The sequence below is a fragment of the Pseudomonas sp. UME65 genome (genome assembly GCF_014170225.1).
GTDB lineage: Bacteria > Pseudomonadota > Gammaproteobacteria > Pseudomonadales > Pseudomonadaceae > Aquipseudomonas > Aquipseudomonas protegens.
This window is the reverse complement of the sequence record NZ_LZZQ01000014.1, coordinates 842,573-954,963: the sequence shown is the minus strand read 5'-3', so window position 1 is coordinate 954,963 and position 112,391 is coordinate 842,573. Positions and strand designations below refer to the sequence as shown.

The following is a 112,391-nucleotide window of genomic DNA, read 5'->3' as shown; positions in this document are numbered from 1 at the left end:
ACGGGGCGGTTCACGTAATGCCCCAGGTTACCCATGGCCAGGATCGCCATGTCCGAATCTTCGCAATTTTTTGCAACTACCACGGACGCTGCCAACCGGGCCTCAAGGTGCGTATGAACGCATCTCGGGGAGCCTCGGGCAATTCGACTTATGGTCGATACATCCGCTCGTGCAACCAAATCCGTCAGCGGACAGGCTTCAAGCACCAGTTCTTGAGGAGTGCTCGGTCCTGTGTAATCGGGCTGTTGTAGAGGCCAATGGTGCCAGTTCAGACGCAAAACTATTCATTTGCTCGCCACACTCTTGTGAAGTTGTGAAAACCCGTTTTTTCACGCTCTTTTGAAGACGTGAACCTCAAAAAAGGGCTGCCTCAGCCTGGCACCTGGCCCGCGCGGTGATGCCGGCAAAGGATGCGGGCACGACGGGCAAACAGCTTTAAGTGGCCGAGCAACGGCAGCTCTGCAGTTTCGCGAAAAGTGGAGGTTTGCAAGGTGAACAGCAAGCACGCCAGCTTCACTCGAACTGTGTGGGCGGCTCTCTGTGGGCGGTGCGGGGTGCCAAAGCAGTGGCGTTGGCGGTACTGCGAGGCCCGATCAGGAGACGTCCTTATAATCGGGGGGAGATTGTAACGAAGAAATGCGCAGAAATGATCCTGTTTCGCGACTTTTATTAGGCTTTTGGTCAGGTGGCCAGTATCGGTTGCACCCGGGAGCGAGCGCAGCGCGGGCTGACCCGGGCGCTGGCGGGCAGCGCCTGGTGCAACCAGTTCAGGCGAATTTCCTGGATTTCCACCCAGCCATCGCCTACCGGGGCCAGCAGGCAGTGCTTGAAGGCCTGGCAACGTCCCTGGCTGTCCAGCAGGGCGAAGCTGCGAAACTGTTGACGCGGGGCGAACAGGGAGCGGAGGAAGTTCATGACCAGGTACCTGAATGTGTCATTGACGATAAGAATGCCCTTGAGCCGTTACATCATGATGTATTGCCAGTGAACGGCAGGTTACAGGAACCCGGTTGTACGGGACCTGTCTGAGTCTTGACTAAGTCATGCCTGGCGCTGGTTTGCCGTCCTTGTGCACCGCTATACTGCGGGCCTGTTTGTGCCTGATTCCTGGAGAGATGAGCATGTTGCAACGCCTGTTGTTCGGTTTGATCACTGTGACCAGCCTGTCGCTGGTGGGTTGCGCCCACAGCCCGCAACAACTCAGCCCGGAGCCCAAGCTCACTGCCCAGCTGGCGCCTGTCGGCCATGGCCAGCCGGTGGTGGTGAAAGTGGTTGATGGACGTCCTTCGCCGACCCTGGGCACCCGTGGCGGCCTGTACCCGGAAACCAGTGCCATCACCGTGCAGAGCGCGCAGATCCTGCCCAAGCTGCAGGCCCAGGCCGAAGCCGCAGTGCGCCTGCTGGGCTTTACCCCGACCGCCGGTGGCGCCAACGCCCCTCAGTTGACCGTGACCCTGGCCGAGCTCAAGTACCAGTCGCCTAAAGAAGGCCTGTACGTGACCGAGGCCACCATCGGTGCCACCTTCCGCTCGGATGTGCAGAACGCCAACCGTCGTTACAGCGGCCGTTACGGTGCTTCCCTGGACCAGCGTTTCGGCATGGCGCCGAACCAGGACACCAATACCAAGCTGGTGGGTGATGTGCTCAGCGATGCCCTGACCCGCCTGTTCAAGGATCCGACCGTGGGCCAGATCCTCGGCGAGTAACCCGCGCCTGGCCGGGGTTTGAGCCCTGGCCAAGCAACGAAAAAGCCCGGCTGCCTGATGGCGCGCCGGGCTTTTTTATGGGCGCGGATCAGGCCGCCTCGACGTAGAAGTCCAGCATGCTGACGCCCGTCAGCAGGTCTGTTTCCGGCAGGTCCGCGTGCTGGTGCCCGCCCAGGGCGCAATACACCAGCCAGTGCCGGTCCTGCACGTTGAACGCCAGGGCGCCCACCAGCGCCTGCTGTTCTTCACTGGGGGCGATCAGGTAAAGGCGGTCCTGGTTTTCGGCGTGCAGCATGACAAGCTCCGTGGGTTTCGAGGGGCGACAGACTGGCTTGTTTAGATGACGAAAAGATGACGCTTTAAATTAATGGACCGGCGTCTCGTTACTGGTCGGAAAGCCCCCCGCGTTTTGTCGGGGATTGAGTAGAATCCGCGCCGCGGGTGCACTCGACGGCCCGTATACGGCTTTCCTCCGAGGTTCATGATGTCGCTGCAACTGATCTGGTCGATGTTCAACGCCCATCCCGCCAAACTGATCAACCTGCTTGCCCTGCTGTTCGCCTGCCCAGGCAGCTGGCTGCTGCACGCCACCCGTCGTCGTGAACTGCGGGCCCTGGCCAATCTGGCCGTGCAGAGCGAGGGACGGGCGGTGGATCAGCCGCTGCTGATGCTGGATCCCGCAACCTTGCGCATCAATAGGTTTTTCTACCGCTTCGGCTTCGCCTGCCTTGGCCTGGCGTTGCTGGTGTCCTGGATCAGCACCCGGTTCTGATCAACCCCCAGGTTGCAGAAACGACAACGGCGCCCGCAGGCGCCGTTGTGCTTTCCAGTCCGGCCGTTACAGCGCCAGACCGGCCTTGACCCGATACTGGTTGCGCACCGGATTGGCGTATTGCAGTACCAGGTACGGCCGGTGTTCTGCCGGGCAGGCATCCAGCCGGCGCTGCCATTCCTGTTCGGCCTTGGCCAGCTCCTGGGCCGGGAAGACCTCGGCGGCCGTTGGCACCTGCAGTTGTGGATCGGCATCGCTCCACTGGGCATAGGCCAGGTAGTGCACCGGGAACAGGCGGTAGCCGCCGAGGATCTGCCGGTCCATTTCCATGGCCAGTTGCTTGGTGTCCTCGAAGGATTCGCTGATGGGCGCGGCGAAGTTCACGTGGACCCGGCCTTTATAGCCGGTGATGCCCTTGGCGATGCTCACGTCATCCTCGCCTGGTGCCTTGGTATAGGTGCCGGTGGTGGCGCGGATGTACAGCTCGCGGGCCTTGGCCTGGTCGCAGGGGTCGTATTCGTAGCTGATGGACACCGGTGTCAGGTTCAACGACTGGATGACCTCGCCGAACGGCTCGTCCTTGCGGCTCATGTGGAACATCTTGAGGATCGCCGACTCGGTGCGATCGTCGCCATCCTTGGCCCGGCCCTCGGCCTGGGCGATCCAGATCGACTGGCCGTCGTTGCGGATCGAATGGTTGATATAGGCCGACAGCAGCTGGTAGGCCGCGAGCTTTTCCCGGCGACCGCTGATGGAACGGTGCACGATGAAACTCTTGTTCAGGCGCATCAGGTCGCTGACAAACGGCTTCTGCAGCAGGTTGTCGCCAATGGCGATGCGTGGCGTCGGCAGGCCGGCGTGGTACACCGCGTAGTTGACGAAGGCCGGGTCCATGACGATGTCGCGGTGGTTGGCCAGGAACACATAGGCGGTGCCCGACTTGAACTGCTCGACGCCGGTGTAGGTCACGCCGTCGGTGGCCCGCTCGATGGTGTGGTCGACGTAGAATTCGACCTTGTCCTGCAGGGTGGCCACCGAAGTGACCCCGGCAAACTCACGGCGCAGGCGGTGAGCGATCAGGGGTTTGAGCAGCCAGCCGAAAGTCTTGGCAAAACGCGGGAAGCGAAAGTGGGTGAGGATATCTAGAAACGCCTTGTCACCGAGCAGCCGGGCCAGCACCGCTGGTACTTCGCTGTCGTGGTAAGGTCGGATGGCATCGAATTCGCCCATCATGCTCTCTTGTTAGAAACGGCTAGGGTAAGAAAAGGTTCGGATCGAAAAAAAGCCGGGCACGGTCTGAAAATTCAGCTCAAACAAAAAAAGCCCTGCAAATAGACCGGCGATTATACGCATAAGTCACTCTGGAGACGGCGATGCTGGAAACCGACCATTATCAGTGCCCTTACTGTGGCGAACAGGCAGAGGCGGTGCTGGACCTGTCTGGCGGCGACCAGACCTATATCGAAGACTGCCCGGTGTGCTGCCGGCCCATTGTATTCACCCTGCAAACCGACGGTCGGGAATGGATGCTCGACGTTCACAGTGAAAACGACTGAATGGGGAGTGGCCCTTATGCAGCGCATCTACGAGCCGGAAAACCTGCTGGAAGGCGAGTTGCTCCAGTGCATGCTGGCCAGCGAGGGGATCGAGGCCCATCTGCAGGGGCGCGATCTGTTGGGCGGGGCAGGGGAGCTGCCGCTGTTCGGGCTGCTGGGGCTGTCGGTGGAAAACCACCAGGCGCAACAGGCGCGAGAGCTGATCGCTGCGTACAATGCGGCCCTGCCGTTGCCCTTTGATGAACCGGACAATTTTGCCGGGGTGCTGGTCTGTTAGGCTGAGCGCCGATTTGCCGAGAGTTGTATTGCCCCATGTGTGGACGTTATGCCCTGTTTCGCTGGAACCCCGCGTTTGCCGCCTTGCCGGGATTTCCCGCCGACCAGAAGGCGCAGTGGAACATCTCGCCCAATGATTCGGTGCTGATCCAGCGCGCGGAAAACGGCCAGCGCACCCTGGCCCGGGCCCGCTGGGGGCTGACACCGCCGTGGCTCACGGACCTTTCCCGGACGCCCGCCCATGCCCGGGCGGAAACCCTGGCGGAGCAGCCGATGTTTCGCCAGGCCTTTCGCGAGCGGCGCTGCCTGCTGCCGGCCAATGGTTTCTACGAATGGCGCGGCGGCACCCGCAAGCGCCCCTACTGGCTGACGCCGGGGGAAGGTTCGTCGATCTTTTTTGCCGCGATATGGGAGGCCTACCCGGTGCAGGAGCAGGTCTGGCTGAGCACTGCAGTGGTAACCCAGGCGGCTTCCAATCTGCGTCGCCCGCTGATCCTCGATGCCGCCGGCCAGCAAGCCTGGCTCGATCCCGAAACCCCCTTGCATGCCCTGCAAGCCTTGCTGGCCAGCCCGCCGGCAGCCCTGCGCGAGCGGGTCCTGGCCAACCTGGTCAATGACCCCAAGCTCAACGGCCCCGAGTGCCTGACCCCCGCCTGAAGCATCAACTGCAGGAGCTGGCTTGCCAGCGAAGAGGCCCCCTGGTTTGCTGCCCAAGCCAGGATCGCTTTCGCCGGCAAGCCGGCTCCTGCAGGTCCGTGATTAGACTTTGAACTGGTTGATCAGGCGCCGTTGCTGTTCGGCGAGCTTGGTCAGCCCGGCGCTGGCCGCACTGGACTCATCGGCACCGCCCGCCACTTCATTGGCCACCTGGCCGATATTGATCACATTGCGGTTGATGTCCTCGGCCACCGCGCTCTGCTCCTCGGCGGCGCTGGCGATCTGGGTGTTCATGTCGTTGATCACCGACACCGCCTGGGTGATGGTTTCCAGGGCTTGGGCCGCCTTGGCCGCGTGTTCCACACTCTGGTCGGTCTTGTGCTGGCTGTCCTCCATCACCCGCACCACTTCCCGGGTGCCCTGCTGCAGTTGCTGGATCATCGACTGGATTTCTTCGGTGGCCTGCTGGGTTTTCTGCGCCAGGTTGCGCACCTCGTCGGCAACCACCGCAAAGCCCCTGCCTTGCTCGCCGGCCCGCGCCGCCTCGATTGCCGCGTTGAGCGCCAGCAGGTTGGTCTGCTCGGCAATCCCGCGAATGGCGATGAGGATGGCGTTGATGTTCTCGCTGTCCTTGGCCAGGGTCTGCACCACGCCCACCGCACGGCCGATTTCCTCGGCCAGGGCGCCGATGGCGCTGGAGGTGTCGCGCACGATCTGCATGCCCTGGCTTGCGGCCTGGTCGGCGTGGCTGGCGGCTTGCGCGGCCTGGGTGGCATTGCGCGCGACGTCCTGGGCAGTGGCGGTCATTTCGTGCACCGCGGTGGCTACCTGATCGATTTCAACCATTTGCTTGTGCACGCCCTGGTTGGTGCGAATGGCGATGTCTGCGGTGTGTTCCGAAGAATCGCTGACGCTCTGAACCGAGGTCACCACTTGGCTGATCATCGCCTGCAGCTTGGCCAAAAAGGTGTTGAAGCCTTTGGCGATGGAGCCCAGCTCGTCAGCGCGATCGCTGGTCAGGCGTCGGGTCAGGTCGCCTTCGCCCTGAGCGATGTCGTCGAGCATTGCCACCATCTGCCGCAGCGGCCGGGCAATGCCGTGGCCCACCAGCCAGATCACCAGCAAGCCGAGGCCGGCAATCACCAGCCCGACCATGGCCATGCCGAAGGTGTCGGCCTTGCGTTGTTCGGCCAGGTCACCTTGCAGTTTGTCGAGGTCGGCCATCACCGCGCTCAGCGGCAGTTGCAGCATCAGGGTCCAGTGCGCATCGGTCTGGCCGATGCCGAAGGGCAGGTACAGGCTGATGGTGCCGTTGGCCTGGTCGACGTCGTAGGTCACTTCGCCGCGCTTGAGGCTGGACAGCTTGGTCAGTGCATCACTGCTGAGCACGTCGCTGACTTTTTCACCGAACTTGCTCGAGTCCTTGGTATAGGCGACCAGGCGACCGTTACCGCCGATCAGGGCCATGTGCCCGGCGCCGCCGTAGAGCTTCTGGTTGGCGCCCACCAGCATGTCCTGGATGAAGTTCACTGACAGGTCGGCACCCACGATGCCCTGGAACTTGCCGTTGAGCAGGATCGGCTGAATAAAGGAGGCCAGCATCACCACCTTGTCGCCGACCTTGTAGGGAGCGGGGTCGATGGCGCAAGGCTTTAGGCTGTCCTGGGAGCAGAGGTAGTACTCGCTGGCGCGCACGCCGGTGGAAAGCAGGGTCCGATCATTGACGTCGGCCAGTTTGTCCAGGCCCAGGCTGCCGTCTTCATTGCGGAACCACCAGGGCAGGAAGCGGCCGTTTGCTGCATCGATACCCACCACCGAGGTGCCTACGTAGGCAGCGTCGTCATGGTCGATGGCGCCGGGTTCCCAGCCAATGTACGCACCGAGGATCTTCGGGTTCTGGGTGACGTTTTCCTTGATCAGGGCAATCAGTTGTTCACGGCTCAGGCTCAGCCCGGCATGGCCTTGCGAGTCCTGGGTGCCCATCAGCGCATTGACCCGCACCAGGCCGCCGGCGATCAGCAGGGGCGCTTCCAGTTCGCGCTGGATCTGGCTGACCTGGGTCTGCGCCAGGCCGCTCAGGCGTTGTTCGATGACCTGTTCGAACTGGGCCTGGGTACGGTCTTGCACCATCTGCTGGGTCCTGGCCCCGGAGAACAGGGCGTACAGCACCAGGGCTGCAACCACGCTGAGAACGATGGCGCCGGCCAGGGCGGCGACGGAAAACTGGATCGACTTGAACTTCATAGAGGCTCCGGGCGCAGGAATTTAGGTCTGCCGAGCTGTATCGGCCGCTGCAGCGCTGGCCATTAGCCTTACACGGAAAAATGACTGTTTCAGGGAGCTTGATGTCGTTCTTGGCAAACTGTGGGGGTAACCCGGGCGGGATTTGCGGGAGGAATGAATTTTCTCCTGCAAGGCAGATATGTATCTGAAATGCGACCGATTGCTGTTTTTACATCTGGCGCGGATACATTTCCGCCCTTAGGATACGCGCCACGTTTTCAGGGAGGTTTCATGATGAAGAAGTCATTGGTCGTATGTGCATTGAGTGCCGCAGTACTGCTCAGCGGTTGTGAAACGGTCAATACCACCAGCGGTGGCGTGGTCGGTGTGGATCGCAAGCAATCCATGTTCAGCATGGTTTCCAGCGCTGAAGTGAACCAGTCCTATGCCCAGTCCTATCAGCAGACTCTGGGTGAAGCCAGCAGCCAGGGCGTACTGGACAAGACCAGCGCCAACGCCAAGCGCCTGCAGGTCATTGCCAACCGCCTGATTGCCCAGGCGCCGACTTTCCGCCCCGACTGCGCGCAGTGGAAATGGGAAGTCAACCTGATCAAGAGCGACGAGCTCAACGCCAACTGCGGTCCTGGCGGCAAGATCATTTTCTACTCCGGGCTGATCGAGAAGCTCAAACTCACCGACGATGAAATCGCCGCGGTCATGGGCCATGAAATTGCCCACGCCCTGCGCGAGCACGGTCGCGAAGCCATGTCCAAGCAGTACGCGGTCGGTGCCGGCAAGCAGATCGCCACCTTGTTCGGCGTTCCGCAGGAAACCGTAGCCCTGGGCGACAACGGGGTGAACCTGCTGATGACCCTGCCCAACAGCCGCGAGAATGAAAACGAAGCGGACCTGATCGGCCTGGAACTGGCCGCCCGTGCCGGTTACAACCCGAATGCGGCCATCAGCCTGTGGAACAAGATGGGCCAGGCTGCCGGTGGCTCCGCGCCGCCCGAGTTCATGAGCACTCACCCGGCTTCCACCAGCCGTATCGCTTCCTTGCAGGCGGCGATTCCCAAGGTGATGCCGCTGTATCAGGCCGCCAAGAAGTCCTGATCCCTTCGCGTCATTGTCGATGACGCTATCGCCGGCAAGCCGGCTCCTACGGGTTGCGTAGGGGCCAGCTTGCCGGCGATTTCGTTTATACCCAGCCGCTGATCTGCATGGCCTTGTACACCGCCACCACGGCGAGGATGAAGAAGGCCGACGCCGCCAGGCGACGGATCAGGGTCAGGGGCAGCTTGTCTGCGGCGAAGTTGCCTGCCAGGACCACCGGTACGTTGGCAATCAGCATGCCCAGGGTGGTACCGATGACCACCAGCCACAGATCCGGGTACTGCGCCGCCAGCATGACGGTGGCGACCTGGGTCTTGTCACCGATTTCTGCCAGGAAGAAGGCGATCAGGGTGGTCAGGAATGGGCCGAACTTGCGTGCAGTATTGGCTTCGTCGTCGTCCATCTTGTCCGGAACCAGGGTCCACAGCGCGGTGGCGGTGAAGCTGGCGGCGAGGATCCAGTGCAGGGTCGAGTCCGAGAAGAAGCTGCCGAACCAGGCGCCTACCGCACCGGCCGCCGCATGGTTGGCCAGGGTCGCGGCAACGATGCCGGCGATGATCGGCCAGGGTTTGCGAAAACGTGCGGCGAGAATCAGGGCAAGCAGTTGCGTCTTGTCGCCGATTTCGGCCAAGGCAACGATTGCGGTGGGAACGAGCAGGGAGTCCAGCATCATCAGGGTTTTCCTAAGGGGCGGGTCGACACGGCTATGACACGTACAGCCTTCCCGCCCCGGGTAAGGTGTGCGTGTCATAGGTCTTGTCAAACCCTGCGGTCCGTCTGTGCGGACTCTTGGGTCGCATGCGCCATGGTCTGTTGACCAAGTATGTTGACGCATGCCGGACGAGCGTGGCGCTCGTGGGAGACTACTCCCCTAGGACGGAGCGGATTCTGCCTAGGCAAAACCCTTTCGGCAAGCCTTGTTTGCGAAAAAGGATTTCAGCCACGCTTGGCCCGATAAATGCGAAAGCCCTGGCCTTCCGCCTTGATCGCACAGGGCCCCAGGTGCTCTTCGATCAGCGGCTGGTAGCGCAGGAAGCTGTTGGCAACTACTCGCAGTTCTCCACCTTTTTGCAGATGTTTGGCTGCTTTTCGCAGCAGGTTTTCCGTTGCCTGGTAGTCGGTATGGACCCCGGTGTGGAAGGGCGGATTGGTCAGGATGCCGTTCAGCCCCATGGGCGCGGCGTCGATTCCGTCACCGGTCAGCACCTCGGCTTCCAGGCCGTTGGCCGCCAGGGTCAGGCGGCTGCTGGCGGCGGCGAAGGCGTCCACATCCAGCAGGGTCACGCGGCTGTCCGGGTAGCGGCGTTTCACGGTGGCCCCGAGCACTCCGGCACCGCAGCCGAAGTCCAGCAGGTGGCCGGCGGGCAGGTGGTCCAGGTGCTCCAGCAGCAGCGCGGTGCCGCGATCCAGCCGGCCATGGCTGAACACCCCCGGCAGGCTGATGACTTTCAGCGGGCCTTCGGCCAGCGGCAGTTCGTACTCCTGGGCCAGGCTCTGCAGGGTGAGCGGTTCGGGAGCATTGGCCACCGTGACCTGCCACAGCTGGCAGTGCCGGGCGCTATCGAGCTTGCGTGGCTTGCCGAAAGGGTTGAGTTGCTTGGCCGCACTCTCCACGCCGCTGCGCTTCTCGCCCACCAGGTACAGTTCGCGCCCGGCCAGGCGCGAGGCCAGGGCGTTGAGCAGGTAGTCGGTGAGGTCCTTGGATTTGGGCAGGAACAGCACGGCGCTGTCGAAGGATTCGACCGGTGCGTCTACGCCAAAGTGACTGCGGCCGGGAAAGCGCGCCTCCAGGGCTGCCTGGTCGCCGGCGTGCCAGCTCCAGCCCCGGGCATTGGGCAGGCGGCCCAGCAGATCGTCGGCGGCCAGGCCGGCCAGCAGCAGTGAGCCTTGAAACAATTCAGCCTGACGCAACAGTACTTCACTGCGTGTGTCCATGATCCGCCCCCGAAAAAAGTGGCGAAGTTTATCAACTCACGACCCGCAGCGGGGCGCCGCTGAAGAAGGCGTGGGCGTTTTCCGTCAATTGACCGACGATTCGCTGGCGGGCCTCGCGGCTGCCCCAGGCGTTGTGTGGAGTGACGATCAGGCGCGGAATGTCGCCGGCCAGCAGGGGGTTGCCAGCCACCGGGGGTTCGACGCTGAGCACATCGGTGGCTGCACCACCCAGGTGACCATTGCGCAATGCATCGGCCAGGGCCTGTTCATCGATCAGCCCCCCGCGGGCGGTGTTGACCACCAGGGCTCCGGGCTTGAGCAGGGCCAGTTCCCGGGCACCGATAAAGTGGCGGGTGTGCTCGTTGAGGGGGCAGTGCAGGGTCAGGGCGTCCACTTGCGGCAGCAGTTCCTCCAGCGGCAGGCGGTCCGGGCGGGTCGGGCGGCCTGGAATCTGCCCCAGCAGCACACGCATGCCAAAGGCTTCGGCCAGGCGGGCCACCGCGCTGCCCAGTTCGCCATTGCCCAGCAGGCCCAGGGTCTTGCCCGCCAGTTCGATGATCGGGTAGTCCAGCAGGCAGAACTGACTGGCCTGTTGCCAGCGCCCGGCAGCCACGGCCTGCTGGTAATCGGCGACCCGGGTGGCCAGGTTGAGCAGCAGCATCAGGGTGTGCTGGGCCACCGAGGGAGTGCCGTAGCCCTGGCAGTTGCTGACGGTGATCCCCTGCTTGCGGGCTGCGGCCAGGTCGACATTGTTGGTGCCGGTGGCGGCCACCAGGATCAGTTGCAGGTCGGGGCAGGCGGCCAGGGTTTCGGCTGTCAGCGCCACCTTGTTGCTGATGGCCACCCGGGCGCCCTGCAGGCGTTCGGCGACCTGTTCCGGCGCTGTGTGGGCATGTACTTGCAGAGGGCTGAAGCTGTCATGCAGCGCACCCAGGTCCAGGTCACCGAGGTCCAGTGAGCTGTGATCGAGGAAGACGGCGCGGCGATTGTTAGTCATGAACTGTACCTTTTGCACGAGGGTTCTAAGGCGTAATCTGCCGAGCCTAACAGATGAAATAATTAGACATACACAGGAGCCTGCATGTACTTCACCGAGTTCTTGACCGTTGCCCTCATCCATCTTCTGGCAGTGGCCAGCCCCGGCCCGGACTTCGCCGTGGTGGTGCGTGAAAGCGTGACCCACGGCCGTCGCGCCGGCACCTGGACCGCGCTGGGCGTGGGCTGCGCAATCTTCCTGCACGTGGGTTACTCGCTGCTGGGGATCGGCCTGATCGTTTCCCAGTCCATCGTCCTGTTCAACGCACTGAAGTGGCTGGCTGCGGCCTACCTGCTGTACATCGGCTACAAGGCCCTGCGTGCCCAGCCGGCCAAACCGGCGGCCGACGACTTGCACAAGGAGGCCGGGGTCCGCACTGCGCGTGGGGCCTTCACTTCAGGCTTTGTCACCAATGGCCTGAACCCCAAGGCGACGCTGTTCTTTCTCTCGCTGTTCACCGTGGTGATCAACCCGCATACGCCGCTGGCGATCCAGGCCGGGTATGGCGTGTATCTGGCGGTGGCCACCGCTGTCTGGTTCTGCCTGGTGGCCATGCTCTTCAGCCAGCAGCGGGTTCGTGCCGGCTTTGCCCGCATGGGCCACTGGTTCGACCGCACCATGGGCGCAGTACTGATCGCCATCGGCGTGAAGCTGGCCTTTACCGAGATGCATTGATTGCGCTGAGCTGATTCAGGGCCGCCACGTAATGCCGTGGCGTATCCCCGAGCAAACGGCAGAACATCGCGCTGAAGGCCCGGGCGCTGCCGTATCCCAGCGAGTCGGCCACGCTGTGCACGCTTTCCCCGGCGAGAAGGCGTGGCAGGGCTTCCATCAGGCGCACCTGCTGGCGCCAGGCATTGAAATTCATCTGCACCTGCTGCTGGAACAGCCGCGCCAGGGTTCGTGAACTGGCGCCGACCTGCTGCGCCCAGTCTTCCAGGGTGTGGGGGTGATCCGGGGTCTGTATCAGGGTCCGGCAGATGGCTTGCAAGCGCCGGTCCTGGGGCATGGGAATGTGCAGCGGAAGGTTTTCCAGGGCGGCGATTTCTTCCAGCATCAATTGCTGGATCAAGGGGTTTTCCGCTTGTTCCGGACCTTGCACGGCACGCAGGATCAACTCCCGCAGCAACGGTGTGACCGCCAGGACGCAGCATTGGCGCAATGCGGGCGCAGACAGCTCCGGGTCGATGAACAGAGAGCGCATGCGCACCTCGCCAACCATGAAGATTTCATGCTCCACCAGTGGCGGGATCCACACCGCCCGGCTCGGTGGGATCACCCAGGCGCCCTGGGCGGTGACCAGGCGCATGGTGCCGCAGGCGGCGTAGAGAAACTGCGCCTCGCGATGGCGGTGCAACGGTTGATGCGCGGCGTCGGGGTAGTCCCGGGGATAGGCGCTGACCGGCCCATGGTGGAAGTGGTCGATTAACATGTCCGGTCCAATGACTTTGTTGTCAGAAATGCGGTGGATTGCCAAATTAGCATAGGCGGCACAACAACCAACCCCCGGTGTGTCGCCATGAATCAAGCCCGAAACGTCATCCGCTACGTCAACGCCGCCCATGTCATCGATCACATGTTCATGCTGATCTTTCCCGCTGCCGTGCTGGGCATGACCCAGGCCTTTGGCCTGGACTATGCCGGGCTGATCGGTCTGTCCCTGGGCGGTTTCATCGCCTTTGGCGCCTGTTCGCTACCGGCCGGCTGGCTGGGGGATCACTGGAGTCGGCGGCAGATGATGCTGCTGTTCTTCTTCGGCATCGGTGGCGCCTCGATCCTCACCGGGCTCAGTAATAGCCCGAGCATGCTGGTGATCGGGCTGACCCTGATGGGAATATTCGCCGCTATCTATCATCCGGTCGGCACCGCGATGCTGGTGGCCTATGCGCAGAATCGCGGGCGCGAGATCGGCATCAACGGTATGTGGGGCAACCTCGGCGTGGCCTTCTCGGCCTTGATTACCGGCTTGCTGGTGGCGCGCTTCGGCTGGCGCTCGGCGTTCATCCTGCCGGGGAGCGTGGCCATCCTTCTGGGTGTCTGCTTTGCCTTGCAGGTGCGTGACGAGCCTGCCCCCGCACGCGCCCATGTGCCGCTCAAGGGCAAGGGCGGGCAGCAGATCTCCATGTTCCTGGTGTTCGGCGTGCTGGCCCTGGCCACAGCCACTGGCGGGGTGGTCTTCAACGCCTCCACCATGACTTACCCGAAGCTGTTCCAGGAACGCCTGCATGAATTGTTCACCTCGCCGCAGACGCTGGGGGTGGTGGTCAGCCTGGCCTATGCCTTCGGCGCAGTGGCGCAGTTGTTGATCGGCCGGGTATTGCACCGCTTCAGCCTGAAGTGGCCGTTCATCATTTTGACCCTGCTCCAGGCCCCGTTGCTGCTGGCGATGGCCGACAGCCAGGGTTGGGGCGTGATCGTCCTGGGTGCGGCCTTCATGTTCGTGGTGTTCGGCCAGGTCACGGTGAACGATGCCATGGTCGCGAACTTCGTTGCGCCCCAGTGGCAGTCGCGAGTCTTCGCCTTGCGTTACTGCCTGTCGTTCGGTGCCAGTGCCACGGCGATTCCGCTGATTGCTCTGGTGGAACCGCGCCAGGGCCTGAGCGGCCTGTACCTGGTCCTGGCGGGGGTCGCGGCGCTGACGTTTGCCGCGGCGCTGGCCTTTCCCCGCACCCCCGCGGAAGCGGCAGTGGGGCAAAGCGCCTGAGGTCGTGCAGGGCCGTAACAATACTGGCCTGAAGCTAGTATTTGTACGGCCCTGCAAATCATTCCTTTGGCTGATTTAGCGGGCGCGCAGGAGCTCTAGAGTGGTTATCCTCCAGTCACGACCGAGCCGTCAGAAAAGGGATTCTTATGTTGCAGACTCGCGTTATTCCTCCCGCCGAAGGCGCCTACCAATACCCACTTCTGATCAAGCGCTTGCTGATGTCCGGCACCCGCTACGAAAAAACCCGCGAGATCATCTACCGTGACCAGTTGCGCTACACCTATCCGACCCTGATCGAGCGGGTGGCGCGCCTGGCCAATGTGTTGACCGCGGCCGGGGTCAAGGCGGGGGACACCGTGGCGGTCATGGACTGGGACAGCCATCGCTACCTGGAGTGCATGTTTGCCATCCCGATGATCGGTGCGGTGATCCACACCATCAACGTGCGTCTGTCGCCGGAGCAGATTCTCTACACCATGAACCATGCCGAGGACCGCTTCGTGCTGGTCAACAGCGAGTTCGTCGGCCTGTACCAGGCGATTGCCGGGCACCTGACCACGGTGGAGAAAACCCTGCTGCTCACCGATGCCCCGGAGAAAACTGCCGAGCTGCCGAACCTGGTGGGCGAGTACGAGACCTTGCTCGCCGCCGCCAGCCCCCAGTACGCGTTCGAGGATTTCGACGAGAACTCGGTGGCCACCACCTTCTACACCACCGGCACCACCGGCAACCCCAAGGGCGTGTACTTCACCCACCGCCAGCTGGTGCTGCACACCCTGGGGGTGTCCACCATCATGGGGGCCATCGACAGCGTGCGCCTGCTGGGCACCAACGATGTGTACATGCCCATCACCCCGATGTTCCACGTGCACGCCTGGGGCTTGCCGTACGTGGCCACCATGCTCGGGCTCAAGCAGGTCTATCCCGGGCGCTACGACCCGGAGTACCTGGTGGAGCTGTGGCGCCGGGAGAAGGTCACCTTCTCTCACTGCGTGCCGACCATCCTGCAGATGGTGCTCAATGCCAAGGCGGCCCAGGGTACGGATTTCGGCGGCTGGAAGATCGTCATCGGTGGCAGTGCGCTGAACCGCGCGCTGTACGAGGCGGCCAAGGCCAAGGGCATCCAGCTGACGGCTGCCTACGGCATGTCGGAAACCGGACCGCTGGTGTCCTGTGCACACCTGAATGATGAACTGATGGCGGGCAGCGAGGACGAGCGCACCACCTACCGCATCAAGGCCGGGGTACCGGGGCCGCTGGTGGAAGCGGCAATCATCGATGCCGAAGGCAACTTCCTCCCGGCGGACGGCGAGGCCCAGGGCGAGCTGGTGCTGCGGGCGCCCTGGCTGAGCGAAGGTTATTTCAACGAACCGCAAAAAGGCGCCGAGCTCTGGGAAGGCGGCTGGCTGCATACCGGTGACGTGGCGACCCTGGACAGCATGGGGGTGATCGACATCCGCGACCGGATCAAGGACGTGATCAAGACCGGTGGCGAGTGGATCTCCTCCCTGGACCTGGAGGACCTCATCAGCCGCCACGTGGCGGTACGTGAAGTAGCAGTGGTGGGCATCGCCGATCCGCAGTGGGGCGAACGCCCATTCGCCCTGCTGGTCATCCGCGAGGGCCATGAGATTGGCGCCCGCGAGCTCAAGGAACACCTCAAGCCCTTCGTCGAGCTGGGCCACCTGAGCAAGTGGGCGATTCCCAGTCAGATCGCCCTTGTTACTGAAATTCCCAAGACCAGCGTTGGCAAGCTCGACAAGAAGCGCATCCGCGTCGACATCAGCGAGTGGCAAGCCAGCAACAGCACCTTCCTCTCCACGCTCTGAGCGTCCCCGGCCGTGCCCGCTCGGGCACGGCACGCCCACCCGGCAAGCCTTTGCCTTGTACTCACGGATTTTTCAGTCATTCTTGCCGCGCCGTTTTTCAAAGGTTATGGCAAAGGGCTGTTCCAGTGCGGTGGGTGGCTGCAAATCACACTTTAGAGGGATCAAGCAGTAATCCCTGCTGGATATAGTCCGTTCACGGATTTTTCTGAACGACGGAGCATTGCGGGGTGCTCGCGCCACGCAACTTCGGAGCCGGGACAAGTGTTCATTCAACCGGTATTCGAAGCGTTTTCAGAAAAGCGTACTGCCATAACAATAATGCACATGGAGTAGCGTCGATGACATCAGCAAACCAGTTCTGGCGCCGGGCGAAACTGCCCCTGGCCGTCGGTCTCGCCTCCACGCTCGCCGGGCCGGCATTCGGCGTCAGCTTCAACATCGGTGAAATCGAAGGCAGCTTCGATTCGTCCCTGTCGGTGGGGGCCAGCTGGTCGACCGCCGGGCGCAACAAGGACCTGATCGGGGTCAACAACGGCGGCAAGGGCCTGTCCCAGACCACCGATGACGGCCACTTGAACTTCAACAAGGGCCAGACCTTCTCGAAGATCTTCAAGGGTATCCATGACCTGGAATTGAAGTACGGCGATACCGGTGTGTTTGTCCGTGGCAAGTACTGGTATGACTTCAAGCTCCAGGACGAAGACCTGGACTTCAAGAACGTCAGCAACGACAACCGTAAAGAGGGCGCCAAGTCTTCCGGCGGGCAGATTCTCGATGCCTTCATCTATCACAACTACTCCATTGCCGATGAGCCAGGTTCGGTGCGCTTCGGTAAGCAGGTGGTGAGTTGGGGCGAAAGTACCTTCATTGGTGGCGGTATCAACTCGATCAACCCGATCGACGTGTCGGCGTTCCGCCGTCCTGGTGCCGAGGTCAAGGAAGGTCTGATTCCGGTCAACATGTTCTACATCTCCCAGAACCTGACCGAGAACCTGTCGGCCGAAGCGTTCTACCAGTTGGAGTGGGACCAGACCGTTACCGATAACTGCGGCACCTTCTTCTCGCAGCCGGACAACATTTCCGATGGCTGTGACGACAATCTGCGTCTGCTCGCCAAGCGTTCGACCATCGCCGCCACGGCGCCGGGGCGCGCGGCCCTGGCCGCGATGCAGGCTCGTGGCGTCGACGTCAACGAAGAAGGCACGCTGGTGCGTCGCAGTGGCGACCGAGATGCCCGTGACAGCGGCCAATTCGGTGCGGCGTTCCACTACAACTTCGAGCCGCTGGACACCGAGTTCGGTGCCTACTTCATGAACTATCACAGCCGAGCGCCGATCTTCAGTGCCACGGCGGCACCACAGTCGGCTTACAACATCGCTCCTGGCTTTGGCTCTCTGGCGCCGGTGTGGATCGCCGGTAATTCGAAGTACTTCGTTGAGTATCCAGAAGACATTCGCCTGTATGGCTTGAGTTTCTCCACCACCCTGCCTACGGGGACGGCGTGGAGCGGTGAAATCAGCTACCGGCCGAATGCGCCTGTACAACTCAACTCTACCGATATTCTCTATTCCGCCGTTCGACCTCTGAAGGGGGCATTCGCCAACGCCTCGCTGCTTGAAGGTGTAGCGGGGCAGGACCTTCACGGCTATCGCCGCAAGGAAGTCACTCAGTTCCAGACCACCTTCACGCACTTCTTCGATCAGGTCATGGGCGCCAGCCGTCTGACGCTGGTGGGGGAGGTGGGGGTTACCCACGTCGGAGGCCTTGAGAGCAAGTCGGATGTCCGCTATGGACGTGATCCGGTGTTTGGTCCTGGCGCCTTGCCAGCCACCGGCGGGCAAAACACCTGTCGTGCGCTTAACTCCACCACCATTGCCGGTGCAGGTCCTGGTGCAGACGCCAGCAATCTGAGCGCCAACTGCAACAACGATGGCTTCACCACCGCCACTTCCTGGGGCTACCGCGGCCGTGCCATCTGGGAGTACCCGGATGTGTTCGCTGGTGTGAACCTCAAGCCGAACGTGGCTTGGTCCCATGACGTCAAGGGTTACTCGCCAGGTCCTGGCGGTAACTTCGAAGAAGGCCGCAAGGCCATCAGCCTGGGGCTGGATGCCGAGTACCAGAACACCTACACCGCGAGCCTGGCCTACACCAACTTCTTCGGTGGCGACTACAGCACCGTGGATGACCGGGATTTCCTCGCCTTGAGCGTTGGCGTGAACTTCTAAGCACACTGCATTTTCAGGAAGAACAACAATATGAAAATCACCAAGAGTCTGTTGCACGTCGGTGTGCTGGGACTGTCACTGCTGGCCACCGGGGTCATGGCCGCGGTCTCGGCCGATGAAGCCGCCAAGCTGGGTACCAGCCTGACGCCGATGGGCGCGGAAATGGCCGGCAATGCCGCCGGCACCATTCCGGCCTGGAAGCCACTGGCGACCAATGCTGGCACCGTGGACAGCAAGGGTTTCCTGTCCAACCCCTACGGCAGCGAGCAGCCGCTGTTCACCATCACCGCGCAGAACGTCGAGCAGTACAAGGACAAGCTGGCGCCGGGGCAGTACGCGATGTTCAAGCGCTACCCGGAAACCTTCAAGATGCCGGTCTACCCGTCCCATCGCGGGGCCACCGTGCCGGCTGACGTGTTCGCCGCGATCAAGCGCAACGCCACCAGCACCAACCTGGTGTCCGGCGGCAACGGCCTGGAGAACTTCGAAACCGCGATTCCGTTCCCGATCCCGAAAAGCGGCGTGGAAGTCATCTGGAACCACATCACCCGCTATCGCGGTGGCAGTGTGACCCGCCTGGTGACCCAGGCCACGCCACAGGCCAACGGCTCCTACAGCCTGGTGTACTTCCAGGACCAGTTCGTGTTCCGCGACAAGATGAAGGACTACGATCCGAAGAACCCGGGCAACATCCTGTTCTACTTCAAGCAGAAAGTGACCGCGCCGGCGCGCCTGGCCGGTGGCGTGCTGCTGGTGCACGAAACCCTCGACCAAGTTAAGGAGCCGCGTTCGGCCTGGGTCTACAACGCTGGCCAGCGCCGCGTACGCCGCGCCCCGCAAGTGTCCTATGACGGCCCGGGTACCGCTGCCGACGGCCTGCGTACTTCCGACAACCTGGACATGTACAACGGTGCGCCGGATCGCTACGACTGGAAGCTGGAAGGCAAGAAGGAGATGTACATCGCTTCCGACAGCTACAAGCTCGACTCGCCGACCCTGAAGTACGCCGACATCATCAAGGCCGGCCACATCAACCAGGACCTGGCTCGCTATGAGCTGCGCCGGGTCTGGCATGTGGTGGCAACCTTGAAGGAAGGCCAGCGCCATATCTACGCCAAGCGTGACTTCTACATCGACGAAGACACCTGGCAGGCAGCGGTGATCGACCACTACGACGGTCGTGGCCAGCTGTGGCGCGTGGCCGAGGCTCACGCTGAGAACTATTACGACAAGCAAGTGCCGTGGTACGCCCTGGAAACCCTCTACGACCTGCAGTCCGGCCGCTACCTGGCCCTGGGCATGAAGAACGAAGAGAAACAGGCCTACGACTTCGGTTTCACCGCCACCACCAGCGATTTCACCCCAGCCGCCCTGCGTCAGGACGGGGTTCGCTGAGCCGCTGCAAATAGAGGCCGCATCCTCGGAAAAAGCCCCGACCTGGTTCGGGGCTTTTTTTTGCCTGAGGGCCCAGCCTTGGAATCCATCCAGGTACAGGCAGCTTTCTCGAAGCTAATTAGCCACTTAATCAATAAATAAACGAAATATCTTTTAATCATTCAGAGTTATCTGACCAATTTGCTCATAGTCTTTTTCGCCCGAATGGTCGCAAAAATCTTCAACAGGTGGCCTTTTACCGCTAGTCTGCGGACATCTGCTACGCCGACAACCGTACATCAATAAGAGTTGGCCATGACTGACCTGTCCCCCCTGCAACGGCCTGCCAGCGCGGTGATCCCCGCTCTGGAGGGACGTTTTTATCGACCCCCCCTGCCCGATGGATACGTGCAGCGGCCGCGTCTTTGCGAGCGCCTGGGCGCCGGGTTGAAGGGGCGATTGCTGCTGGTCTGTGCGCCTGCCGGGTTTGGCAAGAGCTCGCTGGCCGTGGAGTTTTGCCAGGGCCTGCCGGATAACTGGCAGAGCCTGTGGCTGGGGTTGAGCCGCCGGGACAGCGATCCCGGGCGTTTCCTCGAGCGTCTGTTGGCCGGTCTGCAGCAGTACTTTCCCCAATTGGGACGGCAGTCCCTGGGCCTGTTGAAAATGCGTCAGCGTCACCAGCCCTTCGCCTTTGAAGAGTGGCTGGACGGCCTGCTGGATGAGCTGGCGGTGCAATTGACCGGTGCCAGTCCGTTATTGCTGGTGCTGGACGACTATCACCTGGCCCAGGGGCCGGTCCTCGATCGTTGCCTGCAGTTTTTTCTCAATCACCTGCCCGATGGCTTGCTGGTGCTGGTCACTAGCCGCCAACGCCCGGACTGGCACCTGGCGCGGCTGCGGTTGTCCCGGCAACTGCTGGAGCTGCACGAGCAGGATTTGCGCCTGACCCACGACGAGTCCCTGAGCCTGCTCGACCGGCACAGCAGTTCGCTGCGCGGCGAAGCCCTGGAAAACCTGATTCAGCGCAGCGAAGGCTGGGTGGCCGGGCTGCGTTTCTGGCTGCTGGCGGCGTCCGAGGCGGGAGCCGGGGGCGCGCTACCCCAGGGCCTGCATGGCGGGGAAGGACTGATCCGCGACTACCTGCTGGAAGAGGTCATCGACTGCCTGCCCGCCGAAGTGCAGTCATTCCTGTATGACACGGCGCCCCAGGAGCGGTTTTGCGCCGAGCTGTGCGATGCCCTTCGCGAAGCCCATGACAGCGCCGAGATCCTGGGTTTCCTCCAGGCCCACCAGGTATTCCTGGTGCCCCTGGATGAACACGGCCATTGGTATCGTTATCACCACCTGTTTTCCGACCTGCTGCGCACCCGGCCCACGGCCAATGCCCTGGTGCCAGCGGCCAGCCTGCACCTGCGCGCCTGCCGCTGGTTCAACGCCCAGGGGCTGCTCGACGAGGCGGTGGAGCAAGCGCTGCGCGCCGGGCACCTGGACGTGGCGGCCAACCTGGTGCAGAACCTGTCCGAAGAGCAACTGCTGGCGGAACAGAACGTCGGCATGCTGCTGCGCTGGAAGATGGACCTGCCCGACAGCCTGCTGATCAGCACGCCGCGGCTGATCGTGCTCTACAGCTGGGCCCTGGGCCTGGCCTGCCAGCTGGATGCGGCGGAGGAACTGGCCAATCACCTGAGTCGTTTCCTGCCGGCCCCTTCGGCCACGGCGCAGAAGTCGATGTTGGCGCAATGGCTGGCCCTGAGCGGAATCATCGCCCGTGGCCGCGGCCAGCGGGAAAACACCCTGGCCTATTGCAGCGAGGCCCTGGAAAGCCTGCCGCCCAAACGTTATGGGCAGCGCCTGATGTGCCTGTCGACCTTGTCCAACCTGGCCATTACCGATGCCGATCTGTGGCGGGCCCGCAGCCTCAATCGCGAATCCCTGGAGCTGGCGCAACGGGTCGGCAATCCGTTGTTCGAAGCCCTGGCCCACTACGACCGTGCCCGGGTCCTGCAGGCCCGCGGCGAAGTGCTGCGGGCGCAGGAGGAGGTACACCAGGGGCTGCGGCGCCTGCAGGGCCTGTCGGCCCAGCGGTTGTATGCGGTGCGGGCCCGGCTGACCCTGTATGACGGTTATCTGCTGACCCTGCGCGCCCAGCCCGAGGCCGGCCTGTTGCGCTTGCAGGCCGGCCTGGTGGAGGCCCGGGCCTGTCGCGATATCAGCGTGCTGATCGGTCACTGCGTGATCGCCAAGCAGGAAGGCCTGGGTGGCGAGTTCTCCCGAGCCTTCGCCGAGCTGGCGGAAGCCGAGCGCTTGATGCACATCTGGGACGTGCCACCGATCTATTACCTGGCAATGATCACCCTGGTGAAATGCGAGCTGTGGCTGGCCCAGGGGCGTACCGATCTGGCCGAAGCCTGGCTGGCCCGCCTGGGCCAGACCTACACCGGCGAACAGGCGGCGGCGCCACCGGAGTTCCACCCGCAACTGCCGTTGCACATCGAATTGCAGCAAGCCCAGCTTGAAAGTATCAAGGGCGACCTGGGCCGGGCGGAGCAGCGCTTGAATCGGTTGGTCGAGCATGGTCAGCAAAGCGGCCGGCAGTTGCTGAGCGTCATGGCCCTGACCCAGAAAGCCGCACTGTTGCTGGCGGCCGGTCGCGGTCCGCAGGCCCGCCAGGACCTGGCCCAGGCTCTGGAGGCCGGGGTTGGAGGCGCGGTGCAGCCGTTCATGGCATTGCTCCATGGCCATCCCGGCTGGATGCGTGAGCAGTTGCAGCAGGGCGTATCGACAGCCCTGACCCAGGCGTTGCTGGAGCGGTTGCCGGCAGCATCGCGTGAACCTCAGGAGATCGTGGCCCATAACGAGTCCTTGAGCTCCCGGGAGCTTTCAGTGTTGCAGTTGATCGCCCAGGGCTGCTCCAACCAGGAAATCAGCGAGCGCCTGTTCATCTCGTTGCATACGGTGAAGACCCATGCCAGCCATATCAACAGCAAGCTGGGGGTAGAGCGCCGGACCCAGGCCGTGGCCCGGGCCCAGGAGCTGGGGTTGCTGGGGTAGGCGCTGCGCCACTGGCTGCCGGGGCTAGCGGGCCAGGTGCTCCTTGCAGTAGTCGGCGAACAACCGCGCCGGCTTGGTCAGTTGGCCACGTTTGAGCCAGGCGGCCACCAGGCCTGAACCTGTGACGTCCTCGACAATGTCGACACACACCACCGGCTTGCCATCGTAGGAAAAAGGCGAGTGGGGGCGGGTGACCAGGATCGAGAAACCGAAGCCCTGGCCGACCATCCCGCGCACCATCTCGATGGACGGTGAGCTGAAGGCAATCTGCGGCGTCAGCCCCAATTCTTCGAACAGGCTGACGAAATAGGTGCGGCTCGGTTGCACGTCCAGCAGGATCATCGGCTCCAGGCACAGGTCGCGCAGCGATACCTGGGGCTGCTTGGCATAGCGATGGCCGGCCGGCAGCAAGGCGTAAGGCCGTTGCGGCGGCATCAGTGGCTCGGTTTCGATGGTGCCGTCCAGGTCATGCTCATAGAGGATCGCCAGATCGAACGCGCCACCGGTCAGGCCCTGTACCAGTTCCTGCTGTTCGCCATCACGGATGCGGATTTCCACCCCGGGATAGAGCGCGCTGAAGCCGGCGATCAGCTGTGGCAGGTACAGCGGTGCCACGGTTTCGAAGCAGCCGATGTCGATCTGTCCGGCGACCACGTCGTTGTCTGCCAGGGCGTTCTGCTCGAACTCCTTGGCCATGCGCAGCAGCTCCTGGGCCTTGCGGTAGAAACGTGCCCCGCTGGGGGTCAGGGAGACGCCGAGAGCATGGTGACGAATCAGCAATTGCACGCCGAAGCTGTCCTCCAGGCCCTTGATGGCGGTGGAGATCGACGGCTGGGCAATGTACAGCTTGCGTGATGCCTCGGCGACGCTGCCGCACTCGACGGTGGTGATGAAGTACTTCAGTTGACGCAGATTGTAGGCAGCCACAGCGAACCTCGTTCTTTGCCCGGGCACGGGGGAAGGGCGGCCGGGTCAGGGTGACCCGGGACTTGCATGCATCACCGCGCATGCAGTGCGCTTGATGCAAGCAAGTTACGCACCGGCAAGGCTCCCCCGGCGTGTTTTTTTGTCCCGCAACAATACTCACAAGTGCCGGGAGGGAGGGCATGACCAAGGCAGTTTTTTCATCGCTTGCGAGCACATTTTTCCTCGCTTGGCTTCAGGCACTCTCCTCGCCGGGGTCGGCGGGCGGGGCTTCTTCGGTCGGGGTGGCGTCGAAGTCCAGGGTGACGCTGAAGCGTTGCTCCTCCACCAGCACGTCGATGCGCCAGCCCAGGCGGGCACACAACTGGCGCATCAGTTCCAGGCCCAGGCCGTAGCCGTAGTCGCTGGAAGGCTCGATCTGCTTGGCTTCGCGGATGCGGTTGAGAATGCGCAGGCGCGGGTAGTCGAAGTGGATCTCGATGGTGCCGTCATCGGCATATTGCAGGGCGTTGCGCAGGAAATTGCCGACCACGATTCGGCAGGCGGTCAGGGGCAGGCGGCAGGGTGTGGTGCTGATGTCCAGGGTCAGTTCGATATCCCGTGTCCCGATCAGGTAGCGCTGCTCCTGGATCAGCTCGTTGACCAGCCCGCTCATGTCGATGGGTTCCTCGGGCAGGGCTTCGGGCAGCTCGCGGCTCATCCACAGCAAGGTCTCGGCGATGCGCTGCATGTTCAGTACCGAGCGTTCGATACGTTGCAGGGGCGGCGGCAGGGCGCCGCCGGATTGCAGGGTCAGCAGCTCGATATTGGCCTTGAGCACTGCCAGCGGGGTACGCAGTTCATGGCTGGTGTAGCGCAGCAGCCGGCCCTCACGCAGGCTGGCAGCCTGGACCTGTTGCATGCTCTGGGCCAGGGCGTCGGCCAGCATATTGAATTCCTTGAAGCTGAAATTGGGCCGTTCGCCGGCCACCGTGTCGGGGTCCTTGAGGGTACTGGACCACTGGGACAGGCGGCCCAGGGGCCGCACCAGCCACCAGACCAGCAGCGCAATGATGATCAGCGCCGGTATGAACACCGCCAGGCTGATGAAAATCACCCCGTGCAGTTCACGGTCCAGGTAGGCGTCGGACAGTGGCGTCTCGACTTCGCCGCCTTCTTCCTGGTCATGGTCGACGTCGTACATGTACAGGGTCTTGCCGTCCGCCAGGGGTTGGGCAAGGATCGCCCGGCCTTCATCGTCGTCATCGGAATCCAGGTCGCCAAAGACCTGGACTGCACCGAAGGACAGGCTCGGGGGCGTGTCCAGCAATTGGCGGACCTTCTCGGGCAGCGCCTCCTTGCCGATGACGCTGGTATAGAAATAGTTGTGCGGCGGCGGGGTCGTGGGGTCCTTGTTGTAGTGCCTGGCGAAGTACTGGGCTTCTTCCTCCATCATCGCGCTGGCGGTGTAGAGCAGGCCGCGGACGCTGTATTCCGGCAGCAGCAGACTGTAGATCAGCAGTACCACGGCAATTAGCAGCAGGAAGCTGCCGCTGATCACCCATTTCAAACTCAGGCCGTTACGCATGTGACCTCAGTTGTATGCCAATACCGGGAAGGGTGTGGATCAGGGGCTGGTCGAAGGACTTGTCCACAGTCTTGCGCAGCCGGTGCATATGCACCTTGAGGGTGTTGCTGTCGGGCGGCTCGTCGCCCCAGATCGTCGCCTCCAGGCGTTCCCGGGTGACAGGCTCGGGGCTGGCGCGCATCAGGCATTCCAGCAGGGTCCAGCAGATGGGCGACAGGTGCAGTTCCTGGCCGGCGCGGCTGACCTTGCGGGTGGTCAGCTCCATTACCAGGTCGGCCACCTGCAGGCGGCTGGCCTGGCCGCTGCGGCGCAGGCTCAGGGCACGGATCCTGGCCACCAGCTCGGCCAGTTCGAAGGGCTTGACCAGATAATCGTCGGCACCGGCGGCAAAGCTGGCGAGCTTGTCCGACAGGGCATCCAGCGAGGTGAGCATGAGGATGGGGGTCTGGCTGCCGTGCTGGCGCAGTTGTTCGCACAGCTGCTGGCCGTCCAGCCGCGGCAGCATGATGTCGAGGAGGATCACGTCGTAATGCTGGCTCAGGGCCAGGTTAAGGCCGGTCTGGCCGTTGCTGGCGTGGTCGCAGACGATGCCGCCGATTTCCAGGTACTCGATGACGGTATTGGCCAGGTCAAGGTTGTCCTCGACCAGCAGCAGGTGAATATGCACGGAAACGTCCCCTTGGACCCTTGGCACTCGATGGGCCGAAGGATAGCGGAAGCCGAGGCTTTTCCATTGATGTTTACCCGCTGTTAACCCGGCGCTCTCTAAGCTCAGGCTCTTCTTAACTGCAGAGCGCGGCACAGCCATGAACCTGTCTTCAGTGCTCAAAGGCATCCTGCTGGTGTTGATTCTTCTCGGCCTGATGGCTTGCGTCCTGCCGTCCGGGGCACCCATGGTGCGCCTTGGGGACGGCGGCCCCTTGAGCTTGTTCCTGCTGGGGCATGACCTGCAACGGGCGGAGGCCGAGCATGTCGCGGGTATCGTCTGACGATAGCGGCGCCGGCTACACCGACCAGTTGGTGCTGTGTCTGATGCTGATCCTGTGTGTATCGATTTCCCTGGGTGCCTATATCGTGCGCTTCAACGCCCAGATCGACCGCCAGCGCGAGCTGTCGCCGGTGCACTTGCTGGAGTGTGGTCAGGGGCGGGGGGCCTTTATCGTCGACCCCCATGGGCGGCTTAGCAGCAGCGACAATTGCTACCTGGTGGATGAGGACGACTAGCCTCGCCGCCTGGCAGCGCCCAGAATGATCCGCCTTCGAGTTCCAGCGCAAGAAACGAGGTTCTTGCGCTGAAATCTCGTTCTACAGTGCAGGCGTACTGAGATGAAGGCGGCGAACCCCAGGGTTGCCGGCCTGATTTCCCTGGCGGATTGAAGGAGAACTGCGATGTCCTGCGTATTCAAGAAAATGGCGTCCCCGGTTGGCCAACTGACCCTGGTCGCCCGAGGAGCGAAGCTGGCGGCGATTCTGTGGGAGCACGAGCGGCAGAACCGGGTGCGCCTGGGCCCGCTGCAGGAAGCCGCGGAGCATCCGCTGTTGCTGGAGACCGAGCGCCAGTTGCGCGAATACTTTGCCGGTACCCGCGAGCGTTTCGAGCTTGAGCTGGACTTTGTCGGCACCGAGTTCCAGCGCCAGGTCTGGCAAGCCCTGCTGACCATTCCTTTCGGCGAGACCCGCAGTTACAGCCAGATCGCCCGACAGATCGGCAATCCCACTGCAGTGCGTGCGGTAGGGGCGGCCAATGGGCGTAATCCGATCTCGATCGTCGCCCCCTGCCACCGGGTGATCGGCGCCTCGGGCAGCCTCACCGGTTTCGCCGGCGGTCTTGAGGCCAAGCAGTTCCTGTTGGCACTGGAAGGCGAGGAAACGTTGCAACTGGCGTTCTGAGTAAGCAGTGGCGGCGAGCTGTGACAGAATGGCCCATCGATTTTTCTGGAGCCTTCCCATGGACGCCGCCAAGCCCAGCCTCATCCGCGAAACCTTCCCCGTCGGCCCGCTGCAGTGCAACTGCACCATCATTGGCGACCCGCTGACCAAGAAAGCCATAGTCGTCGATCCGGGCGGCAACCCCGACCTGATCATGGCGCGCCTGGACGCACTGGGCCTGAAGGTGGTGAGCATCATCCATACCCATGCCCATCTGGATCACTTCCTGGCCTCCGGGCAGATGAAGGAAAAGACCGGCGCCACCCTGCACTTGCACAAGGACGACCAGTTTCTCTGGGACAACCTTGAGATGCAGTGCAGCATGTTCGGCGTGCCCTACACCCCTGTGCCGTCCCCGGATCGCTGGCTGGGTGATGACGAAGAGCTGGCCTGCGGTTGCGGCGTGGCCTTGCACACTCCAGGGCATACCCCAGGTTCCATGAGCTTTTGGTTTTCCGAGGCTAAGCTTCTGATTGCCGGCGACACGCTGTTCAAGCGCGGGGTCGGGCGCACGGATTTGTGGGGTGGCGACCAGGCCACGCTGGTGCGTTCGATCAAGCAGCGTCTCTATACCCTCGACGAGGACGCCACAGTGGTTGCCGGGCACGGCCCAGACACCCGGCTGGGAGATGAGATGCGTCAGAACCCGTTCGTGCGAGCCTGACTATTTGCCCGTCGGTTCACGGAATTTTTGCCGTTCTGCGTGTTCCAACGCCGGCAAAGGTCTATTGCCAACGTCCGCTGCACCACAGAATGCAAAATGTAGGAGCTTTCCATGTTCACCTCACGTCGTTTGATTGTTGTCGCTACTGCTGTGGCCTTGTTGTCCGGCTGCGCTTCGCCTAACCCCTATGACAACCAGGGGCAGGCCGACGGCGGCTCGTCTGGCATGAGTAAAACCGCCAAGTACGGTGGGCTGGGAGCCTTGGCCGGTGCGTTGGCTGGTGCTGCCATCGACCACAACAACCGTGGCAAGGGGGCCTTGATCGGTGCAGCAGTGGTCGGTGCTTCCGCTGCAGGTTATGGCTACTACGCTGACCAGCAGGAGAAAAAACTGCGCGCCAGCATGGCCAATACCGGGGTCGAAGTGCAGCGCCAGGGTGATCAGATCAAGCTGATCATGCCGGGCAATATCACCTTCGCCACTGACTCGGCGAATATCGCGCCCAGCTTCTACCAGCCCCTGAACAACCTGGCCAACTCCCTGCGTGAGTTCAACCAGAACCAGATCGAGATCGTCGGCTACACCGACAGCACCGGCAGCCGTCAGCACAACATGGATCTGTCCCAGCGTCGCGCCCAGAGCGTAGCGACCTACCTGACGTCCCAGGGGGTCAGCGGTTCCAACCTGTCCGCTCGTGGCGCCGGTCCGGACAACCCGATCGCCAGCAACGCCGATGTCAACGGCCGTGCGCAGAACCGTCGGGTCGAGGTCAACCTCAAGGCGATTCCGGGCCAGCAGTACCAGCAACCGAACCAGCAGTACCAGCAGCCCTATCAGCAGCAAGGTCAGCAATACCAGCAGTATCCCTGACCGGACTGGCTGAACCCCAGGCATAAAAAAGCCCGCCCGATGCAGATCGGGCGGGCTTTTTTAATGGCTGAGGCGTATTACTTCTTCAGGCCATATTGTTCGTCGAGCATGCCTGGGGCATTCGGCGTCTTCGGCGCGTAGTCCCGTGGTGGTTCCTGGTCCCGTGGAGGGGTCAGGCGCTCACGTGGAGCCTGCACCGACTCCGAGTGCAAGGCGGCCAGCAGGCGCTGGCGGGTCAGTTCGTCCAAGGCCAGGCGATTGGCGCCCTCGGCGAGGTGATCCTGCACTTCCTGGTAACTCTGGGTCAGTTTCTTGACCAGGGTTGCGGTGCTGTTGAAGTGAGTGACCACTTCATTCTGATAATTGTCGAAACGTTCCTGAATATCATCCAACTGACGCTGCGTGCGGTTAGGCGCGGCATTGGGCAGCAGGCGAGCGACCAGGAATCCAATGGCGACACCCGCGACCAGGGCAAGAGTCGGCAACAACCAAACTAAGAGCGAGTGTTCCACGAGTCCTTCCTCTATAAACGGCTTTGCTTTACGTTAACGGCTCGAACCTGCGCTGTATACCGCGATTCACTCGCAATAGATTGGCACAGACCATTTGCTAGACGAGTCGACCCCCTTCGAGGTCACGGAGTTCCTTCCTTGCTTATGCGTGAAACCCCTGTAGTGATTGCCGGCCCGGTGGGCCAACTGGAAGCCCTGTATCTGCAGGTGCCCGATGCACGTGGGATGGCGCTGATCTGCCACCCCAATCCGGTGCAGGGCGGCACCATGCTCAATAAGGTGGTATCCACCCTGCAGCGCACTGCGCGGGATGCCGGCCTGAGCACTCTGCGCTTCAACTACCGTGGCGTGGGCGCCAGTGAAGGCAGCCACGACATGGGCAGCGGTGAAGTCGACGATGCCCAGGCGGCAGCCCAGTGGTTGCAGGCCCAGCATCCGCAACTGCCCTTGACCCTGTTCGGGTTCTCCTTTGGCGGCTTTGTCGCGGCCAGCCTTGGCGGGCGTCTGGAAGGCCAGGGCACGCAGCTCAAGCACTTGTTCATGGTGGCGCCGGCAGTCACCCGCCTGCGTGATAGCGACCTGCTGCCGCAGAACTGCCCGTTGACCCTGATCCAGCCGGAAACCGATGAGGTCATCGACCCTCAGGCGGTCTACGACTGGTCCGACGCGCTTGTTCGCCCCCATGAGCTGCTGAAAGTGGCAGAATGCGGGCACTTTTTTCATGGCAAGCTCAACGATCTGAAAGATCTGGTGCTGCCGCGACTTTCGAATTGATAGCAGTCTGATAAGCGATTACCCATGACTACTCGTACGCGTATCCTCACCGGCATCACCACCACCGGCACCCCGCACCTGGGCAACTATGCCGGTGCGATCCGCCCGGCGATCGTCGCCAGCCGCGACAGCAATGCCGACTCCTTCTACTTTCTGGCCGACTACCATGCACTGATCAAGTGCGATGACCCGCTGCGTATTCAGCGTTCGCGCCAGGAAATCGCCGCCACCTGGTTGGCCGGTGGCCTGGATGTGGAACGCGTGACTTTCTATCGCCAGTCGGACATCCCGGAGATCCCCGAGCTGACCTGGCTGTTGACCTGCGTGGCGGCCAAGGGGCTGCTCAACCGTGCCCATGCCTATAAGGCTTCGGTGGACAAGAATGTCGAGGCCGGTGAAGACCCGGACGCCGGCATCACCATGGGCTTGTACAGCTACCCGGTACTGATGGCGGCGGACATCCTGATGTTCAACGCGCACAAGGTGCCGGTGGGCCGCGACCAGATCCAGCACGTGGAAATGGCCCGGGACATTGGCCAGCGTTTCAACCACCTGTTCGGCCAGGGCAAGGAGTTCTTCACCATGCCCGAGGCGCTGATCGAGGAAAGTGTTGCCACCTTGCCAGGCCTCGATGGCCGCAAGATGTCCAAGAGTTACGACAACACCATCCCGCTGTTCACCAGCGCCAAGGACATGAAGGACGCGATCTCGCGGATCGTCACCGACTCCAAGGCGCCAGGCGAGGCCAAGGATCCGGACAACTCTCATTTGTTCACCCTGTACCAGGCGTTCTCCACCCCTGCGCAAGCCGCCGAGTTCCGCAGCGAGCTGCTTCAGGGCCTGGGTTGGGGCGAAGCCAAGAACCGCCTGTTCCAATTGCTGGATGCCGAACTGGGCGAAGCCCGCGAGCGTTATCACCAACTGATCGCACGCCCTTCGGACCTGGAAGACATCTTGCGTGCCGGCGCCGTCAAGGCCCGTGCCGTGGCCACGCCGTTCCTCAACGAACTGCGCGAAGCCGTGGGCCTGCGCTCTTTCGCCGCCCAGGTACAGGTGGCAGCCACCACCAAGAAAAAAGCCGCCAAGGCCGCGCGTTTCATCAGCTTTCGAGAGGATGACGGCAGCTTCCGTTTCCGTTTGCTGTCGGCCGATGGCGAGCAACTGCTGCTGTCGCGCAATTTCGCTGATGGCAAGGCTGCAGGTGCTGTCACCAAGCAACTGCAATCGGGCCAGGAGCTGGATCTGCGGACCGAGGGCAATGCATTCGGTATCTGGCTGGACGGCGCCTGTGTGGCGGATAGCCCGGACTTTGCCGATGCCAGCGCCCGTGACGCGGCTGTAGATGCACTGCGCATCGCTCTGACCCCGGCGCAGGACTAATCGGCATCTTCCCGACCAAGGGCTGATTGCCATTCCCCAGGGCCGTCGCTAAAGTGACGGCCCGTTTTTGTTGCCTTGCTAACGAATTATGACGCCCCTAGAACGATACCAAGCAGATCTGAAACGCCCGGATTTCTTTCATGATGCGGCACAGGAAACGGCTGTGCGTCATCTGCAGCGCCTGTATGACGATCTGATCGCGGCCGAGCAAAACAAGCCGGGCCTGCTCGGCAAGCTTTTTGGCAAGAAGGATCAGACGCCGGTCAAGGGTCTGTATTTCTGGGGCGGAGTGGGGCGCGGTAAGACCTATCTGGTGGACACCTTCTTCGAAGCCTTGCCGTTCAAGGAAAAGGTACGCACGCACTTTCACCGTTTCATGAAGCGCGTACACGAAGAAATGAAGACCCTGGGCGGTGAGAAGAACCCGTTGACCATCATCGCCAAGCGTTTCTCGCAAGAGGCGCGGGTGATCTGCTTCGACGAATTCTTCGTGTCTGACATTACTGACGCGATGATTCTTGGCACCCTCATGGAGGAGCTGTTCAAGAATGGCGTGACCCTGGTCGCCACCTCGAACATCGTCCCCGACGGCTTGTACAAGGATGGCTTGCAGCGCGCGCGCTTCCTGCCGGCGATTGCCCTGATCAAGCAGAACACCGAGATCGTCAACGTCGACAGCGGTGTCGACTACCGCTTGCGTCACCTGGAGCAGGCGGAGCTGTTCCACTATCCATTGAACGAAGAAGCACAGGAAAGCTTGCGCAAGAGCTTCCGGGCGTTGACGCCGGAGTGCACCCAGGCGGTGGAAAACGATGTGTTGATCATCGAGAACCGCGAGATCCGCGCATTGCGTACCTGCGATGATGTGGCCTGGTTCGACTTCCGGGAACTGTGCGACGGCCCGCGCAGCCAGAACGACTACATCGAGCTGGGCAAGATCTTCCATGCCGTGTTGCTCAGTGGCGTGGAGCAGATGAGCGTCACCACCGACGACATCGCCCGGCGCTTTATCAACATGGTCGACGAGTTCTACGACCGCAACGTCAAGCTGATCATTTCCGCCGAGGTCGAACTCAAGGACCTCTACACCGGTGGCCGCCTGACGTTCGAGTTCCAGCGCACCCTTAGCCGCCTGCTGGAGATGCAGTCCCACGAGTTCCTGTCGCGGGCGCACAAGCCATAAGCATCGCCAGATGAAAAAGGGCCTGCATTGCAGGCCCTTTTTTTATGCCGCCTGTTGCTGGAACTGTTGGCGGTACTGGTTGGGTGAAAGTTCGGTGTGCTGGCGGAACAGTCGGGCGAAGAAACTGGCGTCGTCGTAGCCGACTTCGTAGCTGATGGTCTTGATGCTCTTGCGCGTTCCCGAGAGCAGGCCCTTGGCGGTTTCGATGCGCAGGCGCTGCAGGTAATGCAGGGGCTTGTCGCCGGTGGCGGTCTGGAAACGGCGCATGAAGTTGCGAATGCTCATGCCGTGCTCGCGGGCCACGTCCTCGAAGCGGAACTTGTCGGCGAAGTGCTCTTCGAGCCAGTGCTGGATCTGCAGGATGATCACGTCCTGATGCAGCTTCTGGCCGCCGAAGCCGATGCGCCCTGGGGCGTAGCTGCGCTGTACTTCATAGAGAATGTCCCGGGCCACGGCCTGGGCCACGTTGGCACCGCAGAAGCGTTCGATCAGGTAGATGTACAGGTCGCAGGCCGAGGTGGTACCGCCCGCGCAGTAGAGGTTGTCGGCGTCGGTCAGGTGCTTGTCCTGATTGAGCTGGACCTTGGGGAAGCGCTCATTGAAGGCGCTGAAGAAGCGCCAGTAGGTAGTGGCTTCCTTGCCATCGAGCAAGCCGGCTTCCGCCAGCCAGAACACCCCGGTGGCTTCGCCGCAGAGCACCGCGCCGCGAGCGTGCTGGGCGCGCAGCCAGGGCAAGATCTGCGGGTAACGCTGGCACAGGGTGTCGAAGTCGTCCCAGAACGCCGGGAGGATGATGATATCGGTGTCTTCCAGCGGGCCGTCCACCGGCATGATCACGTCGCTGAAACTGCATACGGGTTGACCGTCGGGGCTGACCAGGCGGGTTTCGAACGCCGGGGTCAGGCCTTGGCCCAGTTGTTTGCCGTAGCGCAGGCTGGCCAGATGGAAGAAATCCTTGGCTTGCATGAGGGTGGAAGCGAAAACCCGGTCGATAGCCAGGATGCTGACGCGCCGCAAGGGCGTGGAGGTTTGGTTAGACATAATTCAATTGTTCTTATAGGGGAAAGTGGTCACCAGACGGCTGGATCGTCTTATTTTTTGTCGGATGTGTCCAGTGTCCCGTGCAGGTGGCTAGCCTTAGGCTCTGGCAGCCAACCCATGATCAATAACCATCACAGGTGCCTGCATGATCCCTAGAACCTTGTTCAGCTCCGAGCACGAACTCTTCCGTGACAGCGTGCGTACATTCCTTGAGAAAGAGGCAGTGCCCTTCCATGGCGAATGGGAAAAACAGGGCTATATCGACCGTCAGTTGTGGAGCAAGGCGGGGGAGGCCGGAATGCTGTGTTCGCACATTCCCGAGGAATACGGCGGCCTGGGGGCGGACTTTCTCTACAGCGCGGTGGTGATCGAGGAGATTGGCCGGCTGGGCCTGACGGGCATTGGTTTTTCCCTGCATTCGGACATTGTCGCGCCCTACATCCTGCATTACGGCAGTGAGTCGCTGAAGCACAAGTACCTGCCCCGGCTGGTCTCGGGGGAAATGGTCACGGCCATTGCCATGACCGAGCCGGGGGCGGGCTCCGACCTGCAAGGGGTGAAGACCACGGCAGTGCTCGACGGCGACGAATACGTGATCAATGGTTCCAAGACCTTTATTACCAACGGCTACCTGGCGGACCTGGTGATAGTCGTGGCCAAGACCGATCCCAAGGCCGGAGCCAAGGGCACCAGCCTGTTTCTGGTTGAGGCCGATACTCCCGGGTTCTCCAAGGGCAAGCGCCTGGAGAAAGTGGGAATGAAGGCTCAGGACACCTCCGAGCTGTTCTTCCAGGATGTGCGAGTACCCAAGGAGAACCTGCTGGGGCAGGCTGGGGCAGGTTTTGCCTATTTGATGCAGGAGTTGCCCCAGGAGCGCCTGACCGTGGCCATTGGTGGCCTGGCCAGTGCCGAGGCGGCGTTGCAGTGGACCCTGGAATACACCCGCGAACGCAAAGCCTTTGGCAAGGCAATTGCCGATTTCCAGAACAGCCGTTTCAAGCTGGCGGAAATGGCCACGGAAATTCAGATCGGCCGGGTATTTGTCGATCGCTGCCTGGAGCTGCACTTGCAGGGCAAGCTCGATGTGCCGACGGCGGCCATGGCCAAGTACTGGGGAACTGACCTGCAGTGCAAGGTGCTTGATGAATGCGTGCAGTTGCACGGCGGCTACGGCTTCATGTGGGAGTACCCGGTGGCCCGGGCCTGGGCCGATGCCCGGGTGCAGCGCATTTATGCCGGGACCAACGAGATCATGAAGGAGATCATTGCCCGCTCACTATAGGAAGCGGGCCGCCGGCGAAGGGTGCGAAGCGGGTTATGCGACGTATCCATTCGCTGGCAAGCCAGCAACTGTGGGCCTATTAAGGCGCGGGGTTGGGGTGATCCTTGTGGATTGCCTCGATCCCGGCGAGGACCTCATCCGACAACTTCAAGGCGGCGCTGGCGATGTTGCTGTCCAGCTGTTCCAGAGTGGTGGCGCCGATGATGTTGCTGGTCACGAACGGCTGTTGAGTGACGAAGGCCAGGGCCATTTGTGCCGGATCCAGGCCGTGCTCGCGGGCCAGCGCCACATAACGGCTGCAGGCTGCTTCCGACTGAGGGTTGAAGTAGCGGCTGAAGCGGCTGTAGAGGCTCAGCCGTGCCTTGGCTGGCCGCGCGCCGCCTTCGTACTTGCCGGACAGGTAGCCAAAGGCCAGAGGAGAGTAGGCCAGCAGGCCGCATTGTTCACGAATGGCAATTTCCGCCAGGCCTACTTCGAAGCTGCGGTTGAGCAGGTTGTAGGGGTTCTGGATCGAAACCGCCCGCGGCCAGCCACGGCTCTCGGCCAGGGCAAGGAACTTCATGGTGCCCCATGGCGTTTCGTTGGACAGACCGATATGGCGGATCTTGCCGGCCTTGACCTGCTCGTCCAGGGCTTCGAGGGTTTCTTCCAGCGGAGTGAAGTCTTCATCGGCCTGGTGCTTGTAGCCCAGTTGGCCGAAGAAGTTGGTGCTGCGCTCGGGCCAGTGCAGTTGGTACAGGTCGATCCAGTCGGTCTGCAGGCGCTTGAGGCTGGCATCCACGGCTTCGACTATATGCTTGCGGTTGTGCTTGAGCTGTTTGTCGCGAATGTAGTCGATGGTGTTGCCCGGACCTGCGATCTTGCTGGCCAGGACCCAGTCGGCGCGGTCGCCACGCTGCTTGAACCAGTTGCCGATATAGCGCTCGGTGGTGGCGTAGGTTTCGGCCTTTGGCGGCACCGGGTACATCTCGGCAGTGTCGATGAAGTTGATTCCGGCGTTCTTGGCCCGCTCGATCTGAGCGAAGGCTTCAGCCTCGGTGTTCTGCTCGCCCCAGGTCATGGTGCCCAGGCAAATTGCACTCACATTCAGATCGGTTCGGCCCAGCTGGCGGTAGTCCATCGGGTGCTCCCTTGGCAAAACAATCATAAAAGCAGGTTGAAATTTTTTTCGCAATCTGCATAATTCGGCAGCTCTTTCTGCAGTGGAAGTGATGCGCCGCCTGCCGAAGAATCTTGCCGTATATCAGACGCGCTGACCCGAGCCCCCGATAGCGTCTGTGTCCGGCTGCCTTTGACCTTGTCAAAGTAAGCACTATTCAGTAAGATCCGCCGTCTATTTTGCTGGGCGGCCCCTGAGGCTATAAAGAATGAAAACTTTTACTGCTAAACCGGAAACAGTAAAGCGCGACTGGTTCGTCGTCGACGCTGCTGGTCAGACCCTGGGTCGTCTGGCCACCGAAATCGCGAGCCGTCTGCGTGGCAAGCACAAGCCTGAGTACACTCCTCACGTTGACACCGGCGACTACATCGTCGTGATCAATGCCGAGCAGGTACGTGTTACTGGCGCTAAAACCACTGACAAAATGTACTACTCCCACTCCGGTTTCCCGGGCGGCATCAAGTCGATCAACTTCGAAAAGCTGATCGCCAAAGCCCCTGAGCGCGTGATCGAGACCGCGGTAAAAGGCATGCTGCCTAAGAACCCGCTGGGTCGCGACATGTACCGTAAGCTGAAAGTCTATGCGGGCGCTGCACACCCTCATACTGCTCAGCAGCCCCAAGAACTGAAGATTTAACGGAATAGTTCATTATGTCGGCGACTCAAAATTACGGCACTGGCCGTCGCAAGACTGCAACCGCACGCGTTTTCCTGCGTCCGGGCACTGGCAACATCTCGATCAACAACCGTTCCCTGGATAACTTCTTCGGTCGCGAAACTGCCCGCATGGTAGTTCGTCAACCGCTGGAGCTGACCGAGACCGTTGAGAAGTTCGATATCTACGTCACCGTTATCGGCGGCGGTGTAAGTGGTCAAGCTGGCGCAATCCGCCACGGTATCACTCGCGCTCTGATGGATTACGACGAAACTCTGCGCAGCGCGCTGCGTAAAGCTGGTTTCGTAACCCGTGACGCACGTGAAGTTGAGCGTAAGAAAGTGGGTCTGCGTAAAGCGCGTAAGCGTCCGCAATACTCCAAGCGTTAATTCGCTACTGCGTTCAAAAACGCCCAGTCTCCTCGCGGAGCTGGGCGTTTTTTATTGTCTAGAATTTGCTCTGTGACAACTTGCCACATCCGCGGAGGCCCTATACTGCAAGGCTTCGGGCCGGCTCGGCTTGGTAATTACCTTGTCAGAATAGGGGCTTTTCATTACCATTCGGCAAAATTTTTATAAGTTCAGATTTTTACTTAGTAGATGCCTGATTTAACAGGCCACAAAGCTGATGGGAGAGGACTGAATGAGCAATGACGGCGTGAATGCAGGCCGGCGTCGCTTCCTAGTAGCAGCCACATCCGTGGTGGGTGCTGCTGGAGCGGTGGGGGCTGCGGTCCCGTTCGTGGGGTCATGGTTTCCCAGTGCCAAGGCGAAAGCCGCAGGTGCACCGGTGAAGGTGAATATCAGCAAGATCGACCCAGGTCAGCAGATGATTGCTGAATGGCGTGGTCAGCCGGTATTCATCGTCCGCCGTACCGAGGAAATCCTGGGGAATCTTAAAAAGATCGAGGGCCAGTTGTCTGACCCTGACTCCAAGAACTCAGTACAACCAACCTACGTCGACCCGGAAGTGCGTTCGATCAAGCCAGAGATTCTGCTGCTGATCGGTATCTGCACCCACCTGGGCTGTTCTCCGACCTTCCGTCCTGAAGTGGCGCCCGCGGATCTGGGCAAGGACTGGGTAGGTGGCTATTTCTGCCCTTGCCACGGTTCCCACTACGATCTGGCTGGTCGCGTCTACAAGTCGCAACCTGCGCCTTTGAACCTGCCAGTACCCCCGCATTCCTATGAGTCGGATGACATCATCGTCATTGGCGTCGACACGGAGAAAGCGTGATGAGCAAGTTCATGGATTGGGTTGATGCGCGCTTCCCCGCGACCAAGATGTGGGAAGACCATCTCAGCAAGTATTACGCTCCGAAGAACTTCAACTTCTTCTATTTCTTTGGCTCCCTGGCGCTGCTGGTTCTGGTCAACCAGATCGTAACCGGTGTCTGGCTGACCATGAGCTACACCCCTTCGGCGGAAGAGGCCTTCGCTTCCGTTGAATACATCATGCGCGACGTCGAGTACGGCGCGATCCTGCGTCTGCTCCACTCCACCGGCGCTTCGGCGTTCTTCATCGTGGTCTATCTGCACATGTTCCGTGGCCTGCTCTACGGTTCCTACCAGAAGCCCCGTGAGCTGGTGTGGCTGTTCGGCATGCTGATCTACCTGGCACTGATGGCCGAGGCCTTCATGGGCTACCTGCTGCCGTGGGGCCAGATGTCCTACTGGGGCGCCCAGGTGATCATCTCGCTGTTCGGTGCGATCCCGGTCATCGGCGACGACCTGACTCAGTGGATCCGCGGTGACTACCTGATTTCCGGTATCACCCTGAACCGCTTCTTCGCCTTGCACGTTGTTGCCCTGCCGATCGTGATCCTCGGTCTGGTGGTGCTGCACATCCTGGCACTGCACGAAGTGGGTTCGAACAACCCGGATGGCGTCGACATCAAGAAGAACAAGGATGAGAACGGCATCCCGCTGGATGGTATTCCTTTCCACCCTTACTACACCGTGAAGGATATCGTCGGCGTAGTGGTGTTCCTCTTCATCTTCTGCTCGATCGTGTTCTTCTTCCCGGAAATGGGTGGCTACTTCCTCGAGAAGCCGAACTTCGAACAGGCCAACCCGTTCAAGACGCCTGAGCACATTGCTCCGGTTTGGTACTTCACCCCGTTCTACGCGATCCTGCGTGCGGTGCCGGACAAGCTCATGGGCGTCATTGCGATGGGTGCTGCCATTGCCGTGCTGTTCGTGCTGCCTTGGCTCGACCGTAGCCCGGTCAAGTCCATGCGCTACAAAGGCTGGCTGAGCAAGATCTGGCTGCTGGTGTTCTGCATCTCGTTCGTGATCCTGGGGGTGCTGGGTGTATTGGCACCGACTCCGGGCCGTACGCTGCTGTCGCAGGTATGTACCTTCCTGTACTTCGCCTACTTCATTCTGATGCCGTTCTACACCAGGCTCGAGAAGACCAAACCGGTTCCGGAAAGGGTGACTGGCTGATGAAAAAGCTATTTGCTGTACTGATTCTTGCTGCTATGCCTGTATTGTCTTTCGCGGCCGAGCACGGCGGCCCTGAGTTGGAGAAGGTCGATATCGACCTGGCCGACAAAGCTGCCCTGCAAGACGGCGCGCGTACCTTTGCCAACTACTGCATGGGCTGCCACAGCGCAAAGTTCCAGCGTTATGAGCGGGTTGCCGACGATCTGGGTATCCCTCACGATCTGATGTTGAGCAAGCTGGTCTTCACCGGCGCCAAGATCGGTGACCACATGAACATCGGCATGCAGCCGGCAGATGCCAAGACCTGGTTTGGCGCTGCGCCACCGGATCTGACCCTGGTGGCCCGTGTGCGGGGTACCGACTGGCTCTATGGCTACCTCAAGTCCTTCTATGAGGACCCGGCGCGCCCTTGGGGTGTGAATAACAAGGTTTTCCCGAACGTGGGCATGCCTAACGTTCTGGTTGGCCTGCAGGGTCGCCAGGTGATCGGTTGCAAGCAGGTGCAGATCGTCGAAGACGGCAAGAAGCAATACGATCCGCTGACTGGCACGCCGCTGACTCATGAAGCCTGTGACCAGCTGACCATCAAGGAGAACACCGGGACTCTCAACGAGGCTCAGTTCGACGAGAAGGTCAAGAACCTGGTGACCTTCCTGGCTTACTCGGCCAACCCGGTCAAGCTGCAGCACCAGCGCATCGGTACCTACGTACTGCTGTACCTGGCCTTCTTCTTCGTGTTCGCCTATCTGCTCAAGCGCGAATACTGGAAGGATGTGCATTGATAGCGTTTTAAGCATCAGTTGTTGAACGTGCGCGCCCAAGGGCGTCTCTGAAACTGTAACAACCCTGTATCATTCGGGGGTTACCAGAGGCGCCCTGAGGGCGCGCTCGTTTTTTCTGCTTCCGATAATTTCAACAAGCGAGGAGGATCGCCATGGGCGTGACCAATCGGTTGGCCTGTTACTCCGACCCCGCCGACCACTATTCCCACCGGGTGCGCATTGTGCTCGCAGAGAAGGGTGTCAGCGCCGAGATCATCAGTGTGGAGGCGGGGCGTCAGCCGCCGAAGCTGATCGAAGTGAACCCTTATGGGAGCTTGCCAACGCTGGTCGACCGCGACCTGGCGTTGTGGGAGTCGACAGTGGTGATGGAGTACCTGGATGAGCGTTATCCGCATCCGCCACTGCTGCCGGTTTATCCTGTGGCGCGAGCCAACAGCCGTCTGCTGATACACCGGATCCAGCGTGACTGGTGCGGGCAAGTGGATCTGATTCTTGATCCGCGGACCAAGGAGGCTGCTCGAGTGCAGGCGCGCAAGGAATTGCGTGAAAGCCTGACGGGTGTTTCTCCTTTGTTTGCCGACAAGCCATTTTTCCTCAGTGAGGAACAAAGTCTGGTGGACTGCTGCCTACTGCCCATACTCTGGAGATTGCCGGTCCTGGGTATCGAACTGCCGCGGCAGGCCAAGCCGTTGCTTGATTATATGGAACGCCAATTTGCGCGTGAGGCTTTCCAGGCGAGTCTGTCTGGTGTCGAACGCGATATGCGCTGAGGCTTAAGGAGCCGCTATGAACTCCAGTCGACCTTATCTGGTCCGCGCGCTCTATGAGTGGATTGTGGACAACGATTGCACCCCGCACATGCTGGTCAATTCTGACTATCCGGCAGTGCAGGTGCCCCAGGGCTTTGCCAGTGATGGGCAGATCGTCCTGAACATTTCTCCCAGTGCCGTGCGTCATCTGCATATGGATAACGACGTAGTGACCTTCGAAGGGCGCTTCGGTGGTGTGCCGCACAGCCTGCATGTGCCGGTTGCGGCGATCTTGGGGATCTATGCCCGTGAGAATGGCCAGGGCATGGTCTTCGATCTGGAGTCGCCTCTGGATGAAGAGGATGATCTCGAGCCGGATGACGACCTGCCGCCACCGGACAGTGAGCCGCCGCGCCCCAGTGGCCGACCCAGCTTGAAAGTGGTCAAGTAATAAAAAAGGCGATCCATCCGGATCGCCTTTTTTGTATCTCGCGGTTGTGTGTCAGTCGATGTATTCGAACAGTTTGACGATCTTCTGCACACCGGACACGCCTTGAACCAGGTTGGTGGCCTGGGTGGCCTCCTGTTGGGTCAGCAAGCCCAGCAGGTAGACGATGCCGTTCTCGGTCACCACCTTGATTCGCGAGGCGGGCACGCTGGCGTCGGTGAGCATCTGGGTCTTGATCTTGGTGGTCAGCCAGCCATCGTTCTGGCGGGCCAGGAAGCCGGAAGGTGGTAGTACCTGCAGTTCGTTGTGCACCTTCTTGACGCGCTGCACTTCGCTGGCGGCCTGTTCGGCCATGGCCTTGAGGTCCGGGCGGGGTGTTTGTCCGGCCAGCAGGACGATGCCGTTGAAGCTGGTGACAACGATGTGCGAGTTGTTTTCCAGGTCTGGGCTGGCTTTGGCGACGTTGACGGCGACTTTGGTCTCGATCAGCGAGTCGTCGATCTTGCTGCCAAAGGTGCGGGTGCCGCGGTCATCATCGATGGGTTTGTCGCGGGTGGCGGTAATCACCGAGCTGCAACCAGTGATGCTCAGGCACAAGGTCAAGGCCAGGAGGCCAAGGCGATTAGGGGTCATTCTTCACTCCCGAACAATTGGCTGTCGATCAGATCGCAGAGGCAATGGATCGCCAGCAGGTGGACTTCTTGAATGCGTGCAGTGACGGTGGCCGGTACGCGGATCTCGACATCTTCAGGCAGCAGCAGGGAAGCCATGCCGCCGCCGTCACGACCGGTCAATGCTACGACAATCATTTCGCGATCATGTGCGGCCTGGATCGCTTGAATAATGTTTGCGGAGTTGCCGCTGGTGGAAATCGCCAGCAATACGTCACCGGGTTGGCCCAGGGCGCGGATCTGCTTGGAGAAGACTTCGTTGTAGCTGTAGTCGTTGGCGATCGAGGTGATGGTAGAGCTGTCGGTAGTCAGGGCAATGGCCGGCAGGCTCGGGCGTTCGCGCTCGAAGCGGTTGAGCAGTTCGGAGGAAAAATGCTGGGCATCGCCGGCGGAGCCGCCGTTGCCGCAAGAGAGCATCTTGCCCTCGTTGAGCAGGGCGTTGACCATGACCTGGCTGGCTTGCTCGATGTGCGGTGCAAGTACGTCCATCGCCTGTTGCTTGGTGTCGATACTGGCCTGAAAAAGCTGGCGAATTCGGGATTGCATGTCCATCTGTGTGACCTTAAGTGGCGCGGCTTGGTGGCACGTAAATGTGCAGCCCGCAAAGCAAAGAGCAAAATAGTTGAGTGAAAATGGGTGCGGCCTGAGGGCTTCTTTCAGCTGTCGAAGGCATTGCGTAGCCAGTTCAAGCGGGCTTCTGCACCCGAGGCGCCGTCAATGGCGACCACGTCGAAACGGCAAGGATGGCTGGACCAGCGTGATTCGCTTTGCAGGAAAAGCTGCGCGGCAAGGATCAGTTTTTGACGCTTGCGCCCATCGATACTGCCCAGTGCGCCACCCCATTGCGTGTGTTTTCTGTAGCGGACTTCGACGAATACTACTGTATCGCCGTCAAGCATGACCAGATCAAGCTCGCCGCGTTTACACAACCAGTTCTGCGCCAGCAGGCGCAGTCCGTGCTGTTGGAGATGCCCAAGCGCTTGGCTTTCGGCATCTCGTCCGCTGTGCTGGCTTGATCCTTGGAGCATTAGCGCGGCGTGTCGGGCAGGCGGGTCACCTGGCCCCCGACGAACTTGGCCCATGGCAGCTGACGCTCGATGCGTTGCCCGGCAGCCATGCCCAGGCTGCCGGATTCACCTTCTATCCGGCTGTCTGGCAGGGCCTTGAGTTGGCCCAGGCGTGGCGCCAATCGATAGGCGTCGACGCCCATGGCATACAGGCGCCCTAGGCTGCCGCCGGCTTGCGGCCATTGTGCGGTGACCTGGCGGCGCAGCGGGCCGTTGGCATCCAGCAGCCATGGGGTTTCGCAGAACATCACGCCGTTCATGTCGTTGTACTGGTTCTGGTCGCCGCTGGCGCTGAACACATTGGAGGTGGCGTAGACCGGTACATCACCAGCGTATTGGAAGTTCAAGGTCGGCTTGATCTGCTGAGCCTGTTGCGGAGTGGAGGCGAGGAAAATGAACTCGATATCCTGGCGACGTGATGGCTGTGCGGCTACCTGGGTGCCTACGGTGCTCTGCAGGCTCTTGGCGCGGCCTTCGCTCTGGCGCAACTGGAACAGGTCGGCAATCTGCTGTGCCAGGGCGACGGGCTGATCGACGCGTTCGATACCGATTACGCTACCACCATTGGCTTCCCAATCCTGACGGAATGCCTTGAGCACGCGATCGCCCCATTCGCCTTTCGGAACCAGAGCGGCGGCGCGGTGCAGGCCATCGGCGCGGGCGCGACGGGAAACCTCGCGGGCTTCGTCTTCGGCTGCCAGGCCGAACTGGAACAACTGCGCCGGGCCTTGTTCGCCTTCGCTGTAGTTCAGGGCCAGGGTGGTGATCGGCAGTTGCGGGCGAGCGGCAAGTTGCTTGACCAGGGGCTTTTCCAGTGGGCCGACGACCAGTTGCACGCCAGCGGCCTGAGCCTTGCGGTAGAAGTCATCCAGCGAGCTTAGGCGCGAGCTGTCATAGAACTCGATGCTGGGTGGATTCTGTCCGGCTTGCTGAGCCTGGTAGTGAGCAGCCATGAAACCTTCGCGCAGTGCTTTGGAAACCGATGCGAGGGGGCCGTCCTGTGGCAGCAGCAAGGCAATTTTCGATACCGGCTGGCTGGCCAGTTCCTTGAGCTTGATCAGGGGTTGGGGCAGTTGAATGGCAGCCGGGTGCTTTGGATTCTGGGCGCGCCAGGTATCGATGGCTGCCTGCTGCTGTTCCAGGGTGCCGGCGCTCTTGACTGCCAGGGCCAGGCTCATCCAGCCGGCCAGGTCGTCATTGCCGGCAGGCTGCAACTGATCGGTCGGCAGGGCGGCAATCAGTGCCCAGATGGCTTCGTGGTTTTTGGCTGCTGCATCATCCTTGAGCAAGGGCGCGATAACGATGCGCTCTTTGGCGGCGGCCAATGTCTGGCCGTCGGCTTCCAGTGCGCGAGCATGAACGCTGCCGGTGCGAATCTGTTGAGCTGCCGGCAGTTCGCTCAGGTGTTGCAGGCTTGGATGGCTCAGTGCGGTGAGGGCAGCCTTTGGCTGGTTGCGCACCAGGGCCAGCTCTGCGGACAGGGTGCTGGCGAAGATTTGCTGGGCAGGCTTGAGTTGATCCAGCGGCACTTGCTGCAGGATTTGTCCGGCGCGTCCGGCATTGCCTTGACGATACGCCAGGTCGGCGGCGCTCAGGCGCAGCAGGGCTGCTTTTTCCGGAGTTTTGCTGGTGGCGGCCTGTTCGAGCAGTTGCTCGATACTGGCATCCGGTGTCCGTGGAAGTTCGCCAAGGCTGGAAGAGGGCGAGCTGGCGCAAGCCACCAGAAGGGTAGCCAGGCAGAGGGCAAGAAACAGCCGCAGGCAAGCGATCATGTAAGTGTTCCTGATACTCGATCAAATGAGCGTGGAATTGTACCCAAGCGCTGGCTGGGGTGCGATGTTACTGGCGATAAACCGTCGATTTAGCTCAAGCAAATGTTGCTTGGCTGCCTGAAAGGTCGCAGCGCAGCGCCATACCGGCTGATCGCAAGGCGTATTGAGAATGCTTCAACGCGCTACAATGGCGCTTTTTCCGATCAAGAGGTGTGCGCTTTGACTGCTCCAGGTCCTTTGAATTCCGCTGCTGGCTCGCTTTATGTGGTGGCGACGCCCATCGGCAACCTGGACGATATCAGCGCCCGGGCCTTGAAGCTGTTGCGCGAGGTGTCGTTGATCGCTGCCGAAGATACCCGGCATTCCCAGCGCCTGATGCAGCACTTTGGTATTTCCACGCCCCTGGCTGCCTGCCATGAGCACAACGAACGTGATGAGGGCAGTCGCTTCATTACTCGTCTGCTGGCTGGGGATAATGTCGCCTTGATCTCCGATGCGGGCACGCCGCTGATTTCCGATCCCGGCTACCACCTGGTGCGCCAGGCGCGGGCGGCGGGTATCAACGTGGTTCCAGTACCGGGGGCCTGTGCTCTGATCGCGGCGTTGTCGGCGGCGGGCTTGCCTTCAGACCGGTTCATCTTCGAAGGCTTTCTGCCGGCCAAGGCGGTCGGGCGCAGGGCGCGCCTGGAAGCGGTCAAGGAAGAGCCGCGTACGCTGATTTTCTATGAGGCGCCGCATCGCATACTTGAATGCCTGCAGGATATGGAGTCGGTATTCGGTGGTGAGCGGCCGGCATTGCTGGCGCGTGAATTGACCAAGACCTTCGAGACCCTGAAGGGGCTGCCACTTTCCGAGCTGCGCCAGTTCGTCGAGTCCGACAGCAATCAGCAGCGTGGGGAGTGCGTGGTGCTGGTCGCGGGGTGGACAGCACCGGAAAGTGATGAGGCGATCAGTAGTGAGTCGATGCGTATCCTCGACCTGTTGCTCAAGGAAATGCCGCTGAAGCGGGCTGCTGCTTTGGCTGCGGAAATCACTGGCGAGCGCAAGAATGTGTTGTATCAGGTGGCCCTGGATAAACAGAAAGAACAATAAATTGCGTAGCAGGGTGGCCAAAGGCTTTTAGCGCTTGTTCTTCGTTCGCTCTGCCGTTAACCTGCGCGGCGGAGAGTCGATTGGACAGTCGCTGCCCTCTATGAAAATTAGAGGGGGGAGGAAAGTCCGGGCTCCATAGGGCGGAGTGCCAGGTAATGCCTGGGGGGCGTGAGCCTACGGAAAGTGCCACAGAAAATAACCGCCTAAGCACTTCGGTGCCGGTAAGGGTGAAAAGGTGCGGTAAGAGCGCACCGCACGTCTGGTAACAGTTCGTGGCTAGGTAAACCCCACTCGGAGCAAGACCAAATAGGGTTCCAAGGCGTGGCCCGCGCTGGAACCGGGTAGGTTGCTAAAGATGTCCAGTGATGGCCATCGTAGAGGAATGACTGTCCTCGACAGAACCCGGCTTACAGATCGACTCTCCACCTTTTCCCTCCCTGCTTGAATCAATAGCAGAAGCGTTTTTGTAATACCGAAAAAATCTTACTCTTAATAAATTACTTTAACTTCGCGCTGCAGCTTATTGAGCTGTCGGAAGTTGATGCTCTGAAACACCCTTCGAATTCCCGTTACCTCTCCTTTAAGTCTCCTAAATCTCCGTTCTATAAGGCTTTTCCGTCGCCGCGCGCCTTGACGGTGGTGTGGGCGCATTCCTATAGTGTGCGCAAGTGGCGGAAAGTGGCATGAAGTGGGTTTTTTGAGCGCAAAACGCTAAAATTTGGAGAAACGCTGACGTGTTTCGCGGAGCTAACGCTATCAGTCTCGATGCAAAAGGCCGTCTCGCCATGCCGAGCCGGTATCGTGACGAGCTCGTTTCGCGAAGTTCCGGGCAGTTAATCGTCACCATCGATGCCGTTGATCCCTGTTTGTGTGTTTACCCCCTCGATGAGTGGGAGCTGATTGAAACCAAACTGCGCGCACTGCCTTCTCTTCGTGAAGAGAACCGTCGTTTGCAGCGTTTGCTGATTGGTAACGCCGTCGACCTTGAACTCGATGGCAGTGGTCGTTTTCTGGTGCCTCCGCGCCTGCGTGAATATGCCAAGTTGGATAAGCGCGCAATGCTGGTGGGCCAACTGAACAAGTTCCAATTGTGGGACGAGGATGCCTGGAATGCTGTTTCCGCAGCGGACCTGGCAGCTATTCAACAACCGGGCGCCATGCCTGATGAACTGCGTGATTTGATCCTGTGACTATTGATAGCGGCTTTAACCACATCACCGTACTGCTTGACGAAGCCGTCGAGGCTCTCGCCGTACGTCCTGATGGCTGCTATCTGGATGGCACCTTCGGGCGTGGCGGGCATAGCCGGCTGATTCTCAGCAAGCTCGGGCCCCAGGGGCGCCTCCTCGGATTCGACAAGGATCCCCAGGCGATTGCCACCGGGCAAGCGCTAGCGGCCGAAGACGGCCGCTTTGTCGTTGTACAGCGCAGTTTCGCCGAGCTCGGTTCGGAAGTTGCCGAACGCGGCCTGGCGGGCAAGGTCAGCGGTGTCCTGCTGGATCTGGGGGTGTCTTCGCCGCAGCTGGACGACCCTGAACGCGGCTTCAGTTTTCTCAATGACGGCCCGCTGGATATGCGCATGGACCCGACTCGCGGCATCAGTGCTGCGCAGTTCATCGCCACCGCTCCGGTAGAGGAAATTGCCCGGGTATTCAAGGAGTACGGCGAGGAGCGTTTCTCCGGTCGCATGGCGCGAGCCGTGGTCGAGCGCCGCGAGATCCAGCCGTTCGAGCGTACCGCCGATCTGGCTGAAGTGTTGAAAGTCGCCAACCCGGCTTGGGAGAAGGGCAAGAACCCGGCTACCCGTGCTTTCCAGGGGCTGCGCATTCACGTCAACAATGAACTGGGTGATCTCGAGGCTGGCCTTGAAGCTGCACTGGAGTCCCTGGAAGTGGGTGGTCGCCTGGTGGTGATCAGCTTCCACTCCCTGGAAGACCGCATCGTCAAATTGTTCATGCGTCGTCTGGTCAAGGGCGAATCGGACAACCTGCCGCGCAATCTGCCGGTACGTTTCGAAGCCTTTGTGCCGAAAATCAAGATCCACGGCAAAGCGCAGTTCGCCTCCGAGGCAGAGCTCAAGGCCAACCCGCGTGCCCGCAGTGCCGTAATGCGTGTCGCGGAGAAGCTTCGGTGAGCAAGCTTTTCGCCAAGCCACTTCCGGGCGGAAGCTTTTTCATGTTCCTGCTATTCGTCGGCGTTCTGGTTTCCGCGATTGCGGTGTCCTACAGCGCCCACTGGAACCGTCAGTTGCTCAATACGCTGTACGGCGAGTTGAGCGTGCGTGACAAAGCCCAGGCCGAATGGGGCCGTCTTATTCTTGAGCAAAGCACCTGGACTGCTCACAGCCGCATTGAAGTGCTGGCCACCGAACAATTGAAAATGCACATTCCCGGCGCGGCCGAAGTTCGCATGGTGGCGCCATGAAGCTCGAAGGCGCGCTCTATCCATGGCGTTTCCGTGTAGTGCTGGGTTTGCTGGCGGTCATGGTGTCGGCGATTGCCTGGCGCATCATCGACCTGCAAGTGGTCGACCGTGACTTCCTCAAGGGGCAGGGCGATGCACGCAGTGTCCGGCACATTCCGATTCCCGCGCACCGCGGTCTGATCACCGATCGCAATGGCGAGCCGCTGGCCGTCAGTACGCCCGTGACCACCCTGTGGGCCAATGCCAAGGAAATGCAGCTGGCCAAGGATCGCTGGCCGGCGCTGGCCATGGCACTTGGCCAAGACCCGAAAGCCCTGGCCGAGCGGCTTGAAGCCCAGGCCAATAAAGAGTTCATCTATCTGGTCCGAGGCCTGACGCCTGAACAGGGCCAGTCCGTATTGGATCTGAAGGTCCCCGGTGTCTATGGCATCGAGGAGTTCCGACGCTTCTATCCAGCCGGCGAAGTAACCGCGCACATGGTGGGTTTCACCGATATCGACGACCGCGGTCGCGAAGGGGTGGAACTGGCCTACGACGAATGGCTCGCAGGGGTTCCGGGCAAGCGCCAGGTGATCAAGGACCGGCGCGGCAGGCTGATCAAGGACGTCCAGGTCACCAAGAACGCCAAGGCCGGCAAGCCCTTGGCGTTGTCGATTGACCTGCGCCTGCAATACCTGGCCAACCGCGAGCTGCGCAACGCCATCGTCGAGAACGGTGCCAAGGCTGGCAGCCTGGTGATCATGGACGTGAAGACCGGCGAGATCCTGGCCATGGTCAACCAGCCGACCTACAACCCGAACAACCGGCGCAACCTGCAGCCGGCGATGATGCGCAACCGCGCGATGATCGACGTGTTCGAGCCTGGCTCGACCATGAAAGCGATCTCCATGAGTGCCGCACTGGAAACCGGACGCTGGAAGCCCAGCGATACCGTCGAGGTCTACCCGGGCACCCTGCAGTTGGGCAAATACACCATCCGTGACGTTTCCAAGACCGAAGGTCCGGTACTCGACCTGACCGGCATCCTGATCAACTCCAGTAACGTCGGCATGAGTAAGGTGGCCTTCGATATCGGCGGCGAAACCATTTTCCGCCTGGCACAGAAAATCGGCCTAGGCCAGGACACGGGGCTCGGCTTCCCTGGTGAGCGGGTCGGCAACCTGCCGAACTACCGCGAATGGCGCAAGGCGGAAACCGCGACCCTGTCCTATGGCTACGGCCTGTCGGTGACCGCGATCCAGCTGGTGCACGCCTTTTCCGCATTGGCCAACAACGGCCGTATTGCACCGCTGACACTGATCAAGTCCGACAAGACTCCGCAGACCACCCAGGTGATTCCGGAAAATGTCGCCAAGACCATGCAGGGCATGCTGCAGCAAGTGATCGAAGCCCCGCGCGGAGTATTTCGTGCACAGGTTCCGGCCTATCACGTGGCTGGCAAGAGTGGTACTGCGCGCAAGACTTCGGTGGGTACCAAGGGCTACGCCGAGAACTCCTACCGCTCGCTGTTCGCCGGCTTCGGTCCGATGAGTGATCCACGCTACGCCATCGTGGTGGTGATCGACGAACCGAGCAAAGCCGGTTACTTCGGTGGCCTGGTATCGGCGCCGGTGTTCAGCAAAGTGATGTCCGGCACCCTGCGCTTGATGAACATCACCCCGGACAACCTGCCGACCACGCAGCAGGCCAACGCCGCATCCGGCACCCCTGTACGAGCCAATGGAGGGCGCGGCTGATGTCTCTTAGCCTGAACAAGATTTTCGCCCACGCCGGTCGCGACCTGCTGATTCGTGAGTTGACCGTGGACAGCCGTAACGTGCGGGCCGGGGACCTGTTTCTTGCGGTGCCCGGCGCCAAGTTCGATGGGCGTGCGCACATTGCCGATGCCCTGCAGCGCGGCGCTGCCGCGGTGGCTTATGAAGTGGAAGGGGCAACTGTGTTGCCGCTGACCGATGTACCGCTGATTCCGGTCAAGGGCCTGGCGGCGCAGCTGTCGGACATAGCCGGGCGCTTCTATGGTGACCCGAGCCGCCAGTTGAACCTGGTGGGCGTGACCGGCACCAACGGCAAGACCAGCGTTACCCAACTGGTGGCTCAGGCCCTGGATTTGCTCGGCCAGCGTTGTGGCCTGGTAGGTACCCTGGGGACCGGGTTTCATGGCGCGCTGCAAAGCGGCATGCACACCACGCCGAACCCGATTGCCGTGCAGGCCACCCTGGCGGACTTGAAGAATGCAGGAGCCAAGGCGGTGGCCATGGAGGTCTCGTCCCATGGCCTGGATCAGGGGCGCGTGGCGGCACTGGCTTTCGATGTGGCGGTGCTGACCAACCTGTCCCGTGACCATCTGGATTACCACGGGACCATGGAAGCCTATGGCGCAGCCAAGGCCAAGCTCTTTGCCTGGAACGACCTGCGTTGCCGGGTGATCAACCTCGACGACGATTTTGGCCGGCAACTGGCGGCGGACAAACATGAGTCACGACTGATCACTTACAGCCTCGAAGACGCCGCTGCTTATCTGTACTGCCGCGAAGCGCGTTTTGACGATGATGGCGTGCGCGCGACCCTGGTGACTCCACAGGGTGAGCACCACCTGCGCAGTTGCCTGCTCGGGCGCTTCAACCTGAGCAACGTGCTGGCTGCGGTAGGTGCGTTGCTGGGTCTTGAATACGCGCTGGACGAAATTCTTGCGGTCCTGCCCAAGCTTGAAGGCCCCGCCGGACGCATGCAGCGCCTGGGTGGCGGTACTCAGCCGCTGGTGGTGGTGGATTACGCCCACACCCCGGATGCCCTGGAAAAAGTCTTGCTGGCCCTGCGTCCGCATGCCAAGGGGCGCCTGCTGTGCCTGTTCGGTTGTGGCGGCGACCGGGACCGCGGCAAGCGTCCGTTGATGGCTGAGGTGGTCGAGCGTCTGGCCGACGGCGTGCTGGTGACTGATGACAACCCACGCAGCGAAGACCCGGCCCAAATCTTCGACGATATTCGTGCCGGCTTCAGCGCGGCAGAAAAGGTGGAATTCGTAGCCGGTCGCGGGTTGGCCATTGCTCGCCTGATCGCTTCCGCGTCGGCCGATGACGTGGTGGTGCTGGCCGGTAAAGGCCATGAGGATTACCAGGAAATAAACGGCCAGCGACATGATTTTTCTGATCTCGCCGAGGCGGACAAAGCCTTGACCGCGTGGGAGGTGGGCCATGCTTAAAGCCCTGCAACTCAGTGAAGTCTCGGCTCCATTGGACGCCCGCCTGATCGCGGGCGATGCTCGTTTTAGCGGCGTCAGTATCGATAGCCGGGCGATTCAGGCCGGCCAACTGTTTATTGCTCTGACCGGCCCACGCTTTGACGGCCACGATTACTTGAATGAAGTGGCGGCCAAGGGCGCCGTGGCGGCGTTGGTTGAACGTGAGGTTCCCGACAGCACGCTGCCGCAACTGCTGGTCAAGGACACTCGCCTGGCGCTGGGGCAGTTGGGCGCGCTCAATCGCTCCGCGTTCAGCCGCCCGGTCGCTGCGGTAACCGGCTCCAGTGGCAAGACCACGGTCAAGGAAATGCTCGCCAGCATCCTGCGCACCCGTGGTCCGGTACACGCTACTCGGGGCAACCTGAACAATGACCTGGGTGCGCCCCTGACCCTGCTGGAACTGGCCCCGGAACACACAGCCGCAGTGATAGAGCTGGGCGCTTCGCGCATCGGCGAGATTGCCTACACCGTGGCCATGACTCGCCCCCACGTAGCGATCATCAACAACGCCGGCACCGCTCATGTCGGTGAGTTTGGCGGGCCGGAGAAGATTGTCGAGGCCAAGGGGGAAATCCTGGAAGGCCTCGATAGCGCCGGGATCGCCGTGCTCAACCTGGACGACAAGGCTTTCCCTATCTGGAAGGCCCGTGCTGCCGGCCGTCAGGTGCTGAGCTTCGCGCTGACTGACAGTTCTGCCGATTTCTTTGCCTCCGATATCGGTCGCGATGCCCGTGGCTGCCCATCTTTCAAGTTGCACAGCCCCAAGGGTGTGGAGGTGGTGCAATTGAACCTGCTGGGCACCCATAACGTTGCCAATGCCCTGGCTGCGGCAGTCGCGGCCCACGCCATGGGCGTCTCGCTGTTCGGCATCGTCACCGGCCTGAATGCGGTGCAGCCGGTCAAGGGGCGTACCGTCGCCCAACTGGCCAAGAACGGCATGCGGGTCATTGATGACACTTACAACGCAAACCCCACCTCAATGTGCGCCGCCGTTGATATACTCGCCGGCTTTTCCGGCCGCACCGTCCTGGTGCTCGGAGACATCGGCGAGTTGGGCGAGTGGGCGGAGCAGGGGCACCGCGAAGTAGGTGCATATGCCGCTGGCAAGGTTTCGGCCCTCTACGCCGTAGGCCCGATGATGGCTCATGCCGTTGCCGCCTTCGGCGAGCACGCACGCCACTTCGCCAGCCAGGCTGACCTGATTGCCGCCCTGGGCGTCGAGCAAGACCCAAATACCACCATTTTGATCAAAGGATCGCGCAGTGCGGTGATGGAAAACATCGTCGCGGCTTTGTGCGGCTCCAGTACGGAGAAACATTGATGCTGCTGCTGCTAGCGGAGTACCTGCAACAGTTCTACAAAGGCTTCGCGGTCTTTCAGTACCTGACCCTGCGCGGGATCCTCGGGGTACTGACTGCGCTGTCTTTGGCGCTGTGCCTGGGTCCGTGGATGATCCGTACTCTGCAGAACCGCCAGATCGGCCAGTCCGTGCGTAACGATGGTCCGCAATCTCACCTGTCCAAATCGGGCACACCGACCATGGGCGGTGCGCTGATTCTCTCGGCCATCGGTATCAGCACCCTGCTGTGGGCCGACCTGCGCAACCACTATGTGTGGGTCGTGCTGCTGGTGACCCTGGCCTTTGGCGCCATCGGCTGGGTCGACGACTATCGCAAGGTGATCGAGAAGAATTCCCGTGGCCTGCCCAGCCGCTGGAAGTATTTCTGGCAATCGGTGTTCGGCCTGGGCGCGGCGATCTTCCTTTATATGACTGCCCAGAGTCCGGTGGAAACCACTCTACTGATCCCGATGCTCAAGGACGTGAGCATTCCCCTTGGCATCGGCTTCGTGGTCCTGACCTATTTCGTCATCGTCGGTTCGAGCAACGCGGTCAACCTGACCGATGGCCTCGATGGCCTGGCGATCATGCCGACGGTGATGGTGGGCGGTGCGCTTGGGATCTTCTGCTACCTGTCGGGTAACGTGAAGTTCGCCGAATACCTGCTGATTCCTTATGTACCGGGGGCGGGAGAGCTGATTGTCTTCTGTGGTGCGCTGATTGGCGCGGGCCTGGGCTTCTTGTGGTTCAACACGTACCCGGCGCAGGTGTTCATGGGTGATGTTGGCGCCCTGGCGCTGGGCGCGGCCCTGGGCACTATCGCGGTCATCGTCCGTCAGGAAATCGTTCTGTTCATCATGGGCGGCGTGTTCGTGATGGAAACCCTGTCCGTGGTGATCCAGGTTGCCTCCTTCAAGTTGACCGGCCGCCGTGTGTTTCGCATGGCGCCGATTCACCACCATTTTGAACTCAAGGGCTGGCCCGAGCCGCGCGTGATCGTCCGTTTCTGGATCATCACCGTGATTCTGGTGCTGATCGGCCTTGCCACCCTGAAGCTGAGGTAGAACGAGTGTCTCTGATCGCTTCTGACCACTTCCGCATCGTTGTCGGCCTCGGCAAGAGCGGCATGTCCCTGGTTCGCTTCCTGGCGAGCCGGGGCGTTGCCTTTGCGGTGGCCGATACGCGGGAAAATCCACCTGAGCTGGTCACGCTGCGGCGTGACTACCCGCAGGTGGAGGTGCGTTGTGGCGAGCTGGACGTGGACTTCCTGTGCCGTGCCGACGAACTCTACGTGAGCCCCGGCCTGGCCCTGGCGACCCCGGCCCTGCAGGCTGCTGCTGCCCGTGGGGTGAAATTGTCCGGTGATATCGAGCTGTTCGCGCGTAACGCAAAGGCACCGATCGTGGCAATCAGTGGTTCCAACGCCAAGAGCACCGTGACCACCCTGGTGGGCGAGATGGCGGCGGCGGCGGGCAAGCGCGTGGCGGTCGGCGGCAACCTCGGGACCCCGGCCCTGGACCTGCTCAGCGATGACGTCGAGCTGTACGTGATGGAACTGTCCAGCTTCCAGCTGGAGACCACCGACCAGTTGGGCGCCGAAGTGGCCACCGTGCTCAACATCAGCGAAGACCACATGGACCGTTACAGCGGACTGCCGGCCTATCACCTGGCCAAGCACCGGATCTTCCGTGGCGCCCGGCAGGTGGTGTTCAACCGCCAGGACGCTCTGACCCGGCCATTGATCGGTGAAGGCCTGCCATGCTGGACCTTCGGCCTGAGCAAGCCTGATTTCAAGGCCTTTGGCCTGCGCGAAGAGGACGGCGAGAAGTACCTGGCCTTCGAGTTCCAGAACCTGATGCCCGTGCGCGAGCTGAAGATCCGCGGCGCCCATAACCAGTCCAACGCCCTGGCAGCCTTGGCCCTGGGTCATGCGGTGGGCTTGCCGTTCGACGCCATGCTCGCGGCGCTGCGCACTTTCGCCGGCCTCGAGCATCGCTGCCAGTGGGTTCGCGACCTGGATGGCGTGGCGTACTACAACGACTCCAAGGCCACCAACGTGGGCGCCGCCCTGGCGGCCATCGAAGGCCTTGGCGCCGACATCGAAGGCAAGATCGTGCTGATCGCCGGTGGTGACGGCAAGGGCGCCGACTTCAAGGATCTGCGCGGCCCGGTGGCGGCCAACTGCCGCGCGGTGATCCTGATGGGGCGCGACTCCGATCAGATCGGCGAAGCCATCGGTGACGCCGTGCCGCTGATTCGTGTCGGCTCGCTGCAGGAAGCCGTGGAGCAATGCCGCGCCACTGCCCAGCCCGGTGATGTGGTGCTGCTGTCGCCGGCCTGCGCCAGTTTCGACATGTTCAAGAACTACGAAGACCGTGGCCACCAGTTCGTCCGCGTTGTGGAGGAACTGGCATGAACCTGAGAAACATCATCAAGCCCTATCCATCGCCGATCATCACCGGTCGGGGCATCGACCTCGATTTCCCGATGCTCGCCGGTTGCCTGACCCTGCTCGGCCTGGGCCTGGTCATGATTGCCTCTGCCTCCACTGAAGTGGCGGCGGCGCAGTCGGGCAGCGCCCTGTACTACATGATTCGCCACCTGATCTACATCCTGCTGGGCCTGGGTGCCTGCATCGTCACCATGATGATCCCGATCGCCACCTGGCAGCGCCTGGGCTGGTTGATGCTGATCGGTGCCTTTGGCCTGCTGGTGATGGTGATCATTCCGGGGATCGGCCGTGAAGTGAACGGTTCGATGCGCTGGATCGGTTTCAGCTTCTTTAACGTTCAGCCGTCCGAGATTGCCAAGGTGTTCGTGGTGATCTACCTCGCCGGCTACCTGGTGCGGCGCCAGAAGGAAGTGCGTGAAAGCTGGATGGGCTTCTTCAAGCCATTCATCGTTCTGCTGCCAATGGCGGGCCTGCTGCTGATGGAGCCGGACTTCGGTGCCACCGTGGTGATGATGGGGGCCGCCGCGGCGATGCTGTTCCTCGGCGGTGTGGGGCTGTTCCGGTTTTCCCTGATGGTGGTCCTGGCGGTGGCAGCGGTTGTCTTGCTGATTCAGATGCAGCCCTATCGAATGGCGCGCCTGACCAACTTTGCCGACCCCTGGGCGGACCAGTTCGGTGCCGGTTATCAATTGTCCCAGGCACTGATCGCCTTTGGTCGCGGTGAGTGGCTGGGTGTCGGCCTGGGCAACAGCGTGCAGAAACAGTTCTATCTGCCGGAGGCCCACACCGACTTCGTGTTCTCGGTATTGGCTGAAGAGCTGGGTGCCGTGGGTTCCTTGTGCACGGTAGCACTGTTCGTATTCGTCTGTATTCGCGGCATGTACATCGGTCTGTGGGCCGAAAAGGCCAAGCAGTTTTTTGCCGCCTATGTGGCTTATGGCTTGTCGTTCCTGTGGATTGGTCAATTCCTGATCAACATCGGGGTGAACGTCGGCCTGTTGCCGACCAAGGGCCTGACCTTGCCTTTCCTCAGTTATGGCGGCAGCTCGCTGGTGATCTGCTGCGCCTGTCTGGGGTTGTTGCTGCGTATCGAATGGGAGAGCAGGACCCACCTGGGCAGTGAAGAGATGGAGTTCAGTGAAAGTGACTTTGCCGAGGAGCCGAGCCATGGGCGCTAATGTCCTGATCATGGCCGGCGGCACCGGAGGCCACGTGTTCCCGGCACTGGCCTGCGCCCGCGAGTTCCAGGCCCGTGGCTACACCGTGCACTGGCTGGGTACCCCACGTGGCATCGAAAACGATCTGGTGCCTGCGGCCGGGTTGCCGTTGCACCTGATCAACGTCAGCGGTTTGCGGGGCAAGGGCAAGCTGTCCCTGCTCAAGGCGCCGTTTGTGTTGATCAAGGCCGTGCTCCAGGCGCGGCGGGTCATTCGCCAGTTGAAGCCGGTCTGTGTCCTGGGTTTTGGCGGTTATGTGACCGGCCCTGGTGGAGTTGCCGCGAAGTTGTCCGGCGTGCCGGTCATCGTTCACGAACAGAACGCCGTGGCCGGTACCGCCAATCGGCTGCTGGTGCCGTTGGCTGCCCGAGTCTGCGAAGCTTTCCCGGACACCTTCGGTGCCTCGCAAAGCCGGCGCACCACGGGCAACCCGGTACGCACCGAACTGTTCCTCGAAACACCGCGCGAGGCCCTGGCCGGACGCAAGGCGCGTTTGCTGATCCTGGGCGGAAGCCTGGGCGCAGAGCCGTTGAACAAGCTGTTGCCGGAAGCCTTGGCACAGGTCGCCCCCGAGCTGCGCCCGGAGGTGTTCCACCAGGCCGGCAAAAACCACGATGAAGTCACTGCAGAGCGCTATCGCGCCGCCGGCGTCGAGGCGCAGGTGCAGCCCTTTATCAAAGACATGGCCCAAGCCTATGGCTGGGCCGACCTGGTGGTCTGTCGCGCAGGCGCGTTGACCGTCAGCGAACTGGCTGCCGCCGGTCTGCCCTCGATGCTGGTGCCTTTGCCCCACGCGATCGACGACCACCAGACCCGCAATGCCGAATATTTGGCTCGTGAAGGTGCTGCCTTCCTGATGCCGCAAAGAACGACTGGTGCTGCGGACCTTGCCGCTCGCCTGACAGAGGTTTTGATGCAACCAGAACGACTCGACAACATGGCCCAGGCCGCTCGCCGCCTGGCCAAGCCCGGCGCCACCCACGACGTAGTGAATATCTGCCTGGAGGTGGCCCATGGTTGAGAATCAGAAAGCCATGCCGCAGCCGGAAATGCGCCGCATCCGCCGCATCCACTTCGTCGGTATCGGCGGCGTGGGCATGTGCGGGATTGCTGAAGTGCTGCTGAACCTGGGCTACCAGGTATCCGGTTCCGACCTCAAGGCATCGCCGGTTACCGAGCGCCTGGAGTCCTTTGGCGCACAGATTTTCATCGGCCACCGCGCCGAGAACGCTGCCAATGCCGATGTGCTGGTGGTTTCCAGCGCCGTGAACACCTCCAACCCGGAAGTTGCCACCGCTCTGGAACGGCGTATTCCAGTGGTGCCGCGGGCGGAAATGCTCGCCGAACTGATGCGCTACCGTCACGGCGTGGCCGTGGCCGGCACCCACGGCAAGACCACCACCACCAGCCTGCTGGCCTCGGTATTCGCCGCTGGCGGCCTGGACCCGACGTTCGTCATCGGCGGGCGGCTGAATGCAGCGGGCACCAATGCACAACTGGGCACCAGCCGTTACCTGATTGCCGAAGCCGACGAAAGTGATGCCAGCTTCCTGCATCTGCAACCGCTGGTGGCTGTGGTCACCAACATCGACGCCGACCATATGGCGACCTACGACGGTGACTTCAACAAACTGAAGAAAACCTTTGTCGACTTCCTGCACAACCTGCCGTTCTACGGGCTGGCAGTGATGTGCCTGGACGATCCGGTGGTGCGCGAGATCCTGCCGCAGGTCAAGCGTCCGACCGTGACCTACGGCTTCAGCGAAGAAGCCGACGTGCGCGCCATCAATGTACGCCAGCAAGGCATGCAGACCTTCTTCACCGTACTGCGTCGCGACCGCGAGCCGCTGGACGTGTCGGTGAACATGCCGGGCAACCACAACGTGCTGAACTCCCTGGCGACCATCTGCATCGCCACCGACGAAGGCATCAGCGATGAAGCCATTGTCCAGGGCCTGTCGGGCTTCCAGGGTGTGGGCCGACGCTTCCAGGTCTATGGCGAACTGCCAGTGGAAGGGGGCAACGTGATGCTGGTGGACGACTACGGTCACCACCCGACCGAAGTCGCTGCGGTGATCAAGGCCGTGCGCGGTGGCTGGCCGGAACGCCGCCTGGTGATGGTCTACCAGCCGCACCGTTTCAGCCGTACCCGCGACCTGTACGACGACTTCGTGCAGGTACTGGCCGATGCCAACGTATTGCTGCTGATGGAGGTCTACCCGGCCGGCGAAGAGCCGATCCCGGGCGCCGACAGCCGTCAGTTGTGCCACAGCATCCGTCAGCGTGGCCAACTGGACCCGATCTACATCGAGCGTGGGGTCGACCTGGCACCGCTGGTCAAGCCGTTGCTGCGCGCCGGTGACATCCTGCTGTGTCAGGGTGCCGGTGACATCGGTGGCCTGGCGCCAAAACTGCTCGGCAGCCCGCTGTTCGCCGGTGCTGTAGCCGCTGGCAAGGGGGCGAAATGATCGCTGCCTACGCCAACCTGTTCTCTACCGTGAAACCGAGCGATTTCGGTCGCGTCGCCGTTCTTTACGGTGGCAAGAGCGCCGAGCGCGAAGTGTCGCTCAAGTCCGGCAAGGCCGTGCTTGAAGCGCTGCAGAGCGGCGGTGTGAACGCCTTCGGCATCGACGTCGGCGATGATCTGCTGCAGCGGCTCTTGAGCGAGAAGATCGATCGTGCCTTCATCATTCTCCACGGTCGTGGCGGTGAAGACGGCAGCATGCAAGGGCTGCTGGAGTGCCTGGGGATTCCTTACACCGGCAGCGGCATCCTCGCTTCGGCCCTGGCCATGGACAAACTGCGTACCAAGCAGGTCTGGCACAGCCTGGGCATTCCGACGCCGCGTCACGCGGTTCTGAGTTCGGAAGCCGACTGTATTTCCGCGGTGGCGGAACTGGGCCTGCCTTTGATCGTCAAACCGGCTCATGAAGGCTCCAGTATCGGTATGGCCAAGGTGACTTCCGCGCCCGAATTGATCGACGCATGGAAGGCGGCCAGTACCTACGATTCGCAAGTGTTGGTCGAGCAATGGATCCAGGGTCCGGAGTTCACCATCGCGACCCTGCGTGACCAGGTGCTGCCACCCATCGCCCTGGGCACTCCCCACACATTTTACGACTACGACGCCAAGTACCTGGCTTCCGATACCCAGTACCGGATCCCGTGCGGGCTCGACAGCTCCAAGGAACAGGAACTCATGGAACTCACGGCGAAAGCCTGTGAGGCGCTCGGTATCGCCGGTTGGGCACGTGCCGACGTGATGCAGGACGCCCAGGGGCAGTTCTGGTTCCTGGAAGTGAATACCGCTCCGGGCATGACCGATCACAGTCTGGTTCCGATGGCGGCCCGCGCGGCCGGCCTGGATTTCCAGCAACTGGTATTGGCCATCCTGGCAGCCAGTCTTGAGGCGAGAGGTTAAGTCCATGCAAGGCGCGTCGCTTCGTCATCAGCAACCCGCACCCGGCCGCAAGCCGGTGCCGCGGGGTGCCAGCCGAATGGTGGCCAAAGAGCCGATGTCGGCGCGCCTGCCGAAAGCCAACTTCGGCTTTCTGAAAAGCCTGTTCTGGCCGGTGCTGCTGGTGGCTCTGGGGTTTGGCACCTATGAAGGGGCCCAGCGCCTGCTGCCGTACGCCGACCGCCCGATCACCAAGATCGCGGTGCAGGGGGACTTGAGCTACATCAGCCAGCAGGCGGTGCAGCAGCGGATCGCGCCTTATGTCGCGGCGAGCTTCTTCACCATCGACCTGGCGAGCATGCGCACCGAGCTGGAGCAGATGCCCTGGATCGCCCACGCCGAGGTACGTCGGGTGTGGCCGGACCAAGTGGTGATTCGCCTGGAAGAACAACTGCCGGTGGCCCGCTGGGGCGACGAGGCGCTGTTGAACAACCAGGGCCAGGCCTTCACCCCGCGTGAACTGGCGAACTATGAGCACTTGCCGCAGTTGTTCGGGCCGCAGCGGGCCCAGCAGCAAGTGATGCAGCAGTATCAGGTGTTGAGCCAGATGCTGCGGCCGCTGGGCTTTTCGATCGCCCGTCTGGAGCTGCGCGAGCGCGGCAGCTGGTTCCTGACCACCGGCGCCGGCAGTGCCGGCCCGGGTATCGAACTGCTCCTGGGCCGCGATCACCTGGTGGAGAAGATGCGCCGCTTCATTGCCATTTATGAAAAAACGCTGAAAGAACAGATCACGAACATCGCGCGCATCGATCTGCGCTACGCCAACGGCCTGGCCGTCGGCTGGCGCGATCCGGCGGCACCCACGACGGCGCAACCTGCCGTCGCGAAGAATTAAGAAGAGGCAGGACCATGGCAAATGTGCAAAGCGGCAAAATGATCGTCGGCCTGGATATCGGTACCTCCAAGGTTGTGGCGCTGGTGGGCGAAGTCGCGGCCGATGGCTCGCTGGAAATCGTCGGCATCGGCACCCATCCTTCCCGCGGCCTGAAGAAGGGCGTGGTGGTGAATATCGAATCCACCGTGCAGTCGATCCAGCGGGCGGTGGAAGAGGCGCAACTGATGGCGGGCTGCCGTATCCACTCGGCGTTCGTCGGTGTGGCGGGCAATCACATCCGCAGCCTGAACTCCCACGGCATCGTGGCGATTCGCGACCGTGAAGTCAGCTCGGCGGACCTGGAGCGGGTCCTCGACGCTGCCCAGGCCGTGGCGATCCCGGCTGACCAGCGGGTTCTGCACACCCTGCCGCAGGATTACGTGATCGACAACCAGGAAGGCGTGCGTGAACCCCTGGGCATGTCCGGCGTACGCCTGGAAGCCAAGGTGCACGTGGTCACCTGTGCAGTGAATGCCGCGCAGAATATCGAAAAATGCGTGCGCCGCTGCGGCCTGGAAATCGACGACATCATCCTCGAGCAACTGGCTTCGGCCTACTCGGTGCTCACCGACGACGAGAAAGAGCTGGGCGTGTGCCTGGTGGACATCGGCGGCGGCACCACCGACATGGCGATCTTCACCGAAGGCGCGATCCGCCACACCGCGGTGATTCCGATTGCCGGCGACCAGGTGACCAACGACATCGCCATGGCCCTGCGTACCCCGACCCAGTACGCCGAGGAAATCAAGATCCGTTACGCCTGCGCCCTGGCCAAGCTGGCCGGTGCCGGCGAAACCATCAAGGTGCCAAGCGTTGGCGACCGCCCACCGCGCGAACTCTCGCGCCAGGCCCTGGCCGAGGTAGTCGAACCGCGTTACGACGAACTGTTCACCCTGATCCAGGCCGAACTGCGCCGCAGTGGCTACGAAGACCTGATCCCGGCGGGCATCGTGCTCACTGGCGGCACTTCGAAGATGGAAGGCGCGGTGGAACTGGCCGAGGAAATTTTCCACATGCCGGTTCGCCTGGGCGTGCCCCACAGTGTCAAGGGCCTGTCCGACGTGGTGCGCAACCCGATCTATTCCACCGGTGTCGGCTTGCTGCTGTACGGGCTGCAGAAACAGTCCGACGGCATCTCGTTCTCCGGCATCGGCAGCCGCGACAGCTACAGCAGCGACGAGCCCAAGGCGGCACTGCTCGATCGCATCAAGAGCTGGGTGCAGGGCAACTTCTAAAGATTTACCGCAACACCGTTTCAAAGCAGTAGGCAGTAGGCGAAAAACTAGAGAAATGAAAGGAGAGGGAAAATGTTCGAACTCGTAGACAACATCCCGCAAAGTCCGGTAATCAAGGTTATCGGTGTTGGCGGTGGCGGCGGCAACGCGGTCAATCACATGGTCAAGAGCAACATCGAAGGCGTCGAGTTCATCTGCGCCAACACTGATGCTCAAGCGCTGAAAAACATCGGCGCGCGGACCATCCTGCAACTGGGTACCGGCGTGACCAAGGGCCTGGGCGCGGGTGCCAATCCGGAAGTCGGCCGTCAAGCCGCCCTGGAAGACCGCGAGCGTATCGCTGAAGTACTGGCGGGCACCAACATGGTGTTCATCACCACCGGCATGGGCGGCGGTACCGGTACCGGTGCGGCGCCGATCATTGCTGAAGTGGCCAAGGAAATGGGCATCCTCACCGTTGCGGTGGTGACCCGTCCGTTCCCGTTCGAAGGCCGCAAGCGCATGCAGATCGCCGATGAGGGCATCCGCGCGCTGAGCGAAAGCGTCGACTCGTTGATTACCATCCCCAACGAGAAACTGCTGACCATCCTCGGCAAGGACGCCAGCCTGCTGTCGGCTTTCGCCAAGGCGGACGACGTGTTGGCCGGTGCCGTTCGCGGTATTTCCGACATCATCAAGCGTCCGGGCATGATCAACGTCGACTTCGCCGACGTACGTACCGTGATGAGCGAAATGGGCATGGCGATGATGGGCACTGGCTGCGCCAGCGGTCCGAACCGTGCACGTGAAGCCACTGAAGCGGCGATCCGCAACCCGCTGCTGGAAGACGTGAACCTGGAAGGCGCACGCGGCATCCTGGTGAACATCACCGCCGGTCCGGACTTGTCCCTGGGCGAGTACTCCGACGTGGGTAGCATCATCGAGGCCTTCGCTTCCGAACACGCCATGGTCAAGGTCGGTACCGTTATCGATCCGGACATGCGTGACGAGCTGCATGTAACCGTAGTGGCCACCGGCCTGGGCGCAAAAATCGAGAAGCCTGTGAAGGTCATCGACAACACCGTCCAGACTTCCATGTCCGCCCAGTCGCAAGCGCCAGCCCCTGCTCGCCAGGAACTGCCGTCGGTGAACTACCGTGACCTGGACCGTCCGACCGTCATGCGCAATCAGGCGCAGTCGAACGCGGCGACCGCGGCGAAGCTGAATCCGCAAGATGATCTGGACTACCTGGACATCCCGGCATTCCTGCGTCGTCAGGCCGATTGATGGAATGCATCAGGGGTATTAGGGTGATTGGTGTTCAGCAAAGGCATGGTCTGCTATTATCGCCAGCCTTTGTTGATACCAGTTCGCAATTTGCGCTGAAGCGGCCCAAGCCATGATTAAACAACGCACCCTGAAGAATATTATCCGTGCCACAGGTGTAGGCCTGCATTCCGGGGAGAAGGTATACCTGACCCTCAAGCCTGCGCCTGTCGACACCGGCATTGTGTTTTGTCGTGCCGACCTGGACCCTGTGGTGCAGATTCCTGCTCGCGCGGAAAATGTTGGCGAAACCACGATGTCGACCACCCTGGTCAACGGTGACGTCAAAGTGGACACGGTGGAGCACTTGCTCTCGGCCATGGCTGGCCTGGGCATCGATAACGCCTACGTCGAGCTCTCCGCGTCTGAAGTCCCGATCATGGATGGCAGTGCCGGACCCTTCGTATTCCTGATTCAATCTGCTGGCCTCGAAGAACAGGACGCAGCTAAAAAGTTCATCCGCATCCTTCGTGAAGTGACCGTGGAAGACGGCGACAAGCGCGCCACTTTCGTGCCTTTCGATGGTTTTAAAGTGAGCTTCGAGATCGATTTCGATCACCCGGTTTTCCGTGACCGCACCCAGAGTGCAAGCGTGGACTTCTCCAGTACTTCGTTTGTAAAAGAAGTCAGCCGCGCCCGTACCTTTGGTTTCATGAGTGATATCGAGTACCTGCGCAAGCACAACCTCGCACTCGGCGGCAGCGTGGAAAACGCAATTGTGGTCGATTCGGATGGCGTACTGAATGAAGACGGTCTTCGCTACGAAGACGAATTCGTCAAGCACAAGATCCTGGATGCAATTGGCGACCTCTACCTGCTGGGCAACAGCCTGATAGGTGAGTTCAAAGGCTTCAAGTCGGGCCATGCACTGAACAACCAGCTACTGCGCAAGTTGATTGAGCAGAAAGATGCCTGGGAAGTCGTGACCTTCGAAGATGCCAGCACTGCACCGATCTCTTACATGCGTCCGGTTGCGGCCGTGTAAGTCACTCTCTCTTTCCTTTTGTTTTTGAAGGCCATCCCCCCGGATGGCCTTTTTTTATGCCTGCGGTTTCACGCGCCGCGCTTGGCGCCGCCCTGGGACATGTTGGAAACCACCCGGTTGCGCCCGCTGTACTTGGCCTGATACAGCGCCTTGTCGGCGTCGCTCACCCACTGTTCAAGACCGATATCGAGGTTACCCGACCAGGTGTTGATGCCAATGCTCACGGTCAGCGGCGCGGCGTGTTCGCTGATGGCCGGCAAGGCGGCGATGCTGGTGCGGATCTTCTCGGCGAGTACGGCGGCGCCGGCACTGTCGGTTCCTGGCAGGATGACCGCAAACTCCTCGCCGCCATAGCGCGCCGCCAGGTCCGATGGGCGCCCGACGCAGGCGCCAATGCTCTGTGCCACCACACGCAAGGCCTGGTCCCCCAGTGGATGGCCGAAGCGGTCGTTGAAGGATTTGAAGTGATCGACATCGACCATCAATAGCGACAACGGTAGGTTGGCTCGCCGGGCCCGCGACCATTCGTTGCCCAGCACCTGGTCCAGGGTACGGCGATTGGCCAGGCCGGTGAGGGCATCGACGGCTGCCAGGCGCGCCAGTTCCTGCTCGGCGCTCTGCCGGCGCCGCAGTTCGCGGCACAACTGCCAGGTCAGCCAGAACAGGGCGATGCAGAGGGCGCCAGTGGCGCCGCTGATCAGCACCGCGGTGCGTTGCCAGGCTCCGAAGACCTCGTCGATGGACAGCGCGACAATCACGATCAGGGGCAGATCGCCGACCTGGGAAAAGGTGTACAGCCGCTGCTTCTGATCAACGCTGGAGACGCTGCTGAAGCTGCCGTTGCCTTCACGCAGAATGCGGACGAAGTTGGGGCGGCTGCTGAAGTTCTTGCCTATCAGGTCGTCTGCCAGCGGCGGTTGCTGGGCCAGCAGAACGCCGTCGCGGCTCACCAGGTTGATCGTACCGTTGCGACCGATATCCAGATTTCTGAACAGCTCGTTGAAGTAGCTCAGGCGCATGGCCGCTTCGGCCACCCCGATGAACTGGCCATGCTCGTCGCTGAGCCGGCGGCTGAAGCTGATCCGCCAGTCGTGATCGGCGGTGCGCGCGCGGAACGGCGGGCTGATCATCATCTTCGGGTCCGGATTGTCGATGTGCGATCGAAAGTACTCGCGATCGGCGTAGTTGCCCGTGCGCGGCACGACCGAGGCCGAGTCGGCCAGCACGTCGCCGTGCCTGTCCAGCAGCAGGATGTCGCCCTTGTAGGGCGCTGCGGTGGCCCGGTCGAACAGCGCCAGGTGACGTATGGACGCCGAAACATCCTTCAGATCGTCACGTTGCGCGGCACTGATCAGTCCCTTGAGAGACAGGTCGTAGAGCTCGACGTTGCGCAATACATCGGCGTCGATCAGTTGCACGATGTTGTTGGCGGCACGTGTGGCAGCCTGTTCGGCAGCCGCGTGTTCGCGGATCAACAGGTAGGTGACGATGCCGAGAATGGCTGCAACGATCAGCGAGCTGGAGAGGATCAGCAGGCGCTCGGTATTTGACGCGATCTTCCCTGTGCGGGGTGTCGCACTACTCACGTTCATGATTTTGATTTCTGCTGCGTCGACAGTTTTGAGTCTAGTGTGGACGTGGGCTACAGAAATCGGTCACGCCTGCGCGCTTGTATAAATCTCCGATAAAAAAAAGACCAGCAAAACATGCTGGTCTTTTTGTTTGGGCGGCTTAGAAGACGTTGATCGGGTAGTCGACGATCACCCGGTATTCGTCGGTGTCGTTGTCCAGCGCGCCGTAGCCGTTGCCGCCACGGTTGGTGGCCCACTGCAGGCGTACGGCGAGGTCCTTGGCGCTGCCGCCCTGCACCACGTACTTGAGGTCCAGGTCGCGCTCCCAGTGCTTGGCGTTCTTGCCGTCGGCGCTGTACCAGCTGGCATAGCCGCGGCTGGCCGGATCGACCTTGGTCAGGTCCAGCTCGCCACGCGAGTAGGACAGCGCCGAAGTCAGGCCCGGCAGGCCGAGACCGGCAAAGTCATAGGCGTACTTGAGCTTCCACGAACGCTCGTTGGGGCCGTTGAAGTCCGAATACTGCTGGGAGTTGTCCAGGTAGATGCTGTCGCCCTGGGCGATGTAGTCGAACGGTGTGTTGCCGTTGACCCGCTGATAGGCCGCGGTGACGCTATGGTTACCCACGCCGACGGTGAAGTGCAGGCTGTAGGTGTTGTTGTCGATGTTGCCCAGCAGCGCCTGGCCGGTGTCCTGGGTGTGATAGAAGTGCAGGCCCGGGTTGAGGCTGACCAGTTCGTTGACCGCGTAGGTGTAGTCCAGGTCGTAGTAGTACTGGTTCCAGATGTCCTTGAGTTCGGACGCGTAGAGGCTGCTGGTCAGCCCTGGCACGCCGCTCCAGGCCACGCCGGCCCAGTTCAGGTGCAGGCTCTCGTCGCCCTCGCGCAGGCTGCCGTAGGAAGTACCGATGCGCTTGTGTCCGCTCTGGTTGTACGGCTTGGTGAAGCTGGCCTGGCCGCCCTCGATCAACCAGCCGTCGAAGCTGTGGTTGGTCAGGCTCACGCCGCGGAAGGTCTGGGGCAGCATGCGGCTCATGCCGCCGGCGATCACCGGGTTGTTGAGGAACAGGTCGCCAGCCTTGAGCTCGGTATCGAAGGCGCGCATTTTCAAGGTGGCGCCGGCGGTGGAGAACGAGCCGGGTGCCTTGTGCCGGCCATCGTCGCTGATAGGCAGGATGCTTGACTTGGTGGTGCCGCCACCACCGTCCAGCTTGAGGCCGAGCATGGCGTTGGCATCAAGGCCGAAACCCACGGTGCCCTGGGTGTAGCCCGACTCGAAGACGCCGAGAAAACCCTGGCCCCATTCGATGTTGTCTTTGTTCTGCTGCAGGCGGTTGCGGTTCATGTAGTAGTTGCGGGCGTTGAGCTTGAGGCTCGAACCCTCGACAAAACCCTCGGCCTTGGTTTCTTCGGCCGCTTGCCCGAGTGTCGGGATCGTTGCGGCGATTGCAATGAACAGGGGGCTGATCTTCAGTGAGGTCTTGAACAACGTTTAGCTCCTTTGGTGAACGACAATGGCTTCTTATTGTGAATTCGGGTGTTTCTTGTTCTGGGTATGACGAGTGTGCTGAGGGTTTCCATACGGCAAAAAAAAGCCGCTGAACTCAGCGGCTTTAAGACAACTTACTCCCGGGTTGAAAGCAGAGAAGTTGTCGAGGGAAACAAGTCGAAAGCTAGGATCAACTGTCTTTCTGAGTGTCGCTCTTGCTTTGCTCGGCAGTGATCTTCTGGGCTTTCTGAGTGTTTTGCTGCTGGGCTGCCTGGGCGATCTGGGCTTGTTCGAAAGCGGCGGCGCGTGCGGCATTTCTTGCCACGAATCCCTGGGATTCTTCGGCCATGGCCATTGGTGCCACGAACAGGGAAGACAAAACGAACGCGCTGGCGATACCCATACTGTTGGACATTTCTGAAGACCTTCTTGCAGAGCAAGTTCAATTCGGTGCGACAAAAATATAACCACGTGGCTGCTGGAAAAAGAGCCGAACAGGATAAGGACTGTTACAAAAAAAACAATAGTAGGAGCTGGCTTGCCAGCGAACGCGCCCTATCGCCTTGCGCCGGATGTGTTGACGCCTTCGCCGGCAAGCCGGCTCCTACAGAATCCGAGAATCCGAGAATCCGAGAATCCGAGAATCCCGAGTCAGAGAGGCAGGTACAGGCCGAAAGTATTGATGCCCCGGTCACTGCGCACGAACACATCGCCGCCATGCATCAGGGCGATGGCCTTGACGATGGCCAGCCCCAGGCCGTGATTGGCACCGCTGTTGCTGCGCGAGGCATCCACCCGGTAGAAACGCTCGAACAGCCGTGGCAGGTGTTCACTGGCAATGTCCTGCCCCGGGTTGCTGACGGCGATCGCCACCTGGTGTTCCTGGACCTCGATCCGCACCTGGATCACTTCCCCGGCTGCGGTGTGCTGCACCGCGTTGCTCAGCAGGTTGATCAGGGCCCGGCGCAGGTGGGCAACCTCGATCCGCACCTGGGCATCGCCCTGGACCTCGACCCTGACCTGGGCGTCTTCGAGGATGAAGTCCAGGTAGTCCAGGGTCGTTGCCACTTCCGCCGCCAGGGAACTGGTGGTGAGCTTGGTGGCCTTGCTGCCCTGGTCGGCACTGGCCAGGAACAGCATGTCGTTGATGATCGAACGCAGCCGCTCCAGCTCTTCGAGGTTCGATTGCAGTACCTCGAAGTAATGCTCCGCCGAGCGCCCCCGGGTCAGGGCGACCTGGGTCTGGCCGATCAGGTTGGTCAGGGGCGAGCGCAGTTCGTGGGCCACATCGGCGTTGAACGACTCCAGGCGCGAGTAGGCGTGTTCGACCCGTTCCAACGTGGAGTTGAAGGAATTGACGAACTGCTTCAGTTCCGGCGGCAGTGGCGACAATTGCAGGCGCCCGGACAGCCGTGGCGGTGCCAGGCGCTGGGCTTCCTGGGAGAGCTTGATCAGCGGCTTGAGGCCGATCCGCGCCACCCAGTAGCCCAGGGCCGAGGCCAGCAGCACGCCGACAATGGCCAGGCCGATCAGGGCCATCAGCAACTGATGCTGGGTCTGGTGGAAGGTGTCGGTGTCGATGGCGATCAGAAAGCGCAGGGCCGGGCGCTGTTCCTTGGCCGGCAACTGGCTGACCAGGACTTTCAGCGGATAGGGGTGATCGCTCAGGTTCAGGTCACGCATGCCCAAGGGGCCTTGGGCGAATTCGCGGATCTGCGCGTCGGGGCTGCCGTATTCATAGCCGGGGTCGCCGCTGATGGCCCAGAAGCGGATGCGCTTGTCTTCCTCGCTCAGCAGCTTGAGCTTGGCGTTGATCTTGGCCCAGTGCTCGGGGTTGCCGTAGCGGGTCAGGGCCGACTCCAGCACGCTGTAGCGCGCATCCAGTTCGGCTTCCGGGAGCAGCCCCAGGCCCTTGTCCACCTGCTGGTAGAGGGCCCCGCCAATCAGCAGGAAGATCAGCAGCGCCACCAGAGTGAACAGCCCGCTCAGGCGCAGGGCGATGGAGTTACTCGGCACCGCGGCTCTCCAGCACATAGCCCATGCCACGGATGGTGTGCAGCAGTTTCTGTTCGAAGGGGCCGTCGAGCTTGGCCCGCAGGCGCTTGATCGCCACTTCGACGACATTCGCGTCGCTGTCGAAATTGATGTCCCAGACCATTTCAGCGATGGCGGTCTTGGACAGGATCTCGCCCTGGCGCCGGGCCAGCACGCTGAGCAGGGAAAACTCCTTGGCGGTCAGGTCCAGGCGGCTGCCGGCACGGCTTGCCTTGCGGCTGATCAGGTCGATCCACAGGTCGGCGATGCTGATCTGCACCGGCTCATGCCCACCGCTGCGACGGGTCAGCGCTTGCAGGCGGGCCACCAGTTCAAGGAAGGAGAAGGGCTTGCCCAGGTAGTCGTCGGCGCCATCGCGCAGGCCCTTGATGCGGTCTTCCACGCGTTCGCGGGCGGTGAGCATGATCACCGGGGTCTGCTTGCGCGCACGCAGTGCTCGCAATACGCCAAAGCCATCCAGGCCGGGCAGCATCACATCCAGCACTATCACGGCATAGTCGCCCTCCAGAGCCATGTGCAGGCCTTCGACGCCGTCCCGGGCCAGGTCGACGGTGTAGCCTTGCTCGGTCAACCCGCGGTGCAGGTAATCGGCCGTTTTTTCTTCGTCTTCGATAATCAGAACGCGCATGACCCGCCTCAGGTAGTGGTGGCCGGCAACAGGGCCGGCTGGGGCCGGTGGAACAGCCGCTCAAGCCACAAGTATATGACCGGCGTGGTGAACAGCGTCAGGGCCTGGCTGACCAGCAGGCCGCCCACCACGGCAATCCCCAGGGGCTGGCGCAGTTCGGCACCGGCGCCGTAGCCGAGCATCAGCGGCAGGGCACCGAGCAGGGCGGCCAGGGTGGTCATGATGATCGGCCGGAAGCGGGTGATGCAGGCCTGGTAGATCGCCTCCTCGGGAGGCAGGCCGCCGTGGCGCTGGGCTTCCAGGGCAAAGTCGATCATCAGGATGCCGTTCTTCTTGACGATGCCGATCAGCAGCACCAGGCCGATCAGCGCCATGATGGAAAAGTCCTGGCCGCACAGCCAGAGCATCAGCAAGGCGCCCAGCCCGGCCGAGGGCAGGGTGGAAATGATGGTCAAGGGATGCACGAAGCTTTCGTACAGCACCCCGAGAATGATGTACACCGCCACCAGCGCCGCCAGGATCAGGTACGGCTGGCTGGCCAGCGAGCTCTGGAAGGCCTGGGCCGCGCCCTGGAAATTGCCGCTGATGGCCGTTGGCATGCCGATCTCGCTCTTGGCCTGGTTGAGCAGGATGACCGCATCGCCCAGGGCCACGCCGGGGGCCAGGTTGAAGGACAGGTTGGCCGCCGGGAACATGCCGTCGTGGGCAATCGACAGCGGGCCGATGGTGGGCGCATCGAAGCGCGCCAGGGCAGAGAGCGGGACCATTTCTCCGGTCAGCGGCGAGCGCAGGTAGAAGTAGTTGAGGCTCTCGGCCTTGCCCCGTTGCTGGGTGTCGAGTTCAAGGATCACGTTGTACTGGTTGATCTCGGTCTGGAACTCGTTGATCTGGCGCTGGCCGAAGGCGTCGTACAGTGCCTCGTCGACATCGCTGGCGGTCAGGCCGAAACGCGCGGCAGCCGTGCGATCGATATGGATGTGGGTGATGCTGCCGCCCAGTTGCAGGTCGTTGGAGATGTCACGGAAGGCCGGGTTGCTGCGCAGCTTTTCCGTCAGGCGCTGGGTCCAGGTGCTCAGGGTCGGGCCGTCGTTGCTTTTCAGTACGTACTGGTACTGGGCGCGGCTGGGACCAGAGCTGAGGTTGATGTCCTGGCCGGCCCGCAGGTACAGGACAATGCCGGGCACCTTCATCAGTTGCGGGCGGATGCGGTCGATGAAGGCACTGGCAGACACGTCCCGGTCGCTACGGTTCTTGAGGGAAATCCAGAAGCGGCCGTTGGCGATGGTCTGGTTGCTGCCCGAGACCCCCACGGAGTGGGAGAAGGCCTGCACTGCCGGGTCGGCGGCGACGATCTCGGCCAGCGCCTGGTGCTTTTTCACCATGTCCGGGTAGGAAATGTCCGCCGCAGCCTCGGTAGTACCGAGCACGAAGCCGGTGTCCTGCACGGGGAAGAAGCCCTTGGGGATCAGGATATAGCCGGCAATGGCCATGCTCAGGGTCAGGCCGAAGATCCCCAGCATCAGTTTCTGGTGGGCCAGAGCCTTGCGCAGGCCGCGCTCGTAGACCGCCAGCAGGCGCTCGCCGAAGCCCGGCTTGGCATGGGCCGGGTGCACCGGCGCGCGCATGAACAGGGCCGCCAGGGTTGGGGCCAGGGTCAGCGAGACCACCACCGAAATCATGATGGTGGAAGTGGCGGTCAGGGCGAACTCCTTGAACAGCCGGCCCACCACGCCGCCCATGAACAGCAGGGGAATGAACGCCGCCACCAGGGAGAAGCTGATGGAGACCACGGTGAAGCCGATCTCGCCGGCGCCCTTGATTGCCGCCTCGCGCATGCCGTCGCCGGCTTCCAGGTGGCGGTGGATGTTCTCCACCACGACGATGGCGTCATCCACCACAAAGCCCACGGCCACGACAATGGCCACTAGGGTCAGGTTGTTCAGGCTGAAGCCCAGCACGTACATCAAGGCGAAACTGGCGGTCAGGGATACGCCCAGCACCGCGGAGACGATCAGGGTCGCGGACCACTGGCGCAGGAACAGCGCCATCACCGCCACCACCAGCAGCACGGCGATCAGCAGGGTGATCTCCACTTCGTGCAATGAGGCGCGGATGGTCTGGGTCCGGTCCACCAGCACCTTGACCTGCACCGAGGCCGGGAGCATGGCCTCCAGGCCTGGCAGGGCAGCCTGGATGCGGTCCACGGTCTCGACGATATTGGCCCCGGGCTGGCGCGAGATCACCAGGTTGACCCCCGGTTGGTCGCCGGACCAGGCCTGGACGTAGGCATCTTCCGAACCGTTGACTACCCGCGCCACATCCTGCAGGTGCACGGGGGCACCGTCCTTGTAGGAAACGATCAACTGGCCGTATTCCTCGGGATGGAACAACTGGTCGTTGGTGGACAGGGTGGAGATGCTCGACTCGCCATACAGTGCACCCTTGGCCAGGTTGAGGCTGGTCTGCTGGATCGCCAGGCGGATGTCGGCCAGGGTCAGGCCGATGGCCGCCAGTTTGTCCGCCGAAGCCTGGACCCGGATCGCCGGGCGCTGCTGGCCGGTGATGTTGATCTGGCCGACCCCGTCGATCTGGCTGATCTGTCGGGCCAGCAGGGTTTCCGCGTAGTCACTGAGCTCGGTGCCGGGCATCTGCGTCGAACTGATGCTGAGGATCAGCACCGGGCTGTCCGCCGGGTTGACCTTCTTCCAGGTGGGCAGGGTGGGCATGTCCTTGGGCAACTTGCCAGCGGCGGTGTTGATCGCCGCCTGCACTTCCTGGGCGGCGGTGTCGATGCTCTTGTTCAAGGTGAATTGCAGGGTCAGCAAGGACGAGCCCAGGGCGCTGCTGGAGGTCATCTGGGTCATGCCGGGAATGGCGCTGAATTGCACCTCCAGGGGCGTGGCCACGGAAGAGGCCATGGTGTCCGGGCTGGCACCGGGCAGGGCGGCGGACACCTGGATGGTCGGGAACTCGGCCTCTGGCAGCGGCGCCACCGGCAGGCGCGGGAAGGCAATGGCGCCCAACAGTACCAGGGCGAAGGTCAGCAGGACGGTGGCAACCGGATGGTCGACGCACCAGGCGGACACCGAGCCATGGCCCTTCATGGCTGGGGCTCCGTCGCCTGTACCACCTGGGGTGGATCGCTCAGTACCTGGACCTGGGAGCCGGGCTTGAGCCGCGACTGGCCGTCACTGACCAGCACATCGCCAGCCTGGACCCCGGAGATGATGTTCAACCCGCTGTCCTGATACACCACCTGCACCGGCACGACTTCCACCTGCTGGCCCTTGACCCGGTACACGAAGTGCTGGTCCAGGCCGCGCTGGACCACGGTCGGCGGTACGGTGAGGGCGTTCTGGTCCAGGGCGGTCTGGATTTTCACCGTCACCAGTTGCCCGGGCCACAGCTGCTGCTGGGCGTTGCTGAACTCCGCCTTGGCGCGGATGGTGCCGGTCCCGGCGTTGATCTGGTTGTCGATCAGGGTCAGGTGGCCGTTGCCCAGCAGGGCCCCGGCGCTGTTGCTGTCAGCGCCGAGGAAGGCCTTGACCGCCGCCGGGTCCTGGGCGCGGATCAGTTGCTGCAGGGTTGGCAGCATTTGCTGGGGCAGGGAAAACTCCACGGCAATCGGGTCGATCTGGGTCACCGAGAACAGGCCCTGGGTATCGCTCATGCGCAGGAAGTTGCCTTCATCAACGGTACGAATCCCCACCCGGCCGCTGACGGGAGAGCGGATCTGAGTGTAGGAAAGCTGTACCTGAGCGGCATCAATGGCAGCCTGGTTACCCTGGGCCGTGGCGTTGAGCTGATTGACCAGGGCCACTTGCTGGTCATAGGTCTGCTTCGAGATGCCGTCATCCACCGACAGCAGCTTGTAGCGCTTGAGGTTGATCTGGGCCACCTGCAACTGGGCCTGGTTCTGCGCCAGCTGGGCCCGGGCCTGATCGAGGTTGGCGCGTATCGAACGATCATCGATGGTCGCCAGCAGGTCGCCGGTCTTGACCAGTTGCCCCTCCTTGACCAGCAGCCGGGTCAGGATGCCATCCACCTGTGGGCGAATCACCACGCTGTGCAGCGACAGCACCGTGCCGATGCCGCTGGCGTAACGCGGCACATCCTGCTGGTGCACGCTGACCACCCGTACCGGAATTGCCGTGGGCGCGGCCAGCCTGGCAGTGGCGGGCTTGTTCAGGAACCACGCGACACCGGCGATGAGCACCACGAGTACCGCTGCGGTCACGACTGTTTTCTTGGCAATGGGCATGGGGTGAGAGCGCCGGGCAATGATGTCGGAAGGATGGCCATGATCTGGGCACAGTTATAGCCCGACAACCCGGTCAGCACCGTGACGGCCAGCTGTCAGCGCTGTCAGAAAACTCCCGGTGGGCCCCGATCAAAGATGGCTGGCGCACAGGTATACTGGCGCCCACTGCGGCCTGCACCCCGGCGCGGATTTCCTTTCTCTCCTGGAGTTTCCATGACTTCCCCTGCACAACCCGCTGCGGATGACGCCCTGAACGTCGACCCGGCCGCCGACGCAACCGCTACCGACACCCCGAGCACAGCGGCGATCCCGGCGTTCAAGTTTCCCTTCAAGCCTTCCGAGTTTGCTCCTGCCAAGAATGCCCAGCAGCCCTGGTACAAAAATGGTGCTAGCAACGGACACACCAAGACCCCCGGCGCAGCGCCTCCCGGCACTCGTCGCTCCATGGGCAAACGCTGATATCGCCGACATTCGCAGAAAAAATCCCGATTTGCGCTTTTTTAATCGCAATGATGGCTAATTGCTTTAAACCTGAGCTGGATCAGTATTTGTGGCATCAGTGCGCTTAGAGTCAGCAGCCCTGCCGACTCCACCCAACACATACGAGCGCGCTATCCATGAAGATCAACCTTCCGGTTACTGGGCGAAACGTGGACTTTGCCCCTGATGCGAATATCCTTTCGACCACTGATCTGACTAGCGCGATCACCTACGCCAACCCTGATTTCATCAAGATCAGTGGCTACAGCCGTGAGGAGTTGCTGGGCGCGCCGCATAACCTGTTGCGCCACCCGGACATGCCCTCCGCGGCCTTCGCCCACATGTGGCGCACCCTCAAGCGCGGCCGTTCGTGGATGGGCATGGTGAAGAACCGTTGCAAGAACGGCGATCACTATTGGGTCAGTGCCTATGTCACGCCCGTGACCCGCGATGGCCAGGCGGTGGAATACCAGTCGGTGCGCACCAAACCCAGCGTTCGTCAGATCGAGGCGGCGGAGCGGGCCTATGCCCAGCTCAACGGTGCCGGCCCCTCGTGGTGGAGCCTGTTGCCGGTGATCAGCCTGCGGTTGCGTCTCTGGGCCTCCATCAGCGCCGGCTTTATCGGCAGCTACGGCGTTTCAGTGTGGCTGCTGCCCGAATCCTGGATGGTCCAGGGGGCCGTGATGGCCATGGGGTGGTGCCTGAGCCTGACGGCGGTCGGCGTGCAAGCGCGGCCACTGGATCGATTGGCCGAGCGCGCCCGGCAGATCGGTGACAACCCCTTGAGCCAGGGCATCTATACCGGCCGTACCGACGAGTTCGGGCGCATCGAGTTCGCCCTGCAGATGCTCGAAGCCCAGGTGGGCGCGGTAGTGGGGCGCATCGGCGATGCGTCCCAGCGCCTGGAGGGGCATGCCGCGGAACTGGTGGAGCATCTGCACAGCAGCCACAACAGCACCCTGGAACAGCAGGCGGAAACCGATCAGGTGGCGGCGGCCATTCACCAGATGGCGGCCAGCGTCGCCGAGGTCGCCACCCATGCCCAGCAGGCCTCGGTGGCGGCGGACCAGGCGGAAAGCGAAACCCGTGAGGGCCACCTGCTGGTGGGCGAAAGCCGCAGTGCGGTGCTGCGCCTGGCCAGCGAGCTGGAGCGGGCCACCGAGGTCATCCATCAACTGGAAAGCCATAGCACCGACATTTCCGGGGTGCTGGAGGTGATCCGCAGCATCGCCGAGCAGACCAACCTGCTGGCCCTGAATGCGGCAATCGAGGCGGCGCGGGCCGGGGAGCAGGGCCGGGGTTTTGCCGTGGTCGCCGATGAAGTGCGCGGGCTGGCGCAGCGTACCCAGGATTCCACCAACGAGATCCAGCGCATGATCAGCACCCTGCAAATGGGCGCGCGCAATGCGGTGGAGGCCATGCAGCACAGCAGCCAGCACCTGGAGAGCAGTGTCGACCAGGCCAAGCGCGCGGCGGTGGCCCTGGACGGCATCAGCCAGCGGGTCAACCAGATTACCGAGATGAGCTTGCAGATCGCCGCAGCGGTGGAAGAGCAGAGCGCAGTCAGCGAGGATATCAACCGCAACATCATCGGCATTCGCAATGCCTGTGAGGCGACCGTCAGTGCCGGCCAGCTCAGCCACGTCAACTCAGGCGACGTGGCCGGGCTGGCGGGGGACTTGCGGCAACTGGCCCTGGAGTTCTGGCACAAGCGCGGCTAGGGCTGTTCGCCGCCCCGCCATTGTCCGCGGCTCAGGCGGCGCGCAGGGAAATGAAGGCGTAGTCCAGAGGCGTTTCACTGACCACCTGGGCACCGGCGGCCTGGACCTGATCGGCGATATCGTCTCCGGACAGGTGAAAGCGCCAGGGCTGGCCCGGTGCTCCGGGTGGTGCAGCCTGGACCTGGTCGATGGCGTTAGCCAGGGCGCCCATGTCCGGCAGGTAAGCGGTGAAACCGTCGCCCTTGAGCGCTGTGGTGCGAATGCCCAGCAAGGCGCAAATGGCCTCCTTGGTGTGGATGTCGTCACGGTCGGCCTGGCGCGAGCGGCGGATCAGCTCGGCCAACTCCTGATCCACCAGTTCATTCCCCAGAATCAGTTGCGGGCCCTGTTCCCAGGATTCCGGCGGGCATTCCTTGGCCTGCGGGTTGAGGGGAATGTGCGGATTGATTTCCATGGGGTAGATGCGGCACACCAGTGGCCGGCGCTGGTAGATGCGGCACAGCTGGTCTTCGTCAAGATTCCGGCAGGGGCCGACGTTGTAGGCGGCGAAGGTGATCGCCACATAGGCTTCGGTGGCGCCACTGCGGACCCGGCAGGAACGGCGTTCGGCGTGCTCGCGCTGCTGCACCGGCAGCCCCAGGCCATTGCCGAGGAAGGCTTCCACCAGAATGATCACCTGGCCGCCGTCGGCCGCCCAGTCGCGGGCTTCCAGCAGGGTCAGGGGCACGTGGTGATCGTTGCAGCATTTGCCGCAGCCGACGCAGGAAAACTGAGTGTTCATTGCACGAAGCGCCTTGTGGATCAGCAGGAGTCAGGTGGGAAAACCGTCATGGACGCTACCCGGGGCTATGCCGAAGCAAGTTATGCGCCATTCACCGGGCCTTGAGGGCCGGCCGGATCGAGTCCCACTCGCTGACCGCAGCCTGGCCGGTCTGCCTGTTGTACAGGCACAGTTCGATGCCCGATTGGCCGCGCATGTGTTTCTGCGGGTAGCGGCCTTGCAGCAACAGGGCGCTGACGCCGACCTGGTCGGGAAATTGCGCGATGGTTCCCACGGGTTTGGGGTTTTGCAGGCCGCTGGCCTGGGTACAGCTGATTCGGATGGCCTGCTCCAGGGCGGCCCAGGCATCGTCGCTGGAGGCGCTGGCCTGGCCGGTGAGGGTGGCCAGGCAGAGCAGGCACAGAGTCTTGGCGTTCATGGGGGCGGCTCCTTGGGGCGCAGGGGCTTTGGGATCGCCGGGGCTGATCCGACCGTTCGCAGCCTTCGGCGGCAGCTACAGGATAGTGACCGGCGGATCAGTCGAGGGTTTCGTGACGCACGATGTACATGCCGACGCGTTCGTAGAGGCGCCGGGCCCCCAGGTTGCCTTCCAGTACCCGCAGATCGACGCAGCCTTCCCGGCGTTCGGCGAACAGGATGAAGGCTTGCTGCAGCAAGGCGCGCCCCAGGCCCTGGCCGCGCGCTCGGGGGTGTACCACCAGGTCCTTGATGTAGGCGCTGGTCCAGCACTGGGCGACGCCGATCACACCTTCGGCATCCCGGGCCACCAGGCACAGTTCGGGGTCGTATTCGGCATCGCTCTCGAAGGCCTGGCGCCAGCTGTCCAGCACCGGGACGTCGCCGCCACCGTCCTGGTAGCCCAGATGCATCAACTGATGCACAGCCTGCGCATGCTCGGGGCTGTAGTTGTACACAGTGACGCCGGCAGGCCACTGCGGCGCTGCCAAAGGGGCAGTGAGATCGCGGCGCATCAACAAACAGTGGATCTGGCTCATGCTTCAGGCGCCCTGGGTGGCAATGGTCTTGGCTGCGTCGATCAGGCAGCGGGTCAGTTCTGGCGAGGAAAACTTGGTGAGCACGGCGTTGGCACCGGCCACACGGGCTTTCTCGCTGTTCATGGCGCTGTCCAGGGAGGTGTGCAGCAGCACGTAGAGATGGGCGAAGTCCGGGGTTTCCCGCAGGGTGCGGGTCAGGGCGTAGCCGTCCATCTCCGACATCTCGATGTCCGAGACAATCAGGTTGATCTCGTTGGCCGTGCCTTGCAGTTCCAGCAGGCAGTCGATGGCTTCCTTGGCGCTGCGGGCGGTGTGGCATTGCAGGCCGAGGTTGCGCAAGGTGTGTACCGATTGCTGCAGTGCCACCTGGCTGTCGTCCACCACCAGGATCCGCGCGTTGCCCAGGGCTTCGGCGTCTTCCATGCTCAGCTCGGTGGGCGCCATCTCGATCTGGGCCGGGGCGATGCCATGGATCACTTTCTCGATATCCAGTACCTGCACCAGGGTGCCGTCCACTTGGGTCACCCCAGTGATGTAGGACCGCAAGCCGCCGGAACCGAAGGGCGGTGGACGGATATCGGTGGTCAGGCAATGCACGATCTTGCTCACGGCCTGCACGTGCAGGCCCTGTTTGGAGCGGCTGACGTCAGTGACGATCAGGCAGCCGCTGTCGGGGTCGGCCAGGGGCCGCTCGCCGATGGCCCGGCTGAGGTCGATCACCGACAGCGAGTTGCCCCGCAGGGTGGCGATGCCTTTCACGTGGGGGTGGGATTCGGGCAGCTTGGTCAGCGGCGGGCAGGGAATGATTTCACTGACTTTAAGCAGGTTGATTGCCATCAGCTTGCCGCTGCGCAAGGTAAACAGCAGAAGCGATAGCGAATCTGCGCGGGCTTTGTTGGAGGACATAAAAACCTTCTCTGGAGAAAATTGGCTCGTGGCACGGGCCACGGACAACCATTGATAACGGGTTATCGACGTGTTCAGGGCTGGCTTTAGCGGTGTTCCCGCTTTCCGTCGGCGGCGCGACCCTGGCCGGCAAGCCGGCTCCTGCAGAGGGGCGGGGCGCTTTGTCGGCGCTGGCGTTTACCGCAGGCCCAGGCGCTTGGCCAGGCGGCTCAGGTTGGCCCTGTCCAAGCCTAGCTCACGGGCGGCGCTGGCCCAGTTGTGCTGGTGCCGCTCCAGGCAACTGCTGATCAGTTGGCGCTGGTAGTGGTCGGTGGCCTGGCGCAGGTCGCCGGCGACCGCTGGCATGGCCTGGGTTGCAACAGCAGGCTCGACGGGGGCGCTGGTTCTTTCGCTGGCCCGGGGCAGGTCCAGATCGCCGGCATCCAGGCTGAGGATCTTCGGTCGCTCGGGGTGGTTGCCCAGCGCTTTCAGAGCGCTGCGCCCGATCAAGTGCTCCAGCTCGCGAACGTTGCCCGGCCAGTGGTAGGCCAGCAGCGCCTGTTGCGCCTCAACGCTCAGGCGCAGGCTGCCCAGGCCCATGCGCGAGCGGTTCTGTTCCAGGAAGTAGCCACTGAGCAGCAGCACATCGCGGCCGCGCTCGCGCAGTGCCGGCACCCGCAGGGGGTAGACGCTGAGACGGTGGTAGAAGTCGGCACGATAGCGGCCGTTGCGCACTTCTTCCGCCAGATCGCGGTTGGTGGCGGCAATCAGGCGCACGTCGACCCGATGCTCCTGGTCCGACCCCAGGCGTTGCAGTTGGCCGCTTTGCAGCACCCGCAGCAGTTTGGCCTGCACGGTCAGCGACAACTCGCCCACTTCATCGAGAAACAGCGTGCCGCCATTGGCCAGTTCGAATTTTCCCCGGCGATCCTGGGTGGCCCCGGTGAAGGCGCCGCGCACGTGGCCGAACAGCTCGCTCTCCACCAGGGTGTCGGGCAGGGCCGCGCAGTTGAGGCTGATGATCGGCTGCTCGGCCCGGGGCGAAGCCGCGTGGATAGCCTGGGCGACCAGTTCCTTGCCGACGCCGGTTTCTCCGGTGATCAGCACCGTCAGGTCGCTGCCGCCCACCAGCTTGATTTCCTCCAGCAAGCGTTTGTGGGCCTTGCTCTGGCCGATCATCTCGCGGTTCTGCCCACTGGCCTGGCGATAGACCTCGGCCCGCTGGTGCTCGTTTTCGGCGCGCTGGGCCAGGCGTTCGATGCGCTGGGCGGCGCTGACCGTTGCGGCGGCGAGGCTGGCGAAGGCTTGCAGGGCATCCAGCTCAATGGGTTCGAAGCGCTGCGGGTCCAGGGCATCGAGGGTCAGCAGGCCCCAGGGGCGCTCGTCGACGAACAGCGGGCAGCCCATGCAGTCATGCACTTCCAGGTGATCATCGAGCCCTTCCACCAGGCCGTCGTAGGGGTCGGGCAAGTCGCTGTCGCTGGCAAAGCGGGTCGGGCCCGGGCTGCTGAGCAGGGCGGCGAAGCGCGGATGCTCGCTGACCTTGAAACGGCGGCCCAGGGTGTCGGTGCTCAAGCCGTTGACCGCCAGGGGCACCAGCCACTCGCCATCCAGGCGTAGCAGTGCGGTGGCATCGCAGGGCAGCAGGGCGCGCAGAGCTTCCAGCAGGCGGCGATAGCGCTCGCCTTCGGGCAGTTCGCGGGACAGGTCGGTGACCAGGGGAAGCAGGGCGGTGAGCAGGGATTTTGCAGTCATAATGACTCCGTGGTGTCTTAATGACTATAAAAGACAGAGTGTCTTTATGACTATATTTATTTTAACTTGTTGATATTTAACGTATTTATTTTTGGCACGAAAACTGATTAGGCATAGGAAACCTGCAAGCAGTCATAAAGTCCAGGAGTTGTCCTTATGCTAAGCGTTCAAGATCGTGCCATTATCAAAGCCACTGTGCCCCTGCTCGAAAGCGGCGGCGAAGCCCTGATTACCCACTTCTACCGGATGATGCTCTCCGAGTACCCGCAAGTGCGGCCACTGTTCAACCAGGCGCATCAGGCCAGCGGCGATCAGCCCCGGGCCTTGGCCAATGGTGTTCTGATGTATGCCCGGCACATCGACCAACTGGACCAGTTGGGGGACCTGGTGGCCAAGATCATCAACAAGCACGTCGCCTTGCAGATCCTTCCGGAACATTACCCCATCGTTGGCGGTTGCCTGCTGCGGGCCATTTCCGAAGTGCTGGGCAGCGAGATCGCCACCCAGGAAGTGATCGATGCCTGGGCCGCCGCCTATAACCAGCTGGCGGATATCCTGATCGGCGCCGAGGCGGCGATCTACGACGAGAAAGCTCAGGCGCCCGGCGGCTGGCGCGGTGCCCGTGAGTTCCGGCTGGTGCAGAAGGTGGAAGAAAGCGCGGAAATCACCTCCTTTTATTTCGAACCGCTGGACCAGGGGCCGATCCTCGCCGCTGAACCGGGGCAGTACATCGGTTTGCAGCTCTTTATAGGGGGCGAGGAAATCCGTCGTAACTACTCCCTCTCGGCACTTTCCAACCAGGGCCAGTACCGCATCAGCGTCAAGCGCGAAACCGGCGGCGTGGCCTCCAACTACCTGCATGACCAATGCCCGGTGGGCACCAGCGTCATGCTGTTCCCTCCCGCGGGGGAGTTCACCCTGGCGGCCAGCGACAAACCGCTGGTGCTGATCAGCGGCGGGGTGGGCATCACTCCAACCCTGCCGATGCTGGAGGCGGCGCTGGCCACCGAGCGTCCGGTGCATTTCATCCACTGCGCCCGCAACGGCCAGGTGCATGCCTTTCGCAACTGGGTCGATGAACTGGCCCAGCGGTATCCACAGCTCAAGCGCTTCTATTGCTACGCCGAGGATGACGGTGTCAGCCCGGCGGCGGACAAGCTGGGCATGCTGACCCGCGAGCAACTGGCCGAGTGGCTGCCGGAGCAACGCGACCTGGACGCCTACTTCCTCGGGCCCAAGGGTTTCATGGCCGCGATCAAGCGTCACCTTCAGGCCCTGGGCATTCCCGAGCAGCAGAGCCGCTATGAGTTCTTCGGTCCGGCAGCGGCCCTGGAATAACCACCCCGGCCGGCGCCCCACGGGCGCCGGCCTTTTCTCTCCCCCCTTCGTTTCATGTCGCTCCGGCATTCGCTGATTTACCCGAAACCGCCTTTGTTCTCGGCGTATTTGGTATGGCGGTTAATCCACTCTTAACCTGCTTGTCGCTATTGTCCGCACCTGGCAAAGCGCCCGAAGCCGCCTTGCAGTGGCGCTGTACGTCCCTGCATTCAAAGGTCATGTTCAACGTGTAGACTTCCCGGCAGCCGGGTGTGCCTCTGCGAGCATTGGCCTGCGCGCGATCGACGGGTTCATCGAAGACAATCTCGGTCTGCCGCCTCGGGTCTCGGGGGGCAGGCTGAACACAACAGAAAAAGGAATAGGGATGAGTGACGACAGACTGGGTTTGGGACGCGAGCGGCGTTTCCTGGTGCTGCTGGGGATTATCTGCCTGGCACTGATCGGCGGAGCCCTGTACATGCAGGTGGTGCTGGGCGAGGCGCCGTGCCCGCTGTGCATCCTGCAGCGTTATGCCTTGCTGCTGATTGCACTGTTTGCCTTCATCGGTGCGGCCATGAGTTCGCGACGTGGGGTCACGGTCATGGAAACCCTGGTGGTCATCTGCGCCCTCGCCGGCGCGGGCGTGGCGGGGCACCATGTGTACACCCAGTTCTACCCCTCGGTGAGCTGTGGCATCGATGTACTGCAGCCGATTGTCGACAGCCTGCCGTTGGCCAAGATCTTCCCCCTGGGCTTTCAGGTGGACGGTTTCTGCTCCACGCCGTACCCGCCGATCCTCGGTCTGTCCCTGGCCCAGTGGGCGCTGGTGGCGTTCGTGCTGACGGTGATCCTGGTGCCTCTGGGTGTGGTGCGCAATCGCAAGAAAACCTACTGATTCGCCCGTAAAAGCCCCGGCTCCCCATGGGAGGGCCGGGGCTTTTTTGTGCCGTTCATTCGGCACCTGAAAAGTCCGTGATTTGCGGCAAGCGCAGGTGCGGCAAAAGTGCGACATGTTGTCACAGTGCCGCGGTCGCAGAGGGGCGGTTGAGTCGCTGCAACAGACTGCATTCTGGCGCGCTGGTTCAATGAGAGCCTGTCAGTTTGTGTACGCGAGCCTGTCGGCCGAGAACCATAGCCTGCTATCGATACAAATCTTCACAGCGCCCGTTTTACAAGGGGTGAAGCCTGATGGAAGGCGGCCCTCAGGGGGGATCGAGAGTCCTGGAAGGGGGGTGTTTCAGGTCCTTTTTGGGGCTTTTTGTTGCAAATGAAAATCGCTATGATTGCGATTCTTCGCAACAATCATGAGGGATTGTTGCGCCATGGGATAAAAATTATTTCGGGATAAGACATGGTTTATAAAACGCGACATATCTACAATCGCCCGCACTGAATTTCCGACGCTGCTCAACCCTGAGCACACGAGGACGGTCGAGGGGCGGATAGAGCGCTCCATGCGACTGCGGGTGTCGGCGCCTTCCAAACTTCCGCACCAAATGGAATTGGTCTGTAACAAGGCCTTTGACCACGAGATCGAATAAGAACCACTGCTAGCCCGGGATGTGTCGTTGAGCGCTTAACGCAACGGGCAGGCCCTTATTCAATTGAAGAAAAATGCCAACCCTTGGCAGGGTGAAGTGTTGGCGATCAAAACCCAACTGCATTGCGCAAGCTGCTTTAGAGGTCGTGAGATGAGTAAAAACAGGTACCCCAGATTACTAGGCTTATTGCCGCTGCTCGGCATGTTAATGCTGGGAGGGTGCAAGTGGACCTTGCTCGATCCCAAGGGTCAGGTCGGTCTGGATGAACGAAACCTGATCATCACGGCAACCATCCTGATGCTGCTGGTGGTTGTGCCGGTCATCATCATGACCTTCGCCTTCGCCTGGAAATACCGCGCCTCCAACAAGGACGCGACCTACGCGCCGAAGTGGTCCCACTCCACCAAGATCGAGATCGCGGTGTGGCTGGTTCCGGTGCTCATCATCATTGCCCTGGGTTATGTCACCTACAAGTCGACCCACGCCCTGGACCCGTACCGTCCGCTGGATTCCGACGTCAAGCCAGTGACCATCGAAGTGGTCGCCATGGACTGGAAGTGGCTGTTCATCTATCCCGACCAAGGGATCGCCACCGTCAACAAGATCGTTTTCCCGGCCCATACCCCGGTGAACTTCCGCGTGACCTCCGACACCGTGATGAACTCGTTCTTCATCCCGGGCCTGGGCGGCCAGATCTACGCGATGGCGGGCATGACCACCAAGCTGCACCTGATTGCCAACCAGAACACCGAACTTGAAGGCATCTCCGCCAACTACAGTGGCGCGGGTTTCACCGGCATGAAGTTCAAAGCGATCGCTACCAGTCAGGAAGATTTCGACGCCTGGGTAAACGAAGTCAAGAAGGCACCTAAACAGCTGGACACCGCTGAATACGAAGCCCTTTCCAAGCCAAGCCAGAACAATCCTGTAGAGCTCTACTCCGCCTACGCGCCAAACCTGTTCCAGACCGTCATCGACAAGTATGAAGGCATGAAACCGGGCAAGCCGCTCAAGCACGAGAAGAAAGAAAAGGAAGTGGCCGCAACGGAAGGGATGGACGTGAGTTCGCATTCAGCTGCCGGGGCAGAGGAGTAAACGATGTTTGGTAAATTAAGTCTGGAAGCGATTCCGTTCCACGAGCCGATTGTCATGGTCACCGTTGCCATGATTCTGCTCGGTGGCGTGGCGCTGTTCGCGGCAATCACCTACTTCAAGAAGTGGACCTATCTGTGGACCGAGTGGCTGACGTCCGTCGACCACAAGAAAATCGGTGTGATGTACATCATCGTCGCCATGGTCATGCTGCTGCGTGGTTTTGCCGACGCCATCATGATGCGTACCCAGCTGGCCATGGCCACCGAGGGTTCGCCTGGCTACCTGCCACCTGAACACTATGACCAGATCTTCACCGCCCACGGTGTGATCATGATCATCTTCATGGCGATGCCATTCTTCACCGGCCTGATGAACCTTGTCGTGCCGCTGCAGATCGGTGCGCGTGACGTGGCCTATCCGTTCCTCAACTCCCTGAGCTTCTGGCTGCTGGTTTCGGGCGTGGTGCTGATCAACCTGTCCCTGGGCGTTGGCGAATTCGCCAAGACCGGCTGGGTTGCCTATCCGCCGCTGTCGGGCTTGCAATACAGTCCGGGCGTGGGTGTGGACTACTACATCTGGGCGCTACAGCTATCAGGGCTGGGGACAACGCTGACGGGGGTCAACTTCCTGGCCACCGTGCTGAAAATGCGTACCCCGGGCATGAAGATGATGGACATGCCGATCTTCACCTGGACCTGCACCTGGGCCAACGTGCTGATCGTGGCTTCGTTCCCGATCCTCACCGCTACCCTGGCACTGCTGACGCTTGACCGTTACATGGATTTCCACATTTTCACCAATGAACTTGGTGGCAATCCAATGATGTACGTGAACCTGTTCTGGGCCTGGGGTCACCCCGAGGTGTACATCCTGATCCTGCCGGCGTTCGGTATCTTCTCCGAAGTGATCTCGACCTTCTCCGGCAAGCGCCTGTTCGGCCACCATTCGATGATCTACGCTTCCGGCGCGATCTCGGTACTGGGCTTCATGGTCTGGCTGCACCACTTCTTCACCATGGGTTCGGGGGCCAGCGTCAACGCCTTCTTCGGCCTAGCGACGATGCTGATCTCGATTCCGACGGGGGTGAAGCTGTTCAACTGGCTGTTCACCATCTACCACGGCCGTCTGCGCATCACCAGCCAGGTTCTGTGGACCCTGGGCTTCATGGTGACCTTCGCCATCGGCGGCATGACTGGCGTACTGCTGGCCATTCCGGGTGCCGACTTCGTTCTGCACAACAGCCTGTTCGTGATCGCTCACTTCCACAACGTGATCATCGGCGGCGCGGTATTCGGCTACATCGCCGGCTTCAGCTTCTACTTCCCGAAAGCCTTCGGCTTCAAGCTGCATGAAGGTTGGGGCAAGGCTGCGTTCTGGTTCTGGATCTCCGGCTTCTTCGTCGCGTTCATGCCGCTCTATGCACTGGGCTTCATGGGCATGACCCGTCGTCTGAACGCCACCACCAACCCTGAGTGGGTGCCGTACCTGTACGTCGCCATGGTAGGTGCGGTGATGATCGCCGTGGGTATCGCCTGCCAGCTGATCCAGCTGTACGTCAGCGTGCGTGACCGCAAGCAGAACATGTGTGTATCCGGCGACCCTTGGAACGCTCACACCCTGGAATGGTCGACCTCGTCGCCACCTCCGTTCTACAACTTCGCGGTACTGCCGAAAGCCGAAGGCATCGATCCGTTCACCGAAGCCAAGGAAAACGGCACTGCCTACGCGCAGCCTGGCCGCTACCAGCCGATCCACATGCCCAACAACACCGCTACCGGTCTGGTCATGGGTGCTCTGCTGACCGTGTTCGGTTTCGCCATGATCTGGCACATCTGGTGGCTGGCCATCGCAAGCCTGGCCGGCACCGTGATCTATTTCGCGATCCACGCTGCCCGTGATGATCAAGGCTACATGGTGCCGGTCGAAACGATCGAGCGCATCGAAGCCGAACAGCACAAGCGTCTGGTATCGGAGAACAAGATCCCGGCTACCCGTGTTGAAACCTCGTTGGAACAGGCTTAATCCATGTCGAACTTAGTGACCAATGCTGGACACGCCCATGTCGATGACCATGGGCACGATGACCATCACCACGACTCGGGCGAGATGACCGTATTCGGTTTCTGGCTCTACCTGATGACCGACTGCATTCTGTTTGCGTCGATCTTCGCGGTATACGCGGTACTGGTTAACAACGTAGCGGGTGGCCCGTCGGGCCACGACATCTTCGAACTGCCATACGTACTGGGTGAAACCGCCCTGCTGCTGTTCAGTTCGATCACCTACGGCTTCGCCATGCTGGCGTTCTTCCGGGGCAACAAGAAGCAGGTACTGGGCTGGCTGGCCATGACCTTCCTGTTCGGCCTGGGCTTCATCGGCATGGAGATCAACGAGTTCCACCTGCTGATCTCCGAAGGCTATGGCCCTAGCCGTTCCGGCTTCCTGTCCGGGTTCTTCACCCTGGTCGGTACCCACGGTCTGCACGTGACCAGCGGTCTGATCTGGATGGCGATCATGATGTACCAGGTGCAGAAAAACGGCCTGACGGCGACCAACAAGACCCGTCTGAGCTGCCTGAGCCTGTTCTGGCACTTCCTGGACGTGGTGTGGATCTGCGTATTCACCGTTGTTTACCTGATGGGGACTATGTAAATGGCCAACACACACTCCCACGACGAAGCCGGTCACGGCAGCGTCAAGTCCTACGCCATCGGCTTCATCCTGTCGGTCATCCTGACACTGATCCCGTTCGGCCTGGTGATGTACCCATCGCTGCCCAAAGACGTGACCCTGTGGATCGTCCTGGCGTTCGCAGTCATCCAGGTGCTGGTGCACCTGGTGTACTTCCTGCACCTGGACCGTTCCGAAGCACAGCGCAACAACGTGGTGGCGTTCATCTTCGCCGCGTTGGTCATTGTTCTGCTGGTTGGTCTGTCGTTGTGGATCATGTTCAGCATCCACACCGTCATGATGGCGAAGTGAGGTAAACCCGATGTCGCTCAAGCACTTTATCCAAATCACCAAACCGGGGATCATTTTCGGTAACGTGCTTTCTGTGGCAGGCGGGTTCTTCCTGGCCTCGAAAGGGCATGTCGATCTGGCCATTTTCCTGGCCGCCATGATCGGCACCTCGCTGGTGGTAGCGTCCGGTTGCGTGTTCAACAACTGCATCGACCGTGACATCGACCTGAAGATGGAGCGCACCAAGAACCGCGTGCTGGTCCAGGGCCTGATTTCCCTGGAAGTGGCACTGGTCTACGCCTCTATCCTCGGTGTCGCCGGCGTCGCCCTGCTGTACTACGTGGCCAACCCGTTGGCCGCGTTGTTCGCGGTAATCGGCTTTGTCATCTACGTCGGCTTCTACAGCCTGTACCTCAAGCGCAAGTCGGTTCACGGCACGCTGGTGGGCAGTCTGTCCGGGGCCATGCCGCCAGTGATCGGCTATGTCGCGGTCAGCAACAGCTTCGACATGGCTGCGCTGACCCTGCTGGTGATGTTCAGCCTGTGGCAGATGCCGCATTCCTACGCTATCGCGATCTTCCGCTTCAACGATTACCTGGCCGCATCGATTCCGGTGCTGCCAGTGAAGCGTGGCATCCGCGTGGCCAAGAAGCACATCCTGCTCTACATCCTGGCATTCCTGGTGGCGACCCTGATGCTGACCTTCAGCGGTTACGCCGGCATGAGCTACCTGGCGGTAGCGGCGGCCATGGGCATGTACTGGTTGTACATGGCCTGGACCGGCTACAAGGCAGTGGATGACACCGTGTGGGCGCGCAAGCTCTTCGTGTTCTCGATCTTCACCATCACCGCGCTGAGCGTGATGATGTCGGTGGATTTCAAGGCCCCGACCGAGCTCCTGCTGACCTACGCACACTAAGCTGTCCAGGCCACAGGAAAAGCCCCGCCTTCGCAAGAAGCGCGGGGCTTTTTTCATTGCGCTGGATTGATGGTCACATCATTTAAAGTTTTTCGGCCCGAAGGCCTGGCCTGGCCGGGTAAAATGCGCCGTTCGTGGATAGAACCTGAGTGGATGCAATGGAAAACCGTATTGAACTGTACGACTCGAAGGCGCGCTATGGCGTCATCAGTCGCGGACTGCACTGGGCCATGGCCCTGGCCTTTGCCTGGATCTACAGCACCACCAGTGCGCATTACCTGCTGGCCGATTCGGCCCTGGACAAGTTCCTCTGGCCGACCCACAAGCAAGTCGGCCTGCTGTTGATGGCCCTGCTGCTGGTGCGTGTGGTCTGGAGCCTGTTGAACCGTCATCGCCGGCCGCCGAGCCTCAACCTTGCAGCAACCCTGGGGCATGGGCTGCTGTATGCCGGGATGTTTGCCATTCCGTTTCTCGGCCTGTTGCGTCAGTACGGCTCGGGTCGCGCCTTTTCCGCCTTCGGTCTGCCGGTAATGAACGGCTTCGACGGGCCGAAGATCCAGTGGATGACCGAGCTGGGCAACAATTTCCACAGCCTCCTGGGCTGGACCCTGCTGGTGCTGATCGTCGGCCATGTGGCGGCGCTGATCCTGCACTGCATCAAGGGCCAGGGGCATATTCTGCGGCGCATGGCCGGCAGTGCACGCTCGGCGTGAGCCGCGCACCCGAACACGGAAAAGCCCCGCCTTCGAGAGACGCGCGGGGTATTTTATTGAGAGCCCTTGCGTGGGCTGCCCAACTATTCAAATGACCCAACTCATGCAGGAAGCAGAATGATGAAGAAAACAGCGGTTATCGTGTTCAGCGGCGGACAGGACTCGACAACCTGTCTGATCCACGCCTTGCCGCTCTATGACGAAGTGCACTGCATTACGTTCGACTATGGCCAGCGGCACCACGCGGAAATCGAGACCGCGCAGCGGCTATCCAAGCAGTTGGGGGCGACCGTGCACAAAGTGCTGGACGCTTCGTTACTCAACGAACTGGCGATCAGCAGCCTCACTCGGGACAACATTCCGGTGCCCACGGTGAACAGTTCAGGCGAGAGCTTGCCCAGCACCTTTGTACCCGGAAGAAACATCCTGTTCCTTACCCTGGCCTCTATCTATGCCTATCAGGTAAAAGCCGAGACCGTGATTACCGGAGTGTGCGAGACCGATTTCTCGGGTTACCCCGATTGCCGCGATGAATTTGTAAAGGCATTGAACAAGGCCCTCGAACTGGGCATGGAGTACAAGTTGCGCCTCGAGACTCCACTGATGTGGCTGAACAAGGCAGAAACCTGGGCTCTGGCGGACTACCACAATCAACTGGAGCTGGTTCGCGAGCAAACCCTGACTTGCTACAACGGCATCATGGGCAGTGGCTGCGCCAACTGCGACGCCTGCAATCTGCGGGCAAAAGGCTTGAACGCTTATCTGGAGAACAAGACGCAAGTCATGGATAGCCTGAAGAGCAAGATGGGTCTGAAGTGAGGATTTGAGCAGCTTGCTGCCCTTGGAGCCCAACACTGAACCTGCCTGGCAGATAGGTGTTGAGCTCCGGCGTCGCTCTACAAACAGCGATCGATCATTTTGCCTGGCTATCCGTTATGTATCTCTTGAACAGTGATCGTGCGCCATAGGCGGGCAATATATTGAAGAATGCAAAACAGACCTTGATTGCGATCTGAACATAAATCATGTTCAGGATGTCGTTGTTTTGCATGGATCCATAGAATGCGATGTAGCAAAACACGAAGCTGTCGATGATGACCGCAAACAAGGTGCTGAGGAATATCCGCAGAAATAGGAATCTGGAATTTGTGAGTTCCTTTATCTTGCACAGCAAATATGAGTTTATGTTTTCAGAAACAAGGAAGGAAACGGAAGACGCTACCAGTACAGACGACACCTGGATAATAACGTCGTTATAAGGTGTATCGAGTTTCCAGCCTGGCAGTCCGGGGAGAAAAGTGGACGCGTAGAGCAGGATGATGATCATGGCGTTGCTTGCAAATGCAAACAGAATGGCTCTTCTGGCGAGCCTGAGTCCGAAGTTCTCGTTCAGCAGGTCAACGATCAGGAATGTCAGAGGGTACAGAAAGGTGCCGGGGGTAATAATGATGTCGAGGGACTCAAGGTAGATCGGCTTTGTTGCAGCGATGCTGGTGAAAATATAAAAGGTAAAGAGCAGCAGGTTGAGGATGATGTAGATCATCCATGAGTTTTCATTGCGGTCGTTCAAGTCGTATGCAGTAAGTGTTCCTCCTTGGGAGTAGAACTTTTTATACAGGTTTTTAACTTCCATTTTGTTTAAGTTATCCATTATTTCGCTGTTCACTACTTCGCTCAGCTTTATTTTTATGACCTTGCCGGTGTCGATGATCATGATCACGGCTAGGTTTTTATTGTTCTCAAACCCCAGAAGCTTGTACTTGCTGTTCTCGATATCACCTTCATAGGCAGTCATTGAAGCGTTCCTCAATGATATCGCCGACGACAGATATACGATCTGGGTCGAAGACGACCTCGTTCATGATCAGCAGTTTCCTGGTCTGTTTGTCGTAAGCCAGTTTTTCCTTTTCATCGGTGATCGTCCCCTTTTGCACGATCAGCAGGTCGCCGACCTCATACATGCCCTTGATATCGTTTTCCAGGCGCACGGCTATCAAGTTAGAGGATGTACCGAAGTAGTAGGTCAATGGGAAACAAGTGGCGAGTTCGCCAATACGTTTATCCATGTTGGCCATCAACTGGCTTTCCTTGAGGATCGGAACAGCAGCCGGGTTCATGTTCCCTTGCGGGGAAATGCTGCTTTCGATGATCTCCTTCTCTTCAAAGTCGACGGTTTCTATTTCCTCATAGGAAATACCGAAGAAGTCGGAGATTTTTCGAATGGTGGACTGCTGGACGTTGCTGACCTTGCCTTCCAGGATGTTGTATATGGTTGTTCTGGTCAGGCCACTGGCGTTGCATAAAGACAGTTGTGTCTCTCCGCGACTTTTAATCAGGTATTTGATATTGCTTTTTAAATACTCTGTTCTTTCTCTTCTGTGCATCAAATGCCTCACCATTTCCTTATAGTCGTAATGCATCGAATTTTTTAGCGTTCACATCGCGCATGACATCGATTGCCTGGTGCCAATAGCGGGATCACTGTGGCAGAAGCCTGTCAGTTGCTTGTGTGTTGTCTGGTAATTCGCTAGTGCTCCTTTAGCCAGCCTGTATCCGTCCTGGGATACTTCGCTACGGGGACTGTGGGCGATCAAGTCGCTGAGAGGGGCCGGTTTGCACAGGGCCGCAACGGACAAGTGTTGCATGCGTCAGCCATGACAATAAAGCCCCAGGGGTTGGGCATTATCACTCTCGCCCTGAGGCTTGCACCGGCAAGGCTGCGCCGATGTCCTTCCACTTCAAAAAAGAAGCATTTAACTTTGGGGATGTTTAATTTTTTGATTAATTCTGTTACGCCTTATACAGTCTTGACCCAGGGCCCGGATCAGCCCGATTCACACCAACGAACGTCAAACCCAGGAAGCACGCCCTCGTTCGTGGCGCGCAGCACTCAAGGAAGGGGCACAGATTTATGGCAGCCGATACCGAACCACTGAGGAACCAGGCCGACTTGCTGCGATGTGGCTTGGCGGACCTGCGAACAGAAGACGCCGAGCTGGCCAGGATCCTGGACGCTGAAGTAAGCCGGCAACAACGCACGCTTTCCCTGGTTTCATCCTCCTGTGCAGCCACCCCCAGAAGCCTTGCCGCCTCGGCCTCGGCGTTGGTCAACGTGACGGCGCAGGGGGTTGCGGGCAAACGCCATCACGCCGGGTGCGAAAACGTCGATCTGGTGGAATCCCTGGCGATCCGCAGGGCACGGGAGCTGTTTGCCGCGCAATACGCCGCGGTGCAATCGCACTCGGCCTCGAACGCCAACTACCAGGTGTTGTCCGCGCTGCTTGAGCCGGGGGACACCCTGCTCGGGATGGCCCTGGATCATGGCGGCGACCTGACCCACGGCAGCTCCCTCGCTTTTACCGGTGCCCACTACAAGGCGATCCGCTACGGCACCACGGCCCAGGGCACCATCGACTACCAGGAGGTACGTCAGCTGGCGATGGCCCATCGCCCGCGCATCATCATCTGTGGGGCAACGGCTTATTCGCGGGTCGTGGACTTCCAGCGTTTTCGCGACATTGCCGATGAAGCCGGGGCCATCGTCCTTGCCGACATCTCCCATATCGCCGGCCTGGTTGCCACGGGGCGTCATCCGAGCCCGATCGATGTGGCGCACGTCACCACCACTTGCACCCACAAACAGCTCGCCGGGCCACGCGGCGGCCTGATTCTTTCCGGGCGGGACGCGGACACCAAGGTGCCCGGCCTGAGGTCGAGCTTTCGTCGGGTGCTCGACCAGGCAGTTTTCCCCGGGATGCAGGGGGCGCCTGCAGTCAACATGATCGCCGCCAAGGCGGCCGCGCTGGGCTATGCCATGTCTGCACAGTTCGATGCCTACATGGGGCGCATTCGCGCCACGGCGGATGAAATGGCCTGCGCGTTCATGGCGCGGGACTACGAGGTAATGGGCGGCGGGACGGAAAACCACACGATCCTGTTGCGCTTGCCTAAGGGCATCAGCGGCTCCCTCGCCGAATCGGCATTGGAAAAGTGCGGAATCATCGTCAGCAAAAAACGCGCACCGGGGGAGACTCGATCGTCATTTGCCGCCAATGGCTTGTGTATCGGCACGGGCTCCATCGCACAGCGCTATGTGGACCCCCAGGGCTGCCGGCAGATCGTCGACCTGGTGTGCCGGATACTGGATCAGCTGCAGCCGCGAGGCGAGCAGCCATACGTTCTGGAGCCTGCGCAGCAGGAGTGCTTCCGGCTGGAGACCGAGGCGTTGTGTGCGATGTACCCCATCCTTGAGTACGGGGATCGCTGAAGAAAAAAAAGCCCCGTCTTCACGCTGGAATACGGGGCTTTTCAGGTCTGCAGAAGGCTGTGCTGGCGCTTCGCGAGCAAGCTCGCCCCTGCCGCGGCGGGTTACAGCTGTTGTTGCGCGCTGTAGCCTTCGAACGCGGTCTGCTGCTGGATCGCGGTAACGATGTTCTTGCGGGTGGCCTGCTGTTCGTTGCCATCCTTGTCGAGGAACATCTCGCTTTCCAGTTCCGCCTCGTCGCCTTCGCCGACAAAGCTGAAGCCGAGGAATTCGAAGGCTTCACGGTCGACGTTGGCCTTGGAGCGCGGGCGCATCGGCAGGGTGACGCTGACGCCGTCCTTGCTGATGGCGAACACTTCCATTTCCTTCTTCGGACGCGCCTTGCTCTTGCCGCCGCTGGGGTTGCTGATGGCCTGGTGGGTCTGGTTCAGCACCTTAAGGGCCAGGCCGTAGACCAGCTCCTGGAAGTCCGGATCGTCCTTGTAGCTGGAGAGAATCCGGTTGATGGGGAATTTCTTGCTCAGGTCTTCCAGGGCGGCGAGGTCGGCGGCCTCGGCGTCTTTGAGCTGCTTGAGCTGGCCCATGAGTTCATAGGCGGTGTCGTCGTCAAAGCGGTCGTGGGCCTGGCGAATCGCTGCGCGCAGTTCGCGAATCTGGTCACTTTCTTTCGAGGTGTGGAAGGCGTCGAGCACCATCTCGCTGATGGTCTTGGCCTGGGACACGTGTTGTGAAAGATGAATGGCGTTTTCGTATTCGGCCTTGTTGGACAGGGCGACTACGGATTCTTCGGTGTTGGAATCAGGCATTGAACATCCACTACTTGGTTTAACAGGTTTGAGGCGCGAAAGGCCCAGGGGGATTTTCGGGGGCGCCTAATCTATTGGACCCGGGCCCTATTGTCACGGACCAAGCGACGGCCCGGCAGCCGCGCCTCTTTCAGACCGGCCTTCGCGCCACAGATTCCCTGTCGTTCAAAGCACTTGTGTATCGCTGACCCCAGCCTCCAGTTCCTGGCGCAGATCGCTGCCTCGGCGGGCGATGAATACCAATTGCGCGGCATGCTCGGTGGGCTGATCGGCGGCCAGGGTGAACTGGCTGCGGTTGCCCACATGCTGCAACCAATAAGGTTGTTCATTGCCTTCAAGGCGCACCAGGCCCTTGAGGCGCAGCAGGTCGGCGGGCAGGCGCGCCAGCCAGTCCCGCAAAGCCTTGGGCTGCAGCGGTCGCGAGCTTTTCCACACCCAGCTTTCGAACAACTGGTCGTGGGCCTGGGGCAGGGCCTTGAACAGCACTTCGGTGGAGCGCACCGGCGGCGCCAGCAGCAGCTCGGGGGGCAGCTCGGCCTGCACCGTGTCGAACACCGGGGCACGATTGCCGAGGCTGGCGCGGATGCTCTGCAATTGCTCGGCGCTCACCAGGTCGGCCTTGTTCAGCAGCACCCAGTCGGCGCAGGCCACCTGGGCTCGGGACAGGCGGGCCATTTCCCCTTCCAGGTCCTGGTAGCCGCTGGCATCCACCAGGGTGATCACCGCGTCCAGGTGCAGGCGGTTGCGCAGTTGCGGGTAGCCGATGGTCTGCACGATGCGCTGCGGGTCGGAGACGCCGCTGCACTCGATGACAATTCGCTCCAGGGCCGGGCGCAGCTTGGACAGGCTCACCAGTTGCGCCAGCAGGTCCTCCTGCACGGTGCAGCAGATGCAGCCGTTCTGCAGGCTGTACACCGCGTCGGTGACCTCGGCGATGATCGCCGCATCGATGTTCAGCTCGCCGAAATCGTTGACGATCACCGCCAGCCGGCCGCTGTCGGCGCGTTGCACCATGCGGTTGAGCAGGGTGGTCTTGCCGGCGCCGAGAAAGCCTGCAACCACGGTTACCGGGATGCTCGGGGTGCTGTTCATTATTCCTTGCCCTCGATCACCGGTGGCAGGCCTTCCCACACCGCTTGCAGCGGGGTGTCGCTGAAGGTGCCCTGGCGGTCGTAGACCAGTTGCCCCTCGACGAAGGTCAGTTGCACCTGGGTGTGGTGGATGTAGTTGCGTGCGCCCTGGGCGAACAGGTCGCGGTCGAGGACGATCAGGTCCGCCGACTTGCCGGCCTCCAGGCTGCCGGTCAGGTGTTCCAGGCCCATGGCATGGGCGCCGTTGAGGGTCGCCACTTGCAGGGCCTGTTCCAGGCTGATGGGGTCACCGAAGGTGTCAGGTTCCTGGTTCCACGGGTTCTGCCGGGTGACCATGGTTTCCAGGGCCAGCCATGGATCGATGGACGCCACCGGCCAGTCGGTGCCGAACACCGCGATGCCACCAGCTGCCAGCACGCCCTTGAAGTCATAGATGCGCTTGAGGCGTTCCTGGCCGTAGCCGGAGCGTGCGCCGCTGGCGAACGGAGTCGGGTACCAGGCTGCCGGAGAGAACTCGGCGATCACGTCCAGGGCCTGGAAACGCTTGAGGTTGCCCGGGTGCAGCAGGGTGCTGTGGGCGCACTGGTGACGGATGCCGCTGTTGCCGTTGCGCCGCCGGGCCTCGGCCACGGCATCGAGGAACACGTCGGAGGCGCCGTCGCCGGTGCAGTGGGCGATCACCCGCAGGCCGCGCTTGTCCATGTCCACCACCATGTCGGTGATGTGTTCCGGGGTCAGGTTGAGCTTGCCGCGCCAGCTCGACTCTTCCGGCCAGGGGGTCAGCAGGTAGGAAGACTTGGGCTCCACGGTGCCATCGAAGTGGAACTTCACCGCGTTGGCACTCAGGCGCGCGCTGCGATAGAAATGCCGCTCGCCACTGAGCAGTTCCCAGCGCCGGCGCACCGGGAAGATGTCGTCCTGCCAACTGATGGCGGCTTCCACCCGCAGGGTCAGCTCGCCGGCATCGTCCAGTTCCTTGAGGGCCTGCAGGCGGTTTTCGCAGACGTGCACGTACTTGGTGGCGGTGACCCCGCGAGAGGTCTGGAAGTGCACGCCATCGCGATAGGCGCGGCGCAGCACCGACACCGGAGTCGGCGGCATGGCGGCATGGATCAGGGCGTAGGCACCGTCGATCAACAAGCCGTTGGGTTCGCCGGTCAGCTCGTCGCGCTCCAGGTAGCCGTTGCGCGGGTCGCTGGTGTGGCGGTCGATGCCGGCCAGTTCCAGGGCCTTGGAGTTGACCATCATGGTCCCCCACATGCGGTCCAGCAGGGCTACCGGGCGGTGCGGCATGACGCTGTCGAGCCATTCGCGGCCCGGGGTCAGCCCGGCTTCGCGGAAGGTGTAGCGCACCCAGTACTGGCCGTAGATCCAGCCGTCGCCGGGATGGCTGTCGGCATAGGCGTGGATCGCGGCTGCCAGTTGCTCCGGGGTCGGGTCTTCGATGCCCACGTCCAGGTCGTCGGCGTAGCGCGGGGCCAGGGCCAGGTCCGGGTGGGTGTGCATGTCATGCAGGCCGGGCATGCAGAAGGCCCCGTCCAGATCGTGCTGGCGGGTGTTGGGGCCGATCAGCGAAGCCAGGGAGGCGAGGCTGCCCACCGCGATCAGCTTGCCCTGGCGGATGGCCACGGCGTCGGCCCAGGGCTGGGCCGGATCGAGGGTGTACATCCGGCCGTTGTGCAGCACCAGTTCAGCGTATTGATCGACGGCGCTATGGGTGGAGTTGAATTGGTCGGAAGCGGTCACGGGGTCAACCTCTCAAGCAGGGGGCCCTTCAAAGGTGGGCAAAAAAGTAAGGCGCAGCAGTGTTCTTGTCGGAGGTACCAGGGCCGCTGGGCGGCCCGGGTCATGCGTTCAGCGTTGTGCGCCCAGGGTTTCGACAAAGCCGGCAATGCGCTGGCAGGCGTCCTTGAGCACCTCGTCGGCGACGGTGAAGGAGATCCGCACGAAGCCCTCGGCACTGGCGCCGAAAGCCTGGGCGTCGAGCACCGAGACCCCGGTGGCGCGGAACAGCTGCCAGGCGAAATCCATGCTCGACAGGCCGGTGCGGCGTACGTCCACCAGCATGAACATCCCGGCTTCCGGCTCGCGGCAGTCCAGCAGTTGCACCTGCTTGAGGCCCGCCACCACCAGGTCGCGGCGCCGGCGATAGACCTCGCGGGCGCTGCCGATCACTTCTTCATCGAGTTCCAGGGCCTTGAGCGCGGCTTCCTGGATAAACCCCGGCAGGCCGTAGAGCATGCACAGCAAGAGGTTGTCCAGATGCCCGACCAGGGCCGGCGGGGCGATCACCCAGCCCACGCGCCAACCGGTCATGGCATGGGTTTTCGACAGGCTGTTGAGGATTACCGTGCGCTCGGCCATGCCCGGCAGCGAAGCGATGCTCAGGTGTTCGCGGTCGTAGGTCAGTTGCCCGTAGACCTCGTCGGAGATCACCCAGAGGTCATGCTTGCGCGCCACCTCGGCCACGGCTTCCAGCTCCTCACGGCTGTAGACGTTGCCGGTGGGGTTGCACGGGGTGGCCAGGGCAATGCCGCGAGTCTTGTCGGTGAGCGCCGCTTCCAGGGCCGCGGCGGTCAGGCGAAAGCCATTGGCCGCCGGCTGCTGGACGCAGGCGATCTGCGCCCCCGAGGCGTGGATGCAGGCCTCGTAGGTCAGGTACATGGGTTCTGGCACCAGCACTTCGTCGCCGCTGCTGAACAGGCACAGCGATGTGGCGAACAAGCCGTTCTGCGCACCCGCCACCAGCGCCACGTTGTCGGCGCTGACCTCGATGCCCAGCAGGCGGCGCTGCTTGGCGGCGATGGCCTCACGCAGGGCCGGGCGGCCGAGGACGTGGGTGTAGTGGGTGTCGCCTTGCTCCAGGGCGGCACTGGCGGCAGCGCTGATGCGCTCGTCGGTGGCGAAGTCCGGGTCACCGACGCTGAGCACGATCACGTCTTCGCCGCGCCCACGGGCCTCGATGGCCGCGTAGTGGATGTCCCAGGCGCTGACGGATTCGCCGCTGATGCGCTGTACGAAAGGTGAGTAACGCATGTTGTTCTCCTCACGGGCCTCGCTGCCCGCGCAATGAATGGGTTCAGGCCTGACGCTGGGGGACCTTGCCCAGGCGTGCGCACAGATGTTCGATGACAAAGGCCAGGACGATGTAGATCAGTGCCACGGCCAGCAGCGGCTCGTAGACTTTCAGGGTCTGGGCCCGTACCAGGTTGGCCGCGCCCAGCAGGTCGGTGACCGCCACGGTGGACGCCAGTGCAGTGGCCTTGAGCAGCAGCACGCATTCCCCCACCAGGGTCGGGCGCACCAGTTCCAGGGCCCGGGGCAGCCACACCCGGCGCAGGGTCAGCCAGTGGCCCATGCCATAGGCGCGAGCGGCTTCCAGCTCGCCTCGGGGCACGGCCCGCAGGCCGCCACGCAGCACTTCGCCGACGTAGGCGCCGACACTCAGGGTCAGGGCCAAGGCCACATACCAGAAACCTTCGCGCAGGTAGGGCCAGAGAAAGCTGCCGCGAATCGGCGGGTAGGCGGCGAACAGGCTGCCGACCCCGTAATAGAGGATGTAGATCTGCACCAGCAGCGGGGTGCCGCGAAACACACTGATGTAGAACTGCATCGGCGCACGAATCAGAGGGTTGCGCGACACCCGGCCCAGGCCCACCACTACTGCCAGGGCAAAGCCGCAGATTCCGCTCAGCAGCAGGAGCTTGAGGGTGATGCCCAGGCCGCGCAGCAGCTCGCTGGAAAAACCGTTGATCCAGGAAAAGTCCATCCGAGCCTCCTAGTGCTGGGGCAGCCAGCGGTTGGTGCGTCGTTCGAGCACGCGGAACACGCTGCCGGACACCAGGGTGATGACGAAATAGAAGGCCGCGACCGCCAGGTAGAACACCAGGTAATGCTTGGTGGAACCGGCCGCCTGTTTGCCCACCGAGAGCAGCTCGCTGTAGCCGACGATGCTGATCAGCGCGCTGTCCTTGACCAGCACCAGCCACAGGTTCGACAGCCCGGCCATGGCGTAGGGCAGCATGCTCGGCAACAGGATGCGCCGCACCAGCAGCCAGCGCTCGATGCCGTAGGCCCGGGCCGCTTCGATCTGACCGTGGGGGATGGCCTGGATCGCGCCCCGGATGATCTCCGCCGAATAGGCGCCCTGGACGATGCCCAGCACCAGTACCGCGGCAATGAAGCCGTTGACCGTGACACTCGGCCGGTCCATGGCCGCCATGGCCATGTTCAGCAGGTCGGTGCCGGCGTAGTAGAGCAGCAGAATCAGCAGCAGTTCGGGCATGGCCCGGTACAGGGTGGTGTAGGCGTTGGCCAGCTTCACCAGCCAGCGCGGGCCCTTGAGCTTGATCATCGCCACCAGCAGGCCGATGCCCAGGCCGAGCACAAAGGCCCCGGCGGAAATCTGCAGGGACACCAGCGCGCCCTGGGCCAGGGCGCCGAGCCAGCCGTCGGCGACGAACAGTTGGGAAAGGTCGGACAGAGAAATCATGACGTATCCAGTCAACGCCGGCGGCCCGCGCAAACGGGCCGGCCGGACGGCTTAGTTGGCAGAAATGTCGACGCTGAAGTAGCGGCTGCGGATCTTGTCGTAGGTGCCATCGGCCTTGAGCGAGGCCAGGGCGGTGTTGATCCGCTGCTGCAGGGCGCTGTCACCCTTGCGCAGGCCGACCCCGATGCCGGAACCGAACAGCGGGTCCTTGGGCGCCAGGCCCTTGTCCGCCAGACCGGCGCCGGCCGCGGTCTTGAGGATCGGCTCGATGGTCAGGGCGTCGGCCAGCATCACGTCGATCCGCCCGCTCTGCAGGTCGGCGATCATGTCGTCCTGGGTGGTGTAGTAGCGCAGGGTCGAGGTCTTGCCGTAGTAGGTCTTGGCGAAGGTCGCGTTGGAGGTCGAACCCTGCACGCCGATCAGCTTGCCCTTGAGGCCTTCGGGGGTGGTGACCAGCTCCAGGCTCTGGTCGGCGACCCACATGGCCGGGGTCTGGTAGTAGGGCGCAGAGAAGTCGATGACCTTTTCCCGTTCGTCGGTGATGCTCAGGGAGTTGAGGATGGCGTCGATCTGGCTCGATTGCAGGGCCGGGATCAGGCCGTCCCAGGCCACTTCCTTGAGTGGGCACTGGGCCTGCATGCGGTCGCACAGAGCCTTGATCAGCTCCGGTTCGAAGCCGCTCCAGTCGCCGTTGCCGCTTTTCATCGAGAACGGCGGGTAGGGTTCCAGGGCGATGCCGAAGACGATCTTGTCGGCGGCCACGGCGTGGCTGGCCAGTGCACTGAACAGGCAACCGGTGGCGAGCACCTTGAGCAGGTTTTTCATGGCTTTACCCTTTATCGAAGTTGTTGTTTTCAAGGATTGAAGCGAAACGTCAGACACGGTTTTCCTGAGCCATGACGAATTGCCGGCAGCGCTCGCTGACCGGGTTGAGGAACACTTGCTGGGGTGGCCCTTCTTCTTCCACCAGCCCCTGGTGAAGGAACATCACCTTGCTCGACACGTCCCGGGCAAAGGCCATTTCGTGGGTCACCAGGATCATGGTACGGCCTTCCTCGGCGATGCCCTGGATGACCTTGAGCACTTCGCCCACCAGTTCCGGGTCCAGGGCCGAGGTCGGTTCGTCCATCAACAGCACCTGGGGGCGCATGGCCAGGGCCCGGGCGATGGCCACCCGCTGCTGCTGGCCGCCGGAGAGAAAGGAAGGGAAAGCGTCGCGCTTGTTGGCCAGGCCGACCTTTTCCAGCAGGTGCTCGGCATGGGCGATGGCGTCCTTGCGGTCTTCACCGAGGACATACACCGGCGCTTCGATGACGTTTTCCAGGACGGTGCGGTGGGGCCACAGGTTGAAGCTCTGGAACACCATGCTCAACTGGGTGCGCAGGCGCGCCACCTGGGCCGGGTCGGCGACCTGCGGGTTGCCGGCACGGTCGGTCCTGATGCGCACTTCTTCGCCATTGATGCGCAGGCTGCCGCTGCAGGGAATCTCCAGCAGGTTGATGCAGCGCAGCAGGGTGCTTTTGCCCGAGCCGCTGGAGCCGATCAACGACACCACTTCGCCTTCATTGGCGCGCAGGGCGATGCCCTTGAGCACGTGGTGATCGGCGTAGCTCTTGTGCAGATCATCGATCGCCACCACGGGATTGACGGAGTTGGGCTGCGATTGCAAGGGTCGACCCTCTTGTTATTGTGCGATGGCCGGGCAGTACCCGGCACAGGGTAGGGCTTGAGAATTAGCCATCGACGGCGGCGGGTCAATCGAGCATTTTTAGTGGGATACGGTAATTTTTTTCAGTAATGGGCTTTTTTTTCGGCGACGAGCAAGGCTATTGCCGGACGCCGATTGCAGCTATGGTGCTGCCACTCGTTTTTTTGTAGTCGAGGCATGATCGGTATGCGTTATCCCTCCATGACCGCGTTGCGCGCTCTGGACGCGGTGGCCCGCCTGGGCAGTGTCGCCGAGGCCGCCAATGAGCTGAACCTGACGCCCAGCGCCATCAGCCACCAGATCAAGAGCCTGGAGCAGACCCTGGGGTTTGCCCTGACCGAGCGCCAGGGCCGCAGCATTCGCATCACCTACCAGGGGGAGCGCTATGCCCGGGACATCCACCTGCTGCTGGCCAATATCCTCGAGGCCGGCCAGCGCTCCGATGGCCAGCAGGTCAGCGGCCGGCTGTGCATCAGCAGCCCGCCGGGGTTCGCCACCTATTGGCTGTGCACCCATATCGCCGAATTCCAGGCGCTGTATCCCCAGGTTGAACTGCAGTTGGTGTCGCCCCGCACTCCGGGGGACACCAGCGACAGCAGCGTCGATCTGTTCGTGGCCTATGGCATGGGCGACTGGCCCAACCAGCACGTGCAGAAGATCGTCTCCCTGCGCTATTTCCCGGTGTGCAGCCCGAGCCTGGTGAATGCCATGGGTGGCCTGAAAACCCTTGATGGCCTGGATCACGCCTTGCTCCTGCACATGATCGACTACTCCGACTGGCGGGTCTGGCTGGCGGCCGCCGGGGCGCCGAATGTCGACGTGCGCCGGGGCATCGTGTTTGCCGACGCGCACTTCGTGCAGTCGGCCTGCATCGCCGGCCAGGGCATTGCCATGGGCGACAACCTGATCAGCGGCGAAGCCCTGGCCCGGGGCCAACTGGTGCAGCCCTTCGGCACCGAGATCGAGTCCAATCGCGGCTACTACCTGGTGGCCGACCTGCTCAAGTCCGAGCGGCCGGTGGTGCTGGCGTTCAGCGAGTGGGTCAAGTCCCAGCTGCAGGGCATCACCCGCTTGCACCCGGAACCCCGTCGCAACGGCAAAGCGTGAATTTTATTGAGCAATCGCCGCGATTTTTTTCGATTGTTGCCCCTTGGGTGCAGCGACTAATGTCCCTCGACATCAGCCGGGCGCAGGGTGTCGCCCGCACATAAGAACAAGAGGAAGTAGTCGATGACCACCTGTGCGCAGTCCCTGGTTCGTTTGCTGGAAGGTTATGGCGTGGACACGGTATTCGGGATTCCCGGCGTACACACCGTCGAGCTCTATCGCGGCCTGCACGGCAGCCGCTTGCGCCACGTCAGCCCACGGCATGAACAGGGGGCCGGGTTCATGGCCGACGGCTACGCCCGGGCCAGCGGCAAGCCTGGGGTGTGCTTCATCATCACTGGCCCTGGCATGACCAATATCCTCACGGCCATGGGCCAGGCCTATGCCGATTCGGTGCCGATGCTGGTGATCTCTACCGTCAACCGTCGCGAGCACCTGCGCCTGGGCCACGGCCACCTGCACGAACTGCCGGACCAGCGAGCAATGGTGGCCGGAGTCTGCGCCTTCAGCCACACCCTGCAAGCGCCTTCGGAGTTGCCGGAACTGCTGGCGCGGGCCTTTGCCGTATTCAAGTGCGCACGGCCGCGGCCGGTGCACATCGAGATTCCCCTGGACGTGCTGGAGATGCCCGCCGATAACCTCAACCTGATGCCCCGCAGCCTGCCTGGCGCGCCGGCGCCGGCCGGGGCTTCGATCGAGGCGGCGCTGGCCTTGCTCAATAGTGCCCACCGCCCGTTGATCCTGGCCGGTGGTGGTGCCCGGGGTTGCGCCGAGGTCCTGCGGCAATTGGCCGAGCGCCTGCAGGCGCCGGTGGCCCTGACCACCAACGCCCGCGGCCTGCTGCCTTGCGGCCACCCGCTGTTGCTCGATGGCGTGCAGTCCTCGGCCCATGGCCGGGCGCTGATCGACGAAGCGGATGTGGTGCTCGCCGTGGGCACCGAGCTTGGGGAAACCGACTACGACTTCTTTGGCCTCGGGCCGCTGCGCTTCAAGGGTTCGCTGATTCGCCTGGACATCGACCCGATGCAGGTCATGGGCGTGCAGCGGGCCCATGTCGGCCTGGTGGGGGATGCCCTGGAAGGTTTGCAGGCACTGCTGGGCAAGGTGGCGCCTGCCAATTCCCGCGGGCGCTGGGCACTGGACAGCGTGCAACGGGTGAACCAGGCCGAGCGCGCCGGCTGGACGCCCAAGCAGCAAGGCTTGCAGGGCCTGCTGGACCTGCTGCGGGACAATCTGGATGCACCGATCCTGGTGGGCGACTCGACCCAGCCGGTGTACCAGGGCGCCTGTGGCTACCAGGCCCCGGCTCCGGCCAGCTGGTTCAACGCCGGCAGTGGTTACGGCACCCTGGGCTACGGCTTGCCGGCGGCCATGGGCGCCAAGCTGGCGCGCCCCGAGCGGCCTGTGTTGGCGCTTGTGGGGGACGGTGGCCTGCAGTTCGCCAGCGGCGAGCTGATCGCGGCCAAGGAAGCACAGATCGGCGTGATCCTGCTGGTGTGGAACAACCAGTGCTACGGCGAGATCCGCGACTACATGCAGGCGCGGGATATCGTGCCGCTGGGGGTGGACATCCTCACCCCGGACTTCCAGGCCATGGCCCGAAGCTTCCATGTGGCGCACCACCGCGCCGACTCCCCCGCGCAGCTGCAAGACCTGTTGCACACCCTCAAGGACACCCGGCAGCCGGTGATGATCGAGGTCGATGCCGGCGCCTACCTGGCGCTGGGCTGAACCCAAGCCGGGCACAAGGAGCGCGCTTTACAGGATGCAGGTGGGTTACATTGGCGGCGCCCGCCCGGGCGCGCCTTGCCACTTGAGGATTCAGGGATGAATTGCATTTTCTGCCAGATTGCCGCCGGCACCTTGCCCGCCGCACTGGTGTACCGCGATGAGCACTGCATGGCCTTCATGGACGTGCATCCGCTGGGTGAAGGGCACCTGCTGCTGATCCCCCAGCAGCACGTAGAGAAGCTCGAGCAATTGCCCGGTTTCATCCGCCAGCACCTGTACCAGGTCTTCGATGGCCTGCTGGCGGCGCAACGGCGTGCCGGCTACGGCGTCGAAGGCACCCACCTGCTGGTCAATGACGGCCGCGCCACCAACCAGCACATTCCCCATGCGCACCTGCACTTGATCCCGCGCAAACGCGGCGATGGCCTGGGGTTTGCCGGGCGCTTGCTGCTGCATTTCACTGGCTTGTTCGGCCGCCGGACCCAACTGGAGGTGTTGCAGCAGCAGGCCACGAGCATCGCCGAACAGGTGCGGGTGCCCTGGGTCAGTGAAACCCCGGTGGGTAACCGCTGATATGCACCTGAGCCGTGCGCTGGCGCTTGAATATGCCGAAACCCAATACCTGCGGGCCCGGGTCCAGGGGCTGGCGAGCCTGCCGGGCAACCCTTATCGGGCCTGCCTGTATGGTGAGCCGGGTTGTGGTGCCTTCGTCGTCGGCGGCAACCCCAGCCCGATGATGAACCGGGTACATGGCGACAGGGCGCAGGATGCCCGGCGCCTGGTCGATCTGCTGCAGAGCTGCGTGGCTTACGCCCCGGCGATCGCCTTGATCGCCGAGTCAGCCAAGGTTGTGCCCACCCTGGAGCTGCAAGGGCTGCCGTTGCAGCGCCTGAAGGGCTGGACTCATGGGCAGCTGTTCGCTCCTGTGGGCGAGATTGTGGCGCCGCCTTCAGTGCTGGATATCGAGCCGGTGACCGCCTCGACGCTGGAAGTGTTCTGCACGCTGCACCGCGAAGGCTTCAATACCCCCGCGGCCGCTCGGCCGGCCACCCAGGCGGCCTTTGGTGGCTTGCTCAACGATGGGCGCGGGCATTTGTACCTGTTGCGGGAGCAGGGCGTTGCGGTGGCCGGCGCGGCGCTGTTCATCGCCGACAACGGCGTGGCGTACCTGGGCACCGCCTTTACCACCCGGGCCGCGCGGGGCCTGGGTTATCACCGGGCCCTGATCGCCCATCGCTTGCAGCAGGCTGCTGCTTTGGGGGCCCGGAGCGTGGCAGCCACCGCTCTGGTGAACTCGCAAAGCCGGCGCAACCTGGAGCACTGCGGCTTGCGCTTGTCCCACCTGCAAACCCTGTATCGGGCCGTGCCCTAGCGGGGGCTCTATGGCGCCGGGTCGAAGCGGATCGACTGCAGGATGGCCCCCAGGGTGGCGAAATCCTGGAAGAACCCTACGCTGTCGGCCACCACCTGACGCTGGCCGCTATCGATCACCGCCGTCAGGCAGGTACCGCCAACGGCATGAAAGCCGGTTTCCTCATCGCTGATGCCGCAGGTCTGATAGGCCAGCAGGCCTTGCCAGCCGGGGCCGTTCACCTCAAGTACCGGGCTGGGCTCATCCCTGCCGGCGCTGCGCATCCAGACGCCATTTTCCAGGTAGAAGAACAAGCCCTCGGCGGCCTGCTCCAGGCTGCCTTGCTGCAGGCACAGTTGCAGGGTGTACTCCTCGCCCGGGCGTTTTTTCGGGTGATCCAGGGTGAGGCAGTTCTGTGTCTGGTTGAGCGTCCAGCCTTTTGGATACTGCAGGCTGAAACCCTGGCCCTGAAAGCGCGGCGAGCCCTGGGGTAATACGGGTTTTCCGGCTTCCTCGGGCAAGGGTTCGTACAGGCTGGGATCGTTGCGACAGGCTGACAGCGGGCGGGCCTTGGCCTTGTGCAATTGGTCGAGGCGATGAGTCCGGGGATCCGCACTGGCGCTGACACAAGCGCAGCCGTAGCCGTAGTGATTGTTGGTGCGCACCCATTGCTGGTCGTTGAAAGTGGGCCACTCGCCCTCGGCCTGATAGCCGCCCTGGCTGGCGATCTCCCAGACGCCATCGCGGTCGGTCAGGGTGGCGTTGGCTGGCGTCGGGTTCTCGAACCAGCCGCACCGGCGTTCGACTTTGGCTGGCGCGGCGAACGCGGGCAGGGCGATAACGGTCAAGAGGGTGCAGAGCATGACGCGCTGAAGCATGGAGCATCCTTGTTCGAGGGGCGGGCCGGGGACAATGGAGCGCTGCTTCGGGCACGTCAAGCCGGGCATGGGGGGCGTCGCGATAGCGGCGCATCTGCACCAGGCTGTCATCAGCGTCGCGGCAGTAGGCCCATGGCTGGGCAGGGTTAAGGGTTTGGCAGGCCTGGCCGAAACAGCGGCTGGGAAATGGCGTAATCTCGCGTCTGGCCATCGAGCCGTCCACTCGCGCTGGGGCATGTCATGCATCGGATGCTATGCAGTGTTTTAAGCCTGACGATCATCCTGTCATCGCTGGGAGCTTGTACTACGGCCCCGGTCGGGCCGACAGTCGAGGGGCCGCAGGTGTATGGCTACACCCTCAATCAGCCACTGAGCCGCGAGCAGGTGCAGCGGCTGACCGACACCGGCAAGCACTTTGTCGGGGCCCTCAAGCTGTATCGGCAGGAACTGCCGGACGGCAGCCAGTTTGGTTTCTACACCAACTACCGGAACTGGCTGAATACCCTGGCCCGTACCAGTCGAGAGTTTCCTGCCGAGAGCGATTGCCTGGTGGCCCAGCAGGCGGACCAGTTGCAACTCACCACCCTGATCGATGACTTCAATGCCCGTCAGGCCCGCCCGACGGGAGTGCCACGTCAGGTGGGGGATGTCTACGCCGTCCAGGCGCTGGACGCCTGTCAGCGTGTCGGCGGCCAGGGGCCTGGAGCTGACGCTTTTCGCTATACCCTCTGGGCCACGCTGCAAACCGAGACAGCGGCCCACGATCAGGGCTTTCTGCGCAAGGTCGAGGACCCGCATGCCCAGGCCCGAGGCATTGCGCAGGTGATTGTTCTGCTGCCCTTTGCCGCGCTGGCCGCGTTCATGGGGGGCGGTTGCACCGACTTGCAGTCCCAACCCGATGGTGACGGCTACTGCGCCCGGCAGCGCGCAGGTGCCGGCAAATGAGGTGCAGGGCTCAATAGCGCCACTTGCGTACCAGGTCCTCGCCGTAGCGCTGGCTGATCAATGCTTCGGCAGCATCATCGTCGTCGTATACCTCCGCCAGGCAGAGCAGCATCAGCGTATCCAGGTACTCCTCGGGGGAATCGAAAAAGCGTGTCAGCGCCGCACCTGTGTCGTGATCGAAGTAGTAGACCGCGCCGGATTCGCGGTGAAAGCAGAACAGGTTGCCATTGCCCAGGTAGTCGCCGAAGGCCACCAGCTTGCCTGCCAGTATCAGGTCGACATCGCTGATCTCGACGATACCGGGATAAGCCTCCAGCAACGGCTGGATCGGCGTGTGCCCGGGCCCGACGCTGCACAGGACCTCCGCCAGGGACAGCACCCCCAATTGCCGATGGTAGTCGCGCAGCGATCGAGGCAACGGGCAGCCCAGGCGTTGCTCCAGCGCCTGCAGGGCGTCCTCGCTGACAGGCGTCAATTCCGGTTCGTTGACGTGCCCTTCCCATAGCGCGCCGTAGGCACCAATGACCGCCAGGTACCAGCTCAGCCGTGCAGCCTGGTCAGGCAGTTCCGGCCAGGCCAGGGGCGGGCAGCCGGCGGGGGGCCAGTCGGCGTTGGAGTCGTGCTGTTCGGACATGGGTCTTCCTTGGATGAGCTGGAGGCGGGGGAGTGATTATGCGCGATGGCGCGTGCGTTCCAGAGTGATGATCGAGGGTTCGAAGCCCAGCGAGCTGAAAAATTCCGCTGCCCCGGGGCGCCCGGCCCGCAGGACCCAGGTGATCTCGGGGTTGTCGCCCATCACCCAATGCACCAGGGCGCGGCCGATACCACGCCGCTGGTGCTGCTCGGCAACGACCACCATGGACAGGTAACCGTTGGACAGACCGTCGCTGATGCCTCGGGCGAAGCCGACGATCTGCCCCTGCAGAAGGGCGACCGCCGTGCGCTGGGAGTTTGCCAGCAACTGGGCGAAGTATTCGCTGCTGCCCACCCGATGGCCCCAGCCGTTATCGCCGAGAAACTGCCGCAGTGCTTCGCTTTCAGCGGCGTGTGCGTCGCGGATCAGCATGGTGAACTCTCCAATGGGCAAGTACGGGCAGATCGCGCCCCGACTGTGCTCGGGGCCGACCCATGTAGTTGAGTGCTTCGGCCCAGTGGGCATCGTTGTCGCAGCGGCGTGCCGGCTCGACCGTGGGCGACCTGGAGGATACAAGCCTGCCTCGGAAACTGGCAGCCCTCGGAGCCTGAACGCAACCGGCCAAGGGAGCTCTTCGAAACTCGTACGGCTGTTCGCGGCGTTCAGGCATTGGCCACGGATTTGTGGCCAGGGCAACGTGCTGCTCGCCGGCCAGTTCCTCCTGGTGTGTTGAAAAAAAAACGCCGGGAGCAGGTCCGGGGCCTGGAACTTCCGCCGGTATTTGCGGACAAATTCCTCCAGGGCAATGCCCGTCGGAAATTCGGTTTGCAAGCGCTGGCGACAGGCGCTCAGGCCGCTTTCCAGGGCGCCTGAACGCCGTTGCCGGAATGCGCTTGCGCCGCGGCAGTGGTTTTTCTGGAGGCAGGTTTCTTGTTATCGTGGCCTCCCTCTTTCACGGACGAATATCGAGACAGCCCATGGCTAACTCCACCCCGTCACGCTTTGGCAAGATCCTCCAGGGTCTGCTGTTCACCCTGATCGGCATCGGCCTGTTGGTCATCGCCGTCAATCTCACCCTTGATCGCCGCGAGTTCCTCGCCAGCGCCCAGACCGCCGACGGTATCGTCAGCGATTTGAATGCCGGGGGTTCGCACCCCGAGATCGCCTTCACCAGCAGTACCGGTGAGAAGATTTCCTACCCCCAGGGTGGCTTTATCTTCGGCTACCAGAAGGACCAGCCGGTGCGGGTGTATTACCAGCCCGAGCGGCCGGCCAACAGCGCAATCATCGACGACCCGGCAGCACTCTGGGCCACCCCGGGTGTGCTCGGCCTGATCGGTCTGGTATTTACCCTGGCCGGCCTGGTGGGTGTCATCAGCCAGCGCGGACGAGCCACACAACGAGCAAAAGGACTTTGACCCCATGAACCTCAGCATTCCGATTCCGGTCAACGAAAGTAAATGGCTGTACCAGACCGCCAGCGGCGGCGGCCTGACCGTAGCCCTCGTGGCCGGCGGTGGTGGTTCGATCACCCTGCGTTCGCCTCAGGGCAAGGACGTCAGCTATCGCTACGGCGGCCTGGGGGTGGGCGCCGGCTTTGGTGGGCGCCTGCCGCGTTTCGGCAAGGTCAATATCCAGGTCAAGGGCAAGAGCGTCAGTGGTGCCGGTGCGGCGGAGGCTTTTCCCAGCACCGGCAAGGTCTTTGTCAGCGATGCCCTTCGCAGCCGGGACCTGACCGAGGACGACATCACCGGGCCTTGCTTCTATACCGAGGTCGGTGGCGGACTGGTGGTGGGCGGTTCGGCCACGGCCCTGCTGTTCGGCCTGGACCCCAAGCTACTGGCCCTGGCCGTCGTTTTGGGAAGCAACCCGGCGACCATGATGGCTTCGATCAAGGTCAACGAGCAGCTGCTGCGTTCGGCCAAGGGCGCAGTGGTCATGGCTGGCATGAACGTCGGACCACAGGCCGGTGGCGGCATTGCCACCTACATGGGCTACCTGTTCTAGCCTCGCCCTGAGGCGCGCCGGGAATCACAGGCGCGCCAGGCATTCCTGGAGAATATCCAGGCCCTCCTCGAAGATTTCAGGCTCGGTGGTCAAGGGCGCCAGCAGGCGAATGATGTGCCGCGACTTGCCGCTGGGCATCAGCAGCAGGCCCGCATCCCGGGCGCTGCCTAGCAGCGTGCTCAGTTGCTCTGGCGCCGGTTCGCCCCGGGCATTGACCAACTCGATGCCGCGCATGGCTCCCACCCCCGTCAGACGGCCCAGGAAGGGGCAGAGCCCACTACTTTTCCAATGCTCATAGCGCTGCACGATCGCCCGCTCCTGGCGCCCGCCCCAGGCCTGCAGGTGCTCGTCGGTCATTTCATCCAGGGTCGCGAGCGCCGCCGCGCAGGCAATCGGGTTGCCCGAGTAGGTGCCCCCCAGGCCGCCCTTGGGCAGCACGTCCAGCAATGCTTTGCGACCCACCACGGCGCCCAGTGGAACCCCGCCGCCAATGCTCTTGCCCAGCAGGATCAGGTCCGGCTCGATGTTCAGGCGGGAGAAGGCAAAACGCTGCCCGGTGCGGCCGAAGCCGGACTGGATCTCGTCGGCGATCAGCAAAATGCCATGTTCATCGCAGAAGCTGCGCAAGGCCCGGGCGAACGTGGCGTCCAGGGCCAGGAAGCCGCCTTCGCCCTGCACCGGTTCGAGGATGAAGCAGGCCACTTCCTCGACATCGATTTCCACACTGAACAGGCGCTGCATGGCCTTCAGCGCTTCGGCGCAGGTGACGCCGTTGTCGGCGCTGGGGTAGGGCAGGTGGTACACAGGCCCGGGTAGTACACCGACCTTCTGCTTGTAGGGCGCCACCTTGCCGTTGAGGTTGAGGGTGGCCAGGGTGCGCCCATGGAAGCCTCCGTCAAAGGCGATCACCGCGCTGCGCCCGGTAGCTCCGCGCACGATCTTCAGGGCGTTTTCCGCGGCCTCGGCGCCGCTGTTGGTGAGCATGCCGCTGACCGGGTAACTCACCGGGATGAAGTTCGCCAGGCGCTGCATGAACTCGATGTAGGGCCCGTGAGGCGCGGCATTGAAGGCGTAGTGGGTGAGCCGGGTGGCCTGCTGCTGGATGGCTGAGACTATGCGTGGGTGGCAGTGCCCGAGGTTGAGCACGCCGATACCGCCGACAAAGTCGATGTAGCGCTTGCCATCGATGTCCCAGACCTCGGCGTTGCGTCCGTGGCTGAGGCGGATCGGGTGGACGGTGGAGATCGAACGGCTGATGTTCTCGTGGCTCATGGATGCGGGCTCTGGGTGCCGGAAACAAGCCGTTATCTAAGCCGGGGCCGGGGGGCCTGGACAAACGAAATAAAGTCGCCGGGTCAGTATGAAAATTCCCGATGTGCCAAAGCCCTTGTCTCAGTGCTGCTGGGCCTTGTGCCTATTACGCAAATGCCGCACCAGTGCCGCAAGGACCACCAGCGCTATCACCCCGAGGAAGATCGGCAGGCGATAGGGTTTCAGGTCGCCAAGAAAATGCTGCAAGGCTTCGCCGGCCCAGTAACCGGCGCTGACGAACAAGATGGCCCATACCGCAGCCCCCAGCACATTGAGCAGGGCGAAACGCCAGGGTGCCAGGCCACTGGCGCCGATCACCAAGGGGCCGACCAGGCGCATGCCGTAGAGAAAGCGCACGGCGAACACCGAAGTCGAAGGGTAACGCTGGATCAGGCCCTGGACCCGTTCGATGGCCGCCTGATGGCGCTTGAGCTTGGGCAGCAGGCGCGCTCCGCCATAGCGCCCGGTCCAGAACAGCAACTGATCGCCGAGGATGCCCCCCAGGGTGGCCCAGCCGATCACTTGCGGCCATTGCAGGCTACCCTGATGCGCCGCCATGCCGCCGAGAATCAACACGGTTTCGCCTTCCAGCAGGCAGCCGATGAAGATCACCCAGTAGCCGTAGGCGGCGATCAGCGCGTTGAGGTCAAGGTGTTCGAGCATGGGCAAGGGCTTCCGCAGGGGGCATGAAAACAAGCCGGGCGATGATCAGGTTACAAATGGCTCTGATTCCTTTCACCGGCACAAGTGCCCGGGATCTTCCAGCGCAGGTACCGCCAGGGCGCCTGCCAGTCCATCAGAACCCAGCGTAGACGCCAGCCTCGGCGGCGGACACGGCTAGACCTACGGATATTGCTTGTGTGGAGCAAACTGGGTTCAGCGGGTATGTGAAAGCCCCTGCGAGTGCAGACTGGATGCGCGAGCAGGATCAGTCGTTATCTGCGTCGG

The 112,391-nt window shown here is 62.0% G+C and carries 109 protein-coding genes, 1 other RNA gene, 3 pseudogenes and 1 riboswitch (1 of these 114 cut by a window edge); of the genes and pseudogenes, 66 read left to right on the top strand and 47 right to left on the bottom strand.

What is annotated here, in order from left to right; all coding sequences use genetic code 11:
• Nucleotides 1-681: 681 nt before the first annotated feature.
• Nucleotides 682-915, bottom strand: a complete 234-nt coding sequence (locus A9971_RS24565; protein WP_019096022.1) for a hypothetical protein — start codon at nt 913-915, stop codon at nt 682-684.
• Between the two features lie 206 nt (nt 916-1,121).
• On the opposite strand from A9971_RS24565, the gene A9971_RS24560 reads away from it, so the two are divergent.
• The gene (locus A9971_RS24560) at nt 1,122-1,706 is read left to right on the top strand and encodes a YajG family lipoprotein (protein WP_011063379.1); all 585 of its coding nucleotides are present in this window, start codon (nt 1,122-1,124) and stop codon (nt 1,704-1,706) included.
• An 88-nt stretch (nt 1,707-1,794) separates the two neighbouring features.
• On the opposite strand, the gene A9971_RS24555 is transcribed toward A9971_RS24560, so the two are convergent.
• The gene (locus A9971_RS24555) at nt 1,795-2,001 is read right to left on the bottom strand and encodes a hypothetical protein (protein WP_011063378.1); all 207 of its coding nucleotides are present in this window, start codon (nt 1,999-2,001) and stop codon (nt 1,795-1,797) included.
• 189 nt (nt 2,002-2,190) lie between these two features.
• Here A9971_RS24555 and A9971_RS24550 point away from each other — a divergent pair, with 189 nt between their 5' ends.
• Nucleotides 2,191-2,478 carry a hypothetical protein gene (locus A9971_RS24550; RefSeq protein ID WP_015636955.1) on the top strand — a complete coding sequence of 96 codons (288 nt, stop codon included), beginning with the start codon at nt 2,191-2,193 and terminating at the stop codon, nt 2,476-2,478.
• Between the two features lie 66 nt (nt 2,479-2,544).
• Here the strand turns inward: A9971_RS24550 and A9971_RS24545 are convergent, their stop codons facing one another.
• Entirely contained in the window at nt 2,545-3,711 is a 1,167-nt protein-coding gene (locus tag A9971_RS24545) for a 1-acyl-sn-glycerol-3-phosphate acyltransferase (protein WP_015636954.1), read from the bottom strand.
• A 140-nt stretch (nt 3,712-3,851) separates the two neighbouring features.
• On the opposite strand from A9971_RS24545, the gene A9971_RS24540 reads away from it, so the two are divergent.
• The 3 genes from A9971_RS24540 to A9971_RS24530 are packed head-to-tail and all read left to right on the top strand — an operon-like array spanning nt 3,852 to nt 4,967.
• Nucleotides 3,852-4,034, top strand: a complete 183-nt coding sequence (locus tag A9971_RS24540; RefSeq protein WP_011063375.1) for a CPXCG motif-containing cysteine-rich protein — start codon at nt 3,852-3,854, stop codon at nt 4,032-4,034.
• A 16-nt stretch (nt 4,035-4,050) separates the two neighbouring features.
• On the top strand, nt 4,051-4,311 hold the full coding sequence (locus A9971_RS24535; protein WP_011063374.1) for a putative signal transducing protein: 261 nt from the start codon (nt 4,051-4,053) through the stop codon (nt 4,309-4,311).
• Between the two features lie 35 nt (nt 4,312-4,346).
• On the top strand, nt 4,347-4,967 hold the full coding sequence (locus A9971_RS24530; protein WP_011063373.1) for an SOS response-associated peptidase: 621 nt from the start codon (nt 4,347-4,349) through the stop codon (nt 4,965-4,967).
• Nucleotides 4,968-5,069: 102 nt separating this feature from the next.
• On the opposite strand, the gene A9971_RS33320 is transcribed toward A9971_RS24530, so the two are convergent.
• Nucleotides 5,070-5,813: a methyl-accepting chemotaxis protein gene (locus A9971_RS33320; protein ID WP_370059449.1), complete on the bottom strand. Its 744-nt coding sequence runs from the start codon at nt 5,811-5,813 to the stop codon at nt 5,070-5,072.
• A gap of 111 nt (nt 5,814-5,924) precedes the next feature.
• Nucleotides 5,925-6,122, bottom strand: a pseudogene (locus tag A9971_RS33315) (HAMP domain-containing protein); the annotation flags it as partial.
• Between the two features lie 1,362 nt (nt 6,123-7,484).
• On the opposite strand from A9971_RS33315, the gene A9971_RS24520 reads away from it, so the two are divergent.
• Nucleotides 7,485-8,303, top strand: coding sequence for a M48 family metallopeptidase (locus A9971_RS24520; RefSeq protein ID WP_011063371.1), 819 nt, complete (start codon nt 7,485-7,487; stop codon nt 8,301-8,303).
• Between the two features lie 85 nt (nt 8,304-8,388).
• Here the strand turns inward: A9971_RS24520 and A9971_RS24515 are convergent, their stop codons facing one another.
• From A9971_RS24515 to A9971_RS24505, 3 genes are all read right to left on the bottom strand, one after another.
• A complete protein-coding gene (locus tag A9971_RS24515) occupies nt 8,389-8,973 on the bottom strand; it encodes a TMEM165/GDT1 family protein (protein WP_183000093.1) in 585 nt (194 codons plus the stop codon).
• A gap of 92 nt (nt 8,974-9,065) precedes the next feature.
• A riboswitch (yybP-ykoY riboswitch) is annotated at nt 9,066-9,187 on the bottom strand.
• A gap of 52 nt (nt 9,188-9,239) precedes the next feature.
• Entirely contained in the window at nt 9,240-10,238 is a 999-nt protein-coding gene (locus A9971_RS24510; RefSeq protein ID WP_125062172.1) for a class I SAM-dependent methyltransferase, read from the bottom strand.
• Between the two features lie 31 nt (nt 10,239-10,269).
• Entirely contained in the window at nt 10,270-11,235 is a 966-nt protein-coding gene (locus A9971_RS24505; protein WP_053160073.1) for a 2-hydroxyacid dehydrogenase, read from the bottom strand.
• A gap of 84 nt (nt 11,236-11,319) precedes the next feature.
• On the opposite strand from A9971_RS24505, the gene A9971_RS24500 reads away from it, so the two are divergent.
• A complete protein-coding gene (locus A9971_RS24500) occupies nt 11,320-11,949 on the top strand; it encodes a LysE family translocator (RefSeq protein ID WP_011063367.1) in 630 nt (209 codons plus the stop codon).
• On the opposite strand, the gene A9971_RS24495 is transcribed toward A9971_RS24500, so the two are convergent.
• Nucleotides 11,933-12,706 carry a helix-turn-helix domain-containing protein gene (locus tag A9971_RS24495; RefSeq protein ID WP_041119820.1) on the bottom strand — a complete coding sequence of 258 codons (774 nt, stop codon included), beginning with the start codon at nt 12,704-12,706 and terminating at the stop codon, nt 11,933-11,935. The two genes, A9971_RS24500 and A9971_RS24495, sit on opposite strands and share 17 nt — an antisense overlap.
• Before the next feature lie 87 nt (nt 12,707-12,793).
• On the opposite strand from A9971_RS24495, the gene A9971_RS24490 reads away from it, so the two are divergent.
• From A9971_RS24490 to A9971_RS24470, 5 genes are all read left to right on the top strand, one after another.
• Entirely contained in the window at nt 12,794-13,978 is a 1,185-nt protein-coding gene (locus A9971_RS24490) for an MFS transporter (RefSeq protein WP_183000067.1), read from the top strand.
• Between the two features lie 146 nt (nt 13,979-14,124).
• Nucleotides 14,125-15,807 (top strand): fatty acid--CoA ligase, encoded by a 1,683-nt coding sequence (locus tag A9971_RS24485; protein WP_019093006.1) that lies wholly within the window; start codon nt 14,125-14,127, stop codon nt 15,805-15,807.
• Between the two features lie 338 nt (nt 15,808-16,145).
• Entirely contained in the window at nt 16,146-18,035 is a 1,890-nt protein-coding gene (locus A9971_RS24480) for a DUF1302 domain-containing protein (RefSeq protein ID WP_019093007.1), read from the top strand.
• Nucleotides 18,036-18,065: 30 nt separating this feature from the next.
• Entirely contained in the window at nt 18,066-19,430 is a 1,365-nt protein-coding gene (locus A9971_RS24475) for a DUF1329 domain-containing protein (protein WP_011063362.1), read from the top strand.
• Nucleotides 19,431-19,724: 294 nt separating this feature from the next.
• A complete protein-coding gene (locus A9971_RS24470; RefSeq protein WP_183000066.1) occupies nt 19,725-22,460 on the top strand; it encodes a LuxR C-terminal-related transcriptional regulator in 2,736 nt (911 codons plus the stop codon).
• 24 nt (nt 22,461-22,484) lie between these two features.
• Here the strand turns inward: A9971_RS24470 and A9971_RS24465 are convergent, their stop codons facing one another.
• The 3 genes from A9971_RS24465 to A9971_RS24455 all read right to left on the bottom strand — a co-directional run bounded on the left by A9971_RS24465 (nt 22,485) and on the right by A9971_RS24455 (nt 25,618).
• Nucleotides 22,485-23,387, bottom strand: coding sequence for a LysR family transcriptional regulator (locus A9971_RS24465; protein WP_011063360.1), 903 nt, complete (start codon nt 23,385-23,387; stop codon nt 22,485-22,487).
• Between the two features lie 232 nt (nt 23,388-23,619).
• Nucleotides 23,620-24,951, bottom strand: a complete 1,332-nt coding sequence (locus A9971_RS24460; RefSeq protein WP_053160007.1) for a HAMP domain-containing sensor histidine kinase — start codon at nt 24,949-24,951, stop codon at nt 23,620-23,622.
• Entirely contained in the window at nt 24,944-25,618 is a 675-nt protein-coding gene (locus tag A9971_RS24455; protein WP_019093010.1) for a response regulator transcription factor, read from the bottom strand. The genes A9971_RS24460 and A9971_RS24455 overlap by 8 nt, the downstream gene beginning before the upstream one ends.
• Before the next feature lie 139 nt (nt 25,619-25,757).
• Here A9971_RS24455 and A9971_RS24450 point away from each other — a divergent pair, with 139 nt between their 5' ends.
• The 5 genes from A9971_RS24450 to A9971_RS24430 all read left to right on the top strand — a co-directional run bounded on the left by A9971_RS24450 (nt 25,758) and on the right by A9971_RS24430 (nt 28,414).
• Nucleotides 25,758-25,940 carry a hypothetical protein gene (locus A9971_RS24450; protein ID WP_011063357.1) on the top strand — a complete coding sequence of 61 codons (183 nt, stop codon included), beginning with the start codon at nt 25,758-25,760 and terminating at the stop codon, nt 25,938-25,940.
• Nucleotides 25,921-26,175 (top strand): hypothetical protein, encoded by a 255-nt coding sequence (locus A9971_RS24445; protein WP_011063356.1) that lies wholly within the window; start codon nt 25,921-25,923, stop codon nt 26,173-26,175. The genes A9971_RS24450 and A9971_RS24445 overlap by 20 nt, the downstream gene beginning before the upstream one ends.
• Before the next feature lie 165 nt (nt 26,176-26,340).
• A complete protein-coding gene (locus A9971_RS24440; RefSeq protein WP_011063355.1) occupies nt 26,341-26,841 on the top strand; it encodes a methylated-DNA--[protein]-cysteine S-methyltransferase in 501 nt (166 codons plus the stop codon).
• A gap of 58 nt (nt 26,842-26,899) precedes the next feature.
• Nucleotides 26,900-27,544, top strand: a complete 645-nt coding sequence (locus A9971_RS24435; RefSeq protein WP_015636939.1) for an MBL fold metallo-hydrolase — start codon at nt 26,900-26,902, stop codon at nt 27,542-27,544.
• A gap of 111 nt (nt 27,545-27,655) precedes the next feature.
• Nucleotides 27,656-28,414: an OmpA family lipoprotein gene (locus tag A9971_RS24430; RefSeq protein WP_011063337.1), complete on the top strand. Its 759-nt coding sequence runs from the start codon at nt 27,656-27,658 to the stop codon at nt 28,412-28,414.
• 77 nt (nt 28,415-28,491) lie between these two features.
• On the opposite strand, the gene A9971_RS24425 is transcribed toward A9971_RS24430, so the two are convergent.
• Entirely contained in the window at nt 28,492-28,926 is a 435-nt protein-coding gene (locus tag A9971_RS24425) for a YhcB family protein (RefSeq protein ID WP_011063336.1), read from the bottom strand.
• A 144-nt stretch (nt 28,927-29,070) separates the two neighbouring features.
• On the opposite strand from A9971_RS24425, the gene A9971_RS24420 reads away from it, so the two are divergent.
• The 3 genes from A9971_RS24420 (at nt 29,071) to zapE (ending at nt 32,263) form a co-directional block, all read left to right on the top strand.
• Complete coding sequence (locus A9971_RS24420; RefSeq protein ID WP_183000065.1) at nt 29,071-29,700, top strand: alpha/beta hydrolase; 630 nt, start codon at nt 29,071-29,073, stop codon at nt 29,698-29,700.
• 24 nt (nt 29,701-29,724) lie between these two features.
• Nucleotides 29,725-31,080, top strand: coding sequence for a tryptophan--tRNA ligase (locus tag A9971_RS24415; protein ID WP_015636937.1), 1,356 nt, complete (start codon nt 29,725-29,727; stop codon nt 31,078-31,080).
• A gap of 88 nt (nt 31,081-31,168) precedes the next feature.
• Nucleotides 31,169-32,263 (top strand): cell division protein ZapE, encoded by a 1,095-nt coding sequence (gene zapE, locus A9971_RS24410; protein ID WP_019093692.1) that lies wholly within the window; start codon nt 31,169-31,171, stop codon nt 32,261-32,263.
• Between the two features lie 42 nt (nt 32,264-32,305).
• Here zapE and A9971_RS24405 read toward each other — a convergent pair whose 3' ends face one another.
• On the bottom strand, nt 32,306-33,205 hold the full coding sequence (locus A9971_RS24405; RefSeq protein ID WP_169892244.1) for a GlxA family transcriptional regulator: 900 nt from the start codon (nt 33,203-33,205) through the stop codon (nt 32,306-32,308).
• Between the two features lie 244 nt (nt 33,206-33,449).
• Between A9971_RS24405 and A9971_RS24400 the strand changes: the two genes are divergently transcribed.
• Nucleotides 33,450-34,586, top strand: coding sequence for an acyl-CoA dehydrogenase family protein (locus A9971_RS24400; RefSeq protein WP_011063331.1), 1,137 nt, complete (start codon nt 33,450-33,452; stop codon nt 34,584-34,586).
• 79 nt (nt 34,587-34,665) lie between these two features.
• On the opposite strand, the gene A9971_RS24395 is transcribed toward A9971_RS24400, so the two are convergent.
• Nucleotides 34,666-35,706: an NADP(H)-dependent aldo-keto reductase gene (locus A9971_RS24395; protein ID WP_015636936.1), complete on the bottom strand. Its 1,041-nt coding sequence runs from the start codon at nt 35,704-35,706 to the stop codon at nt 34,666-34,668.
• Between the two features lie 247 nt (nt 35,707-35,953).
• Between A9971_RS24395 and rplM the strand changes: the two genes are divergently transcribed.
• The 7 genes from rplM (at nt 35,954) to A9971_RS24360 (ending at nt 40,829) form a co-directional block, all read left to right on the top strand.
• Nucleotides 35,954-36,382 carry a 50S ribosomal protein L13 gene (gene rplM, locus A9971_RS24390; RefSeq protein ID WP_007928449.1) on the top strand — a complete coding sequence of 143 codons (429 nt, stop codon included), beginning with the start codon at nt 35,954-35,956 and terminating at the stop codon, nt 36,380-36,382.
• Nucleotides 36,383-36,396: 14 nt separating this feature from the next.
• Nucleotides 36,397-36,789 (top strand): 30S ribosomal protein S9, encoded by a 393-nt coding sequence (gene rpsI / locus A9971_RS24385; RefSeq protein ID WP_003228056.1) that lies wholly within the window; start codon nt 36,397-36,399, stop codon nt 36,787-36,789.
• Between the two features lie 253 nt (nt 36,790-37,042).
• Complete coding sequence (gene petA / locus A9971_RS24380) at nt 37,043-37,636, top strand: ubiquinol-cytochrome c reductase iron-sulfur subunit (RefSeq protein ID WP_011063329.1); 594 nt, start codon at nt 37,043-37,045, stop codon at nt 37,634-37,636.
• Nucleotides 37,636-38,847, top strand: a complete 1,212-nt coding sequence (locus tag A9971_RS24375) for a cytochrome bc complex cytochrome b subunit (protein ID WP_011063328.1) — start codon at nt 37,636-37,638, stop codon at nt 38,845-38,847. Before petA ends, A9971_RS24375 begins: the two co-directional genes overlap by 1 nt.
• The gene (locus A9971_RS24370) at nt 38,847-39,629 is read left to right on the top strand and encodes a cytochrome c1 (protein ID WP_011063327.1); all 783 of its coding nucleotides are present in this window, start codon (nt 38,847-38,849) and stop codon (nt 39,627-39,629) included. Before A9971_RS24375 ends, A9971_RS24370 begins: the two co-directional genes overlap by 1 nt.
• A 152-nt stretch (nt 39,630-39,781) precedes the next feature.
• Nucleotides 39,782-40,399, top strand: coding sequence for a glutathione S-transferase N-terminal domain-containing protein (locus tag A9971_RS24365; RefSeq protein ID WP_011063326.1), 618 nt, complete (start codon nt 39,782-39,784; stop codon nt 40,397-40,399).
• A gap of 16 nt (nt 40,400-40,415) precedes the next feature.
• Nucleotides 40,416-40,829: a ClpXP protease specificity-enhancing factor gene (locus tag A9971_RS24360; RefSeq protein ID WP_011063325.1), complete on the top strand. Its 414-nt coding sequence runs from the start codon at nt 40,416-40,418 to the stop codon at nt 40,827-40,829.
• A gap of 51 nt (nt 40,830-40,880) precedes the next feature.
• On the opposite strand, the gene A9971_RS24355 is transcribed toward A9971_RS24360, so the two are convergent.
• From A9971_RS24355 to A9971_RS24340, 4 genes are all read right to left on the bottom strand, one after another.
• The gene (locus tag A9971_RS24355) at nt 40,881-41,459 is read right to left on the bottom strand and encodes a BON domain-containing protein (protein WP_011063324.1); all 579 of its coding nucleotides are present in this window, start codon (nt 41,457-41,459) and stop codon (nt 40,881-40,883) included.
• Complete coding sequence (locus A9971_RS24350) at nt 41,456-42,049, bottom strand: phosphoheptose isomerase (RefSeq protein WP_015636934.1); 594 nt, start codon at nt 42,047-42,049, stop codon at nt 41,456-41,458. The genes A9971_RS24355 and A9971_RS24350 overlap by 4 nt, the downstream gene beginning before the upstream one ends.
• 104 nt (nt 42,050-42,153) lie before the next feature.
• Entirely contained in the window at nt 42,154-42,525 is a 372-nt protein-coding gene (locus tag A9971_RS24345) for a YraN family protein (protein ID WP_019093694.1), read from the bottom strand.
• On the bottom strand, nt 42,525-44,336 hold the full coding sequence (locus tag A9971_RS24340) for a penicillin-binding protein activator (protein ID WP_011063321.1): 1,812 nt from the start codon (nt 44,334-44,336) through the stop codon (nt 42,525-42,527). Before A9971_RS24340 ends, A9971_RS24345 begins: the two co-directional genes overlap by 1 nt.
• Nucleotides 44,337-44,555: 219 nt before the next feature.
• Between A9971_RS24340 and rsmI the strand changes: the two genes are divergently transcribed.
• The 18 genes from rsmI (at nt 44,556) to lpxC (ending at nt 63,954) form a co-directional block, all read left to right on the top strand.
• The gene (rsmI, locus tag A9971_RS24335; RefSeq protein ID WP_019093695.1) at nt 44,556-45,428 is read left to right on the top strand and encodes a 16S rRNA (cytidine(1402)-2'-O)-methyltransferase; all 873 of its coding nucleotides are present in this window, start codon (nt 44,556-44,558) and stop codon (nt 45,426-45,428) included.
• 72 nt (nt 45,429-45,500) lie between these two features.
• Nucleotides 45,501-45,854, top strand: an RNA gene (gene rnpB, locus A9971_RS24330) — RNase P RNA component class A.
• A 308-nt stretch (nt 45,855-46,162) separates the two neighbouring features.
• Nucleotides 46,163-46,618, top strand: coding sequence for a division/cell wall cluster transcriptional repressor MraZ (gene mraZ / locus A9971_RS24325; RefSeq protein WP_011063319.1), 456 nt, complete (start codon nt 46,163-46,165; stop codon nt 46,616-46,618).
• Nucleotides 46,615-47,562, top strand: a complete 948-nt coding sequence (gene rsmH, locus A9971_RS24320) for a 16S rRNA (cytosine(1402)-N(4))-methyltransferase RsmH (RefSeq protein WP_011063318.1) — start codon at nt 46,615-46,617, stop codon at nt 47,560-47,562. Before mraZ ends, rsmH begins: the two co-directional genes overlap by 4 nt.
• A complete protein-coding gene (gene ftsL, locus A9971_RS24315; RefSeq protein WP_011063317.1) occupies nt 47,559-47,852 on the top strand; it encodes a cell division protein FtsL in 294 nt (97 codons plus the stop codon). The genes rsmH and ftsL overlap by 4 nt, the downstream gene beginning before the upstream one ends.
• The gene (locus A9971_RS24310) at nt 47,849-49,588 is read left to right on the top strand and encodes a penicillin-binding protein 2 (RefSeq protein WP_011063316.1); all 1,740 of its coding nucleotides are present in this window, start codon (nt 47,849-47,851) and stop codon (nt 49,586-49,588) included. Before ftsL ends, A9971_RS24310 begins: the two co-directional genes overlap by 4 nt.
• Nucleotides 49,588-51,051 carry a UDP-N-acetylmuramoyl-L-alanyl-D-glutamate--2,6-diaminopimelate ligase gene (locus A9971_RS24305; protein WP_183000064.1) on the top strand — a complete coding sequence of 488 codons (1,464 nt, stop codon included), beginning with the start codon at nt 49,588-49,590 and terminating at the stop codon, nt 51,049-51,051. The genes A9971_RS24310 and A9971_RS24305 overlap by 1 nt, the downstream gene beginning before the upstream one ends.
• Entirely contained in the window at nt 51,044-52,411 is a 1,368-nt protein-coding gene (murF, locus tag A9971_RS24300; protein WP_183000063.1) for a UDP-N-acetylmuramoyl-tripeptide--D-alanyl-D-alanine ligase, read from the top strand. The genes A9971_RS24305 and murF overlap by 8 nt, the downstream gene beginning before the upstream one ends.
• Nucleotides 52,411-53,493, top strand: a complete 1,083-nt coding sequence (mraY, locus tag A9971_RS24295) for a phospho-N-acetylmuramoyl-pentapeptide-transferase (protein WP_011063313.1) — start codon at nt 52,411-52,413, stop codon at nt 53,491-53,493. Before murF ends, mraY begins: the two co-directional genes overlap by 1 nt.
• A 5-nt stretch (nt 53,494-53,498) precedes the next feature.
• Nucleotides 53,499-54,845, top strand: a complete 1,347-nt coding sequence (gene murD, locus A9971_RS24290; RefSeq protein ID WP_015636929.1) for a UDP-N-acetylmuramoyl-L-alanine--D-glutamate ligase — start codon at nt 53,499-53,501, stop codon at nt 54,843-54,845.
• Complete coding sequence (ftsW, locus tag A9971_RS24285; protein WP_011063311.1) at nt 54,842-56,059, top strand: putative lipid II flippase FtsW; 1,218 nt, start codon at nt 54,842-54,844, stop codon at nt 56,057-56,059. Before murD ends, ftsW begins: the two co-directional genes overlap by 4 nt.
• Nucleotides 56,049-57,119, top strand: coding sequence for an undecaprenyldiphospho-muramoylpentapeptide beta-N-acetylglucosaminyltransferase (gene murG / locus A9971_RS24280; RefSeq protein ID WP_011063310.1), 1,071 nt, complete (start codon nt 56,049-56,051; stop codon nt 57,117-57,119). Before ftsW ends, murG begins: the two co-directional genes overlap by 11 nt.
• Nucleotides 57,112-58,566 (top strand): UDP-N-acetylmuramate--L-alanine ligase, encoded by a 1,455-nt coding sequence (gene murC / locus A9971_RS24275; RefSeq protein WP_011063309.1) that lies wholly within the window; start codon nt 57,112-57,114, stop codon nt 58,564-58,566. Before murG ends, murC begins: the two co-directional genes overlap by 8 nt.
• Complete coding sequence (locus tag A9971_RS24270) at nt 58,563-59,519, top strand: D-alanine--D-alanine ligase (protein WP_015636927.1); 957 nt, start codon at nt 58,563-58,565, stop codon at nt 59,517-59,519. The genes murC and A9971_RS24270 overlap by 4 nt, the downstream gene beginning before the upstream one ends.
• Before the next feature lie 4 nt (nt 59,520-59,523).
• Complete coding sequence (locus tag A9971_RS24265) at nt 59,524-60,390, top strand: cell division protein FtsQ/DivIB (RefSeq protein ID WP_015636926.1); 867 nt, start codon at nt 59,524-59,526, stop codon at nt 60,388-60,390.
• 14 nt (nt 60,391-60,404) lie between these two features.
• Nucleotides 60,405-61,664, top strand: a complete 1,260-nt coding sequence (gene ftsA / locus A9971_RS24260; protein ID WP_011063306.1) for a cell division protein FtsA — start codon at nt 60,405-60,407, stop codon at nt 61,662-61,664.
• Nucleotides 61,665-61,736: 72 nt separating this feature from the next.
• Nucleotides 61,737-62,930 carry a cell division protein FtsZ gene (gene ftsZ, locus A9971_RS24255; RefSeq protein WP_011063305.1) on the top strand — a complete coding sequence of 398 codons (1,194 nt, stop codon included), beginning with the start codon at nt 61,737-61,739 and terminating at the stop codon, nt 62,928-62,930.
• A 112-nt stretch (nt 62,931-63,042) separates the two neighbouring features.
• Nucleotides 63,043-63,954 (top strand): UDP-3-O-acyl-N-acetylglucosamine deacetylase, encoded by a 912-nt coding sequence (gene lpxC, locus A9971_RS24250; RefSeq protein ID WP_011063304.1) that lies wholly within the window; start codon nt 63,043-63,045, stop codon nt 63,952-63,954.
• 68 nt (nt 63,955-64,022) lie between these two features.
• Here lpxC and A9971_RS24245 read toward each other — a convergent pair whose 3' ends face one another.
• From A9971_RS24245 to A9971_RS24215, 7 genes are all read right to left on the bottom strand, one after another.
• Entirely contained in the window at nt 64,023-65,546 is a 1,524-nt protein-coding gene (locus A9971_RS24245; RefSeq protein WP_183000062.1) for a diguanylate cyclase, read from the bottom strand.
• A gap of 139 nt (nt 65,547-65,685) precedes the next feature.
• Complete coding sequence (locus A9971_RS24240; protein WP_053153705.1) at nt 65,686-67,011, bottom strand: OprD family porin; 1,326 nt, start codon at nt 67,009-67,011, stop codon at nt 65,686-65,688.
• 190 nt (nt 67,012-67,201) lie between these two features.
• The gene (locus A9971_RS24235) at nt 67,202-67,426 is read right to left on the bottom strand and encodes a hypothetical protein (RefSeq protein ID WP_072450919.1); all 225 of its coding nucleotides are present in this window, start codon (nt 67,424-67,426) and stop codon (nt 67,202-67,204) included.
• Between the two features lie 236 nt (nt 67,427-67,662).
• The gene (locus A9971_RS24230; protein ID WP_041119787.1) at nt 67,663-69,027 is read right to left on the bottom strand and encodes a heavy metal sensor histidine kinase; all 1,365 of its coding nucleotides are present in this window, start codon (nt 69,025-69,027) and stop codon (nt 67,663-67,665) included.
• The gene (locus tag A9971_RS24225) at nt 69,017-69,694 is read right to left on the bottom strand and encodes a heavy metal response regulator transcription factor (RefSeq protein ID WP_011063299.1); all 678 of its coding nucleotides are present in this window, start codon (nt 69,692-69,694) and stop codon (nt 69,017-69,019) included. Before A9971_RS24225 ends, A9971_RS24230 begins: the two co-directional genes overlap by 11 nt.
• A gap of 8 nt (nt 69,695-69,702) precedes the next feature.
• Nucleotides 69,703-72,798, bottom strand: a complete 3,096-nt coding sequence (locus A9971_RS24220; protein WP_065365216.1) for a multidrug efflux RND transporter permease subunit — start codon at nt 72,796-72,798, stop codon at nt 69,703-69,705.
• The gene (locus tag A9971_RS24215; protein WP_011063297.1) at nt 72,795-73,955 is read right to left on the bottom strand and encodes an efflux RND transporter periplasmic adaptor subunit; all 1,161 of its coding nucleotides are present in this window, start codon (nt 73,953-73,955) and stop codon (nt 72,795-72,797) included. Before A9971_RS24215 ends, A9971_RS24220 begins: the two co-directional genes overlap by 4 nt.
• Before the next feature lie 213 nt (nt 73,956-74,168).
• Between A9971_RS24215 and A9971_RS24210 the strand changes: the two genes are divergently transcribed.
• The 3 genes and pseudogenes from A9971_RS24210 to A9971_RS33305 form a co-directional block, all read left to right on the top strand.
• On the top strand, nt 74,169-74,414 hold the full coding sequence (locus A9971_RS24210) for a hypothetical protein (protein ID WP_011063296.1): 246 nt from the start codon (nt 74,169-74,171) through the stop codon (nt 74,412-74,414).
• Nucleotides 74,415-74,572: 158 nt separating this feature from the next.
• Nucleotides 74,573-74,854, top strand: a pseudogene (locus tag A9971_RS33310) (PAS domain-containing protein); the annotation flags it as partial.
• A 312-nt stretch (nt 74,855-75,166) separates the two neighbouring features.
• Nucleotides 75,167-76,156, top strand: a pseudogene (locus A9971_RS33305) (methyl-accepting chemotaxis protein); the annotation flags it as partial.
• Nucleotides 76,157-76,187: 31 nt separating this feature from the next.
• Here A9971_RS33305 and A9971_RS24200 read toward each other — a convergent pair.
• The 5 genes from A9971_RS24200 to norR form a co-directional block, all read right to left on the bottom strand.
• Nucleotides 76,188-76,937: a YkgJ family cysteine cluster protein gene (locus A9971_RS24200; RefSeq protein WP_183000061.1), complete on the bottom strand. Its 750-nt coding sequence runs from the start codon at nt 76,935-76,937 to the stop codon at nt 76,188-76,190.
• 91 nt (nt 76,938-77,028) lie between these two features.
• Entirely contained in the window at nt 77,029-77,355 is a 327-nt protein-coding gene (locus tag A9971_RS24195; protein WP_015636919.1) for a hypothetical protein, read from the bottom strand.
• A gap of 97 nt (nt 77,356-77,452) precedes the next feature.
• Nucleotides 77,453-77,932, bottom strand: coding sequence for a GNAT family N-acetyltransferase (locus A9971_RS24190; RefSeq protein WP_011063292.1), 480 nt, complete (start codon nt 77,930-77,932; stop codon nt 77,453-77,455).
• Nucleotides 77,933-77,935: 3 nt separating this feature from the next.
• A complete protein-coding gene (locus A9971_RS24185) occupies nt 77,936-78,838 on the bottom strand; it encodes a chemotaxis protein (RefSeq protein ID WP_011063291.1) in 903 nt (300 codons plus the stop codon).
• 177 nt (nt 78,839-79,015) lie between these two features.
• Nucleotides 79,016-80,572, bottom strand: a complete 1,557-nt coding sequence (gene norR, locus A9971_RS24180) for a nitric oxide reductase transcriptional regulator NorR (RefSeq protein WP_015636917.1) — start codon at nt 80,570-80,572, stop codon at nt 79,016-79,018.
• 156 nt (nt 80,573-80,728) lie between these two features.
• Here norR and hmpA point away from each other — a divergent pair, with 156 nt between their 5' ends.
• From hmpA to queC, 9 genes are all read left to right on the top strand, one after another.
• A complete protein-coding gene (hmpA, locus tag A9971_RS24175; RefSeq protein ID WP_011063289.1) occupies nt 80,729-81,910 on the top strand; it encodes an NO-inducible flavohemoprotein in 1,182 nt (393 codons plus the stop codon).
• Nucleotides 81,911-82,274: 364 nt separating this feature from the next.
• The gene (locus tag A9971_RS24170) at nt 82,275-82,784 is read left to right on the top strand and encodes a disulfide bond formation protein B (protein ID WP_011063288.1); all 510 of its coding nucleotides are present in this window, start codon (nt 82,275-82,277) and stop codon (nt 82,782-82,784) included.
• Nucleotides 82,785-83,580: 796 nt separating this feature from the next.
• A complete protein-coding gene (cyoA, locus tag A9971_RS24165; protein ID WP_011063287.1) occupies nt 83,581-84,525 on the top strand; it encodes a ubiquinol oxidase subunit II in 945 nt (314 codons plus the stop codon).
• A gap of 3 nt (nt 84,526-84,528) precedes the next feature.
• Complete coding sequence (cyoB, locus tag A9971_RS24160; RefSeq protein WP_011063286.1) at nt 84,529-86,547, top strand: cytochrome o ubiquinol oxidase subunit I; 2,019 nt, start codon at nt 84,529-84,531, stop codon at nt 86,545-86,547.
• Nucleotides 86,548-86,550: 3 nt separating this feature from the next.
• Complete coding sequence (locus A9971_RS24155) at nt 86,551-87,177, top strand: cytochrome o ubiquinol oxidase subunit III (protein WP_011063285.1); 627 nt, start codon at nt 86,551-86,553, stop codon at nt 87,175-87,177.
• Nucleotides 87,178-87,507, top strand: coding sequence for a cytochrome o ubiquinol oxidase subunit IV (cyoD, locus tag A9971_RS24150; RefSeq protein ID WP_011063284.1), 330 nt, complete (start codon nt 87,178-87,180; stop codon nt 87,505-87,507).
• Nucleotides 87,508-87,517: 10 nt separating this feature from the next.
• Nucleotides 87,518-88,405, top strand: a complete 888-nt coding sequence (gene cyoE / locus A9971_RS24145) for a heme o synthase (RefSeq protein WP_011063283.1) — start codon at nt 87,518-87,520, stop codon at nt 88,403-88,405.
• Nucleotides 88,406-88,563: 158 nt separating this feature from the next.
• Entirely contained in the window at nt 88,564-89,118 is a 555-nt protein-coding gene (locus A9971_RS24140) for a cytochrome b (RefSeq protein WP_019093706.1), read from the top strand.
• Between the two features lie 120 nt (nt 89,119-89,238).
• Nucleotides 89,239-89,937 (top strand): 7-cyano-7-deazaguanine synthase QueC, encoded by a 699-nt coding sequence (queC, locus tag A9971_RS24135; RefSeq protein ID WP_011063281.1) that lies wholly within the window; start codon nt 89,239-89,241, stop codon nt 89,935-89,937.
• Between the two features lie 94 nt (nt 89,938-90,031).
• Here queC and A9971_RS24130 read toward each other — a convergent pair whose 3' ends face one another.
• Both A9971_RS24130 and A9971_RS24125 read right to left on the bottom strand, forming a co-directional pair.
• The gene (locus A9971_RS24130) at nt 90,032-90,913 is read right to left on the bottom strand and encodes a queuosine precursor transporter (protein WP_015636913.1); all 882 of its coding nucleotides are present in this window, start codon (nt 90,911-90,913) and stop codon (nt 90,032-90,034) included.
• A complete protein-coding gene (locus A9971_RS24125) occupies nt 90,900-91,502 on the bottom strand; it encodes a helix-turn-helix transcriptional regulator (RefSeq protein ID WP_041120706.1) in 603 nt (200 codons plus the stop codon). The genes A9971_RS24130 and A9971_RS24125 overlap by 14 nt, the downstream gene beginning before the upstream one ends.
• A 527-nt stretch (nt 91,503-92,029) precedes the next feature.
• Here A9971_RS24125 and glyA point away from each other — a divergent pair.
• On the top strand, nt 92,030-93,385 hold the full coding sequence (gene glyA / locus A9971_RS24120) for a serine hydroxymethyltransferase (RefSeq protein WP_053159994.1): 1,356 nt from the start codon (nt 92,030-92,032) through the stop codon (nt 93,383-93,385).
• A gap of 101 nt (nt 93,386-93,486) precedes the next feature.
• On the opposite strand, the gene A9971_RS24115 is transcribed toward glyA, so the two are convergent.
• The 8 genes from A9971_RS24115 to A9971_RS24080 form a co-directional block, all read right to left on the bottom strand.
• A complete protein-coding gene (locus A9971_RS24115; RefSeq protein WP_183000060.1) occupies nt 93,487-94,188 on the bottom strand; it encodes a hypothetical protein in 702 nt (233 codons plus the stop codon).
• 165 nt (nt 94,189-94,353) lie between these two features.
• The gene (locus A9971_RS24110) at nt 94,354-95,280 is read right to left on the bottom strand and encodes a GTP-binding protein (RefSeq protein ID WP_011063276.1); all 927 of its coding nucleotides are present in this window, start codon (nt 95,278-95,280) and stop codon (nt 94,354-94,356) included.
• The gene (locus tag A9971_RS24105) at nt 95,280-97,025 is read right to left on the bottom strand and encodes an amidohydrolase (RefSeq protein ID WP_011063275.1); all 1,746 of its coding nucleotides are present in this window, start codon (nt 97,023-97,025) and stop codon (nt 95,280-95,282) included. The genes A9971_RS24110 and A9971_RS24105 overlap by 1 nt, the downstream gene beginning before the upstream one ends.
• A gap of 108 nt (nt 97,026-97,133) precedes the next feature.
• Complete coding sequence (locus A9971_RS24100; RefSeq protein ID WP_011063274.1) at nt 97,134-98,315, bottom strand: pyridoxal phosphate-dependent aminotransferase; 1,182 nt, start codon at nt 98,313-98,315, stop codon at nt 97,134-97,136.
• A gap of 43 nt (nt 98,316-98,358) precedes the next feature.
• Nucleotides 98,359-99,048, bottom strand: coding sequence for an ABC transporter permease (locus A9971_RS24095; protein ID WP_011063273.1), 690 nt, complete (start codon nt 99,046-99,048; stop codon nt 98,359-98,361).
• Between the two features lie 9 nt (nt 99,049-99,057).
• The gene (locus tag A9971_RS24090) at nt 99,058-99,771 is read right to left on the bottom strand and encodes an ABC transporter permease (RefSeq protein WP_053153682.1); all 714 of its coding nucleotides are present in this window, start codon (nt 99,769-99,771) and stop codon (nt 99,058-99,060) included.
• Nucleotides 99,772-99,822: 51 nt separating this feature from the next.
• Nucleotides 99,823-100,596 (bottom strand): transporter substrate-binding domain-containing protein, encoded by a 774-nt coding sequence (locus A9971_RS24085; RefSeq protein ID WP_011063271.1) that lies wholly within the window; start codon nt 100,594-100,596, stop codon nt 99,823-99,825.
• 49 nt (nt 100,597-100,645) lie between these two features.
• Nucleotides 100,646-101,440 (bottom strand): ABC transporter ATP-binding protein, encoded by a 795-nt coding sequence (locus A9971_RS24080; protein ID WP_011063270.1) that lies wholly within the window; start codon nt 101,438-101,440, stop codon nt 100,646-100,648.
• 225 nt (nt 101,441-101,665) lie between these two features.
• On the opposite strand from A9971_RS24080, the gene A9971_RS24075 reads away from it, so the two are divergent.
• From A9971_RS24075 to A9971_RS24060, 4 genes are all read left to right on the top strand, one after another.
• Nucleotides 101,666-102,586 (top strand): LysR substrate-binding domain-containing protein, encoded by a 921-nt coding sequence (locus A9971_RS24075; protein ID WP_015636908.1) that lies wholly within the window; start codon nt 101,666-101,668, stop codon nt 102,584-102,586.
• Between the two features lie 123 nt (nt 102,587-102,709).
• Entirely contained in the window at nt 102,710-104,317 is a 1,608-nt protein-coding gene (locus tag A9971_RS24070) for a 5-guanidino-2-oxopentanoate decarboxylase (protein WP_015636907.1), read from the top strand.
• A gap of 96 nt (nt 104,318-104,413) precedes the next feature.
• Complete coding sequence (locus A9971_RS24065) at nt 104,414-104,890, top strand: HIT family protein (RefSeq protein ID WP_011063267.1); 477 nt, start codon at nt 104,414-104,416, stop codon at nt 104,888-104,890.
• 1 nt (nt 104,891) lies between these two features.
• Nucleotides 104,892-105,689 (top strand): GNAT family N-acetyltransferase, encoded by a 798-nt coding sequence (locus A9971_RS24060; protein WP_011063266.1) that lies wholly within the window; start codon nt 104,892-104,894, stop codon nt 105,687-105,689.
• Nucleotides 105,690-105,697: 8 nt separating this feature from the next.
• On the opposite strand, the gene A9971_RS24055 is transcribed toward A9971_RS24060, so the two are convergent.
• Nucleotides 105,698-106,546: a DUF4087 domain-containing protein gene (locus A9971_RS24055; protein ID WP_183000059.1), complete on the bottom strand. Its 849-nt coding sequence runs from the start codon at nt 106,544-106,546 to the stop codon at nt 105,698-105,700.
• 342 nt (nt 106,547-106,888) lie between these two features.
• On the opposite strand from A9971_RS24055, the gene A9971_RS24050 reads away from it, so the two are divergent.
• Nucleotides 106,889-107,491 (top strand): hypothetical protein, encoded by a 603-nt coding sequence (locus A9971_RS24050; protein ID WP_183000058.1) that lies wholly within the window; start codon nt 106,889-106,891, stop codon nt 107,489-107,491.
• Between the two features lie 10 nt (nt 107,492-107,501).
• Here the strand turns inward: A9971_RS24050 and A9971_RS24045 are convergent, their stop codons facing one another.
• Both A9971_RS24045 and A9971_RS24040 read right to left on the bottom strand, forming a co-directional pair.
• The gene (locus A9971_RS24045; RefSeq protein ID WP_183000057.1) at nt 107,502-108,125 is read right to left on the bottom strand and encodes an SMI1/KNR4 family protein; all 624 of its coding nucleotides are present in this window, start codon (nt 108,123-108,125) and stop codon (nt 107,502-107,504) included.
• Between the two features lie 36 nt (nt 108,126-108,161).
• Complete coding sequence (locus A9971_RS24040) at nt 108,162-108,557, bottom strand: GNAT family N-acetyltransferase (RefSeq protein WP_011063263.1); 396 nt, start codon at nt 108,555-108,557, stop codon at nt 108,162-108,164.
• 545 nt (nt 108,558-109,102) lie between these two features.
• On the opposite strand from A9971_RS24040, the gene A9971_RS24035 reads away from it, so the two are divergent.
• Complete coding sequence (locus tag A9971_RS24035; protein WP_230493579.1) at nt 109,103-109,543, top strand: DUF3592 domain-containing protein; 441 nt, start codon at nt 109,103-109,105, stop codon at nt 109,541-109,543.
• A gap of 4 nt (nt 109,544-109,547) precedes the next feature.
• The gene (locus A9971_RS24030; RefSeq protein ID WP_015636901.1) at nt 109,548-110,132 is read left to right on the top strand and encodes a hypothetical protein; all 585 of its coding nucleotides are present in this window, start codon (nt 109,548-109,550) and stop codon (nt 110,130-110,132) included.
• Between the two features lie 24 nt (nt 110,133-110,156).
• On the opposite strand, the gene A9971_RS24025 is transcribed toward A9971_RS24030, so the two are convergent.
• The 3 genes from A9971_RS24025 to A9971_RS24015 form a co-directional block, all read right to left on the bottom strand.
• Nucleotides 110,157-111,404 (bottom strand): aspartate aminotransferase family protein, encoded by a 1,248-nt coding sequence (locus A9971_RS24025; protein WP_183000056.1) that lies wholly within the window; start codon nt 111,402-111,404, stop codon nt 110,157-110,159.
• A gap of 120 nt (nt 111,405-111,524) precedes the next feature.
• Entirely contained in the window at nt 111,525-112,106 is a 582-nt protein-coding gene (locus tag A9971_RS24020; RefSeq protein WP_183000055.1) for a DedA family protein, read from the bottom strand.
• 265 nt (nt 112,107-112,371) lie between these two features.
• Nucleotides 112,372-112,391, bottom strand: partial view of a hypothetical protein gene (locus A9971_RS24015; protein ID WP_053153667.1) — the 3' end only. The gene runs 499 nt beyond the window's last position; the window shows 20 of its 519 coding nt (coding positions 500-519); the start codon falls outside the window, past its right edge — the gene reads right to left on this strand; the stop codon is at nt 112,372-112,374.

Coding starts and splice junctions, on each gene's coding strand:
- A9971_RS24400 (WP_011063331.1), top strand. CDS start 33,450: ATGATCCCTAGAACCTTGTTCAGCTCCGAGCACGAACTCTTCCGTGAC.
- A9971_RS24025 (WP_183000056.1), bottom strand. CDS start 111,404: ATGAGCCACGAGAACATCAGCCGTTCGATCTCCACCGTCCACCCGATC.
- A9971_RS24090 (WP_053153682.1), bottom strand. CDS start 99,771: ATGATTTCTCTGTCCGACCTTTCCCAACTGTTCGTCGCCGACGGCTGG.
- A9971_RS24460 (WP_053160007.1), bottom strand. CDS start 24,951: ATGCGTAACGGCCTGAGTTTGAAATGGGTGATCAGCGGCAGCTTCCTG.
- A9971_RS24210 (WP_011063296.1), top strand. CDS start 74,169: ATGACTTCCCCTGCACAACCCGCTGCGGATGACGCCCTGAACGTCGAC.
- mraY (WP_011063313.1), top strand. CDS start 52,411: ATGCTGCTGCTGCTAGCGGAGTACCTGCAACAGTTCTACAAAGGCTTC.
- A9971_RS24485 (WP_019093006.1), top strand. CDS start 14,125: ATGTTGCAGACTCGCGTTATTCCTCCCGCCGAAGGCGCCTACCAATAC.
- A9971_RS24395 (WP_015636936.1), bottom strand. CDS start 35,706: ATGGACTACCGCCAGCTGGGCCGAACCGATCTGAATGTGAGTGCAATT.
- A9971_RS24540 (WP_011063375.1), top strand. CDS start 3,852: ATGCTGGAAACCGACCATTATCAGTGCCCTTACTGTGGCGAACAGGCA.
- A9971_RS24560 (WP_011063379.1), top strand. CDS start 1,122: ATGTTGCAACGCCTGTTGTTCGGTTTGATCACTGTGACCAGCCTGTCG.
- A9971_RS24110 (WP_011063276.1), bottom strand. CDS start 95,280: ATGAACAGCACCCCGAGCATCCCGGTAACCGTGGTTGCAGGCTTTCTC.
- lpxC (WP_011063304.1), top strand. CDS start 63,043: ATGATTAAACAACGCACCCTGAAGAATATTATCCGTGCCACAGGTGTA.
- A9971_RS24550 (WP_015636955.1), top strand. CDS start 2,191: ATGTCGCTGCAACTGATCTGGTCGATGTTCAACGCCCATCCCGCCAAA.
- A9971_RS24085 (WP_011063271.1), bottom strand. CDS start 100,596: ATGAAAAACCTGCTCAAGGTGCTCGCCACCGGTTGCCTGTTCAGTGCA.
- A9971_RS24100 (WP_011063274.1), bottom strand. CDS start 98,315: ATGCGTTACTCACCTTTCGTACAGCGCATCAGCGGCGAATCCGTCAGC.
- hmpA (WP_011063289.1), top strand. CDS start 80,729: ATGCTAAGCGTTCAAGATCGTGCCATTATCAAAGCCACTGTGCCCCTG.
- A9971_RS24530 (WP_011063373.1), top strand. CDS start 4,347: ATGTGTGGACGTTATGCCCTGTTTCGCTGGAACCCCGCGTTTGCCGCC.
- A9971_RS24475 (WP_011063362.1), top strand. CDS start 18,066: ATGAAAATCACCAAGAGTCTGTTGCACGTCGGTGTGCTGGGACTGTCA.
- A9971_RS24310 (WP_011063316.1), top strand. CDS start 47,849: ATGAAGCTCGAAGGCGCGCTCTATCCATGGCGTTTCCGTGTAGTGCTG.
- A9971_RS24235 (WP_072450919.1), bottom strand. CDS start 67,426: ATGTCCAACAGTATGGGTATCGCCAGCGCGTTCGTTTTGTCTTCCCTG.
- A9971_RS24195 (WP_015636919.1), bottom strand. CDS start 77,355: ATGAACGCCAAGACTCTGTGCCTGCTCTGCCTGGCCACCCTCACCGGC.
- A9971_RS24265 (WP_015636926.1), top strand. CDS start 59,524: ATGCAAGGCGCGTCGCTTCGTCATCAGCAACCCGCACCCGGCCGCAAG.
- A9971_RS24435 (WP_015636939.1), top strand. CDS start 26,900: ATGGACGCCGCCAAGCCCAGCCTCATCCGCGAAACCTTCCCCGTCGGC.
- A9971_RS24220 (WP_065365216.1), bottom strand. CDS start 72,798: ATGAAGGGCCATGGCTCGGTGTCCGCCTGGTGCGTCGACCATCCGGTT.
- A9971_RS24450 (WP_011063357.1), top strand. CDS start 25,758: ATGAACCTGTCTTCAGTGCTCAAAGGCATCCTGCTGGTGTTGATTCTT.
- A9971_RS24305 (WP_183000064.1), top strand. CDS start 49,588: ATGTCTCTTAGCCTGAACAAGATTTTCGCCCACGCCGGTCGCGACCTG.
- A9971_RS24545 (WP_015636954.1), bottom strand. CDS start 3,711: ATGATGGGCGAATTCGATGCCATCCGACCTTACCACGACAGCGAAGTA.
- A9971_RS24065 (WP_011063267.1), top strand. CDS start 104,414: ATGAATTGCATTTTCTGCCAGATTGCCGCCGGCACCTTGCCCGCCGCA.
- A9971_RS24140 (WP_019093706.1), top strand. CDS start 88,564: ATGGAAAACCGTATTGAACTGTACGACTCGAAGGCGCGCTATGGCGTC.
- A9971_RS24510 (WP_125062172.1), bottom strand. CDS start 10,238: ATGGACACACGCAGTGAAGTACTGTTGCGTCAGGCTGAATTGTTTCAA.
- A9971_RS24440 (WP_011063355.1), top strand. CDS start 26,341: ATGTCCTGCGTATTCAAGAAAATGGCGTCCCCGGTTGGCCAACTGACC.
- petA (WP_011063329.1), top strand. CDS start 37,043: ATGAGCAATGACGGCGTGAATGCAGGCCGGCGTCGCTTCCTAGTAGCA.
- A9971_RS24500 (WP_011063367.1), top strand. CDS start 11,320: ATGTACTTCACCGAGTTCTTGACCGTTGCCCTCATCCATCTTCTGGCA.
- A9971_RS24225 (WP_011063299.1), bottom strand. CDS start 69,694: ATGCGCGTTCTGATTATCGAAGACGAAGAAAAAACGGCCGATTACCTG.
- A9971_RS24040 (WP_011063263.1), bottom strand. CDS start 108,557: ATGCTGATCCGCGACGCACACGCCGCTGAAAGCGAAGCACTGCGGCAG.
- zapE (WP_019093692.1), top strand. CDS start 31,169: ATGACGCCCCTAGAACGATACCAAGCAGATCTGAAACGCCCGGATTTC.
- A9971_RS24075 (WP_015636908.1), top strand. CDS start 101,666: ATGCGTTATCCCTCCATGACCGCGTTGCGCGCTCTGGACGCGGTGGCC.
- cyoB (WP_011063286.1), top strand. CDS start 84,529: ATGTTTGGTAAATTAAGTCTGGAAGCGATTCCGTTCCACGAGCCGATT.
- cyoA (WP_011063287.1), top strand. CDS start 83,581: ATGAGTAAAAACAGGTACCCCAGATTACTAGGCTTATTGCCGCTGCTC.
- ftsW (WP_011063311.1), top strand. CDS start 54,842: ATGAACCTGAGAAACATCATCAAGCCCTATCCATCGCCGATCATCACC.
- A9971_RS24045 (WP_183000057.1), bottom strand. CDS start 108,125: ATGTCCGAACAGCACGACTCCAACGCCGACTGGCCCCCCGCCGGCTGC.
- A9971_RS24185 (WP_011063291.1), bottom strand. CDS start 78,838: ATGTCCTCCAACAAAGCCCGCGCAGATTCGCTATCGCTTCTGCTGTTT.
- A9971_RS24340 (WP_011063321.1), bottom strand. CDS start 44,336: ATGATCGCTTGCCTGCGGCTGTTTCTTGCCCTCTGCCTGGCTACCCTT.
- cyoE (WP_011063283.1), top strand. CDS start 87,518: ATGTCGCTCAAGCACTTTATCCAAATCACCAAACCGGGGATCATTTTC.
- A9971_RS24470 (WP_183000066.1), top strand. CDS start 19,725: ATGACTGACCTGTCCCCCCTGCAACGGCCTGCCAGCGCGGTGATCCCC.
- A9971_RS24535 (WP_011063374.1), top strand. CDS start 4,051: ATGCAGCGCATCTACGAGCCGGAAAACCTGCTGGAAGGCGAGTTGCTC.
- rpsI (WP_003228056.1), top strand. CDS start 36,397: ATGTCGGCGACTCAAAATTACGGCACTGGCCGTCGCAAGACTGCAACC.
- A9971_RS24200 (WP_183000061.1), bottom strand. CDS start 76,937: ATGAACACTCAGTTTTCCTGCGTCGGCTGCGGCAAATGCTGCAACGAT.
- A9971_RS24190 (WP_011063292.1), bottom strand. CDS start 77,932: ATGAGCCAGATCCACTGTTTGTTGATGCGCCGCGATCTCACTGCCCCT.
- ftsZ (WP_011063305.1), top strand. CDS start 61,737: ATGTTCGAACTCGTAGACAACATCCCGCAAAGTCCGGTAATCAAGGTT.
- A9971_RS24155 (WP_011063285.1), top strand. CDS start 86,551: ATGTCGAACTTAGTGACCAATGCTGGACACGCCCATGTCGATGACCAT.
- A9971_RS24370 (WP_011063327.1), top strand. CDS start 38,847: ATGAAAAAGCTATTTGCTGTACTGATTCTTGCTGCTATGCCTGTATTG.
- A9971_RS24055 (WP_183000059.1), bottom strand. CDS start 106,546: ATGCTTCAGCGCGTCATGCTCTGCACCCTCTTGACCGTTATCGCCCTG.
- A9971_RS24030 (WP_015636901.1), top strand. CDS start 109,548: ATGAACCTCAGCATTCCGATTCCGGTCAACGAAAGTAAATGGCTGTAC.
- cyoD (WP_011063284.1), top strand. CDS start 87,178: ATGGCCAACACACACTCCCACGACGAAGCCGGTCACGGCAGCGTCAAG.
- queC (WP_011063281.1), top strand. CDS start 89,239: ATGAAGAAAACAGCGGTTATCGTGTTCAGCGGCGGACAGGACTCGACA.
- A9971_RS24375 (WP_011063328.1), top strand. CDS start 37,636: ATGAGCAAGTTCATGGATTGGGTTGATGCGCGCTTCCCCGCGACCAAG.
- A9971_RS24445 (WP_011063356.1), top strand. CDS start 25,921: ATGTCGCGGGTATCGTCTGACGATAGCGGCGCCGGCTACACCGACCAG.
- murG (WP_011063310.1), top strand. CDS start 56,049: ATGGGCGCTAATGTCCTGATCATGGCCGGCGGCACCGGAGGCCACGTG.
- A9971_RS24095 (WP_011063273.1), bottom strand. CDS start 99,048: ATGGACTTTTCCTGGATCAACGGTTTTTCCAGCGAGCTGCTGCGCGGC.
- A9971_RS24495 (WP_041119820.1), bottom strand. CDS start 12,706: ATGTTAATCGACCACTTCCACCATGGGCCGGTCAGCGCCTATCCCCGG.
- A9971_RS24245 (WP_183000062.1), bottom strand. CDS start 65,546: ATGAACGTGAGTAGTGCGACACCCCGCACAGGGAAGATCGCGTCAAAT.
- A9971_RS24365 (WP_011063326.1), top strand. CDS start 39,782: ATGGGCGTGACCAATCGGTTGGCCTGTTACTCCGACCCCGCCGACCAC.
- A9971_RS33320 (WP_370059449.1), bottom strand. CDS start 5,813: ATGGTTGAAATCGATCAGGTAGCCACCGCGGTGCACGAAATGACCGCC.
- A9971_RS24490 (WP_183000067.1), top strand. CDS start 12,794: ATGAATCAAGCCCGAAACGTCATCCGCTACGTCAACGCCGCCCATGTC.
- murF (WP_183000063.1), top strand. CDS start 51,044: ATGCTTAAAGCCCTGCAACTCAGTGAAGTCTCGGCTCCATTGGACGCC.
- A9971_RS24125 (WP_041120706.1), bottom strand. CDS start 91,502: ATGCACAGAAGAGAAAGAACAGAGTATTTAAAAAGCAATATCAAATAC.
- norR (WP_015636917.1), bottom strand. CDS start 80,572: ATGACTGCAAAATCCCTGCTCACCGCCCTGCTTCCCCTGGTCACCGAC.
- glyA (WP_053159994.1), top strand. CDS start 92,030: ATGGCAGCCGATACCGAACCACTGAGGAACCAGGCCGACTTGCTGCGA.
- A9971_RS24415 (WP_015636937.1), top strand. CDS start 29,725: ATGACTACTCGTACGCGTATCCTCACCGGCATCACCACCACCGGCACC.
- A9971_RS24115 (WP_183000060.1), bottom strand. CDS start 94,188: ATGCCTGATTCCAACACCGAAGAATCCGTAGTCGCCCTGTCCAACAAG.
- A9971_RS24360 (WP_011063325.1), top strand. CDS start 40,416: ATGAACTCCAGTCGACCTTATCTGGTCCGCGCGCTCTATGAGTGGATT.
- A9971_RS24060 (WP_011063266.1), top strand. CDS start 104,892: ATGCACCTGAGCCGTGCGCTGGCGCTTGAATATGCCGAAACCCAATAC.
- A9971_RS24170 (WP_011063288.1), top strand. CDS start 82,275: ATGAGTGACGACAGACTGGGTTTGGGACGCGAGCGGCGTTTCCTGGTG.
- A9971_RS24345 (WP_019093694.1), bottom strand. CDS start 42,525: ATGCTCCAAGGATCAAGCCAGCACAGCGGACGAGATGCCGAAAGCCAA.
- A9971_RS24420 (WP_183000065.1), top strand. CDS start 29,071: ATGCGTGAAACCCCTGTAGTGATTGCCGGCCCGGTGGGCCAACTGGAA.
- A9971_RS24130 (WP_015636913.1), bottom strand. CDS start 90,913: ATGACTGCCTATGAAGGTGATATCGAGAACAGCAAGTACAAGCTTCTG.
- A9971_RS24355 (WP_011063324.1), bottom strand. CDS start 41,459: ATGACCCCTAATCGCCTTGGCCTCCTGGCCTTGACCTTGTGCCTGAGC.
- A9971_RS24350 (WP_015636934.1), bottom strand. CDS start 42,049: ATGGACATGCAATCCCGAATTCGCCAGCTTTTTCAGGCCAGTATCGAC.
- A9971_RS24515 (WP_183000093.1), bottom strand. CDS start 8,973: ATGCTGGACTCCCTGCTCGTTCCCACCGCAATCGTTGCCTTGGCCGAA.
- A9971_RS24520 (WP_011063371.1), top strand. CDS start 7,485: ATGAAGAAGTCATTGGTCGTATGTGCATTGAGTGCCGCAGTACTGCTC.
- A9971_RS24035 (WP_230493579.1), top strand. CDS start 109,103: ATGGCTAACTCCACCCCGTCACGCTTTGGCAAGATCCTCCAGGGTCTG.
- A9971_RS24505 (WP_053160073.1), bottom strand. CDS start 11,235: ATGACTAACAATCGCCGCGCCGTCTTCCTCGATCACAGCTCACTGGAC.
- A9971_RS24430 (WP_011063337.1), top strand. CDS start 27,656: ATGTTCACCTCACGTCGTTTGATTGTTGTCGCTACTGCTGTGGCCTTG.
- rplM (WP_007928449.1), top strand. CDS start 35,954: ATGAAAACTTTTACTGCTAAACCGGAAACAGTAAAGCGCGACTGGTTC.
- A9971_RS24555 (WP_011063378.1), bottom strand. CDS start 2,001: ATGCTGCACGCCGAAAACCAGGACCGCCTTTACCTGATCGCCCCCAGT.
- A9971_RS24480 (WP_019093007.1), top strand. CDS start 16,146: ATGACATCAGCAAACCAGTTCTGGCGCCGGGCGAAACTGCCCCTGGCC.
- A9971_RS24270 (WP_015636927.1), top strand. CDS start 58,563: ATGATCGCTGCCTACGCCAACCTGTTCTCTACCGTGAAACCGAGCGAT.
- A9971_RS24215 (WP_011063297.1), bottom strand. CDS start 73,955: ATGCCCATTGCCAAGAAAACAGTCGTGACCGCAGCGGTACTCGTGGTG.
- ftsA (WP_011063306.1), top strand. CDS start 60,405: ATGGCAAATGTGCAAAGCGGCAAAATGATCGTCGGCCTGGATATCGGT.
- A9971_RS24020 (WP_183000055.1), bottom strand. CDS start 112,106: ATGCTCGAACACCTTGACCTCAACGCGCTGATCGCCGCCTACGGCTAC.
- murC (WP_011063309.1), top strand. CDS start 57,112: ATGGTTGAGAATCAGAAAGCCATGCCGCAGCCGGAAATGCGCCGCATC.
- A9971_RS24070 (WP_015636907.1), top strand. CDS start 102,710: ATGACCACCTGTGCGCAGTCCCTGGTTCGTTTGCTGGAAGGTTATGGC.
- A9971_RS24565 (WP_019096022.1), bottom strand. CDS start 915: ATGAACTTCCTCCGCTCCCTGTTCGCCCCGCGTCAACAGTTTCGCAGC.